Source organism: Pseudohaliea rubra DSM 19751 (assembly GCF_000764025.1).
Lineage (GTDB): Bacteria > Pseudomonadota > Gammaproteobacteria > Pseudomonadales > Halieaceae > Pseudohaliea > Pseudohaliea rubra.
The window spans coordinates 1-112031 of record NZ_KN234748.1; the positions used below are offsets into that span (position 1 = coordinate 1).

Below are 112031 nucleotides of genomic sequence, written 5' to 3' on the forward strand. Positions count from 1 at the left end.
GGCCGCTTCGGCGCGGCGGCCTGGCTGCTGCCGCGGCCTGAGCCCTTCGTCGCGCCGGCGCCCCGATCCCTGGCGCCCGGGGAGGCGTTGGCGGTCCCGGGAGTAGGCACGCTACGCGTCGCCGGTAGCGGCGAAGGCGAGCCCCCGTTGCTGGCCTTCCGCCGTGGCGGGGAGCGTCTGCAGCTGGCCGGAGAAACGCATCGGCGACGGCTGAAGACGCTGTTCCAGGAGGCCGGCGTGCCGCCCTGGTGGCGGGCGCGGCTGCCCTTGCTGCGAAATAGTGAGGGCCGGGTGCTGGCGGCCGGCGAGCGCTGGCGGGCCGAGGGCTGTCCCTGGGGGCTATGCTGGGATCGGTCGGGGGTTGATTACCGGGACGGCTGATTCGGGCTGAGGCGCCTTCTCGCGCCGAGGCTCCCGGGCCTGTTGCCGGCTTTGTCGCCGTGGGGACGCCGCGTCCACAGGGCCTCGCAGGCGCCTTTTCAATTGAGCGGCCGGGGTCTTTCTGGTAGCCTTCAACGCCATCTTTTCGCAGGACTTGCGCGGTGAGCGTGGCGACCGGCACGCCGGCCCGTTGCGGTGTTGTGGGCTCCCTGACAACGGCGTACTAAAGGCTTTTCATGACGCGTTTCGTCTTCGTGACTGGTGGTGTGGTCTCCTCCCTGGGCAAGGGCATTGCCGCGGCATCGCTCGCCGCGGTGCTGGAGGCCCGCGGCCTCAAGGTCACCCTCCTCAAGCTCGACCCCTACATCAACATCGACCCGGGCACCATGAGCCCCTTCCAGCACGGCGAGGTCTTCGTCACCGAGGACGGCGCCGAGACTGATCTGGACCTCGGGCATTACGAGCGCTTCACGCACACGACCATGCGCCGGAGCAACAACTTCACCACCGGCCGGGTCTATAACGCGGTGCTCGCGAAGGAGCGCCGCGGCGACTACCTCGGCGGCACGGTGCAGGTGATCCCGCACATCACCGACGAGATCAAGCGCCGCATCCTCAAGGGTGCCGGTGATGCCGACGTCGCCGTGGTAGAGATCGGCGGCACCGTCGGCGACATCGAGGGCCTGCCCTTCCTTGAGGCGGCGCGGCAGCTCAAGGTGGAGCTCGGCTCCTCCCGGGCCCTGCTCATGCACCTCACGCTGGTGCCGTACATCGCCACTGCCGGCGAGATCAAGACCAAGCCCACGCAGCACTCCGTGAAGGAACTGCGCTCCATCGGCCTGCAGCCGGACATTCTGCTCTGCCGCTGCACCGTGCCCATCGATGATTCCGCCTGCAAGAAGATCTCCCTCTTCACCAACGTGGAGGAGCGGGCGGTCATCCCGGTCATGGATGCGGACTCCATCTACCGCATCCCCGGCGCGCTGCACGCGAAGGGCCTCGACGATTTCATCACCGAGCGCTTTCAGCTCGAGTGTCCGCCGGCCGATCTTTCCGAGTGGGACGAGGTGCTTCGCCGGGAGTTCTGCGACAAGAACAAGCACGTGCGCGTCGCCATGGTTGGCAAGTACATGGAGCTGCCCGATGCCTACAAGTCGCTGAACGAGGCCCTGGCCCACGCCGGCCTGCAGGCCCTCGCCGACGTCCAGGTGGATTACGTCGAGGCGGAAGACATCGAGCGCGACGGCCCGGGGGTGCTCGCCAGTGCTGATGCGATTCTCGTGCCCGGCGGCTTTGGCGACCGCGGTGTGGAGGGCAAGATCGCCGCCGTGCGCTATGCCCGGGAGAACAGCATTCCCTTTCTCGGTATCTGCCTGGGTATGCATGTGGCGCTGGTCGAGTACGCGCGCAATGTCTGTGGCCTCGAGGGTGCTCACTCCACGGAAATGCAGCCGCACGCCGCGCACCCGGTCATCGCCCTGATCACCGAGTGGCAGAACGCCGACGGCAGCACCGAACAGCGCGACGAGAGCTCGGACCTCGGCGGCACCATGCGCCTCGGTGCCCAGCCCTGCCATCTGGCGCCCGGGAGTATGGTCCGCGATATCTATGGCGCCGATACGATCCACGAGCGGCACCGGCACCGCTACGAGGTCAACAATAATTACGTGCAGCGGCTGCAGGATGCGGGCATGCGTGTCGCCGGCTGGTCCGCCGACAACAACCTTGTGGAGATGGTCGAGCTGCCCGGGCACCAGTGGTTCATCGCCTGCCAGTTTCACCCGGAGTTCACCTCCCGCCCCCGGGGCGGGCATCCGCTATTCACCAGCTACATCGAGGCAGCCTGTGAGCACGCCACCGGGCGTGGCTGAGGGCGGCTTGCCGGGGAGGCACGCATGACGGATCGGGTGGTTACGGTAGGAGACCTGCGCATCGGCAACCGGGAGCCTTTTGTGCTTCTCGGTGGCGTCAATGTGCTTGAGAGCCGAGCTTTTGCCCTCGACGTTGCCGGCGTTTACAAGGAGGTCTGCGAGCGGCTGGGTATCCCGCTGGTGTTCAAGGCGTCCTTCGATAAGGCCAACCGCTCCTCGATCCACTCCTTCCGCGGTCCGGGCCTGGAAGAGGGCCTCGAGATCCTCGCCGCAGTAAAGGCCGAGTACGGCCTGCCGGTGGTCACCGATGTGCACGAACCGCTGCAGGCAGCGCCTGCCGCCGAGGTCTGCGACATTATCCAGCTGCCGGCTTTTCTCGCCCGGCAGACCGATCTCGTGGCCGCCATGGCGCAGACCGGCGCGGTCATCAACATCAAGAAGCCGCAGTTTCTCTCCCCCACGCAGATGAAGAACGTGGTCGAGAAGTTCCGCGAGTGCGGCAATGACCGGCTCATGGTTTGCGAGCGCGGCAGCAACTTCGGCTATGACAACCTGGTGGTGGACATGCTCGGTTTCCGGGTGGTGCGTGACGCCTGTGACGGCGTGCCCCTGGTCTTCGATGTGACCCACGCCCTGCAGTGCCGCGACCCGTTGGGTGCCGCCTCCGGCGGGCGCCGGGCGCAGGTCGGCGAGCTCGCCCGGGCGGGCCTTGCCGTCGGCGTTGCGGCGCTGTTTCTCGAAGCGCATCCGGACCCGGCAAAGGCGCTCTGCGACGGCCCGAGTGCGCTGCCGCTGGGGCAGCTCGAACCCTTCCTCGACCAGGCCAGGGCCGTGGATGAGCTGGTCAAGGCGCTGCCGCCGCTGGCCATCGACTAATCTTTCAGCGTTTGTTCAGCGTCAAGGAGTTCCTATGAGCATGATCAACGGCGTCCGCGCCTTCGAGGTTCTCGATTCCCGCGGCAACCCCACGGTGCTCGCCGAGGTGCTTCTGGAGGATGGCAGCCTCGGTGCCGCCTGCGCGCCCTCCGGGGCATCCACGGGTTCCCGGGAAGCGCTGGAGCTGCGTGACGGCGACAGCAGCCGCTACCTTGGCAAGGGCGTCTGGCAGGCGGTCGATAACGTTAACGGACCGATCCGCGAGCTGCTCCTCGGCTGTGACGTCTGCGCTCAGCGGGCGCTGGACGACAGGCTGATTGCTGCCGACGGCACGGACAACAAGGCCCACTTCGGCGCCAACGCCATTCTCGCCGTCTCCCTGGCCGCCGCGAAGGCCGCCGCCCAGTCCCGGGGCCTGCCGCTGTACCGGCATATCAATGAATTGGCCGGCGGGCCGGCGCTGTCCATGCCCGTGCCGATGATGAACATCCTTAACGGTGGCGAGCACGCCGATAACAATGTTGATATCCAGGAGTTCATGATCCAGCCGGTGTCGGCAACGACCTTCACCGAAGCCCTGCGCGTAGGCGCGGAGATCTTCCATCATCTGAAGAAGGTGCTGGCGGGCCGTGGCCTCGCTACCGCCGTGGGTGACGAGGGCGGTTTCGCGCCCAGCCTGCCGTCGAACGCAGCTGCCCTCGAGGTCATTGCGGAGGCCGTTGCCAACGCCGGCTACGCGCTGGACAGCGACATCACTCTCGCCCTCGACTGCGCTGCCTCCGAGTTCTACAAGGGGGGCCGTTATGTGCTCGCCGGCGAAGGCAGGGATTACGACAGTGCCGGTTTTGTCGACTACCTCGCCGGGCTCGTCGATGCACACCCGATCCTTTCCATTGAGGACGGTCTGGACGAAGGGGACTGGGATGGCTGGAAGCTGCTCACGGAGCGCCTTGGTGACCGGGTCCAGCTGGTTGGCGACGACCTCTTTGTCACCAACACGAAGATCCTCCAGCAGGGCATCGAGCGCGGCGTGGGCAACTCCATCCTGATCAAATTCAATCAGATCGGCAGCCTGAGCGAGACCCTCGACGCGATCAACCTGGCGCGTTCGGCCGGCTACACTGCTGTTATCTCGCACCGCTCCGGCGAGACCGAGGACACCACCATTGCCGACCTCGCCGTCGCCACCGGCGCCGGCCAGATCAAGACCGGCTCTCTCTGCCGCTCGGACCGCGTGGCCAAGTACAACCGGCTCCTGCGCATCGAGGCCGAACTGGGCAGCGATGCCCCCTACCGCGGCCGGCTGGAACTGACGCGCTGAGGGCGCGCCCTTGCGCTGGCTGCTGCTCGTCCTCGCCTGCCTGGTTCTTGTCCTCCAGTACCGGCTGTGGTTTGCCGAAGGCAGCCTCGCCGAGCGCCAGCGGCTGCAGCGCCTGGTACAGGACGGCGAGCGCGACAACGCCCGGCTCCGGGCGCGCAACGAGGAGCTGGCCAGGGAAGTGCTCGACCTGCAGTCGGGCAAGGCCGTGGTCGAGCAGCGGGCGCGGGAGGAGTTGAACCTCGTGGGCGATGGTGAGGTGTTCTATCAGTTCCTGGAGGAGGGGGCCACGCCGTCCCCGCCGCGCAAGCCGTGAACTGCTGGGGCGTTATCCCCGCTGCTGGCATCGGCAGTCGCCTCGGCGCCGCCGTCCCCAAGCAGTACCTCGAAATCGCCGGTCGCACCCTGCTAGAACACAGCCTGCGTGCGCTTTTCGCTGACGCGCGGGTGAAAGGCGTTGCCGTGGCCCTGCGTGCCGGCGACGAGCGGGCCGCTGCCCTCGCATGCCTGCAGGACCCGCGGGTGCTGCGGGTAGAGGGCGGGGCCGAGCGCGCTGACTCGGTCGCGGCCGGCCTCGCTGCCCTGGGCGAGCGCGCCGCCGAGGACGACTGGGTCTTGGTTCACGATGCGGCGCGCCCCTGCCTCGACGCCAAGAGCCTCGGCGCCCTTATCGACGCCGTGGCCGCCGGCGGCAGCGGCGCGATCCTTGCCCAGCCGGTCAGTGATACGGTGAAGCGCAGCGATGACGGCAACACCGTGGCGGCCACCGTGGACCGCCGCAGTCTGTGGCTCGCGCAGACGCCGCAGTTGTTCCGCCTCGGCGAGCTGACCCGGGCGCTGGCGGGTGCCGGCGCGGTTACCGACGAGGCCTCGGCTATGGAGGCTGCCGGCCACCCCGTGGGCCTTGTGCCGGGGCCCCGGACTAACTTCAAGGTGACCACCGCAGACGATCTTTTACTGGCACGCTGCCTGCTGGCGGCGGGGGAGAACAGTTGATGCGTATCGGCCATGGCTACGATGTCCACCGCTTCTGCGACGGCGATCACGTCATCCTCGGCGGTGTGCGCATCGATCACGAGCAGGCGCTCGCAGCACACTCTGATGGCGATGTGGTGCTGCACGCGCTCTGCGATGCACTCCTCGGCGCCATTGGCGCTGGCGATATCGGCCGTCACTTTCCCGATGATGATGCGGCCTGGGCCGGGGCCGACAGCCGCGACCTGCTGCGGCGGGTGATGGCGCAAGTGCAGAGCGCCGGTTTCCTGCTCGGCAACGCCGATCTCACGGTAATCGCCCAGGCGCCGCGGCTGGCGATGCATATTCCCAGCATGATCGAGCGCATCGCCGCCGACTGCGCGGCCGATCTGGACGCGGTCAATGTCAAGGCCACCACTACCGAGGGCCTCGGCTTCTGTGGCCGCCGCGAGGGTATCGCGGCCCACGCGGTGGTGCTGCTGGTCCCCGCAAGCCCGTGACCGGCCCCTGGCCCTCGCCCCGGGGCGCGGCGGTGGCGACGGCCCGGCTGCGGGTCCTGCCGGAGGATTTCCAGGTCGATGAACAGCTCGGCTTCGAACCTGAGGGCGAGGGCGAGCACCTGTTCCTGTCTCTGCGCAAGCGCGGCCTCGACACCGAGGCCGTAGCCCAGCGCCTGGCGCGCTGGGCGGCGGTAGCGCCGAGTGCCGTGAGTTATGCCGGGCGCAAGGACCGTCACGCGGTAACCACGCAATGGTTCAGCGTACAGCTGCCCGGCCGGGCTGACCCGGATCCGGCCCTGCTCGCCGAGGACGAGGCGCTGGCGGTGCTGGCGATGGCCCGGCACCCGCGTAAGCTGCGCCGGGGGGTACACCGGGGCAATGCCTTCCGTCTGCGCCTGCGCGAGCTCACCCCGGTGGGCGGGGGCGATCTGCGCGGGCCCCTGGAGGCACGGCTGCTCGATCTTTCCCGCCGTGGCGCGCCGAACTACTTTGGCGAGCAGCGTTTCGGCAGCGGCGGTAGCAATCTCGCTCAGGCGCGGCGCTGGCGCGACGGCGGTCGCCCGCCCGGGGGCCGGGGCCGACGCGGCATGCTGCTCTCCGCGCTGCGCGCCGAGGCTTTCAATACACTGCTTGCCGAGCGCGTCCGCGCCGGTGACTGGGAGACCGTCGCCCCCGGTGACGTGTGTCAGCTCGCTGGCAGCCGCAGCCTCTTTGCCCACGACGGCAGCGATGATCTGGCGGCGCGGGCCGCTGCCGGCGATCTCCACCTGGCGCTGCCGCTGCCGGGCCGCGGTGAGCGCCGGGAAGGGGCGGACGCCCGCGCCCGGCAGGATGCGGCCTGGTCGTCTCTCGTTACCGATCTTGCCCACCTCGAGCGCGTCGGCGTGGAGCTCGCGTACCGCGCGGCAAGGGTCCTGCCGGGTGACTTTGCCTGGGAGTTTTGTGATGATGGTTCCCTTATTCTGACCTTCACGCTGGTCACGGGCAGCTTCGCCACAGCGGTGGTCGCCGAGCTGGTGGATTATTCTCACAAGGAGCAAGCGGGGCCGTGAACAGTCCGGATCTGGCCGGTATCGGCATGACGTCGCAGCGGACCCGTGAGCGGCTCATCGAGCGGCTCCGGGAGCAGGGCATCGATGACTTCGCGGTGCTCGAGGTGATGCGCTCCACGCCCCGGCATCTGTTCCTTGACGAGGCCATGGCCCACCGCGCCTACGAAGATACGGCGCTGCCCATCGGCTACCAGCAGACGCTGTCGCAGCCCTATGTTGTCGCCCGCATGACATCCCTGCTCCTCGCCGGCGGCAGCCTGGAGCGTGTGCTCGAGGTCGGCAGCGGCTCGGGTTACCAGACGGCGATCCTCGCCCAGCTTGTCGGCCAGGTTTATGCGGTGGAGCGCATCAAGCCCCTCCTCGAAGCCTCGCGCAAGCGCCTGCGCCGGCTCAAGCTGCGTAACGTGCGCTTGCGCCACGGCGACGGCATGCTCGGCTGGCCCGAGGAGGGGCCCTTCGATGGCGTGCTCTGCGCTGCGGCGCCGGAACAGGTGCCCGAGGCGCTGCTTGCCCAGCTCGCTCCCGGGGGGCGTCTGGTCCTTCCGGTGGGGGGGGGCCTGCAGCACCTCAAGGTGATCACCCGCGACGGCGACGACTTTCGCAGCGAGACCTTCGACGCCGTGCGTTTCGTTCCCCTGCGCCCCGGGGTGCAGCGGTGACCCATCATTCGCCGACGGCGGATAGCGCCGATGAGCCTGCCGCGGGCCCCGACAACCGGCCTACGCCGGTCCCGGGGCCCGGTTTGGGCGGTGTTTTCGTGCGCGGCCTGCTCATGGGCGCGGCCGACGTCGTTCCCGGTGTGTCCGGTGGCACCATCGCCTTCATCACCGGTATCTACGATCGCCTTCTCGGCGCCCTGAGCGCCTTCGGTCTGCCGGTATTTCGGCTCCTCCTGGCCGGGCGCTTGGCGGGCGCTTTCCGGCGGGTCGATGGGGCCTTCCTGCTGGTGCTCCTTGCCGGCATTGTCACCAGCGTCGGTACGCTCGCCCATCTCATCGGCTGGCTGCTGGACGCGCATCCGGTGCTGCTCTGGGCCTTCTTCTTCGGGCTTATCGCCGGCTCGGCGCTCTGGCTGCTGCGGCAGGTGCCGCACTGGAGCAGCGCGATAGTTCTTGCTGTGCTGATCGGTCTCCTAGCGGCTGCCGCCGTTTCCCTGTCGCCGGCAGTGCGCTTCGACGGCGGCGCCGCGGCGCTGTTCTTCGCGGGCTTTTTCGCCATCTGCGCGATGATCCTGCCGGGGGTGTCCGGCAGCTTCATCCTGGTATTGCTCGGCATGTACGACCCCGTGCTGGCTGCCGTGGAGAGCTTCGATCTTGCCGCCCTCGGTCTGTTCGCGGCCGGTGCTGCCTGCGGTCTGCTTGCCTTCGCGCGGTTTCTGCACTGGCTCCTGGCGCGCTTTCACGGTCCCGCCATGGGCCTGCTCACCGGCTTTCTCGCCGGTTCGCTCCTCGCCGTCTGGCCCTGGAAGCTGGCAACGGGGGCGGGGCAGCTACTGCCGGTCTTCCCGGACACCTGGTCTGCGGCCCAGGGCACTTCGGCGCAGCTGCTGCCGTCGCTTCTCTTCATGACCCTTGGTTTCGCGCTTGTGTGGCAGCTGGAGCGGCGCTGGGGCGACCCGGGGACCTGAGCCATGGGCCCGGGCCGCGGAAGTGCTGCGCTGGCGGCGGTGCTCGGGCTCCTGCTGGGCCTTGCCGCCTGCGGCGGCAATCCCCCGGCGCCGATCGAAGACCGCGGCGCGGCCGGCGGCATCGACCGCGCCGGTCGCTATACGGTCGCGTCCGGCGATACGCTTTACAGTATTGCCTTCCGTTTCGGCCTCGACTTCCGGGGCCTTGCCGCCGCCAACGGTATCGCCGCCCCGTATACGATCTATCCCGGTCAGCGTCTGGCCCTGAAGACCTCGCCGGCCCCCGCAGCGCAGAAGACGGCGCGGCCGCCGGTGCCGCGAGAGGTGGCAACCGCCACCCCCAGGGTGACGCCGAAGGCTGCTTCCCGGGCCACAGCGCCGGCGCCGCCTCCGCGACCCACAGCGGCCAAGGTGTCCGATGCGCCGGTGGCAAGCTGGCGCTGGCCCGCCGCGGGGAAGGTGGCCCGGGGTTTTTCCAGCACCGTACACAAGGGCATTGATATCGCCGGTGCGAAGGGCGACCCGGTGCGGGCCAGCGCCGCCGGGAGCGTGGTCTATGCCGGAGCCGGCATCGCGGGCTACGGTCAGCTGCTGATCGTGCGCCACAATCCACGCTTCCTCAGTGCCTATGGGCACAACGACCGCCTGCTGGTCGGGGAGGGCGAGCCCGTGGCAGCCGGCCAGCGTATCGCCACCCGCGGCAGCAGCGGCACCGACAGCGTCAAGCTGCACTTTGAGATCCGTCGCGACGGTAAGCCCGTTGATCCGTTGTCGCTGCTGCCAAAGCGCTAGGCAGGGCTGCGGGGGTCAGGTCTTGTGACTGCCGCGCTAACCCGTTCAGGTCGTGTCAAGGCTGGTTGTCACAGCTCCCGGCCTTGGGTAATCTCTTTCAGGGTTCTCTGAATGCAACCTGATCCGCCACTGTGCGGAAAGGACGCTGGCACTCATATGGGAAGATCAAAGGTCGCGCACGGTAACGACACTGCGCGCAAAGGGGGGCCACAGCCCGCGGATGTCTCGGAGTTGTTGTCTGCTGACAATCCCTTTGCTGCTCTGGAGGACGGTGACGGCAACCCCCCTGCCGAGGCTTCCGGAGAAAACGAGGTGTTCGAGCCCGGCAGTAACGAACGCAGCCTCGATGCCACGCAGCTTTATCTCAGTGAAATCGGTTTCTCGCCGCTGCTGACGGCGGACGAAGAGAAGCACTTCGCGCGCCTCGCCCTCGGCGGCGACGAAGCAGCGCGGAAGCGCATGATCGAGAGTAACCTCCGGCTCGTGGTGAAGATCGCGCGCCGCTACCTGCACCGCGGCCTGTCGCTGCTCGACCTCATTGAGGAAGGCAACCTCGGCCTCATGCGTGCCGTGGAGAAGTTCGACCCCGAGCGGGGCTTCCGCTTCTCTACCTACGCGACCTGGTGGATCCGCCAGACCATGGAGCGGGCCATCATGAATCAGACCCGCACCATCCGTCTGCCCATCCACGTGGTCAAGGAGCTCAACGTCTATCTGCGCGCGGCGCGGGAGCTGACCCAGAAGCTGGACCACGAGCCGAGCGCAGAAGAAATCGCCGATATGCTCGACAAGCCCGTGGAAGATGTCATCCGGCTTCTCGGTCTCAACGAGCGCATCGCCTCCATGGATGCACCCCTCGGGCCGGAATCAGAGACCTCGGTGGTCGATACCATTGCCGACGAGGCTGCCCTGGATCCTTCGGACCTCCTGCAGGACCGGGATGTCGCCGAGGGCATTGTGCTGTGGCTGGATGAACTGAACGAAAAGCAGCGCGAGGTCGTTGCCCGGCGCTTCGGCCTGCTCGGCCACGAGACGGCGACGCTGGAAGAAGTGGGACAGGAAATCGGCCTGACCCGGGAGCGTGTGCGGCAGATCCAGGTGGAGGCGCTGAAGCGGCTGCGCCGGATCATGGAGCGCCAGGGTCTCTCCGTCGACGCACTGCTCCACTAGGGGCGGGGCTTGCGCGCCGGGGCGGAGAAGCCCCGGAGATACTCAGCGCTGAAGCAACTCCAGCTTGTTCGGTTTGCCTGCCCACTCTTCGGCCTCGGGCAGCGCTTCCTTCATTTCCGTGATGTTCGGCCACACCTCGGAAAGCTCCGCGTTGAGCTCGAGGAAGGCCTGCTGGTCCGCCGGGAGCTCGTCCTCGGAAAAGATGGCGTCGACCGGGCACTCGGGCTCGCAGAGAGCGCAGTCGATGCACTCGTCCGGGTGTATAACCAGGAAATTCGGTCCCTCGTAGAAGCAGTCCACGGGGCACACCTCGACGCAGTCCGTGTGCTTGCAGTTGATGCAGTCCTCACCTACTACGAACGTCATAGCTGTCACCGCCTTAATTGCTGGGCAAATCGGAAAACGGCGCTAGTGTAGCGGCCAGGGGGCCTTACGGGAAGGGCGGCCGGGGGGGGAATAAGCCTACAAAACCTGCAGTTATAGCGTCTTATTGATCTGGCGCAGGTTGTGCTCAGCGTAGCCGGTCGCGCAGGGCGTAGAGCCGTGCCAGTGCCTCCCGGGGGGACAGGGCGTCCACGTCCAGCTCGGCAAGTTCGGCCAGGACCGGGTGCTTCGCCGGGTCCGAGAACAGGTCGTTCTGTGCCGGTGCCGGTGCCGGGGGCGCCGCGGTGCGGCCGGCCTCCAGCTCCCGGAGCTTATCCGCCGCCGCGGCGAGCACGGCCTGGGGGACGCCGGCGAGCTTCGCCACCTGCAGTCCGAAGCTCTTGCTCGCCGGGCCGGCCTGGATCTGGTGGAGGAACACCACGTGGTCCCGGTGCTCGGTGGCGTCGAGGTGCACGTTGACCATGGTCGGGCAGCTCTCGGGCAGGGCCGTCAGCTCGAAGTAGTGCGTGGCGAAGAAGGTAAAGGCGCGCACGCTGCGGGCGAGGTGCACGGCGGCGGCCCAGGCCAGGCTGAGGCCGTCGAAGGTGCTGGTACCGCGGCCGATCTCGTCCATGAGCACCAGGCTGCGCGGCGTGGCGTTGTGCAGGATGTTCGCCGTCTCGGTCATTTCCACCATGAAAGTGGAGCGGCCGCTGGCGAGGTCGTCGGCGGCGCCGATGCGGGTGAAGATCCGGTCCATGACGCCGAGGCGCGCCGATGCCGCCGGCACCCGGCTGCCGCTGTGGGCGAGCAGGGCGATGATCGCATTCTGGCGCATGTAGGTAGACTTGCCGCCCATGTTTGGCCCGGTAATGAGCAGCATGCGCCGCTCGTCATTGAGCAGCGCATCGTTGGCGATGAAGGGCTCATCGATCACCTGTTCCACCACCAGGTGCCGGCCCTGGCTGACCTCGAAAACGGCCTCCTCGACGAGCTCAGGGCGGCTGAGTTCGAGGGCGTCGGCGCGCTCGGCGAGGTTGGCGAGCACATCCAGCTCGGCGATGGCGGCGGCCGAGGTCTTGAGGGGGGCGAGGGCCTCGTTCAACTGGTCCAGCAGGCCATCGTAGAGGGCCTTTTCCCGCGCCAGGGCCCGGCTCTTGCTCGACAGGGCCTTGTCTTCGAAGGTCTTCAGCTCCGGGGTGATGAAGCGCTCGGCGTTTTTCAGCGTCTGCCGCCGGGTGTAGCGCTCCGGGGCGTCCTTCGCCTGGGCGCGGCTGATCTCGATGTAGTAGCCGTGCACCCGGTTGTAGCCCACCTTGAGCGTGGACAGGCCCGTGGCCTCGCGCTCGCGCTGCTCGATGGCCACCAGCGTGTCGCCGGCGTTGCTGGAGATGGCGCGCAGCTCGTCGAGCTCGCTGTCGAAGCCGTCGGCGATGACGCCGCCATCGCGGATCACCGCCGGCGGGTTCTCCACCAGCGCGCGACCGAGGGTGTCGCGCAGCGCCGGGAACTCACCGAGGGCCGTGCGCAGGGCGGCGAGCCGCGTTGCGTCCCGGTCGGCGAGGTCCGCCGCCAGCCCGGGCACCGCGTCGAGGGCGACCTGCAGCCGGGTGAGATCCCGGGGGCGCGCGGAGCGCAGGGCGATGCGGGTGAGAATGCGCTCGACGTCGCCGATAGGCTTCAGACGCTCCCGCAGGCTCTCGTAGCGATGCCCGCTGAGGAGGACGTCTACCGCGTCCTGGCGCGCCGTAAGCTCCTCACGGTCCGTGAGCGGCCGGTGCAGCCAGCGGCGCAGCAGCCGGCTGCCCATGACCGTGGCGCAGCGGTCCATGACCCAGCGCAGCGTGTGCTCCTCGCCGCCGGCGAGGTTGCGGTCGATCTCCAGGTTGCGGCGTGTGGCAGCATCGAGAACGACGCTGTCGCTGCGCCGCTCCACGGCAAGCGCCGTGATGTGCGGCAGGTTCGAGCGCTGCGTATCCTTCACGTACTGCAGCAGGCAGCCGGCGGCGCCTACGGCGAGGGTGAGGCCCTCGCAGCCGAAGCCGGCGAGGTCCCGGGTCTGGAACTGCTCGTTCAGGGCGCGGCGGGCGCTCTCCGGGTCGAACTCCCAGGCCGGCTGCGAGCGGGCCCCGCGGCGGCCGGTGACGGCGGCGTTGCCCAGCTTCTCGTCGTAGAGGACCTCTGCCGGGTCCAGGCGCTCCAGCTCGCCGCACAGGGCCTCTTCGCCGGCGACCTCCAGAACCCGGAAGGTCCCGCTGGACAGGTCCAGGTGTGCGATACCGTAATCCTCGCCGCGGGTCGTGATGGCGAGGATGAGCTGGTCCGTGCGCTCGTCCAGCAGCGCTTCGTCCGAGAGCGTGCCCGGGGTGACGATGCGTACGACCCGCCGCTCCACGGGGCCCTTGCTCTCGGCCGGGTCGCCGATCTGCTCGGCGATCGCCACGGCTACGCCGGCCTTGACCAGCCGGGCAAGATAGCCTTCGGCGGCGTGATAGGGCACGCCGGCCATGGGAATGGCTTCCCCGGCGGACTTGCCGCGGGCCGTGAGGGTGATATCCAGCAGCTTCGCCGCCTGCTTCGCATCGTCGTAGAACAGCTCGTAGAAGTCACCCATGCGGTAGAACAGCAGCTCGTTCGGGTGCTCGCGCTTGATGCGCAGGTACTGCCGCATCATCGGGGTGTGCTGGTCGTTGCCGCTGCTGGCCGCCACGGGGGTCACTCGCTGCAAAACGGTGGATTGTAGGTTAGGGCCCCGGCGCTGTGCCAGCGAGCGCGGTGCCGGTTAAGGACACTAGCGCCCGGGCGTAATCAGCCTCGGGTCAAAATCGAAGGGTAGAGGCTTGTCATAGGTGATGTATTGATAGTCCTCGTGCTCCGGGTTGAGCAGGACATTGAATTCCGAGGGAAGCACAGCGCTCGGGACGAGCAGCGCTACAGACTCGTGACTGCTCAGCCACCCGTCACCGTAGGCTCTTGCAGCCAGTGGCTCCCCGTCCCGCTCGTTCCAGTCCCCGGGCAGATCGTCCGCTGCGGGCGCCGCGACCAGTTCGTCGGGGACCTCCACCCGCATGACCCAGTACAGCTGCAACTTATCGGTCTGCTGCAGGTTGGCAAGCACCTCAAGCACAGCCAGCGGCAGTGACGTTGAGGTGTAGACGATGCGGTGACCTTTGCTATGCCAGCGCTGTGAGCTGTGCAGTCCGCCGATACCGGACATCATCTGTTTGCCGTTCCTCGCATGCTGCGCCTGAGCAATGCGGTGCACGACCATCAGCTGAACATACCGTAACTCAGGCCACTGATGACATCCTCTACCCGCCTTGCGCCGGCCTCCGTCGCAGCCACCTCGAGCGGTGTCTTATGGCCAAGCGCGGGGAGCTTCGAGTTCATCCATCGGCGAGCCGCCTCCTCATCGCCGTCCATCAGCCTGGTGGCGAATACCAGAAGCCGGGCGAACCGGACGACCTTGTCGGACTCCTCCGTGGTCAGCGTCTTGTCAGTGGATTTCTTCCGTCGAGCGAGGGTCGAGGGTGAGTAGCCCAGAAGGACTTCCCAGAGCCGGGCAGGCTTGATGTCCATATGCGCAGACAGAGCTTCGAGCGTCCGCACCTTGAGGCCGCTAGCCACCAGCTCCCACTCGGCCTTCGGGCTTCCTTCAAGGCCAAGGACACCGTAGACGGTGTGCGCCGATCCTTTCGTAGACCGCGCCTTGGCGCTGTATGTTCTGGCTGCTGCCGGCATCTCAACGGTGGACGACCTATGGTCAGCATCCGGCTTCTTTTTTGTTTTTCTAGCCCGCGACTTGCGTTCGCCATGGGGCGAGTTGGAGGGATTGTCAGCTGCGATAGTCGAGGTCATGAGAGGCACCGCCGTTGGTCGGTTCTGTGTCATTTGGTATATTTTTGCAAATCATTTGACAAGTATAGGTCAGTCGCTGGGCGGCGACCACAGCAAGCGTGACTCGGGGCAGCCCCCGGTCTTCCATCCGCCTGGACTGTCTTGGATCGTAAAGGACAATGAAGTGGAATGCCCCGGCTTCGCGCCGGGGTCTCATTGACGCGGGAAGGGCCAAGTGCCTTGTTTCGCGCGCGATAAGCGTTTCCCACGTTTATGCGCGAGAGCGGCCGCGGTGGGCCGGGCGCACGCCACTGCCATTGGCGCAGCGCGCCCAACTCTCTATGATCCGGTGTTCCCGCCTTCCGTTTTACAGCAAAGGAACCGCTTCCATGAAAACACGTGCAGCAGTCGCCTTCGGCGCCGGCAAGCCCCTGGAAATCTGCGAGGTGGACCTCGAGGGCCCCCGCGCCGGTGAGGTCATGGTGGAGCTCAAGGCGACGGGTGTCTGTCATACCGATGCCTTCACCCTGTCCGGGGATGACCCGGAGGGCGCCTTCCCGACGATCCTGGGCCACGAGGGGGCCGGGGTTGTGGTCGAGGTGGGCGAGGGGGTGACCTCGTTGAAGCCCGGCGACCACGTGATCCCGCTGTACACGCCGGAGTGCCGGGAGTGCGACTTCTGCCTGCATCCGCGCACCAACCTCTGCCAGGCGATTCGTGAGACCCAGGGCCAGGGCGTCATGCCGGACGGCTCGAGCCGCTTCACCCTCGACGGCAAGCCGCTCCTTCACTACATGGGCTGCTCCACCTTCGCCAACCACACGGTGCTGCCGGAAATCGCCCTGGCGAAGGTGCGTGAGGACGCGCCCTTCGACAAGATCTGCTACATCGGCTGCGGCGTGACCACGGGTATTGGCGCCGTCGCTTTCACCATGAAGGTCGAGGCCGGGGCCACGGTCGCTGTCTTCGGCCTCGGCGGCATCGGCCTCAATGTTATCCAGGGGGCGCGCATGGTCGGCGCCTCGCGCATCATCGGCGTGGATATGAACCCGGCCAAGGAGGCCCTGGGCCGGCAGTTCGGCATGACCGACTTCGTCAATCCGAAGGAGGTGGACGACGTCACCCAGCACCTCATCGCCATGACCGGCGGCGGCGTGGACTACAGTTTCGAGTGCATCGGCAACGTGAATGTCATGCGCCAGGCGCTCGAGTGCACGCACAAGGGCTGGGGTCAGAGCTGTATCATCGGCGTTGCCGGCGCGGGCCAGGAGATCAGCACCCGGCCCTTCCAGCTGGTCACGGGCCGCACCTGGAAGGGCACCGCCTTCGGCGGCGCCCGCGGGCGCACGGACGTGCCGAAGATCGTCGACTGGTACATGGAAGGGCAGATCAACATCGATGACCTGATCACCCACACCATGCCCCTGGAGGAGATCAATACGGCCTTTGATCTGATGCACGCGGGCGAGAGCATCCGCTCCGTGGTCCTCTACTGACGGTCGCGCAAGGGCCTCGGCGCCGTGGGTATCGAGATCGACCGCACCGCCTTCGGCCCGGAGGACTTCCGTGCCTTCGAGGCGCGGCTGGAGGCCAATCTCGCGGACCTTGAGGCGCTGCTCGCCGACCCGGCTTTCGGCGCCGGGCCGGCCACCCTTGGTGCCGAGCTCGAGCTCTATCTGGTCGATGGTGACGGCAATCCGCTGCACGTGAACCAGGAGCTCCACGCCGCGGCGGCCGACCCGCGGCTCACGCTGGAGCTCAACCGCTACAACCTCGAGTACAACCTGACCCCGGGCCCGGTGGCCGGCGGTGCCTTTTCAGCTACGGAGCGGGAGATTCTCGGCTGCCTCCGGGACCTGCAGGGCCATGCCGCGACCCACGGCGGCAAGGTGGTGGCCATCGGCATCCTGCCCACGCTGCGCGAGGTGGACTTCGGCCCGGGCTCCATCACCGACCGCCGCCGCTACCACGCCCTGGTGGCGCAGCTCATCGAGCGCCGGGGCAGCAACTTTCGCATCGACATCAACGGCCGCAACCCGCTGCAGCTCGACATGGCGGATATCACCCTGGAGGGGGCGAACACCTCCTTCCAGGTGCACTACCGGGTGGCGCCGGCCGTCTATGCGGACAGCTACAACGCGCTGCAGCTCGCCACGCCCCTGGCGCTGGCGCTCGCCGGCAACTCGCCGACGCTCTTCGGCCATGCGCTGTGGCGGGAAACACGCATTCCCCTGTTCAAGCAGTCCATCGACTGCCGGCAGCGCGACCGCTACAGCTGGAGCGAGCCGGCGCGGGTGAACTTCGGCCGTGGCTGGGTGCGCCACGGCGCCCACGAACTGTTCGCCGAGCAGGTGCGCCTCTATCCGCCGCTGCTGCCTCTGTGTGGACAGCGTGAGCCGGGAGCCGCGCCGTCCCTCGACGAACTGCGCCTTCACCTGTCTACGGTGTGGCTGTGGAACCGGCCGGTCTACGACCCGGTGGACGGAGGCCACCTGCGCATCGAGCTGCGCTCGCTGCCGGCCGGGCCCACGGCGGTGGACATGGTTGCCAACGCCGCCTTTCTGGTGGGCCTTGCCGAGGGCCTACGCCCCCGGATCAATCGCCTGTTGCCGGCGCTGCCTTTTCACATTGCCGAATACAATTTCTACCGCGCCGCTCAGCACGGCCTGGAGGCGAAGCTCGTCTGGCCCCGGGAGCAGCAGCACGGGCTGGCGGAAACGCCGGTGACGGAGCTCCTCGAAGCGTGCCTGCCGCTGGCCGCTGAGGGGCTCGCGGCTATTGGTACGCCGGCGGAGGAAATCAGCCACTACCTCGGCGTTATCGGCGCCCGGCTGGCGTCGCGGCAGACGGGGGCTACCTGGCAGCTCGACACCCTGCACGGCCTCGATGGCGGTCTGCCGACCCCCGATGCACTGCACGAGATGCTCAAGCGCTTCATGGCCCTGGCCGACAGCAACCGGCCGGTGGCGGAGTGGCCTCTGTGAGGCGCTTTCGTTTTCTCCGCGACCCGGATCCGGCCGCCGTCGGTGACAGCGTTGAGGCCTTTCTGAGCTGGCTCGACGGCCCGGCATGTCTCTACGTCTCGGGCGCTGACGATAGCCGCTGCCGCGCCTTCGTGACCCTTCTGCACGGTAATGAGCCCTCCGGCGCCATGGCGCTCTGGCGCTGGCTGCGGCATGGTGAACGCCCGGCGGTGAACCTGGTCTGCATCGTCGCCTCGGTGACCGCGGCCCTCACGGAGCCGCTGTTCACCCATCGCATGCTGCCCCGGGCCCGGGACCTGAACCGCTGCTTCCGCCCGCCCTTCGACGATGCCCAGGGCCGGCTGGCGGAGGAGATCCTCGAGCTGCTGCGCCTGCACCGGCCGGAGGCGGTGGTGGACATGCACAATACGTCCGGCTCCGGGCCGTCCTTTGCCGTGTGCACCTTTCCGGACCGGCAGCACGATGCGCTGGCGGCGCTGTTCACCGGGCGCCTGATCATTTCCCACCTGGACCTGGGCGCGCTCATGGAGCGCAGCGACCAGCGCTGCCCCACGGTGACCATCGAGGTGGGCGGCCGCCTCGATGACGCCGCCCACTGCTGCGCCTGGGAGGGCCTCTGCCGCTATGCCGCGGCCGGGGATATCTTCAGTGCCGGTGCCCGCGAGGGCGGGCTCGAGCGCCTGACCGATCCGGTGCGCCTCGAACTGCGCGCGGGCGTCAGCCTCACCTATGCGCAGCGGCCCTGCGCCGGGCACGACATCACGCTGCGGCCGGATATCGAGCAGCATAACTTCGGCAACGTCGGTCCCCAGGTCGTCCTTGGCTGGACCGGCGGTATCCCCGGTCGTCTCTTCCGGGCCGTGGATGCCTCGGGGGCCTGTGCCGTGGATCGTCTCGTGCGCATCGAGGCGGGCGAACTGCGCCCGGCGGGGCCGCTGAAGCTGTTCATGGTCACCACCAACGCCGCCATAGCTCAGGATGACTGTCTGTTCTACGCCGTTGCCGACGATGGCCGCCCGATCTCAGCCTGACCGGCCTGCACGCGTGACCTGTCGCTTTTTCAGGCCGGTTCGGGCGACAGGGCCTGATTTTGCCCGGATTTGAGGTCGCGAACCTCTTGCAATCGCTGGAGAAAGCACTGAGGATATATACAGTAGTCAACAACGGCAGACGGCTTCGGCCATCGGGAGCGACGGAGAGTGGACATGAACGCGAACAAGGAAAAGGCACTGGCAGCCGCCCTCAGCCAGATCGACCGGCAGTTCGGCAAGGGCACGGTCATGCGCATGGGCGATACCGAGCGGGTTGCCATCCCGGCCATTTCCACCGGCTCCCTCGGCCTCGACGTTGCCCTCGGCATCGGCGGCCTGCCCAAGGGCCGCATCTGTGAGATTTACGGCCCGGAGTCGTCCGGCAAGACCACGCTGACGCTGCAGGTCATCGCCGAGGCCCAGAAGGCCGGCGGAACCGCTGCGTTTATCGACGCCGAGCACGCGCTGGATCCGAGCTACGCCGAGAAGCTCGGGGTGCAGGTAGATGACTTGATTGTGTCGCAGCCGGATACCGGCGAGCAGGCGCTGGAAGTTGCAGAGATGCTGGTTCGCTCCGGCGCTGTCGACGTACTCGTCATCGACTCCGTCGCCGCGCTCACGCCGAAGGCAGAGATCGAAGGCGAAATGGGCGACAGTCATGTTGGCCTCCAGGCACGGCTGCTGAGCCAGGCCATGCGCAAACTTACGGGCACCATCAAGCAGACCAACTGCCTGGTGATCTTCATCAACCAGATCCGCATGAAGATCGGCGTCATGTTCGGTTCGCCGGAGACCACCACGGGGGGTAATGCTCTCAAGTTCTACTCCTCCGTCCGCCTCGACATCCGCCGTATCGGCGCGGTGAAGGAGGGCGATGAGGTCGTCGGCAATGAGACCCGGGTCAAGGTGGTGAAGAACAAGGTGTCGCCGCCGTTCAAACAGGCCGAGTTCCAGATTACCTATGGCCGCGGTATCAATCGCATGGCAGAGATCATTGACTGGGGCGTGAAGCTCAACCTGGTTGAGAAGTCGGGCGCCTGGTACGCCTACAAGGGTGACAAGATCGGCCAGGGCAAGGCTAACGCATCGAAGTTCCTCGAGGACAATCCCGCGCTGGCCAGTGAGATCGAGACGCTCGTTCGCGATCAGGTGCTCGATATCAAGAAGCCTGCCGCAGAGGCCCCCGCCGAAGCGCCGGAAGCCGGTGAAGGCGACGACGAGGCGTAAACACCGCCTTCGCGGTGCCTCTCGGGGCGCCGCCTGACTTCAGGGTGCCGGGACCCACATCACCCACTCTCATCCCCGGCACCCTTTTTTCTTTCTCGACTATCCTTTCTTCCATGGTTGCCGCAGATAACGACACCGAGCGTAACCCCGTGGCGGCCCGCAAGGCCGCTATGGACCTGCTTGCGCGCCGGGAGCACAGCCGGCGGGAGCTTTTGCGCAAGCTGGGGCGCCGCTTCGCGCCGCAGGTGCTCGAGGGCGCTCTGGAGCAGTTGGTGCGGGATGGCCTGCAGAGTGATGGGCGCTTTGCGGAAAGCTACGTCCGTCACCGCAGCGAGCGCGGCTACGGGCCTCTGCGCCTGGTGCGGGAACTGCGCGAACGGGGGATCGACAACGACCTCGCCGACCGCGCTGTGGCGGGTGCCGATTGCGACTGGTCCCGCCTGGCACGCCGGGTGGCGGATAAGAAATTCGGCGTCCGGCCACCGGCGGATCGCCGGGAGCTGGCCCGGCGGCTGCGCTTTCTGCACTACCGCGGTTTCGACACCGGGGCCCTTGATGACCCCTGGGGCTCAGGGCTCGAGTAAGGCCCGGCGTAGTTCGCGGGCGTGGTCCTGGAGGCGCCGCAGGTTGTCAGGCCCGGTGCGCAGAAGTTGCTTGTCCAGAGGCTTCAGGCCCTCCAAGTCCTCGTCCACGTAGGCGTAAATGGCTTCCACCTTCATCACCTCGATGTCGCCCTCGGGAACGGGCAGGGCGATGATGCGGTCCAGGGCGGCCACGAGCGCGTTATCCACCTTGTTCGGCGCATAGCCCAGGGCTCCGTAGGCCGTTTCGAGGAGAGAGCGATAGTCCTGGAAGGCTGTCGCCAGAGGCTCGACCGGCGTCGCCACGATGGCGTCGACGACACCGTCGTAGCGCCGGTAGCTCATCGGGTCGATAACCGTGCGGCCGTCTACTTCGTGCACACGGAAGTCGCCACGCGGCTTCGGCAGATTGAATACCTTGGTCGGTACCACGCCGCGGCGCACCGCATCCATGGCGGCCACGCCGCGCTCCAGCAGGTTGCTGTGGCCGAGGAGCTGCGCGGGCAGACCCCTGGCGGCATAGGGAGCGAGAGCGTCGCGGACCACGGGGTCGCTGTTGTCCAGGCTGAGCGGCGGTTCCTCGGGTTCTGCCGGGGGTTCCGGCTCGGGCGCCGGTTCGTCGTCGGCTTCCCCGGTGGCGGGCTCAGGCTCCGCGGGCACCGGCCGCTCGGGGATGTCCGGGGCAACGGGTTCGGCGACGCGGGGAGGTGTGGGGTCCGGCGTTTGCGGGACGACCATCGTCGCCGGTTCTTCCGGCGGTGCGTCATCCGGGCCCAGCAGGAGCCAGGCAATGCCTGCAACGATGAACAGCGCGGCGGCAGTAACGAGGACCGGCGAGCCGCCGCGGCGGCCTGCCGTGTTGGTAAGGCGGTCATTCTGCTTGGCCTGCATCGTGTCCTCCGGGAACCCAGGGTAGACCGTGGACGTTAGCAGATTCCGGGGCTGCCGGTAACGGCCGGGTCAGTCGTCTCCGGGAGCCCCGACAACCCTGGGCGGCTGCTCCGCTTTGGCGTAAGCCATGCGCTTGGGGTCCCGGGGGCGGTAGTAGCGGTCGAGGCCGGCGAGAGCGACGGTATCGGCTGCAGCCAGGTCGACGCTGCCGTCCTCGTGCAGGCAAGCGTCGGGGAGTTCGAGAAAAACCACTTCGCCGATGACCAGATGGGTGCCGTTGATCGCGAGTGGCTGGTGGTCACGCAGGGCCATGCCCAGACGTACCGAAGCTTCTTCGACGAAGGGCGCCGGGAAGTCGTCCCGCCAGTGCTCGCCGAGGCCTACGGCGGCGAACTCGGAGACTTCCCGCGGGTAGCGCGCCGCGGTCTGGTGGGCCTGCTCAATAAAGGCTCCGCCGACGTGGTTCACCGTGTAATGGCCCGTGGCAAGAATGTTGTCCAGCGTGTGCCGGGGAACACTGTCCGGGCGCATCACCAGAGCCAGCAGCGGCGGGTTCGAGCCGAGGTGGACCAGGGAGCTCATGATCGCCAGGTTGCTGCGCCTGGCAGCATCGACGGTACCGATCAGGTTGGCGGGCTTGTAGCCGGTGATCCCGTTGACCAGGGCCGCCCGATAGCGGCGCTCCAGCGCCGCCAGCTCAGTGCTCTTCAGGAACATGGCAGCTCCCGGTGGCGCAGCCATCACCATAGAGGCGCCGGTAGCGCCAGGCTGCCCAGTGCGCGTACACGGGGTCGACGAGGCGCCGCAGCAGCGGCCAGCGGAGCCAGCCCCAGAGCCAGCCGTAGCGGGTATGGCGCCAGGCTGCCACGTTGGCGTCTGCCCCGGTGAGCCAGCGTCCGTCGTCGGTGCGCAGGTGGAGCGTTCGCAGCAACGTGTCGCGGTCCGGCTCACCGGGCTCGGGCTCGGCGTCAAGGGTGTGGATATCGCACAGGGCTAGCCCGTCGTCACGCAGGCGTTCGAGGCGGGCAATTTCCCGGGCGCAGAGGCCGCAGCGCCCGTCGTAGTAGAGAATAGCGGTCATCAGGATCCCCGGGGCGGTGCCCCGCAATGTTCGTCCTTCGGGTCGCAGCTATTGAGCCCCAGCAATGCCCAGAGGTAGCAGCGGGAAAAAATGGCGTTGGCGAAAAGGGCGAGCGCAGCGACCGCGGCCACTGCACTCAGCAGGTCGTGACTGCCTCGCGTAAAGAGCCAGCCCGTGAGGATCACGGCGCCGAGCAGGCGGAGCAGGCGTTCTATGGTTCCAAGGTTGCGGTTGATCATGTTCCCCACCGTTGCGCAGGAGAATTCATCTGTACCTACGCTGCACTGTGCCGGTCAGATGCATGCCGCGCTGCGATCGCGGCACCACCTGCGGCTGCCGCGGGCTCGGTGACCAGGCGCACGGGGATGGCGCGGGCGTAATCCGCCAGGGGACCGCGGTCGTTGAAGCCGTCGAGGAACCCGCTCCCGGGGAGAGTCCCGGCGAGGCGTGGCAGTACGCCCCCGGCCAGGTAGACGCCGCCGGTGGCGCCGAGGGTGACCGCAAGGCTCCCGGCGAAACGCCCGAGCAGCTGCAGGTACCAGCTGAGCGCCTCGTCCGCCAGGGGATCGTCGCCGGCCCCAGCGCAGACGGCGGCAGTTGTGCGCTTGCCGCCACCGAGGGCCAGATAAAGTTGTGCGATGCCATCGCCGCGAAGCACCTGCTCGGCGGTAACCGGCGCAGCGGTGGCGGTGAGGGCCTGCTGCAGCGCCCAGTCCCGCGGCGCCACCGGAGCGAAATCGGCATGGCCGGCCTCCGTGGGCACTACCTGCTGCTGCTCGCCCGGCTGGAGCACCAGCGCAGCGCCCAGGCCCGTTCCGGGGCCGAGCACTGCCAGCGGCCCCCTTGCCCCGGCAGCACCCGCCTGCAGGACGGTGCTGCCAGCCGGGGGCAGGAAGGCCAGGGCATGGGCGAGGGCTGCGAAGTCGTTGAGCAGCGTTACGCGGCGCAAGGCCAGGGCGTTTTCGAGGGCCGTGCTGTCGATGGTCCAGGGTCGGTTGGTGAGCCGGGCACGCCGGCCACGGATGGGCCCGGCGATGGCCAGGCATGCCGCCGTGGGCGCCGCACCGGGCAACGCCTGGAGGTAGCGCCGGAGCTGGTCTTCCAGCCCGTCGGCGCCGTCATTGGGCAGCTCCCGCCAATGCTCCAGCAGGGGCCAGCCGGCACCGCCGGCGGCGATGGCGAAGCGGCTGTTGGTGCCGCCGATGTCCCCGACCAGCAGGGCTCCGTCGCTATGCTCCGCCACCGCTTGCGTTTCGTTGTCTCTTCGCACCTCAAACCCCGCCACGTCAGTGACTTTTGCCGATTGACCGCAGTACCGGGCAATGGCGGACCGTCCGGGCAAGGATAACCCCGGGAAAGGTGCGCATCATGCCCCAGCTCCCCGCCACTCCCAAGCGCCGCGCTTCCCCGGTGCCCTCGCTACGCGTCACCCAGCTACAGATCAGCGCGCAGAGCAAGGTCGTCATCCGCGGCTTCGGTAATGGTGCTAACAAGCTGGTGTTCCGAGTCAGGAGCTCGCGGCCTGTCAAAGGCTGCCACGCTCAGAGGCTGCTGAGGAGCTACGATGAACCCTTTTTTTATAAGGTTTTATTCCCTTGACGATTGCCATACTATGTTTTTGGCTTCTCTTCCGGAGACAGGTCGCTTATGGCAGGTACGGCAGTTTCAATGCTTTCAGTCGCCTCGCGCAGGGGGCTACTGGCGGTCACGGCACTTTTGGCCCTGGTGGCCTGCAGTGGTCTCGATGTGACCGCCGACGGCACTGATGCTTTTGCAGCCACTCAGTACTCCCGTTACGCCTGGCGCAGCGAGCCTCCGTCGCAGCCCCGGTTCAGCAAAGACATGACCACAAGGAAGAGCCCCTCGATCCGCGCGGGTGTGGAAGAAAAAATGTCTGAACTCGGCTACCAGCGCGTCGACAAGGCGAGTGCCCAGTTCCTGCTGGAATATTTTGCCATGCCGGGCTTCAACGACGGGCAGCTGGTGTCAGGGGGTTCGAACGAGGAGCTCTACGGCAGCTCCGTAAACCGGCAAATTGACGGGGCGGCACTTGATAATGCCTATGCGCTCAGCGGCCCGGTGGAAATCGGGAAGATCAAGCTGGTGTTCTTCGATGCAAGAACAGCCGACGTCCTCTGGCGGGTCCAGGTCAGTATGGTTGTGGAGGATTCCAACCGTATCGACCACGACAAAGTTCGCGAGGCTATGCGAGAAGCCATAGCGAAACTACCGCCTGCGTCCTGAGGCCGGGTTGCCTCGCTCTATCCTGTTCTTGTCCCTGCCCCGGGCCCTGGGCTGCTGAGCGGTCGGCGCCCCGGGCCGGCTTCGGCCCGCGCGCAACCGCCACGGTGCCGGGGTTTCAGTAGCCCCGACTGAAATCGACTACATCGCTCAGCCCGATGCCCTTCCGGTAGCGGGCCAGGTTGGCGAGAAACAGCTCGACAATGGCGCCGGGATCCGTGGGCGCCGCGGTGTGCGAGGTGATGTAGAGGTTGTCCACCGCCCAGAGGGGATCGTCATCCTCCAGGGGTTCTTTCGGGAATACGTCCAGCACCGCTGCGCGCAGCTGTCCAGCGTGGAGCGCCGCCACCACTGCATCCGTCTGTACCGTACTGCCACGGCCGCCGTTCAGGAAGACAGCCCCGCGGGGCAGGGCGCCCAGTAAGCCGTCATCGACCAGTCCGGTACTTGCCGGGGTGTCCGGCAGCAGGGCCAGCAGATAGTCGCACCCCGCGGCGAAGCGCCGTAGATCGGCCAGAGCAAAGGTCTCTGCGAACGCCTCGACCGGGTTGCCATCGCGGTTCAGGCCGCGGCAGGCCATGCCGAGGACCGCGGCGCGCCGGGCCACGGCGCAGCCGATGGCGCCGGTGCCGAGGATGCCCAGGCGCTTGCCGGCAACAGTGCCGTCCGGGCAGCCCTCCCAGTGCGCCGCCCGGCTGCGGCGCAGAATCCCGCGCTCGATGGCCAGCAACCACCCCAGTACCCATTCGCTCATGGCCTGGCCGAAGATGCCGCGCACACCTGTGAGCGTATAGTCCCGCCTGGGATGATCCACGAGGGGGCGCACGCCGGCCCAGGTGGACTGAGCCCAGCGCAGGGCCGGCAGATCGTCCAGCACCTCGGCAAGCAGCGCGGGGCTGGCAAGGGCCAGGGTAGCCCCGGTGCCGCGCCGGCGGGCGCTGTCGGCATCGCTGCAGCTGATGAGCGCGAGCTCCGGGGGCAGGCGCTCTGCGAGGCGCCGTGCCAGCGCGTCGGCATCGTCTGCCAGCAGCAGCAGTGCCTCACCGCCGCCGGAACTCATGCGCTAGACCCGTTCGATGATAACCGCCGGAGCCATGCCGCCGGCAGCACACATGGTCACGAGGCCCACCTGCTTATCCTGGCGCTCAAGCTCGTCGAGGAGCGTGCCGATCAGGATGGAGCCGGTAGCGCCGATCGGATGCCCGAGCGCCATGGCGCCGCCATTGACGTTCACCCGCTCACGGTCGAGGCCCAGATCGCGGATGAACTTCTCGGCAACGACGGCGAAGGCCTCGTTGATCTCGAAGAGATCGATGTCGTCGAGGGTCATGCCGGCCTTGGCCAGAACTTTCCTCGCCGCCGGAACCGGGGCGTTGAGCATCAGCACCGGGGAATCGCCGACGTTGGCCATGGCCCGCACCCGTGCCCGGGGCTTCAGACCGTGGGCCCGGGCGTAGTCCGGTGAAGCGAGCAGCAGGGCAGCAGCGCCGTCGACCACGCCGGAGGAGTTCCCCGCGTGGTGCACGTGGTTGATAGCCAGGTCCGGATAGGCCTGCAGCACCAGGCTGCGGAAGGTGGTGCCCGCGTCATTGAGCGGGTAGTCCGCGAGGGCTTCGAAGGCCGGCTTCAGGCCCGCCAGGCTCTCGATGGTCGTATCCGGCCGCGGGAATTCCTCGTGGTCGAGGGCGAGGCTGCCGTCGGGGTTGTGCACCGGCACCAGGCTGCGGCTGAAGCGGCCTTCCGTTATGGCGCGGGCTGCCCGCTGCTGGGAGCTGAGGGCGAGCTGATCAAGGGCGTCCCGGTCAATGCCCTCGAGCGTAGCGATGGTGTCGGCGCAGAGCCCCTGGTGCGGCTGCGGGTGCTTCGCGCGCAGGTGCAGGTTATCGCTATCGATAAAGGGCGACTGGGTCGGGTCGGAGCCGAAGGTCGACATCATCTCGCAGCCACCGGCAACCACCAGGTCCTCCATGCCGCTCATGATTGATGCGGCGGCGAAGTTTACGCTGGTGATGCCGGAGCCGCAGAAGCGGTCCAGGGTGACACCGGAGGAGCGTATATCGTAGCCGGCGTCCAGGGCCGCCATGCGGGCGAGGTCACCCCCTTGCTGGCCGCGTTGGGTACTGGTCCCGAAAATGACGTCGTCCACTTCGGCGGTGTCGATGCCCGTGCGTTCGGCAAGGGCCGCGAGCACCGTCGCCCCGAGGTGCTGTGGATGCAGGTGGGCCAGCGCCCCCTTGCCTTTTTTGCCGATGCCGCGGGGGGTGCGGCAGGCGTCGATAAGCCAGGCTTCATTCATGGTCATACCCTCACTTGCCTTTCCAGACGGGGGCGCGCTTCTCGGCGAAGGCCGTGGCCCCCTCGATGGCGTCCTCGCTGGTGAGCACGTCCTTGAGCACCGCGTTCTGGCGGTCGAACATCTCTTCTGTGCTCCAGTCCTGGGCTGCTGCGATGACCTGCTTGCTGCGGGCCACCGCCAGGGGGCCGTTGGCTGCGATTTTTGCCGCCAGGGTTTTCGCAGCCTCCAGAGCTGTGCCCGGGGCGACAACGCTGTTGATGAGACCGATCTCGGCGGCACGGGCAGCGCTGATGAAGTCGCCGGTAAGGGCAAGCTCCATGGCCAGCCTCGGGGGTACCTGCTTCGGCAGCTTGACCAGGCCGCCGGCGGCGGCTGCCAGGCCACGTTTTACCTCGGGGATGCCGAACTGGCCGTCCTCGGCGGCAACGATCAGGTCGCAGCTGATGGCCACCTCGAAGCCGCCGGCCAGCGCGTAGCCCTCGACCGCAGCAATGAGCGGCTTGCTCAGCGTGCGCTCGACCAGGCCGGCAAAGCCATGGCCTTCCACCATAGGCATCTCGCCGGTAACAAAAGCTTTCAGATCCATGCCGGAGCAGAAGGTGCCGCCGGCGCCGGTAATAATGCCCACGCGCAGGCTGTCGTCGCTTTCAAGCCGGTCCAGCGCCGCGCTTACGGCCTCGGCGGTGGCCTTGTTGACGGCATTCTTCGCCTTCGGGCGGTTCAGGGTGATGACCAGGACGCCGTCCTGGGCGTCCGTCAGGACTTCCGCTTCGCTCACTGTTGTTCTCCTTTAAGCTTGTGGGTGGTCGCGGGGGATTCCGTCGTCGTTCAGTCGGGATCGCTATAGCGCTCGATAACCTGCTTGCCGAGGGCCATCATGTGGACTTCGTCCGGGCCGTCGGCCTGGCGGCACCAGCGGGCATAGCTGAAGGCCTCGGCCATCATGTAGTCCTCCGTGAGTCCGCCGGCGCCATGCACCTGCATGCAGCGGTCGATGACGGTCTGGGCCATGAGCGGCACGGCGATCTTGGCGGCTGCGATCATGTCGCGCGCCGCCTGGGCGCCGACCTCATCCATGCGCTTGCAGGCCTTGAGCACCAGCATGCGCATCATCTCGATCTCGGCAAAGCTCTGCGCGATGCTCTCACGGATGGACTGGTGCTTGGCCAGGGGCCGGCCGAAGGTCTCGCGGCGGGTTACCCGCTGACAGGCGAGCTCCAGGGAGCGCTGGGCGGCACCGACCAGGCGCATGCAGTGGTGCATACGGCCCGGGCCCAGGCGGCCCTGAGCGATTTCAAAACCGCGGCCTTCACCGAGGAGAATGTTCTCCAGGGGGACGCGGACATCGGTGAAACGCAGTTCGGCATGGCCGTGCGGGGCGTCATCGTAGCCGAGGGTGGTCAGCGGCCGCACGATCTCAAGCCCGGGGGTGCCCCGCGGCACCAGTACCTGTGACTGCTGCTGGTGCCGGTTGGCGTTGTCCGGATCCGACTTGCCCATGACGATGAAGATAGCCGTGCGCTCGTACATGGCGCCGGTGATGAACCACTTGCGCCCGTTGAGGACCCACTCATCGCCGTCACGCTCGATAGAAAGTTCCACGTTGGTGGCGTCGGAAGAAGCTACCTGTGGTTCGGTCATGGCGTAGGCCGAGCGGATCTCCCCGTCGAGGAGAGGGCGCAGCCAGCGCTCCTGTTGTGCTTCGGTGCCATATTTCATGAACACCTCCATGTTGCCGGTGTCCGGGGCATTGCAGTTGAAGACCTCCGGCGACCAGAGCACCCGGCCCATGATTTCGGCGAGGGGCGCGTAATCGAAATTACCAATGCCCTCGTGGTCACAGAATGCCGCCAGGGATGGCGGGATGAACAGGTTCCAGAGCCCGGCCTCCCGGGCCTTGAGCTTGAGCTCCTCAACGATGGGTACCGGGGCGAAGCGGTTGCTCGCGCCGGCGAGCTGCTCGGCAAAGGTGTGCTCGTTGGGGTGGATGTAGTCGTCCATGAAGGCCTGCAGCCGTACCTGCAGGTCCCGGGACTGCTCGCTGAACTCGAACATGAAGACGTCCTTGTGTGATTCGTTTTCTTTGGGTGGTCCTTGCGGAGCGCATACCTTAGCGCGGCGCGGCCGCCAAGGCCACGGTGTGATGAGCGGTCCGTCCGGTGCGACACTTGCAGTGCCCCGCCCGGGTCCCTAGGGTAGGGGGCATGTGTAGCGCTCCTCACAGGACCCGCCGGGTCTTGAGTCGGGCCCGGCGAGGCGCGCGATGAGCGCAGCTTCCTGGGATAGCGCCGTGGCTCGGGCGATCGAGCTGCGCCGGGTGCTGCATGCCGAGCCGGAGCTGACCTGGGCCGAACATGACACGGCGGCCCGCGTCCGCGCCATCCTTGACGACCTGGGGCTTGCCTGGCGACCTTGCGCAGAGACCGGTACGGTCGCCACCCTCGCACCCGACGCGCCAGGCCGACACCTGGCCCTGCGCGCCGACCTCGACGCCCTCCCGATTACGGAGCAGACAGCGCTGCCCTGGCATTCGCGGCGCGACGGCTGCATGCATGCCTGCGGTCACGACGGGCACACGGCCACGCTTGTTGCGGCGGCTTTGTGGCTGGCGCGGGTGCAGGGCGAACTTCCGGGTCCGGTGACGCTGCTTTTCCAGCCCGCAGAAGAGGGCGGTCATGGCGCCCGGCGAATGATCGCCGATGGCGCCCTCGACGACGTCGATGCCGTTTTCGGCTGGCATAACTGGCCGGCGATTCCCTTTGGTCAGGCAGCCTGCCCCGATGGGGTGGTGATGGCCGGCAATGGTACCTATCGCCTCACGCTCCGCGGTGCCGGTGGCCATGCCAGCCAGCCGGAACTCTGCCGGGACCCGGTGCTGGCCTCGGCCGCGGTGGTGCAGGCGCTGCAGCAGGTGGTGAGCCGGCGTCTCCCGGCGCAGGCAGCAACGGTGCTCAGTGTCACGTCCATCGACGCCCGCAGCACGCCGACGGTCATTCCCGACAATGCGGTGATCGAGGGCAGCTTCCGCATTGCGGACGATCGCGATCGCGCCCGACTCGGCGAACTCATGACGGAGATAGCCAGCGGTACAGCGGCGGGGTACGGCGTTGGCTGCGAGGTCGAGCTGTTCCCGCGCTATGGCCCGACCGTCAACCATGCCCGGGAGGCAGCCTGCTACCGCGGTGCGCTGGCCGCGGAGTTCGGCCCGGGGGTTTTCAGTGGCGACACGCGTCTGCCGATCATGGCGTCCGAAGACTTCAGCTATTACCTGAGGGAGCGGCCCGGTGCCTTCGCACTGGTCGGCGCCGGCGGAGAAGAAAGCTGCCACCAGGTGCCCTGCCACAGCGCCCGCTACGACTTCAACGATGCGCTTATCGCGCCCATGGCGCGGGTCTACGCGCGCCTCGTCGGCGCACCGCTGCCGGGGGCGATGCCGCCGCAGGATGACAACGCAAAAACAGAGGAAAGGCAATGAATACAGCCATGAATGCTCCGGAGGGAGCCGACGTTTTTCACCAGTGGGAGTCAGAGCTTCGCGGTTACTGCCGCCTCTATCCCACGGTGTTCAAGTCTGCGTCCAACGCTCGACAGGTCGATGAGGCAGGTAAGTCCTATATCGACTTCTTTGCGGGTGCCGGCGTGCTCAATTTCGGGCATAACAACCCGCGCATGAAAAAGGCGATCATCGACTATATCGAGGCCGACGGCGTGGCCCACAGCCTCGACATGCATACGACGGCAAAGCGCGACTTCCTCGAGGCTTTTGTCGCTACGATCCTCAAGCCCCGGGGCATGAACCACCGCATGACCTTCATGGGGCCCACGGGCACTAACGCCGTCGAGACGGCGCTGAAGCTCGCCCGCCGGGTAACCGGTCGCCAGTCGGTGGTCGCCTACACCTCCGGTTTTCACGGCATGACGCTGGGCTCCCTGGCTGCCACCGCCAACAGTTATTTCCGCAATGCCGCCGGTGTGCCTCTGGAGCATGTGCTGCGCCAGCCCTTTGGCTGCGAGAAGGTGTGCCTTGGCTGCCACAAGGGCTGTGGCATGGGCTCCGTGGAAGCGCTGCGTGGCCAGCTGGAAAACACCTCCTCCGGCCTGGAGCCGCCGGCGGCGTTCCTGGTGGAGGCGATCCAGGCCGAGGGCGGTGTGCACGTGGCCAGCGAGGAGTGGCTGCGCGCGGTAGAGAAGCTTGCCCGGGATGTGGGGGCTCTTTTCATCATCGACGATATCCAGGCCGGCTGCGGCCGCACCGGCTCTTATTTCAGTTTCGACGGCATGGGGCTGGACCCGGACATCATTACCCTCGCCAAAGGCATCGGCGGCTTCGGCACACCGCTCGCCATGAATCTGGTCAAGCCCGAGCATGACGATCACTGGCAGCCGGGTGAACACACGGGAACCTTCCGCGGCCAAGGCCTGTCCTTTGTTGCCGGTCGCGAGGCCCTCGCCTACTTCGATGACGATGTACTCATGACGGAGGTCGCAGGGAAGGGTAAGCGCATGGCCGCGCGGCTGCAGGCCTTCGCCGACAGCAGGGATCATCCCATGCAGGTGCGCGGCAAGGGCATGATGCAGGCCCTTGACGTAGGCGATGGTGCCATCACCAAGGAGGTCTGCGCGCGCTGTTTTCAGGATGGTCTGCTGATCGGTGCCAGCGGTACCGGCGGTTCCACCTTCAAACTTATCCCCCCGCTGACCATTTCCGAAGCGGATCTCGACGAGGGCCTCGACACGCTTCTGCGCAACCTGGAGGCCGTCCTGGAGGAACAATGAGACAGCGCGATGACATGACCTTTCCCTTCGAGGAGTACGAGCGCCGGCTGAGCGAGCTTCGCGGTCGCATGGCGGCCCGGCTGCTCGATGCGGTGGTGATCACGGACCCGGAAAACCTCATGTACCTCACGGACTACCAGACCACCGGGTACTCCTTCTTCCAGGCCCTGGTCGTGCCGCTCGAGGACGAGCCTTTCATGATCACCCGGCACCTGGAGGAGTCGAACATCCACGCCCGGACCTGGGTGGAGAAGACCCGGCCCTATCCGGATACGGGCGATGCGATTCAGATGCTGGTAGAGGCACTGCGCGAGTTCGGGCTCAGCAAGAAAACCGTGGGTTATGAGCGCAACAGCTACTTTTTTCCGGCGTACCACCAGGACGCCATCCACACCACTTTCCGCGACGGCCGACTTATCGACTGCTTCGGCATCGTGGAGGAGGGGCGCGTCTGCAAGTCAGCGGCGGAAATCGAGATCATGCGCCGCGCGGCCAGGGCCACGGAGGCCGGCATGCGCGCAGGCTTCGAGGCCTGCGAGGCCGGCGTTACGGAGAATGAAATCGGCGCCGCCATCTCCGCGGCCATGTTTCGCGCGGGGGGGGAGCCGCCGGCGGTGATGCCCTATGTGGTTTCCGGCCCCCGTTCCATGATCGGTCACGCCACCTGGGAGGGGCGTACCGTGCAGCCCGGGGAGCATGTGTTCATGGAGGTGGGCGGCTGTTTCCGTCGCTACCACACGGCGATGATGCGCACGGCGGTCTGCGGTGAGTTGACGGATGCCATGTACCAGGCGCAGGAGCGCATGAAGTTCGCCCTTGATGAGGTGCACGCGCAGGTGCAGCCGGGGCTGACGGTATCCGACGTGGATAACCTCGTACGCAACATCATTACCGACAATATGGTCGGTGCGAGCCTGATCACGCGCTCGGGCTATTCCATCGGTATCGCCTTCCCGCCGTCCTGGGACGAGGGCTACATCGTCAGCCTGAAGCAGGGAGATTCCCGGGTGCTGCGCGAGGGCATGACCTTCCACCTGCTGCCCTGGATGTGGGGCGTGGAGGGCGACAAGACCGTCGGCATCTCTGACACCTTCCGGGTGACCGCGGACGGGTGCGAGAGTTTCTTCACCCTCGACCGGGACTTCGTCGTGAAGCCCTCGAAGGAAAAAGCTGCCGGTAAGGCACCGTTGCGCGCAGAGAAAGCCCATGGCAAGGACGAAGGAGTTGCCCATGCAGAGAGTGATTGACCCGACCACCGGTCGCCTGCTGCGGGAAGTGCCCTACGCGGATGGGCCCACCGTGGAGGCGGCGCTCGCCGCGAGCCACCGCTGTTTCGAGGACTGGCGCCGCGCGGGTTTTGCTGAGCGCGGGGAGGTACTGCGCGCGGTCGCGGCGTTGCTCCGGGAGGATGTGGAACAGCTTGCGCCGCTCATGACCGAAGAGATGGGCAAGCCCATCCGTGAGGCCCGTGGAGAGGTGGAAAAGGCCGCCTGGGCGGCCGAGCACTATGCCGAGCATGCGGAAGCTTATCTGGCGACCCAGGTGCTGCCCTCGGACGCGAGCCACAGCTACGTACAGCACCTCCCCCTCGGTACCGTGCTCGGGGTGCTGCCCTGGAATGCGCCCTTCTGGCTGGCGTTCCGCTTCGCAGCACCGGCCCTCATGGCGGGCAACACCTGTCTGATGAAACACGACGCCCACGTGCCCGCCTGCGCGGCGGCCATCGGTGCGCTCTTCGAGCGGGTCGGTGCCCCGGCGGGGCTATTCCAGGACCTGGCCATGGATCACGCCGCCGTGGCCGAGGTCATCCGCGATGACCGCGTTCGCGCGATTTCCTTCACCGGTTCTGAGCGGGGTGGCAGTGCTCTGGCAGCGCTCGCGGCCGCCGAGATCAAGCCTGCGGTGCTGGAGCTCGGCGGCTCGGATCCATGCATTGTCCTTGCGGACGCGGACCTCGAGGCCGCCGCCGATGTGATCACCCTGTCCCGCATCATCAACGCCGGGCAGAGCTGCATCGCGGCCAAGCGCATCATCGTAGAGGAGGCAGTGCACGACCGGCTGGTCGGTCTTCTCGAGGAGCGCCTGTCGGCGCTCACGGTGGGCGACCCCCGGGAAGAGGCAACGGATGTCGGCCCCATCGCCCGGGAGGACCTTCGGGAAAACCTGCACCGGCAGGTACAGGAGACCGTTGCCGCCGGCGCCCGCTGCCGCCTCGGCGGCGAGCTGCCCGGTGGCGACGGGTTCTTCTACCCGGTAACCCTGCTGACGGAGGTGACCCAGGCCATGACGGCGGCCCGGGAAGAGACCTTCGGCCCCGTCATGGTGGTGCTCCGCGCCGCGGACGCCGGGGAAGCGGTGACCATGGCCAACGACACCCGCTACGGTCTCGCCGCCTCGGTGTGGAGCGCAGCGGGACGGGCGGAGGCCCTTGCGGCGGAGCTCGACACCGGTCAGGTGGCGGTCAACGGCATCGTCAAGACGGACCCGCGCCTACCCAGTGGCGGCGTGAAGCGCTCCGGCTATGGCCGGGAGCTCGGGCCTCACGGCATCCATGCTTTCGTCAATGCGCAGCAGGTCTGGGTGGGGCCGAAGCAGAGCGCCTAGGCGGCTGGCGTAAGCGGTCAAAGTTGGCAAAAAATGCCGGTACGATGCGCAGGCGTAGCTGCTATCCTCGAGTTGGTTGCATAACCAGACTGCAGCAGCAGTCAGATCTAATAATGAAAAGTATGAGGTACCTGCAATGCCAACGACAGCACAAGTCCGTCTTTTTTCTCTTCAACGCCGCCCGCTTGCTGCCGGTCTGACGCTGGCTCTTGCGGCCGGGGCTCAGGGCCAGGAGCAGGGCCTCACCCTTGAGGAGGTGATCGTCACCGCCCAGCTGCGGGCCGAGAGCCTGCAGGACGTGCCGATTTCCGTCAGTGCCGTCAGCGGTGACAAGCTTATCGAGGCCAATATCACTAACCTCGAGGCGCTGACGACCTACGTGCCGAACTTCTCCATGAACCAGAGCGGTATCTCAAACAACATTACCATCCGCGGCGTCAGCTCGGGGATCAATCCCGGCTTTGAACAATCTACGGGCATGTACGTCGATAACATCTACTACGGCCGCGGCCAGCTCGCGCGCTCGCCACTGTTCGACCTGGAGCGCATCGAGGTGCTGCGGGGGCCGCAGCCGATTCTTTTCGGCAAGAACAGCATCGCCGGTGCCGTGAGCATGGTGAGCGCGAAGCCTACACGCGAGTTCGAGGGTTCGTTCACAGCGCTCTACGAAGTCGAGGAGGAGCGCCAGGACTACCGGCTCGTGCTTTCCGGGCCGCTCACGGACACGCTGTCCGGGCGCCTCTCGCTCATGTATCGCGATGTGGAGGGGCCCTACACGAACACCTTTACCGGGGACGATGAAAAGCAGGAAGAGGAAATGGTCTATCGCGGCTCGCTGCTCTGGGAGCCCACGGAGCAGCTCTCAGTGTGGGCCAAATACGAGCGCTCGGACTTCGATGACAACGGGCGCAACGTGGAACTGCACCAGAGCATTGTCCGGGAGGACCTGGTCGGCACGGGCCAGGGCACGGACTACATCACGGCCCTCGACAACTTTGTCGGCCTGGCCAACGGTGTTCTCGGCCTGCAGCCGCCGGTCGACTACTCCGGTGATGATGGTGAACTCAACCGGGTGCGCGGTGGCAACAGTGATTTCCACGATAACCAGTCCGATGTCTTCGTCCTCAAGATCGACTACGACCTCGGCGGGCTGACCCTGACGTCCACTACCGGTTACCTGGAGTATGAGTTTCAGCAGGACTGTGATTGCGACTTCACCAGCGCGACCGTATTCAATGCGCTGCAGGATGAGGCCTTCGAACAGTTCAGCCAGGAAATCCGCGTGACCTCACCGGGCGGTGAAACCATCGACTACATTGCCGGCCTGTACTACCAGACCAACGAGCTGGATTTCGAGGATTCCATTAATGTGATGGACAACAGCCTGCTCCGGATCCTGAACCCGAACTTTTCCGATATCCGCACCCGGCGCTTCGCGGACCAGGAGAGCGACATGTGGGCGGCCTTCGCCCAGGTGACCTGGAACATCTCCGATACCTTCCGCCTGGTGCTCGGTGGTCGCTACAGCGAGGAAGACAAGAAAGCGACCAAGACGCAGGTGCATTTCGGGCCTGATGATCAGCCCACGCCGGCCACGGACCCGACCGGCCAGACGCCGAACGTGCTCTGGGGCCTTAACCCGCTCTTCGGCGCCTTCAGCATCGAGCCTTACGACACGATCTCCGGGAACCGCAAGGAGGAGGAGTTCAACCCGCTGGTGACGCTGCAGTGGGATGCCACCGACGACATGATGCTTTACGCGACCTACGTCGAGGGCTTCAAGGCCGGCGGTTTTGATATACGCTCCAACGGTCACCCGGACCCGAACGTGGTCAACGCCCAGAATCTTGGCCGGGGGCTCGATATCCGCGGTGTTTTCGAGTTTGAGGATGAGTCTGCCGAGAGCTTCGAGGTCGGCGCGAAGATGCGCATCGGCGACACGGCTGAGCTCAATGTCGCGGCTTTTTACACCGAGTACACCAACCTCCAGACGAGCCAGTTCGACGGCGTCCTCGGCTTCAATGTGCAGAATGCCGGCGAGGCGGAGATTTCCGGGGTGGAGCTTGATGGCCGCTGGCTGGTGACCGGGGGGCTGACGCTCAGCGCTGCCGTGGCGTATCTGGACTTCGAGTACACGGACTTCAAGAACAACCAGTGTTACTTCGGTCAGCAGGTGCTGGATCCCGGCTCGGTGCAGCCGGATGGCGTCACCTGCGATGCAACCGGTCAGCGTAAAGAGTACACGCCGGAATGGACCGGTTCGTTGATCGCCGATTACGTGATGCCGCTGGGCGACAGCCTGGAACTGCGTACGACGCTGGACCTCAATTATAGCGACCCCTATACCTACAACCCCACGCTGGACCCGCGCAGCGAGCAGGATGCCTTCACCCGGGTGAATCTGCGCGTGGCGCTCGGCGCGGCGTCGGGCCAGTGGGAACTCGCCTTTGTCGGCCAGAACCTCACCGACGAAGATGTGGTGATCTACGGCGGCGAGGCGCCGCTGGCGGGCACGCTCACCGGCGGCACGGGCATCGCCTACTACAAGTTCCTCGACCGCCCGGCGACCTACGCCCTCCAGGGCACCTACCGGTTCTAGCCGCGACGGTAGCTATTGAGGCCGGGCGCTCCCTGGGCCCCCGGCTTCTTCCTGCTTATCGCAGACTGCCCCTACCCGTGGTGGCACGTCGAGCGAGTTGAAAGCACGCGAGGCGCCAGGGGGCAGGGCGGGCTACTTCTCTCACAAAGCGTGTATCGGGGAGCGACTGAGAGAAGTAGCCCGCCCTGACCCCGGAACAGTGCGATGGTTTCTTTCTGTGACCGGTGCTGAGCTAAGATTCGCGCATGAGCGAGGAAGCGTGCGGCGTGCCGCGCAAGATCATTCACGTCGACATGGACGCCTTCTACGCCAGCGTAGAGCAGCGGGACGATCCGTCGCTGCGTGGCCGGCCCGTGGCGGTGGGCGGATCGGCGCGCCGCGGGGTCGTGGCGGCGGCGAGTTATGAGGCGCGGGTGTTCGGGGTGCGTTCGGCGATGCCGTCCGTCACCGCGAAGCGCCGCTGTCCGGAGCTCGTTTTCATCACGCCGCGCTTCGACCACTACCGGGCTATCTCCCGCCAGCTCCGCGCCATCTTTGCCCGTTACAGTGCGCTCGTGGAGCCGCTGTCTCTGGACGAAGCCTACCTCGATGTCACCGACGACCGCGCCGGCCTCGGCAGCGCCACCGCGACCGCCCGGGCCATCCGTGCGGCCATCCGCGAAGAGACAGGGCTCACGGCCAGTGCCGGGGTGAGCTACAACAAGTTCCTCGCCAAGATCGCCTCGGACCAGCACAAGCCCGATGGCCTCTGCGTCATTACACCGCAGCAGGGGCCCGCCTTTGTTGCCGACCTCCCGGTGCGCCGTTTTCACGGCGTCGGCCCGCGTACCGCCGAGCGCATGGCGCGCCTGGGGATTCACACGGGTGCTGAGCTGCGGGCCTGTGAGCTTGTTTTCCTGGAAAAGCATTTCGGCAAATTTGCCGCCTATCTTCATGGCGCTGCGCGAGGACTCGACGGACGGCCGGTGCGGCCGGAGCGGCAGCGCAAGTCCATCGGCGCGGAGCGTACTTTCGGTGAGGATCTCAAGGACAGCCCGTCGGTGCTTGCGGCCCTGGACCGGATTGCCGGCACACTCTGGGCACGGGTCGAAGGGCAGCCGCTGCGAGGGCGGACCGTGACGGTGAAAGTGAAATACTCGGATTTCCGTCTGCTGACCCGGGCGCGCTCCGTGGCTGCGCCGGTGGAGACGCAGGAGCAGCTGCGCGATTTGGCGGCTATGGCCCTTGCGTCCCTGCTGCCGCCGGCGCAGGGGGTTCGGCTGCTCGGTATCGCGCTCTCGGCGCTGGCAGCACCAGAGCCACCGGCTGTCAGGGTCGGGGAGCCGCCGCCGGCGCAGCAAACCCTCGCTTTCTGAGCCGACGTTCCGTGCGTCCTTGCTCGCGCCCGCGGGAAGGCCTCATGATGACAACACCGACGTAACGAGTCTTTGAGCTATGGATACCCTCTACCCTCCGATCGAGCCCTATGACCACGGCTGGCTGACGGTCGGCGATGGCCATGAGGTCTATTACGAGCAGTGCGGTAACCCGGTGGGCAAGCCCTGCCTCTTTGTCCACGGTGGTCCCGGTGGCGGGGCGGGCAAGGATGCACGGCGCTTCTTTGATCCCGAGCGCTATCGCATCGTGCTCTTCGACCAGCGTGGCTGCGGGCGCTCCCGGCCGCATGCTTCTCTCGAGGCCAACACCACCTGGGACCTGGTCGCAGATATGGAGCGTCTGCGGGAGACACTGCGCATCGAGCGCTGGCTGGTCTTCGGCGGTTCCTGGGGCAGCACGCTTTCTCTTGCCTATGCTCAGGCACATCCGGAGGTGGTCAGCGAACTCGTGTTACGCGGTATTTTTCTTCTGCGCGAGCGGGAAATCCGCTGGTTTTACCAGCATGGCGCCAGCGAGCTGTACCCGGACGCCTGGGAAGCGTACCTGGCGCCGATTCCGGAAGACGAACGCGACGATCTCGTGCAGGCGTTTCATCGCCGGCTGACCGGGCCCGATGAGGACGAGCGTCTGGCGGCGGCGCGGGCCTGGTCGGTCTGGGAGGCGTCAACCAGCTTCCTGCGACCGCGAGCGGCTTTCGTGGCTGAGCTCGGTACACCAGCGGCGGCCCTGGCCATGGCGCGTATCGAATGCCACTACTTCGTCAACGGAGGTTTTCTCGAGCATCCGGACCAGTTGCTGGAAGGCATTGATCGCATTCGTCATATTCCGGCGGTGATTGTGCAGGGACGCTACGATGTGGTCTGTCCACCGGTTACAGCCTGGTCTCTCCACCGCGCCTGGCCGGAGGCCGAGTTCCATCTTGTGGCCGACGCCGGACACTCGGCCTTCGATGGGGGCAATGCCGCCGCGCTCGTGGCGGCGACGGATCGCCTGGCGCGCGAGTGTCCCGAGCTCAACGCCGGGCGCTAGCCGGGCAGGAGCAGCGCGCGCAGCCCGAAAGCCACGGTTCCCACAGCCAGCACGCCGGCAGCCCAGAGTACAAGAAACCAGAGGACGCGCCGCAGCGCCGGCGGCAGGGGCGGAGCTGCCATCAGTGGTAGCCCTCGTCCGGATCCAGTTTGCCGCGGAACACCCAGTAGGCGTAGCCCGTGTAGCCAAGGATCAGGGGCAGCATCACCATGGCGCCGACCAGCATGAACCACTGGCTGGACGGTGGCGCGGCGGCCTCCCAGAGGGTTACCGAGGTGGGGATGATATAGGGCCAGAGGGAGATACAGAGGCCAGCGAAGCAAAGGGCGAAGAGCCCGAGAGTCAGCAGGAAGGGTGCCAGGTCATGGCCATCGCGGGTTAGCGAGCGATAGAGCCAGAGGCTGAGGGCGGCTACTGCCACAGGGACCGGCGCGGCCACCAGGGCCGTGGGCATGGTGAACCAGCGCGTCCAGTAAGCGGCCTCCAGGAATGGCGTGGCAAGGCTGACAGCGCCGATCATGGCTACGGTGATGCCCGCGGCGCCCACAGCGATACGCCGCGCCCGGTCATGGACCTCGCCCTCCGTTTTCAGCACCAGCCAGCAGGCACCGAGCAGCACATAGCCAATGGCCACAGCCACGCCGGTGAGCAGTGTGAAGGGCGTCAGCCAGTCCCACCATCCGCCGCCATAGCTGCGGCCGTCCACGGTAATGCCCTGGAGGACGGCACCGAGCGCGATACCCTGGGCCAGCGCCGCCACGGCCGACCCGAGGATGAAGGCCCGATCCCACCAGCGGCGCCAGCGCTCCGTACGCCAGCGGTATTCGAAGGCCACGCCACGGAATACCAGGGCCAGCAGCATGGCGATGATCGGGGCATAGAGCGCGGTCATATAAATGCCGTAGGCCATAGGAAAGGCGGCGAAGAGACCGCCTCCACCGAGGACCAGCCAGGTCTCATTACCATCCCAGACGGGTGCTACCGAGTTCATGAGCAGGTCACGGTCCCGGCGGGCGGGGAACAGGGCGAAGAGCATGCCGATGCCGAGGTCAAAGCCATCGAGCACAACGTAGATGAACACGGCAAGCACCAGCAGGCCGGCCCAGGCGAGTGTCAGGTCCATTAGCCAGCACTCCCCCTGGCTATGGTCTGGAACTGCGCCAGGGGGACCGTGCCGGCGGTGCGCAGAGGGCCTTCCGGCGCGGACCCTTCAGGATCCTCAGGCCGTTCGGGCCCCTGTGCCATGAGCCGGATCAGGTAAAAGACGCCGGCGCCGAAGACCAGGAAATAGACCACCGCGAACACCAGCAGGGAGGTCGCCACGGCCGGCGCGGCAATCGGTGAAACGGAGGCAGCAGTGGTCAGTTCGCCATAAATCGTCCAGGGTTGGCGGCCGACCTCAGTGGTGACCCAGCCGGCGATGACCGCGACCAGGCCCGAGGGCCCGAGGGCCACCGCAGCGCGCTGCAGCCAGCGGTCCTCGTAGAGATGACCCCGGTAGCGGACCCAGAGGCTCCAGAGTCCCAGTAGTGCCATGGCGAGGCCGAGACCGACCATGATGCGGAAGGACCAGAACACGATGCCGACCGGCGGGTGCTCGGCCGGAGGTATTGTGTCGAGCCCAGCTAGGGGCGCGTTGAGGTCGTGCTTGAGGATCAGCGACGAGAGTTTGGGTATGGCGATAGCGTGGCGCACCTGGCCTGCATCCGAATCCGGTATGCCGAAGAAGAAGAGCGGTGCGCCTTCCGGGTAGCTCTGGTAGTGCCCCTCCATGGCCATCACTTTCACCGGCTGGTGTTCGAGCGTGTTGAGGCCGTGCAGGTCGCCGATGACGACCTGTAGGGGCGCCACCAGGGCGGCCATCCACAGCGCCATGGAGTACATGCGCCGCACCGGTGCACTGTGGCCGCGGCCGCGCAGTAAATGCCAGGCCCCCACACCGCCCACCATGAAGGCGGTGGTGAGATAGGCCGCGGTGAGCGTATGCGCCAGGCGGTAGGGGAAGCTCGGGTTGAAGATGATCGCTACCCAGTCCGTCGGCAGAAACTGGCCGTTGGCTGCAAGCTCGTAGCCGGCCGGCGTCTGCATCCAGCTGTTCACGGATAGTATCCAGGTCGCCGAGAGCGCCGTGCCGAAGGCGACCATGGCGCAGGCAAACATGTGCAGCCGTTCACCGACACGTTCCCGACCGAAGAGCATGATCCCGAGAAAACCGGCCTCGAGAAAGAAGGCCGTGAGTACTTCGTAGGCCATGAGCGGGCCGATGACCGGGCCGGCACGATCGGAGAAGACGGACCAGTTGGTGCCAAACTGGTATGACATGGTGATCCCTGAGACCACGCCCATGGCGAAAATGAGCGCAAAGATGCGTACCCAGAACTGGAAAAGCTCAAAGTAGCTCCGGTCGCGGGTCCGGAGCCACAAGCCGTTGAGTACGGCAAGATAGCTCGCCAACCCGATCGACAGGGACGGGAAAATGAAATGGAACGCGACCGTGAAGGCGAACTGGGCGCGGGCCAGAAGCAGAGCATCGAGGGCGTCAAACATGGTTAACAGCCGTGTGATTTGGCGTTGTTACGCGGTGTGGGTTGCGGCAGACCAGCCGGAACAGCGCCCAATGAGCAAAGCCCGCCTGCGATGCGGCACGGCTTGAACGATCGTATGCAAGCGCCCGGAAAGGACCGTGTAAGGATGGTGCCGGCAAGAGGATTCGAACCTCCGACCCACGCATTACGAATGCGTTGCTCTACCAACTGAGCTATGCCGGCCCGGAAGAGGGCGCGATTTTATGCCATCACCCGGATGCCGGCAAGCGTGCGGTCGCTGTCTCAGCGCAGGGAGGCGACGTAATCAGCGTCCAGACCCGGCGCATCGTCCTGGGGAGCCAGCTGCAGTTCCAGTGCACGGTCCAGCTCGTCGGTGATGCGCTTGAGCGGTGTGCCGAGTGCCTCAGCTGCTGCGGCATCGTGCTCGATCCCGAACACAGCCGTAGTAACAGCCGCAGTAACAGCCATGGTACCCGCCGGGACGTCTCGCGCCGAGGCCGGCGGCTGGGCGGCGACCATAGCGCTGGCAAGGACGGCCAGCCAGGTGAAGTGTTTCACAATTTCCTCCAGGTCTATCCAAGTGTGTATTTAAGTAACATTAAATGTTACGTACTGGATAATAGTGCCAAAGTGAAATTATTCAAGTCCCGATAGGAAATTTTCACAGATTAAAAGCGCTGACGACAGCTGGTGTCGCCGCATTATGGTTTCAAAAGGGAATCAATGTTGGGCCCCGGTATTCAGAGGCGTGCCGGCTTACGGTCTAGAGCGAGGCGATTTTCAGGAGTGTGTCGCGGAAAATGCGGTGCGCGCTGGCCAGGTCCATGGCCTGGTCAAAATAAACAGCGGAGCGGAGGCCGATCATCATCGCGTAGGCAACTTCCGCAGCATCGCGATCATCACCCAGGTAGCAGGCCGGCGCGGCCTCGAAGATGGCGGCAAGGTGATCCTTGCAGCGGAGGTCGAACTCGGCTTTGGTGACGCGCAGTACCTCGTCGTGTACCGCCGCGCCGAAACACTCGAGCATGAAGCCGATCTCGGTTCGCGTGCTGGCTTCGCCTCGAAACCAGAGATCTGCGAGGTGTTCGATGCGGCTCCGGACCGGGGCGTCGCCCTGGCCGCCGATGCGGGCCAGGAATTTCTCCGAGACGTTTTCGAAGTATTGCTCGAGAATATCTTCTTTACCGCGAAAGTAATAAAGCAGGTGGCTTGCGGACATGCCCGCGCCGGCGGCGACATCCGCCAGGGTGGTGCGCGTGTAGCCCTTGTCGATGACGCAGTCGTGGAGGGCCTGAAAAATACGGCGGCGGCGCTCTGCGCTCCGTGCCTGACGGGTGTTGCGGGGGGGCGTTTGCGCTGGGGCGGTACTATCCAAAGGGGCGGCTTCCTTGCATTCGCGGCGTAAAGCTAGCAAAATTTTTCGTTTGAATCTTCTTCAAATAGATCGTAGGCTTCCGCCATAAAACGAATACCTCATACGAGGACTTGCGTATGCCCGTCGCTTCGCTGACCCCGGATACTACCGCGCGCGCTGCCATCGAGGAACTGCTTTCCCGCTCGGCCTATGCGCTGGATGAGCGTGAGGACGCCATGCTCGCCGCATGCTTCGCTGAGGATGCCCTGTTTTCGCTGCGGATTGCCGGCGGAGATCTCGTCGGTCCCTTCGAGGGTCGGGACGCTATCATGGGGCTCATGCGCGGCGCCTGGGCCGAGCAGACCGACAAGCGCCGGCATGTGGTGGCGAATGTGTTCTATCCGCCGGCCGACGCAGCGACCGTCGCCGGTGCTGTCCCCGTTAGGTCCTATCTTGCGCTTATGGCAACGGAAGACGGTGTCGTGCAGCTTCTATGTACCGGGGTCTATCACGACGAGGCCCTGTGGAACGGGGAGCGTTGGGAGCTGGTGCGTCGCCATCTCGATCTCGACAAGTCCTACTGAGGCGCGGCGCATGAATATCGGACTCATCCCGGCAAAGACGGCGCGCATGCAGCCGCAGCAGCCCGCCCTTATCGACATTCCCAATGATCGTCGCATCAGCTACGGGGAGCTGGATGAGCGTGTACGGCGCCTCGCTAATGGGTTGCTTGCAGGGCTCCAGGTCGAGAAGGGCGACCGGGTTGCGGTGCTGTCCAAGAACTGCATCGAGTACATGGAGCTCTATTTTGCCTGTGCCCGCATCGGCCTCGTGCTGCAGCCCCTGAACTGGCGCCTCGGTACTGCGGAGCTCGCGCGTATCATCGAAGACGGTGAGCCCCGCGCCCTGGCTTACGCCGGTGACTTTGACGAGGTCGTCGATGCCCTCGGTACCCAGGTGACGATTCCGCACTGGCTTCGTTTCGGATCCGACGGTACCTACGAGCAGCTTCTTGCCGGTGCGAGCAGTGAAGAGCCTGCCGTTGCCGCCAGCGTCGGTGACCACGACCCGGTGCTGATTCTCTACACCGGGGGCACCACCGGCCGCTCCAAAGGGGCTTTGCACACTCACCGCTCCCTGTTTACGGGTATGGTTAACCAGACCGTTGCTGAACGGGTACAGCGCGACGACGTCTATATGCTCACCGGTCAGATGTTTCATATTCCGGTGGTGCTGGCGATGAACTACATGGCCCACGGCTGCCCGGTGGTTCTTATCAATTTTGAAGCCCGGCTCGCTCTCGAGGTTATCCAGCGTGAGCGTGTTTCCGCCTTCCTGGGTGTTACCACGATGCTGAACTGGATGATGGCGGTGGAGGACTTTGATCGCTTTGATCTGTCCAGCCTGCGCAACATCCAGTACGGCGGCGGGCCCATGCCGCGCAAGGTGGTGGAGGCGGCCCTGCAGGCCTTCCCCTGCACCATAATTCAGGGCTACGGGCAGACCGAGGGTATGACCATGAGCTTCCTGTCGCAGGAGGATCACAGTGCCGCGGTCGATGGCAGGCACTCCGGTCGTTTGTCCTCCTGTGGCCGGGAGGCTTTTATGACCACCCTGCGCGTGGTCGACGGGCAGGGGGGCGATGTGCCCCGGGATGGCATGACTCCCGGAGAGATTATCGTCAGCTCCGAGGCGAACATGGTCGGCTACTGGCGCCAGCCCGAGCAGACCGCCGAGACCCTGCGCGACGGCTGGCTTCGTACCGGCGATGTCGCCACCTGGGATGAGGCGAGCTATGTCTATATCGTCGACCGCGCGAAGGACATGATCATCTCTGGCGGCGAGAATATCTTCAGCACCCAGGTAGAGGCGGCGATTCACCAGCACCCGGCGGTGCTGGAGTCTGCCGTGTTCGGCATCCCCGATGATGAATGGGGTGAGGCCGTGAAGGCGGTGGTGGTGCTGAAGCCCGGCATGAGCGCCACGGAGGCGGAGCTTATCAAGGCCGCCAGCGAACACCTGGCGTCCTACCAGAAACCGCGCTCCGTAGACTTCGTCGACAGCCTGCCCAAGGCGCCGACAGGCAAGATCCTCAAGCGCGACCTGCGCGAACCTTACTGGCGGGAGCACGAGAAGAATGTCTAGTTCCACCAACATGGCCGCCGCGGAATCGCTTCTTACGCCCGAGCTGCTGGCTAACATCGGCCGACAGGATACGCCCCGGCGCGAGCTGGTGACGCGGCGGGATATCCGCAAATACGCTGTGGCCACCGGTAACCGGCAGCAGCGTTACCTGGATGGCGACGTGGCGCCGCCGATGTTTCACGTGCCCCTGTTCTGGGACGTGGTTACTATGGACGAGCTGTCCCCGGATGGCGTTTTCATTGACAAGCTGCTGCCGAAATTCCCGCTGGAGAAGGCCATGGCCGGGGGGCTCGACATCGAGTACCTGGCACCGATCCACCCCGGCGACTGGCTCACGGCGACGCGTACTCTCACCGACATCTACGAAAAGCACGGCCGTTCCGGACCGCTCATCTTCTACGAGCTGGTCATGGAAATACGCAATGACGAGGGTGAGCTCGTCATCCGGGAAAAGACGACGAGGATCCTGCGGTGAATACGGCGACGGCGAACAGGCAGCTCAAGGTCGGTGATGCTCTGCCGGGCTTTACCCGCAGCTGTGACGAGATCCAGCTTTTCCTCTATAACGCGGTGCTCTACAACGCGCACCGCATCCATTTTGACTATCCCTATGCCAGGGACGTAGAAGGTTATCCCGGGCTTGTGGTGGCCGGGCCATTGCTCGGCGACTGGCTTCACCAGTGCGTTGAGGAATGGCTCGACGGTGAAGGAGAGCTGGCCCGCATCAGCTATTCGAACCGCGGTGCGGCCTATGTCGGCGATGCGCTGCATGTCGGCGGCGAGGTCACGGCCGTCAATGAAGACGCCGGGACCGCCGCGCTCGTGCTCTGGGTACGTAATGACGACGGTGCCACGCTGGTACCGGGCGAGGCGACCGTGCAGCTTGGCGGGGGCCTACGCCCATGAGCCTGCGGGCCGCGACAGCCCTCGTGGGCGCCTATGACACAACAGTGGGCGTTGTCCCCGGTGTCACTCCCACGGAACTGTGCGCCGAGGCAATCCGCGGCGCCGTCGCCGATGCGGGTCTTGAGCTGGGGCAGGTCGACGGTCTCATTACCTGCAACGCCATGGCGCAGCCCATCATGTATCACGCGGAGGCCATGGCGGAGTACCTGCAGCTGTTTCCGAAGCTCTGTCTTACGCTGCCCACGGGCGGGGGAACGACCGTGTCAGCCCTGGCTCACGCGGCAGCAGCCATTCTCGCCGGCGAGGTGGAAACGGTGGTGCTGGCGATGGCTGACAGCTTGCGCAGCGGTCTCAGCCGGGACCAGGCCATGCGGATGCAGTCCGCAACGGGTCACCCGGACTTTGAGCAGCCCTACGGTCCGACAGTGCCGGCCTACTATGCGCTCATCGCCCAGGCGCACATGGCCCGCTACGGCACCCTGCCGGAGCATTTCGCCCGCGTTGCCGTGGATACGCGGGCCCATGCGGCGCGCAATGAAACGGCGCAGAAGCGCGAACCTGTCACCATCGACGACGTGCTCTCGTCGCGGCCCATCGCTGATCCACTGCACCTCCTCGACTGCTCCCTGGTCTCCGACGGCGGCGCGGCCGTAGTGCTGACGCGGGCCGATCGCGCCCGCGACTTCGCGCGGCCGCCGGTGTACTGCCTTGGCTTTGGCGAGGGGCACAGCCATGAACACATCAGTCAGGCCCGCGACCTCACAAGCTCCGCGGCGCGTGAGTCCGGCGCGGCGGCCTACGCCATGGCGGGTGTGGGTCCCGGGGATCTCGCCTTCGCCCAGCTCTATGACTGTTTCACGCCGACGGTCCTTGCAGAGCTCGAGGACCTCGGCTTTTGCGCCAAGGGTGAGGGCGGTGCCTATCTGGCAAGCGAAGGCATGGGCCCCGGGGCCCGGCTGCCCGTAAACACCCATGGCGGCATGCTATCGCACTGCCATCCGGGCAACCCTGGGGCGATGTTTGCACTCACCGAGGCGGTACGCCAGCTCCGGGGGGAGTGCGGCGAACGCCAGGTGAAAAACGCCGAGGCAGGGCTTGTTCACGCCCAGGGCGGTATCATGTCGAGCCACGCGACGCTCGTGCTGGGCAGGGAGGTGTAGCTTGGAACGGATTCAGCCCCAGCGTACCGATGGTCTGGCCGCGCCGTATTTCAACGGTTGCCGGGAGGGCGAGCTGCGCCTGCAGCACTGCGCCGCCTGCGGCCACTGGCAATTCTATCCGCGCCCCTTTTGCACCGCCTGCGGCGCCGATGCGCCGGCCTGGGAGGTCGCGAGCGGGCAGGGCACCATTGCCAGTTTCTCGGTCGTGCGACGCGCCCTCTCTGACGCCTACGCGGCGCCGTACACGGTCGCCCTCATCGACCTTGTCGAGGGGCCCCGCATGATGTCAGCCATCGTCGACTGTGACCCCGCCGCCGTGCGCGTCGGCGCGCCGGTCTCGGTGTGCTTTGAACAGTGGTCGCAAGACCTTTCTCTGCCGGTGTTCCGGCTGGATGAAAAAGGAGGTGAAAAATGAATGCCGATGTCATACCCGTCGCCATCATCAACCCCGACGCCTCAGCGGACTCGCTGGAAGCCAAGCAGCCCTACATCGACAACGGTGTCGAGCGGGCGGGCAAGGAGGGTTATTTCAGTCGCGAGTACATGCACAAAGAATGGGATCGTCTGTGGACCCGCAGCTGGCTGATCGCCGGTGTCACCGCAGATCTTGAGAAGGTCGGGGACTATTTCCTGTTCAACATCGGTGACGAGTCCATCATCGTCAAGCAGACCGAGGAAGGTGTCCGCGCGTTCTACAACGTTTGCAGTCATCGCGGGTCACGGCTGCTGTCGGAAGAGCGGGGCCATCGCAAGGTCATCGTCTGTCCCTTCCACAGCTGGAGCTTCAATAACGATGGCAGCCTGCGTCGGATTACGGACGAGGAGACCTTCCGCCCCGAGGTGGTAGCGCACCGGCCGGGCCTCAAGGCCGTGCACTGCGAGGTGCTGGCGGGCATCATTTTCATAAACATGTGCGAGGGTGACGCGCCGCCGCTCGCCGAAGCCATCGGCCTGCCTGAGGGTTACCTCGAGGCGTATCGTATCGACCGGATGCGGGTCGTCCGCCATGTGCGCAGTGAGTGGGGTGCCAACTGGAAGGTCGGTGTGGAGGCGTTCTACGAGAGCTACCACCTGCACGCCGTGCACCCGGAAACCCGCGGCGTCATGGGCGATCTCAACGTGCAGTACGATCTCTACCCCAACGGGGCAAGCCGGATGATCGTTCCCCTGGGTCAGCCGAGCCCCCGCATAGCGGATCAGTCCACCGTCAACGAGGGCCTGAAGGCCATGCTCAAGGATGCGGGCATCGATCCCACGGGTTTCGATGGCACTGCCGCCGATGTACGCCGGACGATCCAGCAGGCCAAGCGCGAGCGCTCCGAACGGCTTGGCCTTGAGTACGAGCGCTTTGCTGACGGCCAGCTGTCGGACAGCTGGGCCACGGGTATTTTCCCGAACGTGCAGATCGGCTGCCACCCCGAGGCGGTCTTCCTCATGCGCTTCATCCCGCACGAGACGGACCCGGAGCGCTTCTACTACGACACCATGACCCTCATGCTGCCGGCGGAAGATCCGGATTACTGTCCGCCGGACTGGATGGGCCTTCCCGAGAGCACGGATGTGACCGGTGCGGTGCGTCCGGCTACCGAACACTACACCCTGGAAGAAGATCCGCAGCTCGGTCTCGTGCTGAGTCAGGATGCCTCGCTGCTGCCGGTGGTACAGCAGGGCATGCGCTCCCGCGGCTTCGAAGGCCAGCTCTGGGGTGAGCAGGAACAGCGGCTGCGCCACTTCCACGTGGAACTGGAGCGCCGGCTGGTCGCGCCCTAGGCGCGCTATTGCGGTAGATGAGCAGGTAGGAGCACAGACAAGTCGTAACGGTATAACGCACGCAAGACACGCAGTTGCATTATAGGCATAGCCCATAAAGGAGCATAACAATGCAAGCCCAAGCCCCGAAGACCCGCTGCCGCAACTGGCAGCGCACGAAACTTGCCCTGGCTGTTGCCATGGCGCCGGCTCTGTCCCTCACGGGCCAGGCAGCCCATGCTCAGGCATCAAGCGACAGCAGGCTGGAAGAGGTCCTGGTAACGGCCACCCGCCGGGCAGAGACGGACATTCAGACCACGCCGGTTGCCGTAACGGCCATTACCGGAGCGGAGGTCGACCGGCTGGTACCGACGGACCTCGGCGACGTGCTGGTGTACGCACCGAACGTCGTCAATGGCAAACAGCCCGGCTTCAACTCGGCCAACTTCGCTATTCGCGGCGTCGGTCAGAACGGGATCATTCTCTACTTCGAGAACCAGGTCGGCGTGATCGTCGATGACATGGTGATTCCGCATATCCAGACGGCGAACGTCGACATGCTCGACATCCAGAGCGTGGAGATTCTCCGCGGTCCGCAGGGCACGCTGTTCGGCAAGAACACCACCGGCGGTGTGGTCAACGTCAAGACCAACCGGCCAGAGATCGGCGCCAATACGTTGAGCGTCCGCGGCCAGGTGGCCGAGTTCGGGCGCGTGGAAGGGCGCGCCGTGGCCAACCTCGCCCTCGGTGAAACGGCGGCCTTCCGCGCGGCCGTCATGCAGACGGAATCAGACGGCTATTACGAAAACGGCGCTTCCTTCGGCCCGGTGGCCGACTTCGGCGTCAACTACCCGCTCGCCGGTGCCACCGGTCAGGGCGATGGCAGCGACCTTGGCGGTTCCGATATCTTCTCCGGCCGCTTCAAGTTCCGCTGGCAGCCCACGGACGGCCTGGACATCAACCTGGCCTACGAGATGGTACGGGACCGGGGCGACACACCGCCTTCGGTCAACGAGACTCCGGATGGCGACTACGTGTTCAATGCCCTCGGTTTCACCCGCGATCCGGGCGGCGACCGGGTAAAGGTGGCTGGCGTGAGCAACCGCGAGGGCGCTCTCATGCGGATGGGCAGCCGGGGTCATGAGATCGATGTGGACGGCCTCTACCTGAACGTCGACTGGGAGATGAACGACGCTTACACCCTGAGTTTCTTCGGTGGCCGGCGTGAAACCGACTCCTGGCTCTCCAATACCTACACCGGCGAGGTCGGCCCGGTTTCGCTCTTTGATGCGACGCGCCAGGACGAGCGCGAGACCACACAGTTCGAGGCGCGTATTGCCTCTGATCTTTCCGGCCCCTTCAACTTTGTCGCCGGCGCATTCTATCAGGAAGACGAGACGGTCTTCTCTGTGGCTCAGGTGCTCGGCTTCGTGGATATGACCCTGGATTCGGCCGCGCTTTTCGGCGATCCGCTGTTCTTCAATAACAACCCGCAGGTGCTGTCAAACGCCCAGGACGGCGAGGCCATGGCCATCTATTTCGACGGCACCTGGCAGCTCAATGACGCCTGGTCCCTCGGTGCGGGCGTGCGCTACACCGAAGAGGAGAAGGAGTGGACCGGCCGTAACCAGGTATTCGTGCAGGCGCTCGGTGGAAGCTTCGATCCGTCCTTCACCTGGGAGCAACTGGGAGAGCCACTCGCTGCGGCAGACTTCGAGCGCTTCCCCACAGGGGTCGTCAGCGACAACGAGAAATGGGAAGAGCCCACCTGGCGGGTCACCCTGGGCTACGAGCCCACCGACGATCTGTACTTCTACGGTACCTACTCGCGCGGCTTCAAGAGCGGCGGTTACAACGACCAGACCGGAACCGGCGGCAACCCCATCGAGCCGATTCAGGCCCGGCCGACAGACCCGGAAACCGCCGATTCCTATGAGATCGGCATGCGCTCGGAGTGGCTTGACGGTGGCCTGCGTCTCAACCTGACAGGCTTTTACGTCATCTACGATGACTCCCAGCAGCAGCTGCTTGCGGAGATCGAGGCGGACCGTGACGGCGACGGCGTCAACGAGAGCACGTTCCAGGAGACGCGCTTCTTCAATGCGGCCGAGATCGAGGTCTACGGCCTCGAGCTGGAGACCGCCTGGCGCGTCAGCAACAATTTCCGCATTCAGGGCAGCCTCGGCTGGCTTGAGTCGGAATTCAACGAGTTCCAGGCGGACACGGATTTTGACGGCAGCATCGACACAGTCCTCGACGGTAATCCGGTAGCCCGGGCGCCGGAGTGGACTTACAACCTGGACTTCCTCTACGACCACCGCTTCATGGGCGGTAATCTGGACTGGAATCTCAACGTTAACTACGTCGATGAGGCGACCTATGCCTACACGGCGGTACCGAATACGCCGGACGGTATCACCGACGAGCGCACGCTGGTGAACGCCGCGGTGACCTTCCGCCCGGACAACGGTGCCTGGTGGGTTCGCGCCTTCGGCAAGAACCTCACCGACGAGGAGTACCGTCTCGGGGAGCTGCCTGTGGCCAACCTATGGGTCATGTCCTACTACGGCCAGCCGGTCACCTTCGGTATCGAGGGTGGCATGGACTTCAGCTGGTAAGGCCGGCGTCCGGTGGCGGCCTTCGGGCCGCCACGCACCCGATTCCCCGCCGGCCGGGGTCGCCCCGCGTGGCGACCGCCGGCGGCTTCAGCCACCTTCGACCCGCGCGGGGAACAGCCCTTGAGCGACACTATTCTCCATCACCACGATCCGTCCCCCTTCGCCGAGAAGGTGCGCCTGGCGCTGGGCCTCAAGGGCCTCGCCTGGCAGTCTGTACAGATCCCCATGGTCATGCCCAAGCCGGCCCTGACTGCGCTGACCGGCGGTTACCGCAAGACGCCGGTGCTGCAGCTAGGCGCCGACGTCTACTGCGATACCCGCCGCATCGCTCAGGAGCTGGAGCGTCGCTTTGCGGGTCCGAGCCTGTTTCCCCACGGGAGTGAGGGTACCGCGCTGGCCCTGGGCTATTGGGCTGATACCGCACTCTTCCAGCCCGGTGCCGCCTTGTCCATGGGCACGAACGATCAGATACCGGCGCCGGTCCTCGCCGACCGCATGGCATTTTTCGACTTTCTCGAGGACGAGGATCTGTGCGCGCCGCCGGACCACTTTTTCGCGCAGTTCACCGCGGGACTTCGGCAGCTCGATCGAATGCTTGCTGACGGCCGCCCCTGGCTACTCGGTGACGCGGCCAGCTGGGCAGACGTCGCTTGCTACAGCCCCGTCTGGATGTGTCGCGGCAATATCGCCGGTGGCGATGAACTGCTGGCACCGCTCGGGCGACTTCTCGCCTGGGAGGCCCGGGTAGCTGCGCTCGGTCACGGTGACCGCAGCGAACTCGACGCCGAGGCGGCGCTGACTGTTGCGAAGGAGGCAGAGCCGGTCACGAACCCTGCGGTTGCCGATGACGCCTGGCCCCGGCTCGCAGCGGGCACGCCGGTGCAGGTAGCGCCGGACGACTACGGGCGCGATCCCACCCCCGGCGAGCTGCTGGTGCTGAACGGCGATCAGATCGCTATCGTCCGCAAGGACGGGCCCCTCGGACGGTTGGTGGTCCACTTCCCGCGGGCGGGGTATCGCGTGGCACCGCTGCCATTGACTGAACAGCCATAAGAGGACAACACGATGTTCCAAGCCCTTTCCCCCTTGCGTTTTCACCGGCGCTGCGCCCTGGCGCTGCTCGCCGCCGGCCTGGCCGCGGGCCCGCTGCCCGCGGCGGCGAAAACGGCCGATGGTGCCGATGTGTACGAGCGCCACTGCGCCGCCTGCCATGGCGGTTCGGTGAAGAAGGCGCCGGAGAAAACCATGCTCCAGCTCATGTCGGCCCGGGTCATCCTGGCTGCCATGGAAGAGGGCATCATGCAGCCGCAGGCTTTGCCCCTTTCCCGCACCGAGCGCGAAGCCGTTGCGGAGTATCTCTCCGGCCAGGACCTCGCGGCGGCGCCGGCGGAGGTCGCTCCGCGCTGTGAGGCGGACACCATCGAGCCCGGCGCGGTGCGCGTCGGTGCCTGGGGCGTGAGCAAGGACAACCAGCGCTACTTTCCGCCGTCGCTTGCCGGTCTCACCGCCGGTGACCTTGCTGACCTCGAACTGAAGTGGGCGGTGCGTTTTCCGGACGCCATCCGCGCGCGCTCGCAGCCCGCCGTGGCGCACGGTAATGTTTACCTCGGCAGCCAGAGCAGCGGTGTTATCGCTCTGGATGCAAAACGCGGCTGCCTGCGCTGGCAGTTTCCCACGGTCGCCGAGGTGCGCACGGGCATCGTTGCCGACCCGGACCCCGCCACGCCCTATCTCTACTTCGGTGACCTCGTGGGCTATGTCTACGCCATCGATGCGCGCACCGGCACGCTGCTCTGGCGCGACCGCCCTGACGACCACCCGAGTCTGACGATCACGGCCGCCCCGGCGTTCCACGACGGCGCGCTCTACGTCTCCCTGTCCTCGCTGGAGGTCACAGCGGCAGCAGACCCCGCCTACGAGTGCTGCTCCTTCCGCGGCGCTGTTGTGCGGTACGATGCCCGCAGCGGCGAGCGGCGCTGGACCGCCTACACCATTCCGGAGGTGCCGGCGCCCGCCGGCACCAACCGCGCGGGAACGACAATCCTTGCGCCCTCCGGCGCACCGGTCTGGAATACCCCGAGTATCGACGCCGCCCGGGGACGACTTTATGTCGGTACCGGGGAAAACTACTCTTCACCGTCGGAGGGTCACTCCGATGCAATTATCGCCATGGACCTGGAAACCGGGGCGGTGGCCTGGGTCACGCAGGTGACCGAGGGCGATGCCTGGAACATCGCCTGCGAGCTGGAGGACGATGCCAACTGCCCGGTGGAAGATGGCCCCGACTACGACTTCGGTGCGGCGACGATCGTTGCCCGCACCGGCAGTGGTCGCGACGTGGTGCTCGCCGGGCAGAAGTCCGGCAAGGTCTATGCGCTGGATCCGGACGAGGAGGGCGCTGTGCTCTGGGCGCGCAAGCTTGGCCGCGGCGGCATTCAGGGCGGCGTCCATTTCGGCATGGCGGTAGCCGGCGACGCCTTCTACGTGCCCATGTCCGACTTCTACGGCGGTCCGCGCTGGCCCGGGGAAGCGCGCCCTGGCATGTTCCGGCTGGATGTGTCGACCGGTGAGACGGCGTGGTTCCACGGTCACGAAAATAACTGCGGTGAGCGCATGCACTGTCAGCCCGGAATTTCCGCCCCGGCCTCTGCCATCGAGGGCGCGGTATTGGCCGGCGCCATGGACGGCGTGTTGCGGGCCTACGACACCGACAGCGGTGAGCTGATCTGGTCCTTCGACACCGTGCGCTCCTTCCAGGCCCTCGGTGGCTACGAGGGCCGCGGCGGCTCCTTCGGCGGTGCTGCGGGCCCGGTCTTCGCCGACGGTATGCTCTACGTCAACTCCGGTTACGGCATCTACGAGCACATGCCCGGCAACGTCCTGCTGGCCTTCGGTCGCAGAGCGACGGTCAGTGACGCCGATCCCGAGGCAGCTGCGCCGTGAGGCCTGAGAGGGCGAGCACGTCGTCCCGGGACCGATGGCCCGCGAATTCGTTGTGGGGCACCGACACACTTCGCCCTGAGTCAGCGCTTAGCGTCTGTCGGTGCTGCGTCTCCCCCGCGGGCCGGCACGACGCTCCGGCTCCCCGTTGAGCTTGTAGAGCTCGCTTTTCAGTCCTTGTGCAAGGCGGCGCTCACTGTCACTCTGGCGACGCTCACGGTGCTTTTTCATGAAGCAGTGGCAGCGGGTAAGACTGCAGTCTTCCAGCGGCAGCGTGACGCCTTCCGTGGCCAGAAAGCGTTTGCCCTGTACTGCTTTGGCAGCTGAGCATGACCCCGGTGCCGCAACGATAGAGACGGCCGCATAGGGCGATGCTCCGCTCGCCGTGTCGTGCTTCGCGCTATGCCGGTTGCTCTCCGCTCTGCGAGCGGCGCCTTTCGAGAGCCTGGTCGCCTCGTGACGACCGCGCCGCGCGCCCGGTCGCCAGTAAAAATAGGCAATCAGAGCGACGCCCAGCACAAGTATCAGGCCTCCGATCATGATCTCGCCCTCCCTCGGCGATCTGCCGTTGTGCTAACGGTTGCGACCCAGACGCTCGTGGGCATTTACCCATTCGTTCTGCCGCGTTTCCTTGTCAACGCGGGTAGCGGCGCCCAGTGACAGTTCCCCGGCCACCACGAGGCCGGCGGCAAGCTCCGCCAGCTTGAGGGCTTTGCCTTTGCCATGGCAGCCCATGATCTCGAGGCACTCCCGTTGGGTGGGCAGGTTGGTGCCGCCGCCGTAGGTGGCCACAATCAGCGCGGGCAGGGTGACTGAGAAAAAATAGTCACCCTCCCGGGTGACCCGGTTATAGGTCGTGCACTGGTTGGACTCGCCGATATTGGCGATATCCTGGCCGGTCGCCAGGTACAGGGCTGCCAGGCCGTTGGCGGGGTGCGCTGCGTTGTTCGACGAGTGCGTGAGGAAGGAGGCGAGGGTGGTGATGCCCTGGCCGTAGTGCATGGCTTCCGGCGTGATCCGCAGGTTGCGCTCGAGGACTTCGCGGGGAATGGTGATCTCCGCGGTCACCCGGCGGCCCCGTCCCTTCAGGGAGTTCACCGCGGAGGTGCGCTTCTCGGTATCGAAATTACCCGAGAGCAGGTAGTTCTTCAGCTTCGGGTACTGTTCGCGGATCCATTCGCAGGCGACGAAGGTAGCCCGGCTGGTCATATTCTGCCCTGCGGCATCGCCGGTCGAGTAGTCGAAGCGCGTGAATACGAAGTTGTGCGCGTTGTAGTGCTCGATTTCAAGCAGCTTGCCCACGGAGGTCGTGCTTTCAGCCACGGCACGGATCTCGGGCTCGTGCTCGACCAGCCAAAGCTCGAAATCGCGGGCATCCCGCGCATCGCGGAAGACGAAGCAGGGTGCCCGCTGCATGGCCTCGCCGATGACCGTGGTGGTGACCCCGCCGGCCTCGCGGATCACCTTCATGCCGCGGTTGTAGCTCGCCAGCATGGTGCCCTCGACGGTCGCCATGGGCACGTAGAACTCGCCCCGGGCGTGTTCGCCGTTGACCAGCAGGGGGCCGGCGAGGCCGATGGGAACCTGCGCCACCCCGAAGAAGTTTTCTATGTTCCCGGCCATCTCCGGCGGGTCGAAAGAATAGCGCCGGGTGTGCTCGAGGTGTGCGGGCGTATTGGCCTCGATAAAGGCCTGGCGCTCGGCGATGATCTCGTCGCTGTAGTCGTTGTCAGCGGAGCGTGGTATGCGTTTGCTCACGGGTTTCTCCTTGCGTGATTCGGAGCGATGCGCTGGGGGCTTTGCTGCCCGGCGCCGCCGGCGCCGGGTGGGCCGGCTTCAGCCGAAAACGAAGAAGGCGAGCTTGTTTCCGTCCGGGTCGCGGACATAGGCGCCGTAGAACATATCGGGGATGCGTTGGCCGGGCTCCCCGTCGCAGCTCGCGCCCAGCTCAATGGCCCTGTGGTAGAGCTCGTCGACCTTTTCCTTGGTGCCGGCCTTGATCGCCGCCATGCCACCGTTCCCCGGGTGCGCGGGCTCGCCATCATAGGGTACGCACACCGCCACCATGGGTTCGTCCATGCTGGTGCCGATCATGGCGATCCGTTCCATATCGAAGAGCACCTTTGCGCCGAGGCCGGCCAGCAGTTCGCCGTAAAAGGCCTTGGCGGCGTCCATGTCCTTTACGCCGAGGGTCACGTATCCAAGCATCCGTTGTTCTCCTGTTATCGACTCGATCCCGGGTTTGCGGGTCCACAGTCTAGCGCAAAAGCGACTGCCGTCATCCCGCGATGGACTTGAACGCTTACTGCGGTGAGACTGCACCCATGGACAGCCTGGACCCGGACTTTCTTCACCTTGCGGTAGCCCTCGGTATCGGTCTTCTTTTCGGTGCCGAGCGGGGCTGGCAGCAGCGTTCTGCGCCCGATGGCGGGCGCGTTGCCGGCATTCGCACCTTCGGTCTCATGGGCCTTCTCGGCGGGGCCGCAGGGATGCTCACGGGGGAGGGTGGCGCCCTGGTGCTGGGCTTCGTCTTCCTCGGCCTCGTGGCCATGCTCACGGTGGCTCATGTGCTGGAGGCGCAGCAAACGCCGGACATCAGCATCACCAGCCTCGCGGCGGGCCTGCTTGTCTTCCTTCTCGGTGCACTGGCTACCCGAGGGGAACCGGGCCTCGCGGCGGCGGCGGCCGTGGTGGCGACGTTGCTGCTGAGCTACAAGCCGACGCTGCATCGCTGGCTCGGTGCGCTGGATGTCAAGGAGCTGCGTGCCGGTCTTCTGATGCTCCTCATTACCGTCGTGGTGCTGCCGGTACTGCCGGATCGCGGTTTCGGACCCTGGCAGGCGCTCAATCCCTATGCGATCTGGTGGATGGTGGTCCTCATCGCCGGGATTTCCTTCGTCGGTTATTTCGCCGTGCGTCTTGCGGGCACGCGCCGCGGCCTTCTGGTTACCGGCCTTGCCGGCGGGCTGGCGTCGTCCACGGCACTCACGCTGCAGTTGTCCCGGGCAGCCCGCGGTAACGGCGAGGCCGTGCCGTCCCTGGCAAGCGGTGTGCTTCTCGCCTGCGGCACCATGCTGCCGCGCATGGTTCTCGTGGCCACGCTCCTGAACGGCGCGCTGCTTGAATTTCTTCTTTTGCCAGCGCTTGCCATGGGCCTGGTCGTCTACCTGCCGATCCTTTTCTATTGGCACCGGGCACGGTCTGCCCGGGTCGACCTGCCCTCGCCGCTCAAAAATCCCTTCGAGTGGCGTGCGGCACTCGGCTTCGGCGCTCTCCTTGCGCTTATCATGCTCCTCGGCGAGGCCCTGCGGCAGGCCTTTGGTGAGCGGGGCATCATCGCTCTTGCGGCGGCGTCCGGAATCACTGACGTGGACGCGATCACCCTGTCTCTTGCGCGCATGAGCGGCAGCGAGCTGGCGACAGAGGTAGCGGCCTTTGCCATGATTCTGGCGGCGGCGGCCAACAATGCAGCGAAGGGCTTGCTGGCCTGGGGCCTTGGCGGCCGGGCCCTCGGGCTGCGCGTCGGCACGGTGCTGCTTGCCAGTTCCCTGGTGGGGCTGGCGGCAGCGCTGCCGCTGCTCGGGGGGCGTGTGCTCCCTTGAGCCCCGGTGCCGCGACCGCGTATCCTTGCTGCTTCTTCCAGGGTCACGGGTCGTATGCTCGAGCAAGTCGCGATCGCCGCCATCTTCCTGTGTCTTTTTTCCGGTCTCGTGCTCACCAGCGTCAGGCCCGTCGCCCTGTTTACCGGGGCCATGGCATTGGCTTATCTCCTGGGGCTCGTTGATACCGCGCAGCTTCTCGACAAGGCCTCGAACACGGGCCTCGTGACCCTCGTACTGCTGCTCCTGGTCTCCGTGGGGCTGGAAAAACTCAGCTGGCTCGAGCGCCTGTCTTCTCGTCTGGTCAGCGGTAGCTACCCGCTCAGCCTGCTGCGTTTGTGCACGGTGACGGCTGTCTTTTCGGCTTTCGTTAACAATACAGCGGTGGTGGCGACCCTCGCACACACAGTGCGCGCCAGCCGCGAACACCTGCCGTCGCGCCTGCTTATGCCGCTGTCCTATGCGGCGATCCTCGGCGGCACCATGACGCTCATCGGTACCTCCACCAACCTGATCGTCAGCAGCTTCCTCGAGGACGTCAGCGGCGAGGGACTGGCGTTCTTCGCCTTCCTCCCGGTCGGCGGCTGCGCGGCGCTGGTCGGCCTGCTGGTGATCCTGCTGACGTCCCGGCTTCTGCCGTCGCACCGCCGCGAGCCGGTGCGGGTAGACGAATACCTGGTAGAAGCGGAGGTTGGCGCGTCGTCAGCCCTGGTCGGGCGGAGTATCGCAGAGAATGGGCTGCGTGAGCTTGAAGAGCTGTTCCTGGTAGAGATTGTTCGTGGCGACCACCTCATCTCCCCGGTGGCACCGCAGGAATACATCGAGGCCGGCGACAAGCTGATCTTTTCAGGAGATATATCCCGGGTCAGTGTGCTCGAGCGCTTTCCCGGCCTTTCGCTTTTTGCCGTGGAGGAGGGGCTGCTGCGGGGGAATCTCACCGAGGTGATCCTGCTGCCCGGCGCCACGGTGGAAGGACGGACGATCAAGGACAGTGGTTTCCGCTCGCTCTTTGATGCGGCGGTGGTTGGCCTGCGGCGCGGCGGCAAGCGGCTTTCGGGCAAGCTCGGCAGCATCACGCTGCAGGCGGGCGACAGTCTCATGCTCGCCGTCGGCGCGGATTTCGCCGCGCGCCGCAACGTTGACAAGAATTTCCTGGTGGTTGATCAGAACGCTCTTCGCCGGCCGACGAGCCCCTGGCAGGATCTGTTCATGTGCAGCTGCCTGCTGCTCGCGGTGGCTCTCGCCGCCCTTGAGCTGGTGCCGCTGATCAAGAGCCTGGCCCTGCTGCTTGTGGCCATGGTGGGCCTGAAGATCGTGCGTGCCAGCGAGCTGCGACGCCGGTTCCCCTTCGGCCTGTGGCTCATCATTGCCTCGGCCCTGACCCTGTCTCAGGCCCTGACGAATACGGGGCTTGTGGCCGTATTGGCCGACGGCCTCCACGACGCGGTGGCGGGCCGTGGTCCGCTTATCGCCCTGGCCGGGATCTACCTTGCTACGCTGGTGATGACCGAGGTGATGACCAACAATGCGGCGGCGGCGCTTGCCTTCCCGATAGCCTACGGCCTGGCGACCAGCTACGGGCTGGACCCTACACCCTTCGCCCTTGCTGTCGCTTTCGGAGCCAGCGCGAGCTTTCTTACGCCCTACGGCTATACCACCAACCTGATGGTGCAGAACCTAGGCAGCTACGCCTTCGGCGATTACCTGCGCTTTGGCCTGCCCATGTCCCTGGCCTATTCGGCTACGGTGTTGCTGCTGCTGCCGGTTTTTTATCCGCTTCAGCCCGCTTGAGGTTCACAGCCGGGCGAGACGGTTGAGGTAGGGCAGATGCTCCCGGCCCACGTCGGCGTTCTCGCCGGTGCCCCCGGGTCGATTGTCTGCGCCGAGAGTGAACAGGCGGTAATCGCGCTGCGTGCGCCCGCCGAGCCCCACCTCGAAGCGGTAGCTGTTACCCCAGGGATCCCGGGGCAGCGCCGGCAGGTAAGCCGCCGCCGGTGGGACAAGTTCCTGCAGACCCTGAAGGGGCACGTCGCCGGTCTCCGTTATGTGCGCCTGCACGGCGGCCTCCAGGGCACGCAAGTCTGCGTGGATCTGACCGAGGGTGCCGCTGCCGCCCTGCCAGGGTGGCATGCCCAGCTCCTTTTCCAGTGCTGTCGCCGGCTTATCGGTGCAGAACAGCGCCAGCTGTTCCGCCGTGGGTCGCCGGTAGCTTTTACCCCCGCTGTAGATGAAATCGTGCGTTTCGACGCGGAAGCCCTGAAGGTCTGTGGCCGTGTAGCGCCCGCAGATGACCTCCCCGGGAAACCGGTGCAGGGCACTGAAGCTGGTGCCGTAGGGCGACGGCAACTCGGCGATGATCGCGTCCCGGGCGTCCCGCTCGAGGGAAGCGCAGCCTGCCAGCAGAGTGGCGGCCAGGGTCAGCGGGGCGATAGGTCGGAGCATGGGGCTTTCCTTACCGGGTAAGTCGGCTGCGGCAGAAGTATGGCGCTGGCAGGCGGAACCGACAAGCCCGGCCGGATCAGGCTGAACGTCGGCCGGAACGGACGTCCCCGCAGGCGACCGCTTCTGCCACGCTGACGGTCCTGTCAGAGAAAGGGAGAGCCCCGGATGGCGCCGCCAAGCCTGCCTTCACTGCCGCCGCTGGCCGTGGTACTCCTCGCCGGCCTGTCGCTGCCGGCACGCGCGCAGCTTCCGCTGAGCATCGAGGCGCTGCTGGTACAGGACCACCGGCTCAGTGCCACGGTGATCGCCGGCCGCAGCAGTCATCGCGAGCCGGTGCTGGCCCGGGGCCCTGCGGGCGCCTCGCTTGCCTGGCGCGAGTTCACCGTCGACCAGAGCGGCTTCGGCCTGCGCTATGGCGTGTCACCGCGGCTTGAGCTGAATGCCCGCTACGAGCACAACAGCCTGCACTGGACCCTGGATGGGGGTAGCGCGGGCCGGGACAGCGGTGCGCGTGTCGTCGCCGGCGCCAACTGGCTCGCGCTCCGGGGCAGCGCCGGTTCGCTGCTCCTCGATGTGCGTCTCGATGCGGCGGCGCGTACCCTCGGCAGCCTGGATGGCTGGCAGGCCGCGGCCGGGGGCAGCCTCGGCGCAACCTGGTACCGGCCGCTCGATCCGGTGGTGCTTGCCGTTGCCGCGCGCTATCGCGAGGTACGCAGCCGGCGGACCCCCCTCGGCACGCTGCAGCCCGCACCGGCGACCACCGTTGATGCGTCGGTAAATTTTGCCCTGAATCAACAGGTAACGCTGCTTGGCGGTGTCGCGCTGGTGCACCAGGATGAGGGCGGCACGCCGCTCCCCCGGGCGTCGGGCGGCAGCCTGCGTGCCAGCCTGATGACGGGGCTGGCCTATCAACCGGTGGCTCCGGCCACGCTGTTCCTTCGTGCCCGCCTGCCGGTGGGCGCCAGTGAGGGCGGGGGCGGTATTACCGCCGAATTGCTTTACGAGTTTTGATGAGGGTGGAAACCGGTGCTGTGGCGCCGTTACACAAGGAGGTGTTGACCATGAAAAAACTGAAGAGCCTGCTCCTGGCAGGTATGTTTGCTACGCTGGCAGCGGGCCCTGGACAGGCAGCTGCCGGCCCGGACCCGGTAGCGGTCGCGTTCGGCGGTGTGAGTCCGCAACTCGAGCGGATGCCGGACAGCGAGCTGGACGGCTATCGCGGGCGTCTGGCGCCGATGCTGGCACTGCCGCTGACCATCGTCGCTGCGGACCTCGCCCTGATCGGCGCGTTCTGGGGCGTTTATGTGCCGATGTATGGCGGCGGCGCCTGCCTGAGCTGCAGCAAAAGCCCCGATCTGCACTGACCGTGGGCCCGCGGCGTTCTGCCGCGGGCCCCATCAAGCTACTGAGCGGGAGCGTATGGAAAAATGAAAAAATCTCTGCGTGACCTCGCCGCGCGCCGCGCCCGCGACAACCGTTACCGGGCTCTTTTGAACCGCTATCTGTGGCCCTGGCTGGGCGGTCTTCTTTTACTCGTCACTGGCCTTGCGGTCGCAGCCCTGCGCATCGCCGGCACGGTGCCGGCGCCGTTGCTGGTGTCACTCTGCGCCGTCTACGTCACGGGCACCGTCCTTGCCTATCAGCGCGCGCAGCACCGGGCCCGGCGGGAAGTTGCCAGCGAGAACGATCTCGATGCCTACGAGCCGCCGGAGGACCTGCTCTGAGCGCGCGAAGGGCAATCCCGCCAGTACTACTGTCCCTGCTGGCGTTCGCGCCGGCATCAGCGCCGGCCTTCGAGCACTGGCAGGCCTTGCGCGACAAGGGGCTGATCAAGCAGCAGCGCGATTACAGCTGCGGCCTGGCTGCGCTGGCGACGGTGTTGACCCACTACTTTCTCACGCCGACTTCAGAGGAGGCTCTTCTCGAAGCACTGGCTTCCAACGGGGAGCGCGAGGCGCGGTGGATCGAAGAGGGGGTGTCGCTGGCGGCCCTGGCGCGTCTGGCGCGGGATCGCGGTTTCGCCGCGGCTGGTGTTGCCGTGGCACCGGGCGCACTTGATCGCCTGGGAGTGCCCGCCATTGCCTATCTCGAGCTGGGCGAGGATGCGCACTTTACCGTGCTGCGCGGCGTTGCCGCCGAAGCAGTGGAATTGGCGGACCCGTCCTGGGGAAATACCCGCATGGTGCGCGCGACCTTCGAAGCCGCTTTCCTGCGCGAGGACGGCCGCGGCCGCCTGCTCGTGCTCGCGGGAACACCGGGCAAACCGGTGGCTGCCGATTATTTCGGGCTCCGGCGGCCGTTGCCACTGTTGCGTCCGCCCCGCTAGCGGTGCCCGGGCACCGGAAGGCGCCCCGGCCGGCGCGAGCGTTGCTGCCTAAAGCTCGCAGAGCGTCAGGCCGAGGGCTTCGCGGAGGCCTGCGGTGGCATCGCGCTGCGCGGTGCCGGTGATCACGGCAGTGCTGGCGCGCTCCGGTACCAGGTATTCACTCGCGACGCGCACGAGGTCGTCATGGCTGATTGCCAGGACCTGCTGTCGGAAGGCCATGCGGCGCTCGTGGTTGCGCCCGAAGCGGCGGTTGTGGAAATCCTGCCGCGCTTCCCCGGCGGGGGAGCCGGGTTTATCGAAGCTGGCGATTACCCCGAGGACAGCCTCCTCAAGCGCCGTCGGGTCCGGGGCTCGTTCGAGGAGCCAGCGTATGGAGGCGTCGAAATCATCCAGGGTTTCCTCGAGTCGCGGGTCCCGGTAAGAAAAGAAGCGGAAGGCTGCAATGCTCGAGTCCTGCGATGCGCCGCCGCCGTAGGCGCCGCCCTGCTCGCGAATCGCCCGGTGCAGGAAGCCGTTGCGAAGGTAGGCTGCCAGCACAGTGAGGGCCGCGGCATCCGGGTGGCCGACGGGTACCGTCGGGTAGGCCCGGGCGCAGAAATTCACCTGCGTATTGGTGAGCCAGCACTCGCCCCGGCGCTCCTGCACCGCTGCAAGGGCAAGGCCGCTGCCGCCGTCGGCCGACAGCTGCGCCGCCAGCGTTCGCGCTGCAGCGAGCAGCTCCGCCCGGGTACCCGGCTCGGTAACCGTGAGCAATTCCTGCTGCGGCGCCGTGAGGCGCCCGTGCAGTGCCTCGAGGCTGCCGGCAAAAGCCTGCAGTTCGCTGTCCGTGCCCAGGGCCCGGTCCAGGATGCGCAGGCGGCGCAGCCCCTCAAGGCCCGTCGAGCTGTGGTGCAGCCGGGCCATCGGGCTCATGCCCGCAGAGGCGGCCGCCATGGCGAGGCTGTGCCCCTGGCCGGTTATGGCCTGGTCGCGCCGGGCGCGCTGCTGGGCCACGAGTTCGCGCAGCCGAGGCAGCTCGTCGAAGCGGAGCGTCTGGCGGGTGTCGCGCATGAGCGCCAGCTGATCGCCGGCCTTGCGCTGCAGGGCTTTGCTCGACAGCACGAGGCTGGCACGGACCTGCTGCGCGTTATCAACGTCGCCGCGCATGCTCGTGTACACGCTGATGCCGCCGACGGCGGCAGACTGCCGGTGCTGGGTGGCGAGGTAATCAGCCTCGCCCAGGCCGAGTTCCGTGGCCATGCCCGTGTAGTGTGGCAACAGGGCCAGCTCGTCTTCGCTGAGCGCCGGCAGCGGCGCCACGAGCTGCTGGTAGACAAGCCCGTTGGTGCCGGTCTCGTAGGTTGTGACCGGCAGTCCGTCGGCCTCGTCTTCATGGTAGGCGAGGCGCGGCAGCTCCGCCGGTACATCGGCCAGGGTCACCCGGGGCAGGATGCTGATATCGTCCACGACCCCCTGTCGCTCTTTCAGCGCTGCCGCGCGCTCAACGATCGCCTGTTCACCGGCGGGATTGAGGGCAGCGCGGAGCGCCGCCAGGCGTTGCTGCTCCGCCTCGGCGCGGCGGGCGGCAAGGGTGGCGTCCGGGGTCATCACCAGAGTGACCCGGTTTGTGTTGTCGAGCAGCAGGCGCCGGGTAAGGGTGGGCAGGTAGTCCGGATCACGGATTTTCTCGCGCAACGCCTCGAGTGCCGGCTCCAGATCCAGGGCGGCAATAGGGTCGCTGTAGTGGGTCGCGCTGCCGATGGCCTGCATCATCAGGCTGAGGCCGTAGGGAAAACCGTCGCCGCCGACCTCGCGCTGATGCAGCTCCAGCTGGTGCAGCACCGCCTCGACCTGCTCCTGGGGCACACCCTCCCGGGCGACGCGCTCCAGCGTTGTGAGCACCAGGGCTTCAAGGTCATCGGCACGGTCCGCCTCGCTCCCCTCGATGCCGCAGCAGAAGACCATCTCGCGCATGCCGTCCTCGAGGCCGCAGAGCGGTGAGGGCGCGCTGCCCAGCGCCGTGGTCTCCAGTGCGTGCTGCAGCGGGGATGCACTGTTTTCGAGCAGTACGCTGGTCAGGAGCTGCGCTTCGAGCATTGCCTCGAGGTCGGCGCTTTCGCCGAGCATCCAGCCGAGCACCACATGCGTTTTCCCCGTGAGGTCGTCGCCCTCGTCGCAGGCGTAGGGTGCGGTGACGCGCGTCGGCGCGGCGAAGCGCTGCTCCGGCGTCACGGCGATGCGCTCGTCCAGCTTTTGGAAGCGGCCGAGGGCGCGATCCTCGAACACCGCCTGGTGCTCGGTGGCCGGGATGTCGCCAAAGGTCATGAAGATGGCATTGGAGGGGTGGTAGTGGCTGCGGTAAAAGGCGGTGAGCTGCTCATAAGTGAGCGAGGGAATTTCCGCCGGGTCGCCGCCGGAGTTGTGGTGGTAGGTGCTGGTGGGGAACAGGTGCTCGCAGAGCGTCTGCCACAGCGTGGCTACCGGCGAACTCATGGCGCCCTTCATCTCGTTGTAGACCACACCGCGGTAGACCAGTCCGGTCGTCGGATCATCGGGTTCGGCGAACTCCACCCGGTGTCCCTCCTGGGCGAAGTCCAGCGGGTCCAGGCGCGAGAAGAAGGCCGCATCGAGGTAGACGTCGAGCAGGTTTGTGAAGTCCTTGCGGTTCTGGCTGGCAAAGGGGTAAGCCGTCCAGTCGGAGCTGGTAAAGGCGTTCATGAAGGTATTAAGAGAGCGCCGGAGCATCATGAAGAACGGGTCGCGCACGGGGTAGCGTTCGCTCCCGCAGAGCGCCGTGTGCTCGAGAATGTGGGCAACGCCTGTGGAATCTTCGGGAACCGTGCGGAAGGCGACCAGAAAGACGTTTTCCGGATTATCCGAGGCGAGGTGATAGTGGAGGGCGCCGGTCTCCCGGTGGACGAAGTGCTGCACGGTCAGGTTGAGAGCCGGGATACGAGCCTCCCGGATGCCCTCGAAAGCCGGATGAGCAACCGGTCGGCGGGTCTCTGCGATATTCATGGCGCTCCGCTAAATGCTGGTAGAAAAAGCGTCATTGTAGCGTCATCGCAGCTTTCTTGCGCGGGTGCCGGGGGGCGCCAGCTCGATACGGTAGAGCCAGGGCCAGTTCTTCCCGGTTACCCAGAGCTGCCCGGCGCTGTCCTGCGCAATACCGTTGAGCACATCGGTGTCGCGGCGCCGTTCCGGGAGCGGCAGGAGCCCGGTCAGGTCTACCTCGGCCTCCACGGCACCGGAGTCCGGGTTGATGATCACGATACGGTCTGTGGTCCATACATTGGCCCAGAGCTGACCATCGATCCATTCGAGCTCGTTCAGGCGCGGCAGTGGCTGCCCGTCCCGCAGGACCGGGAGGTGCCGTAGCGGCCGCAGCGTTTCCGGGTCGAGGAAGTGCACCGTGGCGCTGCCATCGCTGTAAATCAGCGAGTCCTCGTTGTGGGTGAGCCCCCAGCCCTCTCCCGGGAGCCCGAAGCGGGCGAGCGGGGTCAGGCTTGTGGCGTCGTAGATCACCCCGAAACGGGCGCGCCAGGTGAGCTGGAAGATGCGGTCGCCAAAGCGGGTGATGCCCTCGCCGAAGAGCCGGGCCGGCAGGCGTCGCTCTTCCAGGAGATTCATGGCCGGGAAAGTGTAGCGGCGAAGCCGTGACTGGCCGTATTGCCCGGTGCCAAGGAGCAGTGTGGCGCCGTCGAACTCGAGGCCCTGCACGAAGCTGTCCCGGGGCAGGGGACGCTGCTCAAGAACCCGGTAGCCGTACTGCGCCGGGGCTCCGGCCAGCGCTGTGGTCGTGGCAAGGGCACAGAGTGTGATGAGGGCAAGGCGGATCAACGGACAACTCCGGCGCGCTGAAGGTCGCGCAGGAGAAAACGCGCCGGGGCCAGCGCCCGCGCCAGGGCGCGCGGTAGCGGCGGCGGCTCGTCGCAGACCTGGCTGGCGATGAGCTCTGCGGCGAGGGGCGCGCTGCTGAGCCCGCGGGAGCCGTGGCCGGTGCTCAGATAAAGCCCCGGAAGGCAGGGAGCGCGCGCCGGCACCTGTGCCCGGGCATTTTTCGCGAGGGGGCCGTAGCATTCCCGGAAGGCGCCGGGCGCCGGTACCGGTCCGGCGAGGGGGAGGTAGTCCGGCGTTCCACAGCGCAGCTCAGCTCTACCGGCGATCGTTGCCGGATCCAGGGTCCGCAGCGCTGGTGCCCAGGCCGGCACGGCGGCGGCCAGCGCATCGAGGTTGTGCCGGTGATCAGCTTCACGCAGCGACCGATCGGCATCCCCGGGGACGAAGCTCGCACCGAAGTTCAGGGTGCCCTCCCGGGGCGGTGTGACGTAGCCGCTGTGGCAGAACGGTGCCCGCAGCGTTGCCGGAAGAGCCTCCGCGGGCAGGCCGCTCACCTGGCCCCGGATCGGCTTCAGCGGCAACCAGTCGAGGCCCGCCAGGCGGGTGCTGGCGACGCCGGCGGCCACCACGGCCACCTCGGCGCTCCAGCGTCGCCCGTCGCCGGCGGTCGCTACCCAGCCGTCATCGTTCGCTGCCAGCGTGATCTCACCGCAGTGCTCGAGGAGCGTGATGCCGGTGCATGCCAGCAGTGCGCGGCAGGCGGCGGCCGGGTGCAGCCAGCCCGAGTGGGGCAGCCACAGGCCGCCGGCGGCCGGGGTGATACCGAGGCGCTGTGCGGCGCTGGCCGGGTCCAGCACCTCCGCCAGCTCGGGAATGGCTGCAAGGGCCGGTCCCAGCTGGTCCAGGCGCACCTTGGGTCCGGCCATCTGGAAGCAGCCGGCGAGTTCTCCGTCTTCTCCCGGGCGCAGCCTGCCGCTGTCGAATAGAGCGCGATAGCAGCGCGCGGCATCGAGGTAGCCGAGGAGGGCGATGTCCGTGAGCGGTGCGTGCCGGTGCGACAGGCGGGTAAACAGTACCCCCTGGGCGTTGCCCGATCCGCGCCCGGCCACCGGGCCGGCTTCCAGAACGCTGACCGCCACACCCCGGCGGGCGAGGGCGGCGGCGGCGCAGGCACCGGCAATGCCCGCGCCGATAACGAGAGCGCTGGCGGGCGCGTTCGGCACCTTCGCAGGCAGATCCCAGGGAGTATTCCCGGGTGCTGCGGTTGCCGGTGCAACGGAGAGGCTCCCCCGGAGCGATTCGCGTTTGCTGCCGAAACCCGGTCGTTTCGCCATAGTAAAGCCGGCCGCGGCGAGGCCCCGGCGGACCTTGCCGGCGGCGGTAAAGGTGCCGACCGTAGCACCGGGCCTGCTCAGCTGCGCCAGCGTCGGCCAGAGCGTCGACGCCCAGAGCGCCGGATTTGCGGCTGGCGCGAAGCCGTCGAGGTACCAGGCGTCGAACCACCGGCGCCCGTGGCTGGCAAGCTCCGCGAGCGCACCCGCAGCCTCGCCCCAGCAGAGGTCGAGCACGACCCGTCCTTCGTCGAAGAGCAGTCGGTGCACCCCGGGCACCGGCGGCGGGTACTGCGCCGCGAGGGCGGCGGCGGGCGCCGCAAGTTCCGGCGGCAGGGCGCCGGCACAGCGCGCCAGATCAGCCGCGGTCAGCGGCGACACCTCCACAGCCCAGTAGTGCAGCCGCAGCTCTCGCGGCGCTTCGCGGCGCAGGGCCTCCAGGGTTACCAGGAAATTCAGCCCCGTGCCGAAGCCGAGCTCGCCGATGCGAAACTGGGGCGCCGGGTGGTGCTGCCAGCGCTTCGGCAGGTCGTTGCCGTCGAGGAAAACATGGCGGCTTTCCGCCGGGCCGTCTTCCGGGGAAAAATAGATGTCGCCGTAGCGGCGCGAGCGCGGTGTGTCCTCCGGCGCCCAGTCGAGCTCGGCGGTGGCCAGAGGGCGCCAGGGGGCGTGCTGTGGGTCCATGGGTGTCGTGCGAGCCGGGCCGTCAGAGGCGCAAGGATAGCAGAGGCCGGGGGGCCACTGGCCACGGCTCGCTGCAGCGTTTAGACTCGCCCGTCGTCAAGCTACGCGCACGAGAATCAGCATGGCCGGGACCCAGACCTATACGCTACCGACGGACAAGTTCCTGACGCTGTCCATGAATCTCCTGAACAAGGTGTTTCTGGAAGCGACTCGAACGGAGGCGAAGAACCTCTACCGGGAGATCAGCGAGGGTCAGTCCGTGCCGCTCACGCGCGTGCGCATGGAGGATGGGTCCGAAGTGCGCTTTGATCTCTCCATGGACCACAGCAAATACCAGGGCCGTCTCAACTTCGGCGCCTTCCGCGCCGGCCTTACACTCCTGGTGGCAAACATCGTCGAGGCTCTCCGCGAGGAAAAGCCCGTGAGGACCTTCCACGCCGAGCATGACCAGAATGTGATGATCTTCGGTATCGCCGCGGTAACCGTCGAGGACGGCGAGCCGAGCGTGCTCGTGCTCGGTGCCGATGCCGGCAGCGGGCAGCCCTCCGTGCTGCTGCAGCTCATGTACCTGGAGCACGGTCAGTTCGCCGAGCAGGCTGCTGCCGGTGAGGCAGCCGACAACGGCTGATGTCGGGGTGCGCCTGCGGGCGCACGCTCCTTCGTCATGACTGAGCAGGAAGCCACCGCAGCGCCCCGCGCGATCCCGCCAATCCACTATCCCGAGGACCTGCCGGTTGCCGCCCTGCGCGGCGAGATCGCCGAGGCCCTCGCCAGCCATCAGGTGGTGATCGTTGCCGGCGAGACCGGCTCCGGGAAGACCACCCAGCTGCCCAAGATCTGCCTGGAGCTGGGGCGCGGCCGCATGCAGCGTATCGGTCATACGCAGCCGCGGCGCCTTGCCGCGCGCAACGTCGCCCGGCGCATCGCGGAAGAGCTGGGGACCCCCCTCGGCGGGCTGGTCGGCTTCCAGGTCCGTTTTCAGGACAGCGTCGGGCCCCAGACAGCGGTCAAGCTCATGACCGACGGCATCCTCCTCGCGGAGCTGCGCCGGGACCGGGACCTGGCTGCCTACGATACGCTGATCATCGACGAAGCCCACGAGCGCAGTCTCAATATCGATTTCCTCCTCGGCTATCTCCATCAACTGCTGCCCCGGCGGCCCGATCTCAAGGTTGTTATCACTTCCGCAACAATCGACGTAGAACGCTTTTCCCGCCACTTTGACGGTGCGCCGGTCGTCGAGGTGCCAGGGCGCTCCTATCCCGTCGAGACCCACTACCTGCCGCCGGAGCCCGGAAAAGACCGCGACCCGCTGGAGGCGCTTGCCGGGCGCGTACGCGAGGTGCGCGACGGGCTCTGGGGACCGCGGGGCGACATGCTGCTGTTCCTCCCCGGGGAGCGGGACATCCGGGAGCTGGCCCATGCCCTGCGCGGCGAGGCGGGTCTGGATGTGCTGCCGCTTTATGCGCGCCTCGGTCAGGCGGAGCAGGCCCGGGTCTTCGACCCGCGCAGCCGCCGCGGCGTCCGGGTCGTTCTCGCTACCAACGTAGCCGAGACCTCGGTTACCGTGCCCGGTATCCGCTACGTGATTGATCCGGGGGAGGCGCGGATCAACCGCTACAGCCCGCGCTCGCGGATCCAGCGCCTGCCCATCGAGCCGGTGTCCCGGGCCAGCGCGGACCAGCGCAGGGGCCGCTGTGGCCGCGTCGGTCCCGGCGTGTGCCTGCGCCTCTACAGCGAGGAGGACTATCTCTCGCGGCCCGCTTTCACGGACCCGGAGATCCGTCGCAGCAACCTGGCGGCGGTTATCCTGCAGATGCTGGCTCTGCGCCTCGGCGCCGTGGAGCGCTTCCCTTTCCTCGAGCCGCCCGAAAGCAAGGACGTGCGCGAGGGGTACCGGCTCCTCGGGGAGCTCGGCGCCGTCGACCCGCGGCAGCAGCTCACCTCCCTGGGTAAAAAGCTCGCACGGCTGCCTATCGACCCGATCGCGGGGCGTATGATCCTCGCCGCCAGTGACTATGGCTGCGTCGCCGAGGTGCTGGTCATCGCCAGTGCGCTGGCCGTGCAGGATCCCCGGGAGCGGCCGCCAGAGCGCCAGGCGCAGGCGGACCAGGCCCACGCCCGATTCCGGGATCCGCGCTCGGATTTCCTGGCCTTTGTGCAGCTGTGGCGCTACTTCGAGGAACAGCGCCAGGCACTCAGCCAGAACCAGCTGCGCAAGCTCTGCCAGCGCGAGTACCTGTCGTTCCTGCGTATGCGCGAGTGGCGGGACATTCACCGGCAGCTCAGTATCGCCTGCCGTCAGCAGGGCATCGCGGTGCCACCCGTGCTCCCCGAGGAGCCGGACTACACGGCGATTCACCGGGCCCTGCTGCCCGGGCTGCTGTCGAACATCGCCCAGCGCCGGGAGGGGCGGGAGTACCTCGCTGCGCGCAACCGCAAGCTCTGGGTGTTCCCCGGCTCCACGCTGCATCGCAAGCCCCCGACGTGGCTGGTGGCGGCCGAAGTCGTGGAGACGAGCCGGGTCTTTGCCCGCACCGCCGCGGCCATCGAGCCGGACTGGCTGCTGGCGGCGAACCCTGCGCTGTTGAAGCGTCACTACTATGAGCCCCGCTGGCAACGCGGCAGCGGCCGGGTGGTGGCCACAGAGCGGGTCACGCTCTTCGGCCTGACGGTCAGTGACGGCACGACGGTGCATTACGGACCCATTGACCCGCCGGTGGCGCGGGAACTGCTGATCCGGGAGGGCCTGGTGAGCGGTCGCTGGCGCCAGAAGCCCGCTTTCCTGCGCCACAACCTCGCCGAGGCCGCGGCTCTCGCGGATCTCGAGAACCGCACCCGCCGCCGGGACCTGCTCGTGGATGAGGAGACGCTGTTCGCGTTCTACGATGAGCGTGTGCCGGCGACGATCACCACGGCGGCCGGACTCGCGCGCTGGCTGAAGCGGACACCCGGCGCCGACGCCAGCCTCCGGCTGTCGCGCGGGGAGCTCGCTGCACGCCTCCCCGGGGATGATCTCGAGGCCCAGTTCCCGGATGAACTGACCTGGGAGGGGCAGCTTTATCCCCTGTCTTACCGCTTCGAACCCGGGGGTGAGGCAGACGGTGTCTCGGTAACGGTACCTGTGGCGCTCCTCAACCGGGTACCCCGACACCGCTTCGACTGGCTGGTCCCCGGCCTCCTCCGGGAGAAGTGCGAGGCCCTGGTTCGCGGCCTGCCCAAGCGGTTGCGGCGCAACCTCGTGCCGGTGCCGGACACGGTGCTGGCCGCCCTGGGTGAGCTGTCGCCGGCTGACCGTCCCCTGGCTGACGCGCTGGCGCCGGTGCTGTCCCGGCTCGGGGGCTGTCGCGTGACGGCGGCCGATTTTTCCCCGGCGTCCCTGGACGACTTCTATCGCATGAATGTCCGCGTCGTCGATGCAGACGGCAAGCTGCTGGCGCAGGATCGGGACCTCGAGACGCTGGTTGTCCGCTTCCGCGACGAGACCGCTGCCGCGGTGAGCGGGCCCGGCGCGGCGGGGCCGGCACGGGCGGGCATCACGACCTGGGACTTCGGAGAACTCCCCGGGCGCTGGAGCGAGAAGCAGGCGGGGATTGCCATCGTGGCCTTCCCGGCCCTCGAGGACCGCGGCGAGAGCGTGGCCCTGCGGCTCTTCGATTACGCCGAGGATGCGCTGGCGAGCCACCGTCGGGGCCTGGCCAGGCTGGCGGCTCTGCAGCTGGCGCGGCCGCTGCGCGGCCTGCGCAAGCAACTCCTGCGGGCCAATGAGGACCAGCTCTTGTTCGCCGCGGCGGGCCTGGAGCGGGAGCCGCTCCTCGAGGACGCCCTTGCCGCGGCCGTGCTCGAGGCCTGCGGCCTCGGCGTCGGCGACTGCCGTGATGCGGAGACTTTTGAAGCCGCCCTTGGCCGGGGGAACGCCCGCCTCATTGCTGTTGTCAACGAACTGGAGCAGCGCCTGCGCAATCTGCTCCGGCCCCTGGCCGCAGCGCGGCCGCAGCTGGTAAAGCTGGCCGTGCAGTGGCCGGCGGCGGTAGCAGATGTGGAGGGACAGCTCGCAGACCTGCTCCGCCCCGGTTTTCTGGTTGACACGCCCTTTACCATGCTGGCGCAGTATCCCCGCTATGCCAAGGCGCTGGCCCATCGGCTCGAGCGCCTGCCCGCGCAGCCCGGCAAGGATGAGCAGGCCCGCGCGCAGCTCGAAATGCTCAAAGCACCGCTTGAGGCCCTTCTCGTCGAGCGTCCTCACGTCAGGCTCAGTTCCCCTGAGATAATGACCTACACAGAAATGCTCGAAGAGTTTCGAGTGTCTCTCTTTGCCCAGCAGCTGGGCACGGCGCGTCCGGTCTCGGCCAAGCGCCTGGCCCGGCAGTGGGAGGCCTGTGAGGCCTGGCTGGCGGCACATCCGCGCTAGGAGTCGCCTCCGGGCCGGTAGTCAGTCGTCGGCCGGTCCTTTGCCGCGGGGGCAGAGGTAGCGCCGGCGCGGGTCCGACCCTGCCGGCGGCGCTTAGCGAGCGGCCCGCCCGGGCCCCTGCTGTTGTATCGGGACCGCCCCGGGCTTAAAATTGCCGGTTAGATTTCGGGGAACAGCAATGCGCGCTCGTGTGGTTCTGGCCTTCGCCCTTGTCCTGTCCTGTGCCCAGGTAGCGCAGGGCAGTGATATGGATCCCCTCGAACCGATCAACCGTCCGATCTTTGCCTTCAACGACATGCTCGATACCTTCGTGCTGCGCCCCGCGGCCAAGGGCTATGACTATGCGGTCCCGCAGACCGTGCAGCAGGGCATCGGCAATTTCTTTGGCAACATGGCCGATGTGAACCGTTCGGTGAATGCACTGCTTCAGGGCAAGTGGGATGGCGCCGGTGCCTCGGCAGGCCGGGTGCTCGTAAACAGTACCCTGGGCATGTTCGGCTTCTTCGACGTCGCTACGGAACTCGGGATCGAGCGTCACCGCGCCGATTTCGGCGAGACCCTGGCTGCCTGGGGGGTGCCCCAGGGTCCCTACCTGGTAGTGCCGTTGTTCGGTCCGCGTACCGTGCGCAGCGGCACCGGCACGCTGGTTGATACCTTCGCCTCCGTGCCGTTCTACATCGAGGATTCCTCGGTGACCTGGAGCCTCTTCAGTCTGGGGATCGTCCATGGACGGGCGCGGCTCCTCGAGTCGGACCAGCTCCTGTCCGGAGACCGCTACATCTTCATCCGTGACGCCTACCTGCAGCAGCGGGCGGCGCGCCTGTCCGGGGGGACGGTGGAGGATGAATTCTCCGATTTCGAGGACGACTGGTCGGAGGATTTCTGACTCCCCGGTGCCGAAACTGTGAATAGTGCCCCCGGGCGCGTCACGCGCCTTGCCCGGGAGCCACGGTGGGCGTAGTGTCCGAGCAAGTCCGGAGCCCTGATTCATGCAGATGACACACAGTGGCAAAGTGCTGGTCATCGATAATGACCCCGAGCGCGCTGAGGCCCTGGCCGGGCTTGTGACCGGCGCCGGTTTCACCACTGCCACGACCACCGACGTGACCAACTCCACCCAGTCCCTGAGCGATGCCAGTGATCTGGATGTAATCCTCTGTGAACTCGATCTCGACGGTGTTTCCTGGGGTGAGGCCAAGCGCACCCTGCGGGAAATGAACGTCCAGGTGCCGGTTATCATGTTTGCCGATGAGGCCTCTGCGGCCAGCATGATGACGGCGCTGCGCCTCGGTGCGAATGACTTCTTCGCTCGCCCGGTGGAAGACGCCCAGGCCCTCTTCGACTCCATGGACCGCTGCGTGCGGCAGCGGCAGATGAGCCGGGAACTGCGCCAATCCCGCAAGCGCCTGGAAGCAGCCAACCGGGAGCTCAAGAACACAGTGCGTGTCCTTGAGCAGGACCAGCAGGCGGGCCGGCAGGTCCAGCTGCGCATGCTGCCGACGTCACCGATGGTGATCGGTGACTATGTCTTCAGCCACACCGTGATCCCCTCGCTCTATCTGAGTGGCGATTTCACCGATTACTTCACCGTGGGTCAGGATTGCGTGGTGTTCTTCATGGCCGACGTATCGGGCCACGGCAGCTCCTCTGCGTTCGCCACGGTGCTCCTGAAGAACCTTTTCGCGCGCAAGCGCTCTGACTTCCTGCGCAAGAGTGACGCCGCGGTTCTGGACCCGGTGCGCATGCTCGAGCTTGCCAACAAGGAGCTCCTTGATCTCGGTGTCGGCAAGTTTGCGACCATGATCGTCGGCACGCTGGACATGACGGCCAACCGCCTGCGCTACTCGGTGGCGGGACACCTGCCCCTGCCGGTGCTCGTCTCCGATGCCGGCGCCGACTACCTGCCCGGCGAGGGGACGGCAGTGGGGATGATGCCGGAGGCGGCCTTCGCGGTGCAGGAAGTCGCGCTGCCGGAGAGCTTCACGCTGGCGCTCTTTTCCGACGGTATTCTCGAGATTCTGCCGCCGGACAACCTGCTGGAGCAGGAGTCCTTCTTCCTCGACGTTTTCCGCCAGGGCAGCGAGACACCGGCGGCGCTGGTGACCCGCCTGGGTCTTGATTCCGTGGCGACGGCCCCGGATGACATTGCCGCCCTGTTCGTGGGCAAGCGGGCTGCCAGTGAGTGAAGGACGGGTGCTGGCGGCCTGTCAGGACGGCGCCTACGTGCTGCGCCTGACCGGCGATGTGCGTATGACGCTGTGTACGTCCCTCGATGAGTATCTCGAGCAGATGCTCTCGGACCCGGCCTTTGCCAGCGTATGGATTGATCTCTGCGACGTGGAGGGGCTGGACAGCACCACGCTCGGCCAGCTGGCGAGGCTCGCGCTGCAGGTGCGCGAGCGTTTCGGTTTTCGTCCTGCCATCTACTGCTGTGATGCGGGTATCAACCGGCTGCTGTCGAGCATGGGCTTTGAGCGCCTCTTCGAGCTGCATGAGAAGACCTGCTGCAACACCGGCACCGCCGAGGACATCCCTCTGGTGCCGGGGAGTGAGGATGCCGTCCGTGAGCGGGTGATTGAGGCGCACCGGGTGCTGATGGACCTGTCCGATGAGAACGCCGACCGCTTCCGCGACCTCATGGATGTGCTGCAGTCCTCTCCCTGACTCCCTGACTCCCTGACTCCCTGACTCGAGAAGGCTAGCGCCTGGACATGGCCAGTTTTGCCCGGATGTAGTCCTCATGGGGGACGTAGATCAGCTCCGCGACGCGGCGGATCAGGTGTTCCTCGTACTTGTCGAGGTCGCCGTCCGCATAGGCCACTTTCCACATGTCGATGATCAGCTCCTGCTTGCGTGCCGGCGTGAAGTGGTCGTTTATGAGCCGGGTGAACTGGTAGAGCGAGGTCGCCGCATCAGCCTGCGCATTAGCCTCCGCAAGGAGCGCCGAGAGCTCCGCCTCGCTGAGCCCGAGGCTGCGCTTCAACGTTGCGGTCAGTGCCGCTTCCTCGACGCCGTCCTGCCGCGCATCGGCCCTGGCGGTTTCTATAAGAAGAGTGGCAGCGGCCAGGTGCAGCTGGTGCTCCGTGACTTCCGGCTGCCCCTTGCGGGCCGGCTCGAAGAGGGCCTTGAGCGCGCCGATCATCGCTGGCTGACCACTTGTTCGAGGCGGCGCTGGTCGGCGATAAAGTTGCGGATACCCTCGGCGAGCTTCTCCGTGACCATGGCGTCTTCGTTGAGTTCGAGGCGGAAGGCTGCCTCGGCCGGTGGCGAGAGCACATCTTCGGACGACGCCCCGGTCGCGCTGAGAGCCCGGGGCAGTGCGCCGTCGTCGTCCGCCAGGCCTTCCAGCAGCGTCGGGCTGATGGTCAGGCGGTCGCAGCCGGCGAGGGCCTCGATCTCTCCCTGGTTGCGGAAGCTCGCACCCATAACCACCGTCTCATAGCCGTGATGCTTGTAGTAGCGGTAGATCCGCCGCACGGACTGCACGCCGGGATCATCCTCTGCACGATCGATGACGCTGTCCGTGTTCGCCTTGTACCAGTCCAGGATCCGGCCGACGAAGGGCGAGATCAGGTGCACGCCGGCATCGGCGCAGGCACGGGCCTGAGTGAAGCCGAAGAGCAACGTCAGGTTGCACTGGATACCCTCGCGCTCGAGGGTCTCAGCGGCGCGGATCCCCTCCCAGGTGGAGGCGGTCTTGATCAGTACCCGCTCCCGGCCGATGCCCGCCTCCTCGTACAGTCCGATGAGCTTCTTCGCCCGTTCGATGGTGCCCGTTGTATCAAAGGAAAGGCGAGCGTCGACCTCCGTGGATACGCGCCCGGGGATGAGTTCCAGGATCTCCCGGCCCACGGCGACGGCAAAGCGGTCGCAGCTGTCGGCGAGCTGCGTGGCGTCAGAGCCTCCCCGCGCCGCTGCCGCACTGCGGGCGCCGTCGAGGAGTTCGGCGTAGTGGGGCAGCGCGGAGGCCTTGAGCAGCAGCGACGGATTGGTAGTGGCATCGATGGGTGAAAACTGGCGGATGGCCTGGATGTCGCCGGTATCGGCGACCACCTGGGTCATGGCCTTGAGTTGCTCAAGCTTGCTTGGCATGGGGTCTCCTGTTGCAGTCACCGCCTCAGGCGGCGAGCGGTGTAAGCTGGTCGAGGGCGGCGCGCAGGGTGTGGGCGCCGGCCCCGGGCCGGTGGGCCTGTTCGCTCAGGTGGCGGCGGAAGCGACGGGCCCCGGGGCGTCCGCTGAACAGGCCGAGCACGTGCCGGGTCACGTGGTTCAGTGGCGTGCCCGCCGCGAGTTCCCGCTCCAGGTAGGGGAAAAGTGCCAACAGGGCCTGTTCGGGGGTCTCCGCCGGGTCCGGCGCCCCGAAGAAGGTACTGTCCACGCGGGCGAGCTGCCAGGGGTCCTGGTAGGCGGCGCGGCCGAGCATGACGCCGTCTACCGCAGCGAGGTGATGCTCGCCCGCGGCCAGGCTGTCGATACCGCCATTGAGCACGATGGTCAGCGCCGGAAACTCGGTCTTGAGCCGGTGCACCCAGGGGTAGTTGAGCGGCGGCACTTCGCGGTTTTCCTTCGGTGACAGGCCTTTGAGCCAGGCTTTGCGTGCGTGCACGATGAACACGTCACAGCCGCCTTCGGCCACTGTGCCGGCAAAGTCCCGGAACTCGCTGTAGCTCTCCATGTGGTCGATGCCGATGCGGTGCTTGACGGTCACCGGCAGGGTGCAGGCATCGCGCATGGCGCGCACGCAGTCGGCGACCAGGGCGGGGTGCGCCATGAGGCATGCGCCGAAGGCGCCGTTCTGTACGCGGTCCGAAGGGCAGCCGCAGTTGAGGTTGACCTCGTCGTAGCCGGCTTCCTCGGCAAAGCGCGCGCAGCGGGCGAGGTCCGCCGGGACCGAGCCGCCGAGCTGCAGGGCTACCGGGTGCTCCACCACCGGATCGAAGGCGAGGAGCCGCTCCCGGTCGCCGTGGATCAGCGCGCCGGTGGTGACCATTTCGGTGTACAGCCTTGCATGGCGCGTCAGCCCGCGCCAGAACTGGCGACAGTGGCGGTCGGACCAGTCCATCATGGGGGCCGTGCAGAAGCGCCAGCTCGTCGCTGCCGGGCCCGGTTTGTCAGTCAGTTGATTCACGGTGCACAGGATACCGCAAGCGGGCTCAGTGCGCGTCCTCACCCTCGCCCCAGATTTCCTCCAGGCGCTGGTCCCGCCCGCAGTTCCATCGGTAGTACTTGTAGCGCAGCGGGTTCTTTTCCGCATAGTCCTGGTGATATGCCTCGACGGGCCAGAAGCGGCCGGCGGGGAGGAGTTCGGTGGCGATGTCCTGCGCCGGGAAGCGCGCCCGCACCCCGGCGAAAGAGGCCTCCGCGGCCGGACGCTGCTCATCAGTGGCGAAGATCGCCGTACGGTAGCTCGGCCCCTTGTCGCAGAACTGGCCACGGTTGTCGAAGGGATCGATGTTATGCCAGAAATGTTCGAGCAGCGCCTCGTAGCTGACCACGGCGGGGTCGTAACTCACCCTCACGGCCTCGTAGTGGCCCTCGTGGTTGCCGCGGTAGCTGGGGTTTCGCAGCGTGCCGCCGGTGAAGCCGGAGACTACCTCGCTTACGCCCTCGAGCTTTTCGAAGTCTGCTTCCATGCACCAGAAGCAGCCGCCGGCGAACAGGGCCTCCGCGGCCCGGGTGCCGGGCGCGAGCGCGGTAAGGCAGATAACGAGCAGGGCCAGAGGCAGGCGCGTCATGGAGTGACTCCCGATGGGTGAGTGGGCATGAGACCGCAGCGCAGCGCCGGGGTTCCCTGGGGTTACGTGCGGCGGCTCGTTCCGGATGTCGCTGCCCCCTGCCGGGGATGGCAGTGCGCTACACTCGCGCCCTGTCCGCGAAGGAGGTGACGCATGATTTATGACGAGGCGGCTCGCCGTGACCGGGAGGACCCCCTGGCCCCCTTGCGCGAGGCCTTCGCATTGCCGGAGGGTATCGTTTATCTCGATGGCAACTCTCTCGGTGCGCTGCCGAAGGCGGTCCCCGGCCGGATCCGGGCCATGCTCAAAGACGAATGGGGTCAGGACCTCATCGCGAGCTGGAATTGCCACGGCTGGATCGACCTGCCGCAGCGCGTGGGCGAGCGTATCGCACCGCTTGTCGGTGCGGCGCCGGAGCAGGTGCTCTGCTGCGACAGTATTTCCGTGAACCTCTTCAAGCTCCTGGCCACAGCGCTGGCCCTGCGTCCGGGACGGCATACGATCCTGGTCGAGGCCGGCGATTTCCCGACCGACCGCTATCTCACTGAAGGGCTTGCGGCTTTTCTTGGAGAAACGCGCTGCCGCGTCCGTGAGGCGCCGGGTGACCGGCTCGCCGACGCTCTGGACGATGATGTTGCCGTGCTTCTGGCCACGGAGGTGAATTTTCGCAGCGGTCGCCGCCACGCCATGGATGAACTCACGCGTGCGGCCCACGAGGCCGGTGCCCTGGCGCTCTGGGATCTCGCCCACAGCGCCGGGGCCATGCCGGTGGCACTCGATGCCTGCGGTGTCGATCTCGCTGTGGGCTGTGGCTACAAGTTCCTGAACGGCGGCCCCGGCGCGCCCGCTTTCCTCTACGTGGCCCGGCGCCACCAGAATGTGGTCGAACAGCCGCTCACGGGCTGGCTGGGTCACCGCGATCCCTTTGCCTTTGCCGACCGCTACCAGCCCGCCGCCGGCGTGCTGCGCTACCAAGCCGGCACGCCATCGATCCTCGCCCTGCGCTCCCTGGAGGCTGCCCTCGAGGTCTTCGATGGCATCGACCTCCAGGCGCTGCGAGCGAAATCCCTGGCGCTGACGGACTTCTTCCTGGCGGCGGTCGCTGCCGAGCCCGCCTGCGAAGCGCTGACCGTGCTGACCCCCGGGGATCACGGCGAGCGCGGCAGTCAGGTGTCTCTCGCTCACCCGGAGGGCTATGCAATCGCCCAGGCGCTGATCGAGGACGGGGTGATCGTGGACTTTCGCGCGCCGGACATCGTACGGTTCGGTTTTGCGCCGCTGTACAACAGCTTCGCGGATGCTGCGGCTGCGGCCCGGAGCCTTGCCGATGTGCTCGCCGGGGCGCGGCACCGGGCCGAGCGCTTCCGGGTGCGTGCCCGGGTCACCTGACAACGCAGGAGGTTGCCATGCTCTACCTGTTCACCGTGACCGTTGCCGAAGGCTACAGCGCTGAGCAGTACGCGGAAGCCTGGGTGCGCGCCAGCCGCCTGATCCAGCAGGCGCCGGGCGCCCGGGGAACGCGCCTGCACCGCAAGCTCGACGACCCGCGGGTCCTGCTGGCCATCGCGAGCTGGGATTCGAAGGCACAGCGGGACGCCATGGAGGCTGACCCGCCGACGGCGGTGAAGGCGATCATCGCCGCCGAAGCGCCCTTCGTCACCATTGAGCTGATTGGCGAGTTTGATGACCCGGCCTGGGAGGTGCTCCCCGGCATCGCTGCCGAGGCGCCCTAGGTGCCGAAGCCCAGGGCGGCCAGGCCCAGCACGGCGAGGGTTGCCAGCACCGGGATTACCACGGTGATGATACCCACGTCCCGGTAGGCCTCGCGGTGCGTGAGCTGGGTAATACTGAGCATGGCCACCACGGCCCCGCAGTGCGGCAGGCTGTCGAAGCCACCGGCGGTCATGGTGGCGAGGCGATGAAGTACACCGGGATCGATGCCGAGGGCGAGGTAGTCCGGGGCCAGGGTCTGCATGAAGATCTGCAGGCCACCGGACGCTGACCCCGTGATGCCGGCCACCAGGCTCACGCTGCCGAAGAGCGACAGCAGGGGCGGCAGGCCGGACTCCAGGGCGAGGCCCGAGAACTGGCGGAAGCCTTCGGTCTGTGTGACCACGCCGCCGAAGCCGATGACAGCAGCGGTGCTGATGAGGGGCATGATGGCGTCCTGGGTGCCGGCGCCTGCCAGGCGCAGACCGTGCCGGCGTACGGTGCCAAAGAGCAGCACCGCGGCGAGACTGCCGCTGAACAGGGCGATGCTGGGCCACAGCACCGGGTTTGCGCCGGCAAAGGTGAGTGCCTGCGCCAGCGGGCTGCTTCCCCCGGTGAGAGCATCGCCGCCGATAACGGTGAGGAGCCGCGGCAGAATGATCATGCCCAGCACCAGGGCCAGCGGCAGTATCGCCAGAGGCCAGGCCGGGTAGGCCGCTTCCCCGGCTGCGGGCGGGGCCAGCTGGTCCCGAGGGCCGGGCACGAAACCTTCGCCGGCGGCCTGTGCCAGGCGCCGCTGTCGCTCCAGGTAAAGCATCCCCAAACCGAACATGAGTGCGCCGCCGGCGAGACCGAGCCAGCCGCCCGCAAAGAGATCCGTGCCCAGCGCCGTGGCGGCGATGACGTTCTGGATCGACGGGGTCCCGGGGAGGGCGGTCAAGGTGAAGGTGCCGGCGCCGAGGGCCAGGGCGGCGCAAAAAAGCCGCTTGGGGATATCGGCCTCCTGCAGCAGGCGCAATCCCAGCGGATACATGGCAAAGATCACCACAAAGACCACGACGCCGCCGTAGGTGAGCAGCCCGCAGGCGAGGGCGGTGATCCAGAGAGCCCGGTGGGCGCCCAGGCGGCGCACCAGGGCGAGGGCAATGCTCGCCGCCGCGTGGCTCTCGCCCATGAGGCGCCCGAAAACGGCGCCGGCAGCAAACAGGATGAAAAAGCGGCCGGCGAAGGTGAAGGCGCCGAGGGGGCCGAGGGCAAAGTGTTCCATGAGACCCTCTGCGAGGGGCAGGCCGTTGCTGAGGATCACGACAAGGGAGCAGAGCAGGGCGGCGAAGACAATGTCGATGCCGCGCAGTGCCAGCCAGATGAGCAGCGCGACGCTGCCGACAAGCCCGATGAGTGCCATGATCTACCCTGTTATTGTCCTGCGCAGGCAGTCTAGCGGGGGCTCCCGTGGGTGTATAGGCATGGGCCGCGGCCGTATAATCGCGGTTCGTTTTTTCTTCAGGCCCTGTCATGACCGTACGTACCCGTATCGCGCCTTCTCCCACCGGCGACCCGCACGTCGGCACCGCTTATATTGCGCTGTTCAATCTCTGCTTTGCCCGTGCCCATGGCGGCCAGTTTGTGCTGCGTATCGAGGACACAGACCGCGCGCGCAGCACCCCGGAGTCGGAGCAGGCCATCCTCGACGCCTTGCGATGGCTTGGCCTGGACTGGGATGAAGGCCCCGATAGCGGTGGCGACCATGGCCCCTACCGCCAGAGCAAGCGTATGGCGCTCTACGGCCAGTACGCCTGGCAGCTGGTGGAGGCGGGCAAGGCTTTCGTCTGCTACCGCACTCCGGAAGAGCTGGAAACGCTGCGGAGCGAGCGCCGCGAGGCCGGGCAGGCGACGGCTCTCAAGCCTTCTGACCTGCGCCTTCCTGACGACGAGATCGCTCAGCGCAAGGCGGCGGATATGCCCTATGTCATCCGCATGGTCGTGCCCGAGGAGGCCGGCAGCTGCGCCGTGGCTGACCGGCTCCGCGGCACCATTGAGCTGGATTGGAGCATGGTCGACGCGCAGATTCTGCTGAAGAGTGACGGTATGCCCACCTATCATCTCGCCAACGTGGTCGACGATCACCTTATGGGCATCACTCATGTGATCCGCGGGGAGGAGTGGATCAACTCCGCCCCGAAGCATCAGCTGCTCTATGAGTACTTCGGCTGGGACATGCCCGAGCTCTGCCACCTGCCGCTCCTGCGCAATCCCGACAAGTCGAAGCTCTCCAAGCGCAAGAACCCCACCAGTATTCTCTACTACGAGCGCATGGGCTTCCTGCCGGAAGCGCTGCTCAACTACCTCGGGCGCATGGGCTGGTCCATGCCCGACGAGCGGGAGAAGTTCTCCCTGCACGACATGCTCACACACTTCGACATTGATCGGGTGTCCCTGGGCGGGCCCATCTTCGACGTGGAGAAGCTGCGCTGGCTGAACGGCGTATGGCTCCGGGAGGAGCTGGATGAGACACAGCTCGCCGACCGTCTGCAGCACTGGGCCCTGAACCGGGAAAACCTCATGAAGGTACTGCCCCACGCGCAGAAGCGCATGGAGGTGCTGAGCGACTTTGCGCCGCTGACGGCGTTTCTCGTTTCCGGCGAATTGCCCATCGACGACAGCGATTTCGACGGGCTCCGGGGCGAGCGTGAGGCGCTTGTGCGCCAGCTGCAGTTCGCCCTCTGGCGCCTCGAGGCGCTGCGCCACTGGGACCGTGACACGGTCTGGCAGGCGCTCAAGGCCCTTGCGGATGACCTGGGCGTCAAGGTGAAGGATTTCCTGGCCCCGCTGTTCATCGCCATCAGCGGTTCCAGTGCTTCCTTTTCCGTGGTCGACGCCATGGAGCTCCTCGGCCCGGATATGAGCCGCATGCGCATCCGCCATGCTATCGCCGTCCTCGGCGGCGTATCCAAGAAGGCCGCCAAGCGGCTGGAGAAAGACTACGGGGCACTGCCCTCGACGGAGATCTGACCATGGCAGAGCTGCTGCGGCTTATCGGGGGCACGGGTTCTCCCTACACCCGCAAGATGGTGGCGCTGCTGCGCTATCGGCGCATTCCCTACGCCGTGACCTGGGCACACCCGGCCCAGGAGCTCGAGCGCCTCGGCATCGCGCCGCCACGACCGGTGCTGTTGCCGACACTGCTGTTCGAGGAAGACGGCGACGTGCGGGCGCGCTGCGATTCCACACCGTTGATCCGTCGCCTGGAGACGGACTACGCCGGGCGCAGCGCTGTGCCGACAGATCCCGCGCTCGCGTTTATTGATTATCTCCTCGAGGACTTTGCCGATGAGTGGGGCACCAAGTGGATGTTTCACTATCGCTGGTGCCGCGGGGCTGATGCCGCCAAGGCGGCGACGGTTCTACCGCTCACCATAGACGTCTCCCTCCCTCCCCGGGAGCTCGAGGCGGTGGCCCGTGCCTTCGGCGACCGGCAGATCGAGCGGCTCTGGGTGGTCGGATCCAACAGCACCACGGCGGCGGTCATCGAGGCGAGCTACGAACGTTTCCTGGCGGCCTTCGCGGCGCACCTGGAGACCCAGCCCTGCCTCCTCGGGCGCCGCCCGGGCGCAAGTGACTTTGCGCTCTTCGGACAGCTCTCCCAGCTTTGTGCCTTCGATCCGACCCCGCGCGCTATCGCCGATGAGCTGGCGCCGCGTGCCGTTGCCTGGGTGGACCGTCTCGAAGACCTCAGTGGCCTCGAGCCTGCGGACGACGACTGGAACGACAGCGGAGCACCACCGGCGACGCTGCGTCCGCTCCTTGCCGAAGTGGGTCGGGTCTATGCGCCGGCGCTCCTTGCCAATGCCGCGGCCGTGTCCGCCGGCGACGCGGAGTGGGAAACGGACATCGACGGCGCCTCCTGGCGCCAGCGCAGCTTTCCCTACCAGGCCAAGTGCCTGGGCTGGATCCGGGAGCACTATGCAGCGCTTGATGATGCGGCCCGAGGGCGGGTTGCTTCACTGCTGGCGGGCACCGGTTGCGAGGCTCTGGTCGCGGTGTGACCGTGGGCCCTCTACAAGCGCTCCGCGCTCTGCCACCATAGCCCCATGGCTATCAGCGCCTTTGACCTGTTCAAGGTTGGTATCGGACCGTCGAGCTCGCACACCGTGGGTCCCATGCACGCTGCCCGGCGTTTCGCCGAGGCGCTGGCAGAAGCCGGTGTGTTCGATCGTTGCAGCCGCATCGCCGCACACCTCTACGGCTCGCTCGGCGCCACCGGCGCCGGGCACGGCTCCCCGAAGGCGATCATACTCGGTCTCGAGGGTGAGACGCCGGAGACCGTGGACGTCGATGCCATCCCGGCGCGGCTGGGGCACATCCGGGAAGCGGGCGAACTCGTGCTCCTCGGACGTCGCGGCATCGCCTTCAACTATCGTGATGACCTGCAGATGCATCGCAGTGAGAGCCTGCCCTACCATGCCAACGGTATGCGCTTCGAGGCCTTCAGCAGCGATGGTGAGCGCCTGCTCGAGCGGGTCTTCTACTCGGTCGGCGGCGGCTTCGTGGTCGACGAGCAGGCCGCCGAGAGCGGTTTCCTGGTCGCCGATGAAACGCCGGTTGCCTACCCCTTCGACAGTGCCGCGCAGCTGCTGACGCACTGCCGGGAGAGCGGACTCTCCATCGGCGCGCTCATGCTCGAGAACGAGAAGGCCTGGCGCAGCGAGACGGAGATCCGTGAAGGCCTCCTGCAGCTCTGGCGGGTGATGGATGCCTGCATCGAGCGCGGCTGCGCCAGCGAGGGCATCATGCCCGGCGGTCTCAAGGTACGCCGTCGCGCGGCGCAGCTCTACCGGCAGCTGAAGACACAGGAGCAGTCCTTCGGGGATGCGTCCCTGAACACCATGGACTGGGTGACGCTCTACGCGCTTGCCGTCAACGAGGAGAATGCCATCGGCGGGCGCATCGTCACCGCTCCCACAAATGGTGCCGCGGGTATCATTCCTGCGGTGCTCAAGTATTACCTCGCGCACTGCAGCGGTAGTAGCGAAAACGACATCGTTCGCTACCTGCTTACCGCCGGCGCGATCGGCATCCTCTACAAGATTAACGCCTCCATCTCCGGTGCCGAGGTGGGCTGCCAGGGCGAAGTCGGTTCGGCCTGCTCCATGGCTGCCGGGGCACTGGCCGATGCCCTCGGCGGTACGCCGGCGCAGGTGGAGAACGCTGCGGAGATCGCCATGGAACACAATCTCGGTCTGACCTGCGACCCGGTTGGTGGCCTGGTGCAGGTCCCCTGCATTGAGCGCAACGCCATGGGGGCGATCAAGGCTATCTCGGCGGCGCGCATGGCGCTGCGCGGTTCCGGTGAGCACTATGTGTCCCTGGATGAGGTGATCCGCACCATGCGTGACACCGGTCGCGACATGCAGGACAAGTACAAGGAAACCGCCCGGGGTGGCCTCGCGGTCAATGTCCTTGAAGTGCCCGTGAACATCATCGAGTGCTGAGCAGCTCATGACTCTGGCGGCGCTGCTCTACTGGACTGACCTGCTGGCAGTCGCCGTGTTCGCGATCAGCGGCGCGCTGGCGGCGGCGGAGCAGAAGCTCGACGTGCTCGCCTTCATTCTTTTCGGGACCATCACCGGCGTTGGCGGAGGCACCTTGCGGGATCTCCTGCTGCAGGCTGGCCCGGTTTTCTGGATTGCCGATACGCATTACCTGTGGGTCTGTATCGGCGTCTCCCTGGGTACCTGGTATCTGGCACCGCCGCTGCGCGCGCGGGTCCGTATCCTCGTCTGGGCGGATGCTGCCGGCCTCGCCCTGTTCAGCGTCCTCGGTACGGCGAAAGCGCTTGGTGCAGAGGCGCCGATGGTGGTCGCCGTGGTCATGGGGGTGATGTCGGCGAGCTTTGGTTCGCTGATCCGCGATACGCTGCTGAACCGCTCACCGGTCCTGCTCGAGCCGGAGATCTACGTCACCGCTGCGCTCCTCGGTGCCGTCAGTTACGCGCTGCTGGCAGATGTGCCGGGCCTCGATGACGGTGTTGTGCTGCTCGTCGCCATGGTGAGCGCCTTTGCGCTGCGCGCCGCTGCGATCCTCTTCGATCTTCGCTTGCCGAATTATCGTCGCTGACGCCGCCCGAAAGGTGGTCTTGGCCTACAATCTGTCCTGAGGGTAGCCCTTGCATCCGGGGGAGCTTTCGAACGTGTTAGAGCTGGGCGGTACTTTTCCTGGCGGGCTGGGCCTGTTCATCCTCGCCGTGGCCATGATCACCGACGGCTTGAAGCTCTCGGCCGGCGAAGCCCTGCGTTCTATTCTTGCGTCATCCACCCGCACCCGGCTGCGGGGTGTGCTCTCCGGCGCCCTCCTGACGGCCCGGCCGCAGTTCCTCGATCGGAACGTGCTGGGTACCCCGGACCTGGCCCTGCGCGCCCTCTGCCTTGAGCTCGCGCGCCTGTCTGCGCATGGCCGAGCAGCCCGCCAAGGCTGCCGAGCGCCTGCGCACGCTCGGTGTTGAGGGGCCGCCGCTACCGGCAGAGGCAGCGACTGTGGACGCCCCCGCGGAGGTAGCGTCTGGCGGCTAGCTGCCGCCGCGGCGCAGCAGTGCAACCGCCGCCAGCACGGTCAGCAGCGATTCGAAGGCGATGGCGCCATAGCTATAGACCGTTAGCGGGTCCGTTGCCTGCAGCGCGTGGTAGCTGCGCCCGGCGGCAAGCAGGCCAATGCCCAGAAGCAGGGCCCAGAGGCCGGCGACCGTATAGTCGGCGCGGCGTGCGCAGAGCAGGCAGAACAGGCCAAAGCCGGTCTGGAAGCCGCCATACATGGCGCCGATTTCGACCATGCCATCGGCCGTGGTCGTGGCCAGCCCCGCAGCATTGATGGCGATAGCGGGGTAGACCAGGCAGGCGAGCCCGTAGCCTGTAAAGATAAGGCCGGCGATGTAGAGCAGGATCTTGCCCATGGTTTGAGGTCCTCCTGTCAGGCTGGGGCCGGCGGCTCTCCGGAGGGAACGCGCCGGCTCAGGGTGGCACTGAGCCAGTAGAAAAGTGCGCCGCTGGCGACGATGCCGGCGCTGATAAGTGCCTCGGCCGGTCGCTGCAGCACGATGTAGAGCAGGGTCCAGCCGGTAATGGCCAGGAAGATAAGCGGCGGCAGCGGGTAGAGCACCACCCGGAAGGGCCGCGGCAGGGCCGGCTGGCGCCAGCGCAGGACGAAGAGGCCCAGCACCGTGAAGAAAGTATTCAGCGCCATGGTCGCGCCGGAGAAAACGAGAATGCGGTCGAAGGAGGCGGTCCACAGGAAGGCGAGAGCCACCGTGGCCTGAACGACGATGGCCGTCACCGGGATGCCGTCGCCGTTGACCCGTGCCAGGGGTCGGAAAACGGCGAAGTCTTCACCAATGGACTGCAGCACCCGCGGGCCCGCGAGAATCATTGCGCTGACGGTGGAAACGAGCAGCAGGGCGAGCAGGATCCCCATGATCGCAGCCCCGGCGTCGCCAAAGGCATAGCCGGCAGCCACGTAGCCCACCTCCACCCGGCCCACCATTGCCTCCATGGGCGCTACGGCGAGAAACACGAAATTCAGCAGTAGGTAGGCGAGGCAGACCACGCTGGTGCTGGCGATGAGCACCGTCGGCAGGTTGCGCTGAGGCCGTTCCAGTTCGCCGCTGATGTAGGTCGCGGCATTCCACCCGGAATAGGCGTAGTTCACGTAGATCAGCGAGACGGCGAAGGCGCCGGAAAAGAGCAGGGCACCGTCGCCCGCTGCGGGCACGAAGGCTGTTTGCTGGCCGCTGTCGTTGAACAGCAGGGCAAGGACCGAGAAACCCAGGATCAGCAGAATCTTGAGCCAGGTGAGCCAACGCTGAGTACCGCCGCTGCCGCGGTGGCTGGTGGAGTGCGCCACTGTGAGTACGATAATGAGCCCCGTGGCCAGCCAGAGTGGTGACAGCGCCGGGAACACGGCCGAGAGGTAGCTGCCGAAGGTCATGGCGGCAAGCGCCGTCGGCGCCGCAAAGCCTACCGTGGCCGACACCCAGCCGGAGATGAAGCCTGCCGCCGGGTGAAAGATACGCGAAAGGAAATTGTACTCGCCGCCGGAGCGGGGCAGGGCCGCGCCCAGCTCCGCATAGCTCATGGCGCCGCAGAGCGCGGCAAGGCCGCCCACAGCCCACAGGGCCAGGAGCACCGGCGCCGACTGGATCTCCACCAGCTGGAAGCCCAGGCTGGTGAACACGCCGGTGCCGATCATATTGGCTATGACTATGGCGGCGGCAACGGATGGTTTGAAGGAAGACACCGCGTAATGTTGTGCGTCCCGGGCGTTGCATGCAAGTTTTTGCAGGGCGGATGTTTTCTCCTGGCAACGCCTTGACACCCCCGGTAGCGAACCCTAATATGCGCGCTTTCCGCCGGGGCCCGTCAGCGGCATCGGCAAATCCGGGGCCATAGCTCAGCTGGGAGAGCGCAACACTGGCAGTGTTGAGGTCGGCGGTTCGATCCCGCCTGGCTCCACCAACAAGATCAGGCTCGGCGGCTCTAGGCTGGCTCTATCCCATTAACGGGGGATGGGCCGGTTCTCACTGAATCCGATTGATCATGCCAGGCTGCATTCCCTGCGGCCATCCGCTATCGTTCCCGGTATCATGGAAAACGCTCTCACCATTACCCCTGTGCTTCATCTTTCTCTCGAGGAGATCGAGCTGTCAGCGATCCGTGCCCAGGGCGCCGGCGGCCAGCATGTCAACAAGGTGGCTACGGCCATCCACCTTCGCTTCGACAGCCAGGCGTCGTCGCTGCCGGCGCGGTGGAAGGAGGCGCTGCTGCGCTGTGGCGACCAGCGCGTCGGCAGCGACGGCGTTGTCGTGATCAAGGCCCAGCGTCACCGCAGCCAGGCTCGCAATCGGGAAGATGCCCTGGCGCGCCTTGCGGCGCTTATCCGCGACAGCCATCGTCCGCGCAAGGCACGTGTTGCCACCCGGCCGACGCGGGCCAGTCAGCGCCGGCGCGTCGACGGCAAAACGCACCGGGGACGCATCAAGGCCGCCCGCGGGCGCGTGAACCCGCGGGGTGACGGCTAGGAGCAGCTGATGGAACGCGAAGAGTGGGACGCACAGTGCCCGTACTGCGGTGAGCCGCTGACACTGCTGCTTGATCCGATGGAGGCCGGCGCGGATTACAGCGAGGACTGTCAGGTCTGCTGCCAGCCAATGGTGGTGAGTGTGCATGCGGAGGCGGATGGCACGCTCGCGGCGCAGGTCCGCGCGGAGCACGAATAGTGCGCCCGCGGGTGCTGGTGCTCGGCGGTGGCTTCGCCGGCCTGTCCTGTGCCCTGGCGCTGCCGGCGCCGCGTTTTGCCGTTACCCTGGCGGACCGGTCACAGAGCTTTGAGTTTCTCCCCGCGATCCACGAACTCGTATCGGGGCTTAAGGATCCCGCGCAACTGCGCCTGCCCCTGAAAGCGGTGCTGGCCCGGCGGGGTCATCGTTTCCGTCGCGGCGAGGTCGAGCGCATCGATCCCGTCGCGCGCACCGTGCACTTCACCCGGGGTAGCCTGGACTACGACCGACTCGTGATCGCGCTCGGCGCTGATGATGCGGACTTCGGCGTGAGCGGTGCACAGCAGAACGCCATGCCCTTCAAGTCCGTGGCACAGTGCGCCGCCATTGGCAGACAACTGCGTGCACTCCTGCGGAAGGAGCGGCCGGGTCGCGTAACTATCATTGGTGGCGGTCTGGAGGGGGTGGAGTGCCTGGGGGAGGTCCTGCGGGTGCGCGGCTCCCGGACGGTGCCGGTCACCGTCGTGGAGGCGGGCCCGCGGCTTTTGCCCGGGGCACCCGCGGCGGTGGGGCGCTATCTGGCTGACCACTGCGAAACGGCCGGCGTTACGCTGGCGCTCGGTGATCCCGTCGACCGGGTTACCCCCAGGACCGTACGTCTGGCGAGTGGTCGCCGGCTGCGGTCCGCCCTGACGATCTGGACCGGCGGGCCGGCACCACTGCCGCTGCTGGCCGGGAGCGGCCTGGCGGCCCCGGGCCGGTGGGCGGGCGTGAGCGCCTCGCTGCACCTCGAGGGTCACGAGGACATTTTTGTTGCCGGTGATACGGCTGAGCTGCCCGAGCCTCTTGCACGCCAGGCTTACCACGCGATGGACATGGGGCGTCACTGCGCCAGGGAGCTTGAGCGGCAGGAACGCGGTCTTCGACCACTCGCCTTCAAGGCGACGGAGAAGCCGCAGCTGATTGCCTTCGGCGAGCGGGACTGTCTGTTGCTGCAGGGACGCCACGCGCTGGCGTCGCCGTCGCTGGCGCTGGGCAAGGAAGCGATCTTTCAGGCGGTGATGGCTCAGCTCGACCAGCGGCCTCTCAGCGATCGGATCGCAGCGCTCTTGCGCCGCGGAGCAGGTGCACGGGAGAGTGTTTCCTGGCCTGTGCCCCGCCTTGGCGAGCTCCGTCGCCGGGGCCGTCTGCGGATCCTTTGCTGAGCGGCTGTCGGCGGGAAGCCTCAGCTCAGGCCGGCCGGGAACGCCCTGCCGTCGGCGATCGCTGCATTCATCCCGCCGACTCGTTGCTGAGGTCCTTCCGGACATCCCGCTGCTCACTGCCGTCGGAGGCGACAAGGGCACGGTAGCGTTCGAGCGCCGAGGTCCCTGGAGGGTCAGCAGTCTCTGACGGTAAAGTTACTGTTGTTCCTGCGTAGCATCGCGGCGAGTTCCCCGGATGCTACGGGCCGGCCAAAGTAGAAGCCCTGCGCTTCCTCGCAGCGGCATTCCCGCAGCCGCTCGAGCTGCTCCCGGGTTTCTACGCCCTCAGCAAGGACGCGCAGGTTGAAGGTGTCCGCCAGGCGGGTAATGGACTTGACGATGGCCAGGGACCGCCCGTCGGTGTTTACGGTGGTAATGAAGGAGCCATCGATTTTGAGTTCCTGCACCGGCAGGTCCTTCAGGGCTGCCAGGCTCGAGTACCCGGTCCCGAAATCGTCCAGGGAAAAATCGATGCCACTGGCGCCCAGTTCGCGGATGCGCCCGATGGAGGCACGCAGATCGCGCAGGGCCGCGTACTCGGTGATCTCGATCTGTGGTTTCATTTGCCACTGTGCCATGGGTGCAAGCTGATCCTTCAGCCAGTGCACGAAGTCACTGCGTGCGAACTCGTCCGGAGTCAGGTTGATGGAGATTCGCGGCAGACAGCCATCGGTCAGTCCCGCGGCTTCAAGGTCCTCAATGACGCGGCCGATTACCAGCTCTGACAGCTTCCGGGAGAGCTCGAACTGCTCTGCCAGTGGCACGAATTCCGCCGGCGGAATGGGGCTGTCAGCGGTGTCGTTCCAGCGTACCAGCGCTTCACAGCCGGCGAGGCTGTTGTCTGCCAGGCGCACCTGTGGCTGGTAATGCATGTACAGTTCGCGCCGGGCAATGGCGTCGCGCAGTTCTCGGACCCGGTTCTGCCTATGACGGTCCGCGCGGGTAAGCCGGTCGTCGTAGAAGTTGATATGGTCCGGCCCCCGGTTTCGCGCGGCGCGCAGCGCGCTGGTGGCGGCCGCGACGAGCCCGTGCGCATCGCGCCCGTCGCGCGGGTACAGAGCGGCACCGCCGCAGGCCGTTGCACGAACGCCCTCATCGCCGAGTGGCTTAAGGAGTACCCGGCGCGCTCTGAGAGCGCGCTCCAGTGGCTTTTCCCGCTCGATCGCCGCGATGAGCGGCAAGGCGAGTACGAACTCGTCCGTGCCGAGGCGGGAGAGCAGTGTATCTGCCGTGAAACTGGCGCGGAGGTGGGCGCCGAGCTGTTCAAGTACCTGCTCCGCTTTGGCCTTGCTCAGCTGCTGAGAAATTGCAGTGAAGCCATCGATGTTCAGAATAAGCACAAGCATGTCTCGCTCGGAGCTGTCGCGTTCGAGCCGATCGTCCAGATACTCCAGGAACAGTCTGCGATGCAGGAGGCCGGTCTGCGTGTCCAGTTCCTGCAGCCGGTGAATTTGCCGGAGGTGCGAATAGCTGAGGGCGAAGAGCATGGCGGTGGTGATGGTGATGAAGAGCCAGCCCTTGAAGGTCTGCAGTCGGCCCAACTCCCCTGCGTCGCCGCTGACAACCAGGAGCAGGGCGTTGTCCGAGACGTAGATCCAGAGAATACCGACGACGAGGTAGGGGGCGACAATCCTGACGGCGGCAATCACTGCTTTTTGCAACGTGGGGCTCCCGCGACGCGTTTTGCATCGCCCCCAGTGTAGTCGACCCGGCCCCGTGTGTCCCCGGGCGCCGGGAGCTCAGGGTCGGAAACGCGCCGCGTCGATGATGGACCAAAGATGGACGATGACGGCGGGAATCCAGAAGACGAAGAGGACCACCGATGCCCCCAGCGCATAGCAGGCAGAGGTAAGCAGGAAGAATAGCAGGGCCGCGAGCACCCGGCCCTGCACGAGCTGCCCGAGCCCGGGGATGAAGAAACTGCAGATCGCCGCGAGAACGTTTCCGCCGGAGCCCTGTCCTGCCATGCTGTGCCGCCTTCTCTTATCGTCCAAAAGGGGCAAGCTAAGCGATTGGAGCATTCGCTGGCAAGCCGGGGATGTGCCGGCATCTGCCTTCGGGTACCCTTGGCGGGCGGCACCGCGCTTCGGTAGCCGCCTCACTGCACGCAAGCCACGGGGACAGCTGCCATGAGCCTGAAGGACAAGACGCTTTTCATCAGCGGCGCAAGTCGCGGTATCGGCCTAGCCATTGCCTGCCGGGCGGCGGCCGACGGCGCCAACGTAGTGATCGCAGCCAAGACTAGCGAGCCGCACCCGAGGCTGCCCGGTACGATCTACACGGCCGCCGAGGACATTGAAGCGGCCGGTGGTCAGGCCCTGCCGCTTGTCTGCGATATTCGCTTCGAAGAGCAGGTCGAGGCGGCGGTGAGCGAGGCTGTGGCTCGCTTTGGCGGCATCGATATCTGCATCAACAATGCCAGTGCCATCAGCCCTACGCCGACGCTTGAAACAGAAATGAAGCGCTACGATCTGATGCACAGCATCAACACGCGCGGTACTTTTCTGGTCTCGCGGCAGTGCATTCCCCACCTCAAGGCTGCCGCTAACCCGCATATTCTCAATCTGGCGCCGCCGCTGGATATGGATCCCAAGTGGTTTGCTCCGCACCTTGCCTACACCATGGCAAAGATGGGTATGAGCCTGTGCACCCTCGGCATGGCCCGGGAGTTTGCCGGCGACGGGATTGCAGTGAACTCCCTCTGGCCCCTGACGGCCATCGACACGGCAGCGGTGCGTAACGTTCTTGGCGGCGCCGAAACCGTTGCCGGCAGCCGAGCGCCGGCGATCATGGCCGATGCCGCCTACGCGATCCTCAACCGGCCGTCACGGGAATGCACGGGGAATTTCTTTATTGATGAGGTGCTGCTGCGCGAAGAGGGTGTCACGGATTTCGCTCCCTACTCCGTTGACCCTGACACAGACCTGCTCCGCGATTTCTTCGTTCCCGATGCAGTCGCCGAGGAGTTGCCGACGAAGACGGTCGCGATGTTCTGAGCTGGCCCCCGCTGTCAGGGCCTTCAGACCATGGCTTCGATAAGGTGAGGTCCCGGCGTCGCCAGGGCCTGCGTCAGCTGCGTAGCAAATTCGGCGACGGTGGCCGCCCGGCTTGCGTTTACGCCCATGCCACGGGCCAGGGACGTGAAGTCGAGATCGGGGTTTGAGAGATCAAGCATGGACAGGGTGCTTGCGTTGGGTTCGCCGGCGCCCACCCGCTCCAGCTCGATGTTGAGGATCGCGTAGCTGCGGTTGTTGAACAGGATGGTCACCGTGTCGGCTTTTTCCCGCGCAAGGCTCCAGAGCCCCTGAATCGTGTACATGGCACTGCCGTCGGCCTCGAGGTTGATGACCTTCCGGTCGGGGCAGGCGATGGCGGCGCCCAGGGCGGCGGGGATGCCCTGGCCGATGGCACCTCCAGTGAGCGCGAGCCAGTCGTGCCGCGACGCGCGCTCGGTCAGCAGGTAGGCACCGAGCCCGTTGGTGGCGCCGTCGTCGACGACAATCGCATCCTCGGGCATGTGCTGGGCCAGCAGCTGGCCGACCAGCAGTCCGTCGAGGGGGCCGTCCTCCGGCGCCGGCGCTTCCGCAGCAGTCACGAGGGAAGGCTCGCCGCTGGCGCCGACTGCGGCAACCAGCGCCTCGAGAGCGCTGTCGATGTCGTCGCCGGCGGTCGCCAGGGTACTCACTTCGCAATCCGCCGGCGCAAGCCAGCTCGCCTTGTCCGGGTAGGCGAAAAAGCTGACCGGCGCGGGAGCGCCGACAAGAATCAGGTGCTCGGTGCCGGCGAGGGCCTCCGTGGCCTGCTCGGCAAAATAGGGCAGCCGCTCCACGGCGACCCGCCCGGCCCCGCGCTGCAGCCTGGCCGGGAACACCTGGCACACCAGTCGCGCTCCCGTGGCGGCGGCGATTTGACCAAGGCGGTACAGGTTCTCCTCGCGCAGGGCGCGCCCGCCGAGAAAGAGCACCGTCGGGCGGCCGCTTTGCAGGCGGCTGGCGGTCTGCGCGATCAACGTATCCGCCACCGCCGGTGGCACCGGTGGCGGCTGCACGGCTGCCGCGCCTGAGGCTGCGTTCCAGGCGTGGTCCGCGGGCACGACCACGGTGGCGATGCGTCCGTTCTCCGCCTGCGCTTCGGCGACCGCCGCGGCGCCGGCGGCGGCGAGGTCGTCCGGGGACTCGGCCACTTTTGTCCAGGCAGAGGCCCACGCGGCAAGGGCCGGCAGGTCCGAGGTCAGCGGTGCGTCATACTGCAGGTGGTAGCTGGCATGGTCGCCGACGATGTTCACCAGCGGTGAGCCGGCCCGGCGCGCGTTGTGCTGGTTGGCGAGGCTGTTGGCAAAGCCGGAGCCGACGTGCAGCAGCGTGAGGGCCGGTTTATCGGCCATGCGCCCGTAGCCGTCTGCGGCGCCGGAAGCCACGCCCTCGAACAGGCAGAGTACCGGTCGCATGCGCCCCGTATTGCCGATGGCGGAAACGAGCTGCATCTCGGAGGTGCCGGGGTTGGCAAAGCAGACTTCGACGCCGCTGGCGACGAGGGTCTCGAGGAGGGCTTCGGCTCCGTTCATATTCTTATTGCTCCATACGGTAGGCGCGGCGGCCGGGAAAGGTGCGAAAGCACGATAAGTATTTGAGGCATTTCCCGCAAGTGGCCTAGAATGCTGTCTCCCCCCGGCAAGGCAGGAGTGCCAGCGTGGCCAGTAACCGCAGGTCCAGGACCATTACCCAGGGCGTTGAGCGCGCCCCCAACCGCTCCATGTTTTACGGCATGGGTTACGAGGCGAGCGACTTCGACAAGCCGATGATCGGCGTCGCCAACAGCCACTCCACGATCACGCCCTGCAATTCTGGCCTGCAGCCCCTGGCAGATGCAGCGGTGGCCGCCCTCAGCGAGGCGGGTGCAAACCCGCAGGTTTTTGGCACGCCGACGATCAGCGACGGCATGGCCATGGGTACGGAAGGCATGAAGTACAGCCTGGTGTCCCGCGAGGTGATCGCCGATTGTATCGAAACCTGCGTCGGCGGTCAGTGGATGGATGGTGTGCTCACGATCGGCGGCTGTGACAAGAACATGCCCGGCGCCATGATGGGTATGCTGCGTGCCAACGTGCCGTCCATCTTTGTGTACGGCGGAACCATCCTGCCCGGGCGTCTCGATGGCCGCGATCTCAACATTGTCAGCGTTTTCGAGGCGGTTGGTGAGTACAGTGCCGGGCGCATCAGTGAGGATGATCTCATCGCCATCGAGCGTCATGCCATCCCCGGCACCGGCTCCTGCGGCGGTATGTACACCGCAAACACCATGAGCGCCGCCATCGAGGCGATGGGGCTGTCGCTGCCGTACTCAAGCACCATGGCAAACGTCGAGGAGGAGAAAGGGGTGAGCGCCGCCGAGAGCGCCCGTGTACTCGTAGACGCCGTGGCCGCGGACCGCAAACCCCGGGATATCGTCACCCGCGAGGCCATTGAGAATGCCGTAGCGGTGACCATGGCCACCGGCGGCTCCACCAACGCGGTACTGCATTTCCTTGCCATGGCCCATGCTGCAGAGGTGCCCTGGACGATCGACGACATCGAACGCGTCCGGCGTAAGGTGCCGGTGATCTGTGACCTCAAGCCCAGTGGCCGCTATCTCGCCATCGACCTGCATCGCGCCGGGGGTATTCCACAGGTCATGAAGCTGCTCCTCGAGGGCGGGTTGATCCACGGCGACTGCATGACCATTACCGGCAAGACGATTGCCGAGACGCTGGCCGACGTCCCTGTCGAGTGCCCGGCGGGTCAGGATGTGATCCGACCGCTGGACAAGCCGCTTTACAAGGAGGGCCACCTCGCCATCCTCCGTGGCAACCTCGCCGAGGAAGGGGCCGTGGCCAAGATCACCGGGCTCAAGAATCCCGTGATTACCGGGCCTGCGCGAGTTTTTGATGACGAGCAGTCAGCGCTTGACGCAATCCTCGCCGGCAGGATTGAGCCCGGCGACGTGCTGGTGCTGCGTTACCTCGGTCCCCGGGGTGCTCCGGGCATGCCGGAGATGCTGGCGCCGACCAGCGCCCTGGTCGGCCAGGGGCTGGGCGAAAGCGTTGGTCTGATTACCGATGGCCGCTTTTCCGGGGGTACCTGGGGTATGGTGGTGGGCCACGTGGCACCGGAGGCCTTCGTGGGCGGCACCATCGGTCTTGTCGAGGAAGGTGACAGTATCACCATTGATGCGCATGAGCTTCTGCTGCAGCTGAACGTGGACGATGCGACACTGGCTGCGCGCCGCGAGCGCTGGCAGCAGCCTGCACCACGCTACACGCGGGGCGTGCTGGGCAAGTTTGCCCACAATGCGTCGTCGGCCAGCTTCGGCGCCGTGCTTGACCGCTACGAGGACTGATGCCCGAAGCGGGGCGGGCGCCTCAGGCGCCGTCGCCCCGGCGCAGCCGCTCGGCCTTTCCCAGCACCCGGTCCCGCAGTCCGTCGCGATAGCGGTGCAGCCGGCGCCGGAGATCCTCGTCTGCGCTGGCGAGCACCTGGGCGGCAAGAAGACCGCCGTTGGTGGCATTATCGATAGCGACGGTCGCCACCGGTATCCCCGCGGGCATCTGCACAATGGACAGGAGCGCATCCTCACCAGCGAGGCTGGTAGCGCTTATGGGCACGCCGATCACCGGGAGGACGCAGAGCGAAGCGACCATGCCCGGTAAGTGCGCGGCCCCGCCAGCACCGGCGACGATGACCCGAAGACCCCGCTCCTCTGCCTCGCGGGCATAGGCATAGAGGCGATCCGGCGTGCGGTGCGCGCTGACGATGTCTATCTCGTAGGCCACCGCCAGCTCTTCCAGCACCGTAGCCGCTGCGCGCATGACCGGCAGGTCCGAATCGCTGCCCATGATGATGCCGACCCGGGGATTCATGCGGCTTCTCCGTGGCTGCCGGTGAGTCGCTCATAGGCCGCAGCTGCACGCTCCCCGGCTTCTGTGGCGGTGGCGCCGGTGGCGGTGATGTGGCCGAGCTTGCGCATGGCCCGGGCCGGCGCCTTGCCGTACCAGTAGGTCGCCACGGCCCCGTCGACGCTGCGACCTGCTGCCCGGTTGCCAGCGGCTTCCACGATAGCGTCGTTGCAGAGCAGGTTGCGCATGGCCGCGGGCGTGAGCAGTTCCATAGAGGCCAGGGGCAGGCCGGTGACGGCGCGCAGGTGCTGTTCAAACTGGGAGGACTCGGTGCCCTCGAGGGTGTAGTGACCGGCGTTGTGCACCCGCGGAGAGATCTCGTTGATCAGCACCCGACCGTCGGCGCAGTGGAACAGCTCGACGCCGAAGGTGCCGACTCCGTTCAGCGCTTCGATGGCGGCACGGGCAACCCGCTCCGCTTCGTTGAGAACACACTCGCCGGCGCCGCTCGGAGCGTAGACCCATTCGAGTACGCTGTAGTCACTGTCGAAGGTCATATCCACCGGCGGGAAACAGCGAAGGTCGCCGTCCTGGGCGCGCACAACGATCACCGCAAGTTCGCGGAACTCCCCGGCATGGGCCTCATAGAGCGTTTCACCGGGCCAGGCCCTGGCGAGAGCGGCCTCGTCCCGGAGGAGCTGTACCCCGCGCCCGTCGAAGCCACCGCGCAGGGCTTTCTGCACCAGGGGGAAACCGAGCCTGGAGGCGGCAGCGGCGGCCTCACCGTCTTCGCCATGGGCAAGCACAAACGGCAGGGTTGGCAGGCCGGCGTCGGCGAGCCAGCGCTTTTGGCGGGCCTTGTCCTGAATGGTTTCTATGACGTCAAGGCTCGGATGGCAGTGGATGCTGCCGGCGACCTGAGCGCGGCGGAGCACCTCGACGGCCACGGGATGCACATCCTCACGCTCGTAGGTGACGATATCGCAGGCGTCGGCCAGAGCCTCGACGGCTGCAGCATCGTCCATGGTGCCCACCACGGCCGCTCCGGCGCGCTGCGCCGCAGGGCTGGCTGCATCGCCGGTGAGAATGACCGTGTCGATGGCCAGCGCCTGCGCGGCCTCGCACAGGAACATGCCGAGCTGGCCGTCGCCAACGATGCCCACACGAATCTTCATGCTGCCCCCGCCTGTCTGGGAAAGCCGGGCACTATACCTGTCCCGGGTGAAGCATCAAGCCCCGCGTTGCCCCGGGGCAGGCGCTCACGCGACCCCGGCGGCCTCCGCGAAGGCGCGGGCGGCCTTGTAATCCGCCTTGCCGTTCGGTGCGCGGAAGGGTTGCGGTGCGACCAGAACCCGTTTCGGCGCCTTGTAGGGCGCGAGCCGCTCGCGGACCGTGGCGATCAGCGCCTCCTCGGCGGGCGCAGCGCCGGGCACAGGGTGAATAATGGCGGTCACGGCCTGACCCCAGGTGGGGTCCGGCAGGCCGACGACAAGCGCGTCCTCCACGTCCGGGTGTGCCTTGAGCGCCTCTTCAACCTCTTCCGGATAGATTTTCTCGCCACCGGAGTTGATGCACACGGAACCGCGGCCGAGCAGGGTCAGCGTACCGTCCTCGGCGACCAGGCAGTAGTCGCCCGGGACCGCGTAGCGGTGCCCGGCGATGGTGCGAAAGGTCTTTGCCGTTTTTTCCGGGTCCTTGTAATAGCCTTTGGGGATCGGGCCGCCGAAGGCAATGAACCCCGGCTGTTCGCTGCCCCGGGGAAGCTCCCGGTCCTGTTCATCAAAGACCCGGCAGAGGTCGTTGGTGACGAAGCGTGCTGTCTCCGCCGGCGCATCCCTGGTCATTACGGAGGCGCCGAAGCCCACGGCCTCGGAGGCGCCGAAGGAGTCGGCGATCGCCGCCTGCGGCAGGTGCGCAAGGAGCTGCTGCTTGAGTTCCGTGCTGAACATGACGCCCGAGGAGATGATCATCTGCAGCGAATCGAGCTCGTAGCGTGCGCGGTCTGCGTCGAGGGCAGCGAGCAGGGGCCGCGCGAAGCTGTCACCCACAATGGCAATCTGGGAAATCCGGTGTCGCCCGATCGCCTGCCATACCGCATCGGCATCGAGGGATCGGCCGGGGAGGGTAACGACCGTGCCACCGCTGAAAAAAGCACCCATGGCAGTAAACAGGCCGGTGCCGTGCATGAGCGGGCAGATGGGTAGTATCGTCGCCCCGGGGCCGTTGGTTGCGATGGTCTGCCGCAGTTCCTCGAGGGTCTCCGGTACCGGTCCCACGGCGCGCAGCGCCAGGGACTGGGCTTCGCGCAGGTTTTGCTGATCCCACATGACGCCCTTCGGCATACCTGTCGTGCCGCCGGTGTAGAGCAACAGGAGGTCTTCGCCACTGCGCGGCCCGGGCAGGTTGCTGCCGTCACCGTCCTCTGCAAGCGCCTCGAAAGCCAGCGCCCAGGGCGGTACCGCCGCGTCGCCGACCTCCACCCAGGCCTTCACTGCGGGCAGGCGCGAGCGCAGGGCCTCCACCTGGTCGCGGAACTCGGCGTTGTAGACCACGGCTTCTGCATCGGCGTTGTCCAGGATGTAGTGCAGCTCGTCCTCGCGGTAGCGGTAGTTGACGTTGGCGTGCACTAGGCGCGCCCGGAAGCAGGCCGCGAGGGTCTCCATAAAGGCCGGGCCGTTGCGCAGGTAGAATCCCACCTTGGCACCGGGTGCAAGACCCGCTGTGCGAAGAGCGCGGCCGAGGTTGTTGCTGCGTCGCCCCACGTCCTCCCAGCTGAGCACGCGGTCGCCGTGAGCGAGGGCAGGGTGCCCGGGCGGCAGCTCCGGGATGATGGTGTCGAGGATGTCGCCGAAGTTCCAGGCCATGGTGCAGCTCCGTGTTATTGCTTTCGGGTTGGCAAGCGGACGTCCGCCGCGAGGATGCGGGCGACGCCGCGGCCCCGCCGGTCTGCGGCGGCGGCGAGCCCCCGCGGTCCGGCGGTGACAAGCTGAATGTCGCCCAGGGGGCCCCAGTCGTTGGGGGCCACCCGGTAACCGAGGGTTTCCAGGCCGCGGCGTGTCTCTGCCGGAATGGGCCACTGGTCGTGACGGATGAGCCGGGCCTGGGGCAGCTGGTGGTGGTAGCGGGGCGCATCGACGGCAGCCTGCGGCGCCAGGCCTGCGTCGACGAGGTTCAGCAGTACCTGGAAGACGGACGTAAAAATCGTGCTGCCTCCCGGGGTGCCGAGAACGATGGCCGGGGCGTCGCCATGGAGGAGGATCGTTGGCGTCATCGACGACAGCATCCGCTTGCCGGGCGCAATGGCGTTAGCTGCGCCGCCGACCACACCAAATTCATTGGGGATGCCCGGTGCCGCACTGAAATCGTCCATCTCGTTGTTGAGGAGGAAGCCGGCGCCCTCGACAACCACGCCGGAGCCGAAGTCCCAGTTGAGAGTGTAGGTCAGGGAGACTGCGTTGCCGGCGGGGTCGACGAGGGAGAAGTGGGTGGTGTGTGGCGTCTCGAGGCCCGGCGGCACCGCTTCGGCGGGGCTGATGGCGTCCGCAGTTATCGTGCCGGCCCGCCGGGCGAGGTAGACCGGATCGAGGAGGGCGTCCGTGGGCACGGGGGCGAAGTCCGGGTCTGCGAGGTAGCGCGCGCGATCGGCGAACACCCGTTTCTCCAGTTCGGCAAGAAGGTGCACATAGCGCGCACTGTTATGAGGCGTCTCAAGAAACAGGCCTTCGCTGGCTTCCCGCAGCGCCAGCAGCTGCAGCAGCGCCACGCCGCCGGAGCTCGGCGGCGGCGCTGTGAGCACCTGGTAGCCGCGCCAGCTGCCGGTGAGCGGCTTGCGCCAGCGCGCCTCGTAGCCGGCGAGGTCGGCTGCCGTGATCAGCCCGCCGCTGCGGGCCTGCTGGGCGACAAGCAGCCCGGCACTGCGGCCGCGATAGAAATCGTCCGGGTCCTGTGCGATACGCTCAAGAGTGGCTGCGAGCTCCGGCTGTCGGAAAAACCGGCCCGGCTCGAGGTCGCCGAAGTAGCGCGCGAAGTTGGTCTCTCCCGCGAGGTACTCGCGGGTTTCTGCCGCGGCTTCGGCGAGGTCCGCAGGGACCGCAAACCCTTCGCGGGCAAGGCGGATAGCAGGCTCGAGGAGCCCAGCCCAGGGCCGTGTCCCGTAGCGCGCATGGGCGGCGGCAAGGCCCCGTACCGTGCCGGGCACACCGGAGGCCAGACCACCCACCAGCGCGTCCCGGGCGCGGAAGCTGCCATTCTTATCGAGGTACATGGCCGCTTCCGCGGCGGCTGGGGCGACCTCGCGGAAGTCGAGGAAGGCCGCTTCCCCGTCCATTACGCTGAGGAGGAAGCCACCGCCACCGAGGTTGCCGGCCTCCGGGTAGGTTACGGCGAGGGTGAAGGCTGCGGCTACGGCGGCGTCGATGGCATTGCCGCCCCCGGCCATGACGGCGGCAGCCGCGTCTGCAGCGAAGCGGTCCGGCATTGCCAGGGCCCCGGCGGCGCGACCATCGGCGGCCAGGGTGGCGGTGAGCAGGAGGGCGGCGAGGAGCCGGGCGATCACGCGTAAGCCTTTTTTTGCAGGCGACGGCGGAGACGATAGCAGAGGGCGCCCGCCCGGGCTACGCCCCCGTGACGCGGCTCAGGGGGCCTTGCCGGCCTGCACGAACTCGCTGATCTCAAGGTTGAAACCGGACAGGGCGTTGAAATGGATCGGGGAGGACATGAGGCGCATGCGACCGACCCCGAGGCGACGCAGGATCTGTGACCCGGTGCCGATGACCCGGTAGTTCTGGCGGCCCGAAGCTGGATCTGCGCCGGTGAGGGACGGCGTTGCCGGGAAGGCGTCGATGTCGTCGAGCAGTGTCTCCCGGGTGCCCGGCTGGCCAATGAGCACAACCACGCCGCAACCGGCGTCGGCGACAGCGGCCATGGCGCGCCGATAGGACCAGCCCTCGGCGCCGTCGATGCGGGTGCCCAGGACGTCGCGCAGCGTGTTGATGGTCTGCACCCGGACCAGAGTGTCCTGGTCCGGATCGAGCTCGCCCAGAGACAGCGCAAAGTGCAGTGTGTCGTCAATCTGATCGAGGAAGGTGTGCAGCGTGAAGGCGCCGAACTCCGTATCCACGGCCTTGCTGCCGTGCAGCTCCACTGACTGCTCGTGGAGGCTGCGGTATTCGATGAGGTCGGCGATGGTGCCCATCTTCAGCCCGTGGCGCTCGGCGAAGGCCTCGAGCTCCGGGCGCCGGGCCATGGTGCCGTCTTCGTTCATGATCTCGACGATGAGCGCCGCCGGCTCGAAGCCGGCAAGGCGCGCGAGGTCCACGCCGGCTTCTGTATGCCCGGCGCGGCGAAGCACGCCGCCGGGCTTGGCGACCAGCGGGAAGATATGCCCGGGTTGGCGGATGTCGCCGGGGGTGGCGTCCGGGCGCACGGCGACCCGGGCCGTGTGGGCCCGCTGCACCGCGCTGATGCCGGGCCCCTGGCGTTCCGTGGCGTCGATGGAAACGGTGAAGTTCGTCTCATGCTGTGAGCGATTGTCACGCACCATCAGTGGGAGCTGCAGCTGTCGCGCCCGCGCTTCCGTGATGGGCATGCAGATCAGACCACAGGCCTCGGTGGCGAAGAAGTTGATAAGCTCCGGCGTGACCGCTTCGGCGGCCACAATCAGATCGCCCTCGTTCTCGCGGTCCTCATCATCCATGAGGATGACCATCCGCCCGGCACGGATGTCGTCGATGATTTCCGGGACGCTGGCCAGGGCCATGGCGGGCCTCAGCGCAGTTCGATGGCGACGGCAGTGGCTTCGCCACCGCCGATGCACAGGGCGGCGACGCCGCGCTTGCCGCCGGTCTTCTTCAATGCATACATGAGCGAAACAATGATCCGCGAGCCCGTGGAGCCGATCGGGTGTCCCTGGGCGCAGGCGCCGCCGTGGATATTGACCTTCTCGTGGGGCAGGCCGAGGTCCTGCATGGACAGCATGGTGACCATGGCGAAGGCCTCGTTGATCTCGAACAGGTCGATGTCCTCCACGGACCAGCCGGTTTTCGCAAGCAGCTTGCCGATGGCGCCGATGGGGGCGAGGGTGAACTCTTCCGGGGCCTGGCTGTGGCGGGCGTGGGCCACCAGCTCGGCGCTGCCCTTCAGGCCGCGGCGCTCTGCCTCGCTGCCGCTCATGAGCACAAGAGCGCTGGCGCCGTCGGAGATGGAGCTCGAATTTGCGGCGGTAATGGTGCCCTCTTTCGTGAAGGCCGGGCGCAGCCCCGGGATCTTGTCCACCGCCGCCTTGTGCGGCTGCTCGTCGTCCTCGACCACGGTCTCCCCCTTGCGGGTCTTCACCGTTACGGGGACCGTTTCCGCCTTCAGGGAGCCGTCTTCGATCGCCGCCCTCGCCCTGGACAGGGACTCGATGGCGAAGGCGTCCATGGCTTCCCGGGTAAGGCCCCGCTGATCAGCCGTTTCCTGGGCAAAAGTACCCATAGCACGGCCCGTGTAGGCGTCCTCGAGGCCGTCCATGAACATATGGTCGTAGAGCGTGGTGGCGCCGAGGCGCGTCCCCGTGCGGCCCGCCGGCAGCAGGTGCGGTGCCCGGCTCATGCTCTCCAGACCACCGGCAACGACGATGCTGTTGGTCCCGGCCACGATACTGTCATAGCCGAAGATAGCGGCCTGCATTCCGCTGCCGCAGGCTTTGTTTACGGTGACCGCGCCGGTGGATACAGGAATGCCAGCGCCGATGGCGGCCTGGCGGGCGGGGCACTGCTTAAGCCCTGCGGGCAGGACGCAGCCTATGAACACCTCGTCGACAGCTGCGCCCTCCACGGCGCTACGACCCAGGGCCTCGCGCACGGCCGTGCTGCCCAGCTCTGTGGCCGGCACGCTGCTGAGGCTGCCCATAAGCCCGCCCATGGGGGTGCGGGCGCCGTCGACGATGATGACTGTTTCCTTGTCCATGGCTGCTTCCGTTGTTGCGCGTTGCGGTTAGTGCCGCGCCGATGGCCCGGCCGCGGAATGGCGCGCCATTTAGCCATAGGGTTAAAGAGGACTCAAGGCGCCATCAGGGCAGCTGGGCCTGGAAGCGCTTGCCCCGGGTGGCGGCGCGGTACTCCCGTGGCGCGAGGCCGGTGCGCGCCCGGAACTGTTCGCTGAAACGGCTGGCGGATTGCCAGCCACAGCGCCAGGCGACCTCACCGAGGGGGAGGTCGCTGTGCAGGAGCAGCGAGCGCGCTTCGCCGACGCGAAGCTGCAGGAGGTAGGCCATGGGCGTGGTGCCGGTGGCCCGGCGGAAGCGGCGCCCGAAGCTCCGCGGTGCGAGCCCTGCGCGGCGGGCGAGGGCGCTGAGGCTGTGGCGCTCGGCGAGGTTCTCCTGCAGATAGAGCTGCGCGTCGAGCACCCTCTCATCGGCGTGGCTGGTGCGGCTGTCCTCGAGAAAGGCCGCGCTCATGAAGGTCTGGCGGCTCTCCGGGGAGAACTGGCTCTCCACCGCCCGGGCCACGGCCGGGCCATACCACTGCTCGACGATATGCACGAGAAGGTCGGCGATGGAGTTCACGCTCCCGGCACAGTAGAGGTTGCCGCTCTGGGTAATGAGGTGGCGGCGGCGCAGGGTCACTGTGGGGTAGTCGGCGGCGAAGCGGTCGAAGTCGCTCCAATGAGTGGTGGCGGAACGGCCGTCGAGGAGGCCGGCATCGGCCAGCACCCGGCTGGCGGTCCCGACGCTGCACAGGCGGGTACCGGCCGCCGCGAGGCGCCGGAGTTCACCGTGCAGCGGTTCGCAGAGGCGGCGCGTGCGCCGGGGGCTGCGCCAGACCGCCGGGAGGAGCAGCAGGTCCGGTGGCGGCAGGGCGCCAAGCCCGGCCGAGGCACTCAGGGTGAGCCCGGTACCGAGGCGCACCTGGCCGGAGCCGGCTGCGCCGGCCAGGTGGAAGTTGCAGCCGGGGGTGTGGCGTCCGCCGCTGCGGGCCCGCTGCGCGGCGGCGTGGAGGATTTCCATGGGCAGGGTAATGCTGGTTGCGAGCGCGTCGGGATAAAGCAGGGCGACGGCGCGGTAGTTGGATGTTGTCATGGCGTTAAAAGTACAGGAACTGACGCTAATTATATATTTATCTGTCACCACGGGTCGTAGACTGCGCGCCCTTAGGGTTAGCAGCAGGAACCAGCATCGTGGGTCAGCCTTTACCGGTCATCGTCGCCAGTGGTGGTATCAACAGCGCGGGCCGGACCTCCGGGGGCCATGCCTACGCCCGTCTGGTTGCCGAACGACTGCCCGCTGCGGACCGGGCCCGTATGCTCGATGCCCTGCGCCAGCTTCGCGGCCTGCCGGCCTCGACGCCGGAGGCACAGGTGCTGGGCGGGACGCTGATCCGCCGCATAGAGTCCGCCTATTTCGACCCTGCGGCGCTGCCCTGCGGCCGGCGCATGCGCAGTGGTGGAGAGCGCCCCCTGGTGGTAGACATGCCGCGGCGCAGCCTGCCGGTGCCGCTGCCGCCGGGCTGGTCCGTGGAGGAGGAGGACGCCACCCACGCCCGGGTGGTCCTCGCCGGCCCGCAGGAGTTCATCATGCCGGCCACCCGCGAGTTCGAGGTCAAGGTGGCCAGCCAGCTGCCTTCGGGCTTCGATCCGGCTGCGCAGTACCCCTCCAGGAATCATCCGCGAGGGTTGCAGCTTGCTATCTACGCCGCGTCCGATGCGCTGGGAGACCTGGGTATACCCTGGGACCACCTGCGTGAGCGGGTGGCGGCCGAGCAGGTAAGTGTTTATGCGGGCAGCGCCATGGGCCAGCTCGATGATGCCGGGACCGGCGGCATGCTCAAGGCGCGGGTGAGCGGGCAGCGGGCAACCAGCAAGTACTGTCCCCTGGGCCTTGCGGAAATGCCTGCGGACTTCCTGAACGCTTACGTATTGGGCTCCCTCGGCGCTACCGGCGCCAGCCTCGGTGCCTGTGCTTCTTTTCTCTACAATCTGCGCCACGCCGTCTACGACATTCGCAGCGGACGGGCCCGGGTGGCCATCGTCGGAGCGGCGGAGGCCCCGATCACGCCGGAGGTCATGGAGGGATACGCGGCGATGGGCGCGCTGGCGACTGACAAGGCCCTGCGCCAGCTCGATGGTCTGGGCCCGGAGGCCGAGCCCGATTATCGACGCGCCTGCCGGCCCTTTGCAGAGAACTGTGGATTCACCATTGCCGAATCCGCGCAGGTGGTGGTGCTTTTTGACGACGCACTGGCCCTGGAACTCGGAGCGGCGCTGCGCGGCAGTGTCGCAGACGTCTTCGTCAATGCCGATGGCTACAAAAAATCCATCTCCGGCCCGGGTGTCGGCAACTATGTGACCGTGGCGCGTGCCCTGGCGGCTGCCCGCGCTCTGCTCGGGGAAACTGCGCTGCGCCGCGGCGGCCTGGTGCAGGCCCACGGCACGGGCACGCCGCAGAATCGCACCACGGAATCGCAGATCCTCAGCCGCTGCGCCGGCGCCTTCGGCCTTGAGGCGCTACCGGTGGCGGCGCTGAAATGCTACCTGGGCCACTCGCTGGGAGCTGCCTCGGCGGACCAGGTGGCAATGACCCTGGACATCTGGCGCCACGGCATTGTGCCGGGCATTGCCACCATCGATGGCATCGCTGACGATGTGTGTGATGCACACCTCGCTTTCTGCCTCGAACACACGGAGCTCGCGCCGGAGCAGCGCGCCTGGGCCGTCGTCAACGCCAAAGGCTTCGGCGGCAATAACGCAAGCGGGGTCCTGCTGGGCCCGACGCCGACCCGGCAGATGCTCGCAGCGCGGCACGGCGCCCGGGCGCTCACGGCCTGGGAGCGCGCCAGCGAGGCGGTCGCCGAGCGCCGCGCAGTGCACGACGCAGCGGTGCTCGCCGGCGACGCGCCGGCGCGCTACCTCTTCGATCATGGCGTCCTCGCCGACGGTGATGTCGCCTTCGATGCCGGGAGCGTTACCGTCGGCGGTGCGCGCATTGACCTCAGCTATCCTTCGCCCTTCGCGGACATGCACGGCGACGATTGAGCGGCGGTCTCCACCGTGACGGGCGGCGAGGCCGTCGAACTTGGGCTGCCGTCGCCGCCCGGCCCGCTGCGGCTGCTCCTGCACCCGCCGGGGGTCGACCTGGTGTCAGACCGCCTGCGTCGGGAACGCTGCTGGGAGCCCTTCGAGACCCGTCTCTGCCTTGCGCTGGTGGGCCCCGGCGCCATCTGCGTGGACGTCGGCGCGAACATCGGTTATTTCACCGTGCTCGCTGCGGCGCTGGCAGGCCCCGCCGGCAGGGTCTACGCCTTCGAGCCAGACCCGGATAATTTCGCGCTTCTTGAGCGCAACGTTCATCTGAATGGGTTTGCAGCGCGCTGTGCCCTGTCACCCCTGGCCCTGGCGGACCGGGCCGGCGCGGGTAAGCTCTACCGTAGCGGCGATAACCTCGGGGACCATCAGGTCTACCCCGGCGACGGCGAGCGGCCGTGGCTGCCCATCCGCCTGGCCCGGGGAGATGCGGTGCTGGGCGCCGCCGTGGATGCCATCGATTTCCTCAAGGTCGATACCCAGGGCAGCGAGGCGGCCGTGCTGGCCGGGCTGCTGCGGCACCTGGCCGGACAGTCCCGGCCGCCGGTGCTTCTTGTAGAGCTGACACCTTTTTCCCTGGCGCTTGCGGGCAGCTCCGGACGGATGCTGGTAGAGGAACTGGCGACCCTTGACCTGCCGTTCTGGATCGTTGACCACGTCGCCGGGCGCCTGGTGGCGACGGAGGCCGAAGCCCTGGCCACCTGGTGCGACAACGTGGCGGCGACCCCCGGGGACCGGGGTTTCATGAACATTCTCGTTGGCCGCGGCCCTGCTTTATAGAACCCGCGACTGGTGGCGAACAGGATGCGGCGCCGGCCGGTGCTGCTATCATGCCCGGCTTCAAGCAACAACGCGGGACAGCCATGATTGATGCCATGACCCTGCTCACCGAGCGCAACTCAGCCCCAAAGCTGATAGAGCCGGCTCCCGGCGCTGCGGTCCGTGAGGCCATTTTCGCTGCGGCGCTGCGCGCGCCGGACCACGCCTGGCTGCGGCCCTGGCGTTTTCTCACCGTAGAGGGGGAGGCGCGGCAGGCCCTCGGTAGCGTGTTGGAGCGCTCGCTGCTGCGGCGCGAACCGGAGGCCGATGCCACGGCCCGGGAGAGAGCGCGCTGCGCGCCGCTGCGGGCGCCACTGGTGGTTGTGGTGCTGGCGCGGCTCAAGGCGCACCCCAAGGTGCCGCCGCTGGAGCAGCGTCTCTCCGCCGGCTGCGCCGCCCATGGCATCCTGCTTGCGACCGAAGCTCAGGGCTACGCGGGGATCTGGCGCACCGGCGCTGCCGCTTTCGACCGGGAGGTGGTGCGCGAGCTCGGCGGCGGTGAAGACGAGGAAATCGTCGCCTTTCTTTACCTCGGCAGCCGTGAAGGGAAGGCCAAGCGGCTGCCCGCCATGGCGGTGGAGGACTTCGTCGCCCCCTGGAACGGACCCACGCAAGACAAGGAGACGCCATGACCCCCTGCTTTGAAACGCTCTCGCTTACCGTCGACGCACACGTCGCCACGGTTACGCTGAATCGCCCGGACAAGGCGAACTCCATGAACGCGATCATGTGGCAGGAGCTGCAGGCCTGCTTCGAGTGGCTGGACGAGAGCGATGCGGTGCGCGCCGTGGTGCTCGCCGGAGAAGGTCGGCATTTCTGCGCCGGCCTCGATCTCGGCATGTTCGAGGGGCTCCACGGCGCTTCCGGCGATCCTGCGCGCCGGGGCGAGGCCTTCCGCCGGAACGTGCTGCGTATGCAGGACAACCTCACAGCCCTCGAACGTTGCCGCAAACCGGTGCTTGCGGCTATTCATTCCACCTGTATCGGCGGTGGCATCGATCTGGTCTGCTGCGCGGATATGCGCTACGCCGCTGAGGACGCCTGGTTCGCCGTGCGCGAGGTGGATATCGGCATGGTTGCCGATGTGGGGACGTTGCAGCGACTGCCAAAGCTGATTCCGGACGGGATCGCCCGGGAGCTTGCCTATACGGGCCGCAGCATGGACGCGAAGGAAGCGAAGGCCGTGGGTTTCGTGAACCAGGTGTTCGAGAACCGCGATGTAATGCTGCAGGAAGTCACGGACCTCGCCCGGAGCATCGCCGCGAAGTCACCGCTCGTTGTCCGCGGCAGCAAGGAGATGCTTCTCTACACCCGCGACCATAGCGTTGCCGAGGGCCTGAATTACATTGCCACCTGGAACGCCGGCATGATGAGCCTGCGTGACCTCGAAGAAGGGATCAGCGCTCAGGCGGAGAAGCGCTCCGCAAGCTACGAGGACTGAGCGGACCGCTTCAGGGATTACCGGGCCATTGCTCCCAGGGTATGAGCGGGTGTAAAGCAAGGCGTACGCCTTCCTGCAGGAAGGTCTCGTTCTCGAGGATATTGCGGCGGCGGGTGTAACCGCCGCTCGACGAGCGCGTGTCGACGGCGTCGGTGGCGTCGAGGCCGCCGCGGCTGACGAACACCCGCTTGAGCTCCATGTCGAAGACCGTGACCTGCAGCGAGGCGACCGCCGCCGGTCGACCCCAGTCGAAGTCCGCGGTAACCCCGCTGCCCGGGCCGTCGAGCGTTGGCCGGCGGGCTACCCCGTCCCAGCGCGCTATATGCTTCAGGCCGCCACTGAAGGGTACTTCCAGTTCGACGATGTCCGTGAACACGAAGGCGTCGACATCAGTGTCCTCTGCCAGGCGGTCACGCACGCTCTGCATAAGCCTGGTGAAGGTTTTCATGTTGACCCGGCCGGTGGTCGGGTCCACCGGGTCTCCGAAGGCGCGCGCGGCAGTGTTCCAGTGCTGGCGGAACAGGCGCTGCGGCAGTACCTCGTAGCCATTGTCCTTCAGGTAGCGGGTGAGCAGGCTGTCGAGCTGCGGCTCGACGGGCTCGAGGTAGTTGCGCGACGGTGAACCGAGGTTCACGTGGGGGATGATGACCGTCTTCAGCGGTTCCTCGGCGAGGCGCTCCTGCTCGATCTCGTAGGGGAATACGGTGGGGTTGTAGGTCGGTCCGCCGGCGCAGGCAGCAACAGCGGCCAGCAGCAGAGCGCCCGCGGCGCGGGTGGTGATTTTAAACAGTCCAGGCATGCGCTGGCGTACCCCTCTCCGGTATAGTGGCGCGATGGTAGCAGAAACTTTCCGGCGTCACAGGCCATGACCCCCACGACCCTCCATGCGGCCAGCGTCGGTGACGACGGCCCCCCCGTGCTCCTGCTCCACGGCCTCTTCGGCATGGGCAGCAATCTGGGGGCGCTTGCCCGCGCCCTGGCTGACAGCTACCGCGTGTACAGCCTCGACCTGCCGGACCACGGGCGTTCCGCCTGGACCGACGCTAGCGACCTGCCGCGCATGGCAGAGGCTGTCCACGCATGGATGCGTGGCGGCAATATCGAGCGGGCCCACGTCGTTGGCCACTCCCTCGGGGGAAAAGTCGCCATGCAGCTCGCCCTGGCCGATGCGGCTGCGGTGGCCTCCCTGGTCGTAGCGGATATTGCGCCGGTTGCCTACGCAGGCTCCCACGAGGCGGTATTCGCAGCGCTGGCCGCGGTCGATGCAGCTGCGGTGCGTAGCCGTAAGGAAGCCGGAGAAATCCTCCGGCGCTACCTCGAGGAAGAGGGCGTAGTGCAGTTCCTGTTGCTCAGCCTGGCGCATGAGGAGAGCGGCGCC

The 112031-nt window shown here is 66.7% G+C and carries 106 protein-coding genes and 2 tRNA genes (1 of these 108 running past the window's edge); 64 read left to right on the forward strand and 44 right to left on the reverse strand.

Annotation, left to right across the window (positions count from 1 at the left end; all coding sequences use genetic code 11):
* The 12 genes from tilS to rpoS all read left to right on the forward strand — a co-directional run.
* Positions 1–381: tRNA lysidine(34) synthetase TilS (tilS, locus tag HRUBRA_RS02485; protein ID WP_035514250.1), on the forward strand; the 381-nt coding region annotated here is incomplete at its 5' end.
* A 236-nt stretch (positions 382–617) separates the two neighbouring features.
* On the forward strand, positions 618–2252 hold the full coding sequence (locus HRUBRA_RS02490; protein WP_035514251.1) for a CTP synthase: 1635 nt from the start codon (positions 618–620) through the stop codon (positions 2250–2252).
* Between the two features lie 24 nt (positions 2253–2276).
* Positions 2277–3128 carry a 3-deoxy-8-phosphooctulonate synthase gene (gene kdsA / locus HRUBRA_RS02495; protein WP_035514256.1) on the forward strand — a complete coding sequence of 284 codons (852 nt, stop codon included), beginning with the start codon at positions 2277–2279 and terminating at the stop codon, positions 3126–3128.
* 34 nt (positions 3129–3162) lie between these two features.
* The gene (eno, locus tag HRUBRA_RS02500) at positions 3163–4449 is read left to right on the forward strand and encodes a phosphopyruvate hydratase (RefSeq protein WP_035514260.1); all 1287 of its coding nucleotides are present in this window, start codon (positions 3163–3165) and stop codon (positions 4447–4449) included.
* Positions 4450–4459: 10 nt separating this feature from the next.
* Entirely contained in the window at positions 4460–4762 is a 303-nt protein-coding gene (gene ftsB / locus HRUBRA_RS02505) for a cell division protein FtsB (protein WP_035514263.1), read from the forward strand.
* Complete coding sequence (gene ispD / locus HRUBRA_RS02510; protein ID WP_035514265.1) at positions 4759–5442, forward strand: 2-C-methyl-D-erythritol 4-phosphate cytidylyltransferase; 684 nt, start codon at positions 4759–4761, stop codon at positions 5440–5442. The genes ftsB and ispD overlap by 4 nt, the downstream gene beginning before the upstream one ends.
* Entirely contained in the window at positions 5442–5921 is a 480-nt protein-coding gene (gene ispF, locus HRUBRA_RS02515) for a 2-C-methyl-D-erythritol 2,4-cyclodiphosphate synthase (RefSeq protein WP_035514266.1), read from the forward strand. Before ispD ends, ispF begins: the two co-directional genes overlap by 1 nt.
* A complete protein-coding gene (gene truD, locus HRUBRA_RS02520; RefSeq protein ID WP_084592404.1) occupies positions 5918–6973 on the forward strand; it encodes a tRNA pseudouridine(13) synthase TruD in 1056 nt (351 codons plus the stop codon). The genes ispF and truD overlap by 4 nt, the downstream gene beginning before the upstream one ends.
* A 26-nt stretch (positions 6974–6999) precedes the next feature.
* Positions 7000–7632: a protein-L-isoaspartate(D-aspartate) O-methyltransferase gene (locus HRUBRA_RS02525; RefSeq protein WP_035514434.1), complete on the forward strand. Its 633-nt coding sequence runs from the start codon at positions 7000–7002 to the stop codon at positions 7630–7632.
* Between the two features lie 98 nt (positions 7633–7730).
* Positions 7731–8600 (forward strand): DUF368 domain-containing protein, encoded by an 870-nt coding sequence (locus HRUBRA_RS02530; protein ID WP_236629760.1) that lies wholly within the window; start codon positions 7731–7733, stop codon positions 8598–8600.
* Positions 8601–8603: 3 nt separating this feature from the next.
* Positions 8604–9392, forward strand: a complete 789-nt coding sequence (locus HRUBRA_RS02535; protein WP_052094301.1) for a peptidoglycan DD-metalloendopeptidase family protein — start codon at positions 8604–8606, stop codon at positions 9390–9392.
* A 234-nt stretch (positions 9393–9626) separates the two neighbouring features.
* Positions 9627–10562, forward strand: a complete 936-nt coding sequence (gene rpoS / locus HRUBRA_RS02540; RefSeq protein ID WP_268870528.1) for an RNA polymerase sigma factor RpoS — start codon at positions 9627–9629, stop codon at positions 10560–10562.
* Between the two features lie 42 nt (positions 10563–10604).
* On the opposite strand, the gene fdxA is transcribed toward rpoS, so the two are convergent.
* From fdxA to parS, 4 genes are all read right to left on the reverse strand, one after another.
* The gene (gene fdxA / locus HRUBRA_RS02545; protein ID WP_035514272.1) at positions 10605–10928 is read right to left on the reverse strand and encodes a ferredoxin FdxA; all 324 of its coding nucleotides are present in this window, start codon (positions 10926–10928) and stop codon (positions 10605–10607) included.
* Between the two features lie 145 nt (positions 10929–11073).
* Positions 11074–13599 carry a DNA mismatch repair protein MutS gene (mutS, locus tag HRUBRA_RS02550; protein WP_035514440.1) on the reverse strand — a complete coding sequence of 842 codons (2526 nt, stop codon included), beginning with the start codon at positions 13597–13599 and terminating at the stop codon, positions 11074–11076.
* 117 nt (positions 13600–13716) lie between these two features.
* Positions 13717–14190: an RES family NAD+ phosphorylase gene (locus HRUBRA_RS02555; protein WP_161787586.1), complete on the reverse strand. Its 474-nt coding sequence runs from the start codon at positions 14188–14190 to the stop codon at positions 13717–13719.
* A gap of 5 nt (positions 14191–14195) precedes the next feature.
* Positions 14196–14552: a type II RES/Xre toxin-antitoxin system antitoxin gene (gene parS, locus HRUBRA_RS15340; protein ID WP_161787587.1), complete on the reverse strand. Its 357-nt coding sequence runs from the start codon at positions 14550–14552 to the stop codon at positions 14196–14198.
* A 599-nt stretch (positions 14553–15151) separates the two neighbouring features.
* Between parS and HRUBRA_RS02565 the strand changes: the two genes are divergently transcribed.
* From HRUBRA_RS02565 to HRUBRA_RS02585, 5 genes are all read left to right on the forward strand, one after another.
* On the forward strand, positions 15152–16258 hold the full coding sequence (locus tag HRUBRA_RS02565) for an S-(hydroxymethyl)glutathione dehydrogenase/class III alcohol dehydrogenase (RefSeq protein WP_035514273.1): 1107 nt from the start codon (positions 15152–15154) through the stop codon (positions 16256–16258).
* 24 nt (positions 16259–16282) lie between these two features.
* Positions 16283–17746: a glutamate--cysteine ligase family protein gene (locus HRUBRA_RS02570; protein ID WP_035514274.1), complete on the forward strand. Its 1464-nt coding sequence runs from the start codon at positions 16283–16285 to the stop codon at positions 17744–17746.
* Positions 17743–18777 (forward strand): M14 family metallopeptidase, encoded by a 1035-nt coding sequence (locus HRUBRA_RS02575; protein ID WP_035514276.1) that lies wholly within the window; start codon positions 17743–17745, stop codon positions 18775–18777. The genes HRUBRA_RS02570 and HRUBRA_RS02575 overlap by 4 nt, the downstream gene beginning before the upstream one ends.
* Before the next feature lie 174 nt (positions 18778–18951).
* Positions 18952–20004: a recombinase RecA gene (recA, locus tag HRUBRA_RS02580; RefSeq protein WP_035514277.1), complete on the forward strand. Its 1053-nt coding sequence runs from the start codon at positions 18952–18954 to the stop codon at positions 20002–20004.
* Positions 20005–20117: 113 nt separating this feature from the next.
* Positions 20118–20588 carry a regulatory protein RecX gene (locus HRUBRA_RS02585; RefSeq protein WP_201771514.1) on the forward strand — a complete coding sequence of 157 codons (471 nt, stop codon included), beginning with the start codon at positions 20118–20120 and terminating at the stop codon, positions 20586–20588.
* Here HRUBRA_RS02585 and HRUBRA_RS02590 read toward each other — a convergent pair.
* The 5 genes from HRUBRA_RS02590 to HRUBRA_RS02610 form a co-directional block, all read right to left on the reverse strand.
* A complete protein-coding gene (locus HRUBRA_RS02590) occupies positions 20574–21476 on the reverse strand; it encodes a DUF3014 domain-containing protein (RefSeq protein ID WP_052094305.1) in 903 nt (300 codons plus the stop codon). The genes HRUBRA_RS02585 and HRUBRA_RS02590 overlap by 15 nt on opposite strands.
* A gap of 69 nt (positions 21477–21545) precedes the next feature.
* Entirely contained in the window at positions 21546–22193 is a 648-nt protein-coding gene (locus HRUBRA_RS02595; RefSeq protein ID WP_035514280.1) for a flavin reductase family protein, read from the reverse strand.
* Complete coding sequence (locus tag HRUBRA_RS02600) at positions 22174–22557, reverse strand: thiol-disulfide oxidoreductase DCC family protein (RefSeq protein ID WP_035514282.1); 384 nt, start codon at positions 22555–22557, stop codon at positions 22174–22176. The genes HRUBRA_RS02595 and HRUBRA_RS02600 overlap by 20 nt, the downstream gene beginning before the upstream one ends.
* The gene (locus tag HRUBRA_RS02605; RefSeq protein ID WP_035514284.1) at positions 22557–22796 is read right to left on the reverse strand and encodes a YgaP-like transmembrane domain; all 240 of its coding nucleotides are present in this window, start codon (positions 22794–22796) and stop codon (positions 22557–22559) included. Before HRUBRA_RS02605 ends, HRUBRA_RS02600 begins: the two co-directional genes overlap by 1 nt.
* A gap of 35 nt (positions 22797–22831) precedes the next feature.
* Entirely contained in the window at positions 22832–23800 is a 969-nt protein-coding gene (locus tag HRUBRA_RS02610; RefSeq protein ID WP_161787588.1) for a glucokinase, read from the reverse strand.
* Positions 23801–24225: 425 nt separating this feature from the next.
* Between HRUBRA_RS02610 and HRUBRA_RS02620 the strand changes: the two genes are divergently transcribed.
* Entirely contained in the window at positions 24226–24801 is a 576-nt protein-coding gene (locus HRUBRA_RS02620) for a DUF4136 domain-containing protein (RefSeq protein WP_035514286.1), read from the forward strand.
* A 115-nt stretch (positions 24802–24916) separates the two neighbouring features.
* Here the strand turns inward: HRUBRA_RS02620 and HRUBRA_RS02625 are convergent, their stop codons facing one another.
* From HRUBRA_RS02625 to HRUBRA_RS02640, 4 genes are read right to left on the reverse strand one after another with little or no spacing between them, the layout of a single operon-like run.
* On the reverse strand, positions 24917–25858 hold the full coding sequence (locus HRUBRA_RS02625) for a D-2-hydroxyacid dehydrogenase (RefSeq protein ID WP_035514287.1): 942 nt from the start codon (positions 25856–25858) through the stop codon (positions 24917–24919).
* 3 nt (positions 25859–25861) lie between these two features.
* The gene (locus HRUBRA_RS02630) at positions 25862–27094 is read right to left on the reverse strand and encodes an acetyl-CoA C-acetyltransferase (protein ID WP_035514451.1); all 1233 of its coding nucleotides are present in this window, start codon (positions 27092–27094) and stop codon (positions 25862–25864) included.
* 10 nt (positions 27095–27104) lie between these two features.
* Positions 27105–27872, reverse strand: coding sequence for a crotonase/enoyl-CoA hydratase family protein (locus HRUBRA_RS02635; protein WP_035514289.1), 768 nt, complete (start codon positions 27870–27872; stop codon positions 27105–27107).
* 50 nt (positions 27873–27922) lie between these two features.
* Positions 27923–29149: an acyl-CoA dehydrogenase family protein gene (locus tag HRUBRA_RS02640; protein ID WP_035514290.1), complete on the reverse strand. Its 1227-nt coding sequence runs from the start codon at positions 29147–29149 to the stop codon at positions 27923–27925.
* A gap of 235 nt (positions 29150–29384) precedes the next feature.
* On the opposite strand from HRUBRA_RS02640, the gene doeB2 reads away from it, so the two are divergent.
* The 7 genes from doeB2 (at position 29385) to pip (ending at position 39479) form a co-directional block, all read left to right on the forward strand.
* The gene (doeB2, locus tag HRUBRA_RS02645; RefSeq protein ID WP_236629761.1) at positions 29385–30569 is read left to right on the forward strand and encodes a N(2)-acetyl-L-2,4-diaminobutanoate deacetylase DoeB2; all 1185 of its coding nucleotides are present in this window, start codon (positions 29385–29387) and stop codon (positions 30567–30569) included.
* The gene (locus HRUBRA_RS02650) at positions 30566–31870 is read left to right on the forward strand and encodes an aspartate aminotransferase family protein (protein ID WP_236629762.1); all 1305 of its coding nucleotides are present in this window, start codon (positions 30566–30568) and stop codon (positions 31868–31870) included. Before doeB2 ends, HRUBRA_RS02650 begins: the two co-directional genes overlap by 4 nt.
* On the forward strand, positions 31867–33117 hold the full coding sequence (gene doeA, locus HRUBRA_RS02655; protein WP_035514291.1) for an ectoine hydrolase: 1251 nt from the start codon (positions 31867–31869) through the stop codon (positions 33115–33117). The genes HRUBRA_RS02650 and doeA overlap by 4 nt, the downstream gene beginning before the upstream one ends.
* Complete coding sequence (locus HRUBRA_RS02660) at positions 33101–34474, forward strand: NAD-dependent succinate-semialdehyde dehydrogenase (protein ID WP_035514293.1); 1374 nt, start codon at positions 33101–33103, stop codon at positions 34472–34474. Before doeA ends, HRUBRA_RS02660 begins: the two co-directional genes overlap by 17 nt.
* A 136-nt stretch (positions 34475–34610) precedes the next feature.
* On the forward strand, positions 34611–37073 hold the full coding sequence (locus HRUBRA_RS02665; RefSeq protein WP_035514294.1) for a TonB-dependent receptor: 2463 nt from the start codon (positions 34611–34613) through the stop codon (positions 37071–37073).
* 245 nt (positions 37074–37318) lie between these two features.
* Positions 37319–38428: a DNA polymerase IV gene (dinB, locus tag HRUBRA_RS02670; protein ID WP_035514296.1), complete on the forward strand. Its 1110-nt coding sequence runs from the start codon at positions 37319–37321 to the stop codon at positions 38426–38428.
* Positions 38429–38507: 79 nt separating this feature from the next.
* On the forward strand, positions 38508–39479 hold the full coding sequence (pip, locus tag HRUBRA_RS02675; protein ID WP_035514298.1) for a prolyl aminopeptidase: 972 nt from the start codon (positions 38508–38510) through the stop codon (positions 39477–39479).
* On the opposite strand, the gene HRUBRA_RS15090 is transcribed toward pip, so the two are convergent.
* The 6 genes from HRUBRA_RS15090 to HRUBRA_RS02700 form a co-directional block, all read right to left on the reverse strand.
* The gene (locus HRUBRA_RS15090) at positions 39476–39601 is read right to left on the reverse strand and encodes a DUF2474 family protein (RefSeq protein WP_144244357.1); all 126 of its coding nucleotides are present in this window, start codon (positions 39599–39601) and stop codon (positions 39476–39478) included. The genes pip and HRUBRA_RS15090 overlap by 4 nt on opposite strands.
* On the reverse strand, positions 39601–40602 hold the full coding sequence (cydB, locus tag HRUBRA_RS02680; protein ID WP_035514299.1) for a cytochrome d ubiquinol oxidase subunit II: 1002 nt from the start codon (positions 40600–40602) through the stop codon (positions 39601–39603). The genes HRUBRA_RS15090 and cydB overlap by 1 nt, the downstream gene beginning before the upstream one ends.
* Positions 40602–42026 (reverse strand): cytochrome ubiquinol oxidase subunit I, encoded by a 1425-nt coding sequence (locus HRUBRA_RS02685; RefSeq protein ID WP_035514300.1) that lies wholly within the window; start codon positions 42024–42026, stop codon positions 40602–40604. Before HRUBRA_RS02685 ends, cydB begins: the two co-directional genes overlap by 1 nt.
* Before the next feature lie 145 nt (positions 42027–42171).
* A tRNA-Thr gene (locus HRUBRA_RS02690) sits at positions 42172–42247 on the reverse strand.
* Positions 42248–42307: 60 nt separating this feature from the next.
* On the reverse strand, positions 42308–42583 hold the full coding sequence (locus tag HRUBRA_RS02695) for a hypothetical protein (protein ID WP_035514303.1): 276 nt from the start codon (positions 42581–42583) through the stop codon (positions 42308–42310).
* Positions 42584–42788: 205 nt separating this feature from the next.
* A complete protein-coding gene (locus HRUBRA_RS02700) occupies positions 42789–43400 on the reverse strand; it encodes a TetR/AcrR family transcriptional regulator (protein ID WP_035514304.1) in 612 nt (203 codons plus the stop codon).
* Positions 43401–43516: 116 nt separating this feature from the next.
* On the opposite strand from HRUBRA_RS02700, the gene HRUBRA_RS02705 reads away from it, so the two are divergent.
* From HRUBRA_RS02705 to HRUBRA_RS02750, 10 genes are all read left to right on the forward strand, one after another.
* On the forward strand, positions 43517–43963 hold the full coding sequence (locus HRUBRA_RS02705) for a nuclear transport factor 2 family protein (protein WP_035514307.1): 447 nt from the start codon (positions 43517–43519) through the stop codon (positions 43961–43963).
* 10 nt (positions 43964–43973) lie between these two features.
* Complete coding sequence (locus tag HRUBRA_RS02710; RefSeq protein ID WP_035514308.1) at positions 43974–45524, forward strand: AMP-binding protein; 1551 nt, start codon at positions 43974–43976, stop codon at positions 45522–45524.
* Positions 45517–45999 carry an FAS1-like dehydratase domain-containing protein gene (locus HRUBRA_RS02715; protein ID WP_035514310.1) on the forward strand — a complete coding sequence of 161 codons (483 nt, stop codon included), beginning with the start codon at positions 45517–45519 and terminating at the stop codon, positions 45997–45999. Before HRUBRA_RS02710 ends, HRUBRA_RS02715 begins: the two co-directional genes overlap by 8 nt.
* Positions 45996–46430 (forward strand): hotdog family protein, encoded by a 435-nt coding sequence (locus HRUBRA_RS02720; protein WP_035514312.1) that lies wholly within the window; start codon positions 45996–45998, stop codon positions 46428–46430. Before HRUBRA_RS02715 ends, HRUBRA_RS02720 begins: the two co-directional genes overlap by 4 nt.
* Positions 46427–47590, forward strand: a complete 1164-nt coding sequence (locus HRUBRA_RS02725) for a thiolase C-terminal domain-containing protein (protein WP_035514315.1) — start codon at positions 46427–46429, stop codon at positions 47588–47590. The genes HRUBRA_RS02720 and HRUBRA_RS02725 overlap by 4 nt, the downstream gene beginning before the upstream one ends.
* 1 nt (position 47591) lies before the next feature.
* On the forward strand, positions 47592–48005 hold the full coding sequence (locus HRUBRA_RS02730; protein ID WP_035514317.1) for a Zn-ribbon domain-containing OB-fold protein: 414 nt from the start codon (positions 47592–47594) through the stop codon (positions 48003–48005).
* Positions 48002–49360, forward strand: coding sequence for an aromatic ring-hydroxylating oxygenase subunit alpha (locus HRUBRA_RS02735; RefSeq protein WP_035514319.1), 1359 nt, complete (start codon positions 48002–48004; stop codon positions 49358–49360). The genes HRUBRA_RS02730 and HRUBRA_RS02735 overlap by 4 nt, the downstream gene beginning before the upstream one ends.
* Before the next feature lie 110 nt (positions 49361–49470).
* Positions 49471–51957 (forward strand): TonB-dependent receptor, encoded by a 2487-nt coding sequence (locus HRUBRA_RS02740; protein ID WP_052094309.1) that lies wholly within the window; start codon positions 49471–49473, stop codon positions 51955–51957.
* Between the two features lie 120 nt (positions 51958–52077).
* Positions 52078–53010: a glutathione S-transferase family protein gene (locus tag HRUBRA_RS02745; protein ID WP_035514322.1), complete on the forward strand. Its 933-nt coding sequence runs from the start codon at positions 52078–52080 to the stop codon at positions 53008–53010.
* A 12-nt stretch (positions 53011–53022) separates the two neighbouring features.
* Positions 53023–54900: an outer membrane protein assembly factor BamB family protein gene (locus tag HRUBRA_RS02750; protein ID WP_052094310.1), complete on the forward strand. Its 1878-nt coding sequence runs from the start codon at positions 53023–53025 to the stop codon at positions 54898–54900.
* Between the two features lie 87 nt (positions 54901–54987).
* On the opposite strand, the gene HRUBRA_RS14575 is transcribed toward HRUBRA_RS02750, so the two are convergent.
* The 3 genes from HRUBRA_RS14575 to HRUBRA_RS02765 form a co-directional block, all read right to left on the reverse strand.
* Positions 54988–55437 carry a hypothetical protein gene (locus HRUBRA_RS14575; RefSeq protein ID WP_052094311.1) on the reverse strand — a complete coding sequence of 150 codons (450 nt, stop codon included), beginning with the start codon at positions 55435–55437 and terminating at the stop codon, positions 54988–54990.
* A 33-nt stretch (positions 55438–55470) separates the two neighbouring features.
* Positions 55471–56655, reverse strand: coding sequence for a hydroxymethylglutaryl-CoA reductase (locus HRUBRA_RS02760; RefSeq protein ID WP_035514324.1), 1185 nt, complete (start codon positions 56653–56655; stop codon positions 55471–55473).
* A gap of 78 nt (positions 56656–56733) precedes the next feature.
* Positions 56734–57105 carry a VOC family protein gene (locus tag HRUBRA_RS02765; RefSeq protein ID WP_035514326.1) on the reverse strand — a complete coding sequence of 124 codons (372 nt, stop codon included), beginning with the start codon at positions 57103–57105 and terminating at the stop codon, positions 56734–56736.
* Between the two features lie 116 nt (positions 57106–57221).
* On the opposite strand from HRUBRA_RS02765, the gene HRUBRA_RS02770 reads away from it, so the two are divergent.
* Together HRUBRA_RS02770 and HRUBRA_RS02775 are read left to right on the forward strand one after the other, a co-directional pair.
* The gene (locus tag HRUBRA_RS02770) at positions 57222–58499 is read left to right on the forward strand and encodes an MgtC/SapB family protein (RefSeq protein WP_035514329.1); all 1278 of its coding nucleotides are present in this window, start codon (positions 57222–57224) and stop codon (positions 58497–58499) included.
* Positions 58500–58553: 54 nt separating this feature from the next.
* Positions 58554–60287 carry an SLC13 family permease gene (locus HRUBRA_RS02775; protein WP_035514332.1) on the forward strand — a complete coding sequence of 578 codons (1734 nt, stop codon included), beginning with the start codon at positions 58554–58556 and terminating at the stop codon, positions 60285–60287.
* Between the two features lie 3 nt (positions 60288–60290).
* On the opposite strand, the gene HRUBRA_RS14580 is transcribed toward HRUBRA_RS02775, so the two are convergent.
* Positions 60291–60938: a type II secretion system protein GspG gene (locus HRUBRA_RS14580; RefSeq protein ID WP_052094312.1), complete on the reverse strand. Its 648-nt coding sequence runs from the start codon at positions 60936–60938 to the stop codon at positions 60291–60293.
* A 165-nt stretch (positions 60939–61103) separates the two neighbouring features.
* On the opposite strand from HRUBRA_RS14580, the gene HRUBRA_RS02785 reads away from it, so the two are divergent.
* The 4 genes from HRUBRA_RS02785 (at position 61104) to HRUBRA_RS15350 (ending at position 63264) form a co-directional block, all read left to right on the forward strand.
* The gene (locus HRUBRA_RS02785) at positions 61104–61949 is read left to right on the forward strand and encodes a hypothetical protein (protein WP_035514335.1); all 846 of its coding nucleotides are present in this window, start codon (positions 61104–61106) and stop codon (positions 61947–61949) included.
* Positions 61950–61999: 50 nt separating this feature from the next.
* Entirely contained in the window at positions 62000–62302 is a 303-nt protein-coding gene (locus HRUBRA_RS02790; protein WP_035514337.1) for a hypothetical protein, read from the forward strand.
* A 63-nt stretch (positions 62303–62365) separates the two neighbouring features.
* The gene (locus tag HRUBRA_RS15345; protein ID WP_052094313.1) at positions 62366–62662 is read left to right on the forward strand and encodes a hypothetical protein; all 297 of its coding nucleotides are present in this window, start codon (positions 62366–62368) and stop codon (positions 62660–62662) included.
* 86 nt (positions 62663–62748) lie between these two features.
* A complete protein-coding gene (locus tag HRUBRA_RS15350; RefSeq protein ID WP_052094314.1) occupies positions 62749–63264 on the forward strand; it encodes a C39 family peptidase in 516 nt (171 codons plus the stop codon).
* A gap of 48 nt (positions 63265–63312) precedes the next feature.
* On the opposite strand, the gene HRUBRA_RS02800 is transcribed toward HRUBRA_RS15350, so the two are convergent.
* Genes HRUBRA_RS02800 through mnmC form a run of 3 tightly spaced genes read right to left on the reverse strand, consistent with a single transcriptional unit; the run spans position 63313 to position 69098 of the window.
* Entirely contained in the window at positions 63313–66261 is a 2949-nt protein-coding gene (locus tag HRUBRA_RS02800) for an insulinase family protein (protein WP_035514339.1), read from the reverse strand.
* 42 nt (positions 66262–66303) lie between these two features.
* A complete protein-coding gene (locus tag HRUBRA_RS02805; RefSeq protein WP_052094315.1) occupies positions 66304–67083 on the reverse strand; it encodes a glutaminyl-peptide cyclotransferase in 780 nt (259 codons plus the stop codon).
* On the reverse strand, positions 67080–69098 hold the full coding sequence (gene mnmC, locus HRUBRA_RS02810) for a bifunctional tRNA (5-methylaminomethyl-2-thiouridine)(34)-methyltransferase MnmC2/FAD-dependent 5-carboxymethylaminomethyl-2-thiouridine(34) oxidoreductase MnmC1 (RefSeq protein ID WP_052094316.1): 2019 nt from the start codon (positions 69096–69098) through the stop codon (positions 67080–67082). Before mnmC ends, HRUBRA_RS02805 begins: the two co-directional genes overlap by 4 nt.
* Before the next feature lie 121 nt (positions 69099–69219).
* Here mnmC and HRUBRA_RS02815 point away from each other — a divergent pair, with 121 nt between their 5' ends.
* From HRUBRA_RS02815 to HRUBRA_RS02835, 5 genes are all read left to right on the forward strand, one after another.
* The gene (locus HRUBRA_RS02815; RefSeq protein WP_035514340.1) at positions 69220–69726 is read left to right on the forward strand and encodes a hypothetical protein; all 507 of its coding nucleotides are present in this window, start codon (positions 69220–69222) and stop codon (positions 69724–69726) included.
* 36 nt (positions 69727–69762) lie between these two features.
* Positions 69763–73509, forward strand: coding sequence for an ATP-dependent RNA helicase HrpA (gene hrpA, locus HRUBRA_RS02820; protein WP_035514341.1), 3747 nt, complete (start codon positions 69763–69765; stop codon positions 73507–73509).
* Positions 73510–73687: 178 nt separating this feature from the next.
* A complete protein-coding gene (locus tag HRUBRA_RS02825) occupies positions 73688–74395 on the forward strand; it encodes an MlaA family lipoprotein (RefSeq protein WP_035514342.1) in 708 nt (235 codons plus the stop codon).
* A 103-nt stretch (positions 74396–74498) separates the two neighbouring features.
* On the forward strand, positions 74499–75695 hold the full coding sequence (locus HRUBRA_RS02830) for a PP2C family protein-serine/threonine phosphatase (RefSeq protein ID WP_236629763.1): 1197 nt from the start codon (positions 74499–74501) through the stop codon (positions 75693–75695).
* Positions 75688–76173, forward strand: coding sequence for an STAS domain-containing protein (locus HRUBRA_RS02835; RefSeq protein WP_035514343.1), 486 nt, complete (start codon positions 75688–75690; stop codon positions 76171–76173). Before HRUBRA_RS02830 ends, HRUBRA_RS02835 begins: the two co-directional genes overlap by 8 nt.
* A gap of 34 nt (positions 76174–76207) precedes the next feature.
* Here the strand turns inward: HRUBRA_RS02835 and HRUBRA_RS02840 are convergent, their stop codons facing one another.
* The 4 genes from HRUBRA_RS02840 to msrA are packed head-to-tail and all read right to left on the reverse strand — an operon-like array spanning position 76208 to position 79244.
* Positions 76208–76651, reverse strand: a complete 444-nt coding sequence (locus HRUBRA_RS02840; protein WP_035514346.1) for a tellurite resistance TerB family protein — start codon at positions 76649–76651, stop codon at positions 76208–76210.
* Positions 76648–77601 (reverse strand): transaldolase, encoded by a 954-nt coding sequence (gene tal / locus HRUBRA_RS02845; protein WP_035514347.1) that lies wholly within the window; start codon positions 77599–77601, stop codon positions 76648–76650. Before tal ends, HRUBRA_RS02840 begins: the two co-directional genes overlap by 4 nt.
* Positions 77602–77626: 25 nt before the next feature.
* A complete protein-coding gene (dusA, locus tag HRUBRA_RS02850; RefSeq protein WP_268870529.1) occupies positions 77627–78628 on the reverse strand; it encodes a tRNA dihydrouridine(20/20a) synthase DusA in 1002 nt (333 codons plus the stop codon).
* 34 nt (positions 78629–78662) lie between these two features.
* Positions 78663–79244: a peptide-methionine (S)-S-oxide reductase MsrA gene (gene msrA / locus HRUBRA_RS02855; RefSeq protein ID WP_035514351.1), complete on the reverse strand. Its 582-nt coding sequence runs from the start codon at positions 79242–79244 to the stop codon at positions 78663–78665.
* A gap of 153 nt (positions 79245–79397) precedes the next feature.
* Here msrA and kynU point away from each other — a divergent pair, with 153 nt between their 5' ends.
* Both kynU and HRUBRA_RS02865 read left to right on the forward strand, forming a co-directional pair.
* Entirely contained in the window at positions 79398–80633 is a 1236-nt protein-coding gene (gene kynU, locus HRUBRA_RS02860) for a kynureninase (RefSeq protein ID WP_035514353.1), read from the forward strand.
* A gap of 17 nt (positions 80634–80650) precedes the next feature.
* A complete protein-coding gene (locus HRUBRA_RS02865) occupies positions 80651–80977 on the forward strand; it encodes an antibiotic biosynthesis monooxygenase family protein (RefSeq protein ID WP_035514355.1) in 327 nt (108 codons plus the stop codon).
* Here HRUBRA_RS02865 and HRUBRA_RS02870 read toward each other — a convergent pair.
* Entirely contained in the window at positions 80974–82359 is a 1386-nt protein-coding gene (locus tag HRUBRA_RS02870; RefSeq protein WP_084592411.1) for a GntP family permease, read from the reverse strand. The two genes, HRUBRA_RS02865 and HRUBRA_RS02870, sit on opposite strands and share 4 nt — an antisense overlap.
* Before the next feature lie 110 nt (positions 82360–82469).
* Between HRUBRA_RS02870 and gltX the strand changes: the two genes are divergently transcribed.
* The 5 genes from gltX to HRUBRA_RS02895 all read left to right on the forward strand — a co-directional run bounded on the left by gltX (position 82470) and on the right by HRUBRA_RS02895 (position 87456).
* On the forward strand, positions 82470–83966 hold the full coding sequence (gene gltX, locus HRUBRA_RS02875) for a glutamate--tRNA ligase (protein ID WP_035514359.1): 1497 nt from the start codon (positions 82470–82472) through the stop codon (positions 83964–83966).
* Positions 83967–83968: 2 nt separating this feature from the next.
* Positions 83969–85000: a glutathione S-transferase N-terminal domain-containing protein gene (locus tag HRUBRA_RS02880; RefSeq protein ID WP_035514362.1), complete on the forward strand. Its 1032-nt coding sequence runs from the start codon at positions 83969–83971 to the stop codon at positions 84998–85000.
* A 45-nt stretch (positions 85001–85045) separates the two neighbouring features.
* Positions 85046–86446, forward strand: a complete 1401-nt coding sequence (locus HRUBRA_RS02885; RefSeq protein ID WP_035514364.1) for an L-serine ammonia-lyase — start codon at positions 85046–85048, stop codon at positions 86444–86446.
* Positions 86447–86453: 7 nt separating this feature from the next.
* Entirely contained in the window at positions 86454–87071 is a 618-nt protein-coding gene (locus tag HRUBRA_RS02890) for a trimeric intracellular cation channel family protein (protein ID WP_035514367.1), read from the forward strand.
* Positions 87072–87144: 73 nt separating this feature from the next.
* Positions 87145–87456, forward strand: coding sequence for a hypothetical protein (locus HRUBRA_RS02895; RefSeq protein ID WP_201771515.1), 312 nt, complete (start codon positions 87145–87147; stop codon positions 87454–87456).
* A 63-nt stretch (positions 87457–87519) separates the two neighbouring features.
* On the opposite strand, the gene HRUBRA_RS02900 is transcribed toward HRUBRA_RS02895, so the two are convergent.
* Together HRUBRA_RS02900 and HRUBRA_RS02905 are read right to left on the reverse strand one after the other, a co-directional pair.
* On the reverse strand, positions 87520–87900 hold the full coding sequence (locus HRUBRA_RS02900) for a DUF4345 family protein (protein ID WP_035514372.1): 381 nt from the start codon (positions 87898–87900) through the stop codon (positions 87520–87522).
* Between the two features lie 17 nt (positions 87901–87917).
* Positions 87918–89240: an APC family permease gene (locus HRUBRA_RS02905; protein ID WP_035514374.1), complete on the reverse strand. Its 1323-nt coding sequence runs from the start codon at positions 89238–89240 to the stop codon at positions 87918–87920.
* 142 nt (positions 89241–89382) lie between these two features.
* Between HRUBRA_RS02905 and HRUBRA_RS02910 the strand changes: the two genes are divergently transcribed.
* The 4 genes from HRUBRA_RS02910 to HRUBRA_RS02925 all read left to right on the forward strand — a co-directional run bounded on the left by HRUBRA_RS02910 (position 89383) and on the right by HRUBRA_RS02925 (position 91424).
* A tRNA-Ala gene (locus tag HRUBRA_RS02910) sits at positions 89383–89458 on the forward strand.
* A gap of 128 nt (positions 89459–89586) precedes the next feature.
* Positions 89587–90021, forward strand: coding sequence for an alternative ribosome rescue aminoacyl-tRNA hydrolase ArfB (arfB, locus tag HRUBRA_RS02915; RefSeq protein ID WP_035514471.1), 435 nt, complete (start codon positions 89587–89589; stop codon positions 90019–90021).
* Between the two features lie 9 nt (positions 90022–90030).
* Positions 90031–90219, forward strand: coding sequence for a CPXCG motif-containing cysteine-rich protein (locus HRUBRA_RS02920; protein WP_035514377.1), 189 nt, complete (start codon positions 90031–90033; stop codon positions 90217–90219).
* Positions 90219–91424: an NAD(P)/FAD-dependent oxidoreductase gene (locus tag HRUBRA_RS02925; protein WP_236629765.1), complete on the forward strand. Its 1206-nt coding sequence runs from the start codon at positions 90219–90221 to the stop codon at positions 91422–91424. The genes HRUBRA_RS02920 and HRUBRA_RS02925 overlap by 1 nt, the downstream gene beginning before the upstream one ends.
* A 173-nt stretch (positions 91425–91597) precedes the next feature.
* Here HRUBRA_RS02925 and HRUBRA_RS02930 read toward each other — a convergent pair whose 3' ends face one another.
* Entirely contained in the window at positions 91598–93124 is a 1527-nt protein-coding gene (locus tag HRUBRA_RS02930) for a putative bifunctional diguanylate cyclase/phosphodiesterase (RefSeq protein ID WP_144244359.1), read from the reverse strand.
* Positions 93125–93202: 78 nt separating this feature from the next.
* The gene (locus HRUBRA_RS02935; RefSeq protein WP_035514384.1) at positions 93203–93430 is read right to left on the reverse strand and encodes a hypothetical protein; all 228 of its coding nucleotides are present in this window, start codon (positions 93428–93430) and stop codon (positions 93203–93205) included.
* Between the two features lie 162 nt (positions 93431–93592).
* On the opposite strand from HRUBRA_RS02935, the gene HRUBRA_RS02940 reads away from it, so the two are divergent.
* On the forward strand, positions 93593–94459 hold the full coding sequence (locus HRUBRA_RS02940) for an SDR family oxidoreductase (RefSeq protein ID WP_035514386.1): 867 nt from the start codon (positions 93593–93595) through the stop codon (positions 94457–94459).
* A gap of 23 nt (positions 94460–94482) precedes the next feature.
* Here the strand turns inward: HRUBRA_RS02940 and HRUBRA_RS02945 are convergent, their stop codons facing one another.
* Positions 94483–96027: an acetolactate synthase large subunit gene (locus tag HRUBRA_RS02945; RefSeq protein ID WP_035514388.1), complete on the reverse strand. Its 1545-nt coding sequence runs from the start codon at positions 96025–96027 to the stop codon at positions 94483–94485.
* 125 nt (positions 96028–96152) lie between these two features.
* Between HRUBRA_RS02945 and ilvD the strand changes: the two genes are divergently transcribed.
* Complete coding sequence (gene ilvD, locus HRUBRA_RS02950; RefSeq protein WP_035514389.1) at positions 96153–97838, forward strand: dihydroxy-acid dehydratase; 1686 nt, start codon at positions 96153–96155, stop codon at positions 97836–97838.
* Positions 97839–97860: 22 nt separating this feature from the next.
* Here ilvD and purE read toward each other — a convergent pair whose 3' ends face one another.
* The 7 genes from purE to HRUBRA_RS02985 form a co-directional block, all read right to left on the reverse strand.
* Positions 97861–98358, reverse strand: a complete 498-nt coding sequence (gene purE, locus HRUBRA_RS02955) for a 5-(carboxyamino)imidazole ribonucleotide mutase (RefSeq protein ID WP_035514391.1) — start codon at positions 98356–98358, stop codon at positions 97861–97863.
* Positions 98355–99509, reverse strand: a complete 1155-nt coding sequence (locus HRUBRA_RS02960; protein ID WP_035514393.1) for an ATP-grasp domain-containing protein — start codon at positions 99507–99509, stop codon at positions 98355–98357. Before HRUBRA_RS02960 ends, purE begins: the two co-directional genes overlap by 4 nt.
* Before the next feature lie 84 nt (positions 99510–99593).
* Positions 99594–101198 (reverse strand): acyl-CoA synthetase, encoded by a 1605-nt coding sequence (locus HRUBRA_RS02965; protein WP_035514394.1) that lies wholly within the window; start codon positions 101196–101198, stop codon positions 99594–99596.
* 14 nt (positions 101199–101212) lie between these two features.
* The gene (gene ggt / locus HRUBRA_RS02970) at positions 101213–102889 is read right to left on the reverse strand and encodes a gamma-glutamyltransferase (RefSeq protein WP_035514395.1); all 1677 of its coding nucleotides are present in this window, start codon (positions 102887–102889) and stop codon (positions 101213–101215) included.
* A 78-nt stretch (positions 102890–102967) separates the two neighbouring features.
* Positions 102968–104092, reverse strand: coding sequence for a 3,4-dihydroxy-2-butanone-4-phosphate synthase (gene ribB, locus HRUBRA_RS02975; RefSeq protein ID WP_035514397.1), 1125 nt, complete (start codon positions 104090–104092; stop codon positions 102968–102970).
* An 8-nt stretch (positions 104093–104100) separates the two neighbouring features.
* Positions 104101–105282, reverse strand: a complete 1182-nt coding sequence (locus tag HRUBRA_RS02980) for a thiolase family protein (protein ID WP_035514398.1) — start codon at positions 105280–105282, stop codon at positions 104101–104103.
* Positions 105283–105385: 103 nt separating this feature from the next.
* A complete protein-coding gene (locus HRUBRA_RS02985) occupies positions 105386–106393 on the reverse strand; it encodes a GlxA family transcriptional regulator (RefSeq protein WP_035514400.1) in 1008 nt (335 codons plus the stop codon).
* Positions 106394–106491: 98 nt separating this feature from the next.
* Between HRUBRA_RS02985 and HRUBRA_RS02990 the strand changes: the two genes are divergently transcribed.
* The 4 genes from HRUBRA_RS02990 to HRUBRA_RS03005 are packed head-to-tail and all read left to right on the forward strand — an operon-like array spanning position 106492 to position 110653.
* Positions 106492–108345: a beta-ketoacyl synthase gene (locus tag HRUBRA_RS02990; protein ID WP_035514403.1), complete on the forward strand. Its 1854-nt coding sequence runs from the start codon at positions 106492–106494 to the stop codon at positions 108343–108345.
* Between the two features lie 15 nt (positions 108346–108360).
* Complete coding sequence (locus HRUBRA_RS02995) at positions 108361–109173, forward strand: FkbM family methyltransferase (protein ID WP_052094317.1); 813 nt, start codon at positions 108361–108363, stop codon at positions 109171–109173.
* 50 nt (positions 109174–109223) lie between these two features.
* Positions 109224–109844 (forward strand): nitroreductase family protein, encoded by a 621-nt coding sequence (locus HRUBRA_RS03000; RefSeq protein WP_236629766.1) that lies wholly within the window; start codon positions 109224–109226, stop codon positions 109842–109844.
* Positions 109841–110653, forward strand: a complete 813-nt coding sequence (locus HRUBRA_RS03005; RefSeq protein ID WP_035514405.1) for a crotonase/enoyl-CoA hydratase family protein — start codon at positions 109841–109843, stop codon at positions 110651–110653. The genes HRUBRA_RS03000 and HRUBRA_RS03005 overlap by 4 nt, the downstream gene beginning before the upstream one ends.
* A 10-nt stretch (positions 110654–110663) precedes the next feature.
* Here the strand turns inward: HRUBRA_RS03005 and HRUBRA_RS03010 are convergent, their stop codons facing one another.
* A complete protein-coding gene (locus tag HRUBRA_RS03010; protein ID WP_035514407.1) occupies positions 110664–111452 on the reverse strand; it encodes a hypothetical protein in 789 nt (262 codons plus the stop codon).
* A gap of 66 nt (positions 111453–111518) precedes the next feature.
* Between HRUBRA_RS03010 and HRUBRA_RS03015 the strand changes: the two genes are divergently transcribed.
* A protein-coding gene (locus HRUBRA_RS03015) for an alpha/beta fold hydrolase (protein ID WP_035514409.1) crosses the window boundary here: on the forward strand, positions 111519–112031 show its 5' portion. 282 nt of this gene lie beyond the right edge of the window; the window shows 513 of its 795 coding nt (coding positions 1–513); the start codon lies at positions 111519–111521; its stop codon lies beyond the right edge, outside the window.

Excerpts from the sequence above, each read along its gene's own strand:
- HRUBRA_RS02940 (WP_035514386.1), top strand. The coding sequence starts at position 93,593 with ATGAGCCTGAAGGACAAGACGCTTTTCATCAGCGGCGCAAGTCGCGGT.
- HRUBRA_RS02625 (WP_035514287.1), bottom strand. The coding sequence starts at position 25,858 with ATGAGTTCCGGCGGCGGTGAGGCACTGCTGCTGCTGGCAGACGATGCC.
- HRUBRA_RS02525 (WP_035514434.1), top strand. The coding sequence starts at position 7,000 with ATGACGTCGCAGCGGACCCGTGAGCGGCTCATCGAGCGGCTCCGGGAG.
- purE (WP_035514391.1), bottom strand. The coding sequence starts at position 98,358 with ATGAATCCCCGGGTCGGCATCATCATGGGCAGCGATTCGGACCTGCCG.
- cydB (WP_035514299.1), bottom strand. The coding sequence starts at position 40,602 with ATGGACCTGACACTCGCCTGGGCCGGCCTGCTGGTGCTTGCCGTGTTC.
- HRUBRA_RS02890 (WP_035514367.1), top strand. The coding sequence starts at position 86,454 with ATGACTCTGGCGGCGCTGCTCTACTGGACTGACCTGCTGGCAGTCGCC.
- HRUBRA_RS02960 (WP_035514393.1), bottom strand. The coding sequence starts at position 99,509 with ATGAAGATTCGTGTGGGCATCGTTGGCGACGGCCAGCTCGGCATGTTC.
- HRUBRA_RS14575 (WP_052094311.1), bottom strand. The coding sequence starts at position 55,437 with ATGATCGGAGGCCTGATACTTGTGCTGGGCGTCGCTCTGATTGCCTAT.
- HRUBRA_RS03000 (WP_236629766.1), top strand. The coding sequence starts at position 109,224 with ATGCCCGGCTTCAAGCAACAACGCGGGACAGCCATGATTGATGCCATG.
- HRUBRA_RS03010 (WP_035514407.1), bottom strand. The coding sequence starts at position 111,452 with ATGCCTGGACTGTTTAAAATCACCACCCGCGCCGCGGGCGCTCTGCTG.
- HRUBRA_RS02885 (WP_035514364.1), top strand. The coding sequence starts at position 85,046 with ATGGCTATCAGCGCCTTTGACCTGTTCAAGGTTGGTATCGGACCGTCG.
- HRUBRA_RS02750 (WP_052094310.1), top strand. The coding sequence starts at position 53,023 with ATGTTCCAAGCCCTTTCCCCCTTGCGTTTTCACCGGCGCTGCGCCCTG.
- HRUBRA_RS02775 (WP_035514332.1), top strand. The coding sequence starts at position 58,554 with ATGCTCGAGCAAGTCGCGATCGCCGCCATCTTCCTGTGTCTTTTTTCC.
- HRUBRA_RS02740 (WP_052094309.1), top strand. The coding sequence starts at position 49,471 with ATGCAAGCCCAAGCCCCGAAGACCCGCTGCCGCAACTGGCAGCGCACG.
- HRUBRA_RS02705 (WP_035514307.1), top strand. The coding sequence starts at position 43,517 with ATGCCCGTCGCTTCGCTGACCCCGGATACTACCGCGCGCGCTGCCATC.
- HRUBRA_RS02685 (WP_035514300.1), bottom strand. The coding sequence starts at position 42,026 with ATGTTTGACGCCCTCGATGCTCTGCTTCTGGCCCGCGCCCAGTTCGCC.
- HRUBRA_RS02765 (WP_035514326.1), bottom strand. The coding sequence starts at position 57,105 with ATGCTTGGATACGTGACCCTCGGCGTAAAGGACATGGACGCCGCCAAG.
- HRUBRA_RS02600 (WP_035514282.1), bottom strand. The coding sequence starts at position 22,557 with ATGACCGCTATTCTCTACTACGACGGGCGCTGCGGCCTCTGCGCCCGG.
- HRUBRA_RS02985 (WP_035514400.1), bottom strand. The coding sequence starts at position 106,393 with ATGACAACATCCAACTACCGCGCCGTCGCCCTGCTTTATCCCGACGCG.
- HRUBRA_RS02815 (WP_035514340.1), top strand. The coding sequence starts at position 69,220 with ATGGCCGGGACCCAGACCTATACGCTACCGACGGACAAGTTCCTGACG.
- HRUBRA_RS02770 (WP_035514329.1), top strand. The coding sequence starts at position 57,222 with ATGGACAGCCTGGACCCGGACTTTCTTCACCTTGCGGTAGCCCTCGGT.
- HRUBRA_RS02785 (WP_035514335.1), top strand. The coding sequence starts at position 61,104 with ATGGCGCCGCCAAGCCTGCCTTCACTGCCGCCGCTGGCCGTGGTACTC.
- HRUBRA_RS15345 (WP_052094313.1), top strand. The coding sequence starts at position 62,366 with ATGAAAAAATCTCTGCGTGACCTCGCCGCGCGCCGCGCCCGCGACAAC.
- HRUBRA_RS02605 (WP_035514284.1), bottom strand. The coding sequence starts at position 22,796 with ATGATCAACCGCAACCTTGGAACCATAGAACGCCTGCTCCGCCTGCTC.
- tal (WP_035514347.1), bottom strand. The coding sequence starts at position 77,601 with ATGCCAAGCAAGCTTGAGCAACTCAAGGCCATGACCCAGGTGGTCGCC.
- HRUBRA_RS02650 (WP_236629762.1), top strand. The coding sequence starts at position 30,566 with ATGAATACAGCCATGAATGCTCCGGAGGGAGCCGACGTTTTTCACCAG.
- HRUBRA_RS02965 (WP_035514394.1), bottom strand. The coding sequence starts at position 101,198 with ATGGCCTGGAACTTCGGCGACATCCTCGACACCATCATCCCGGAGCTG.
- HRUBRA_RS02790 (WP_035514337.1), top strand. The coding sequence starts at position 62,000 with ATGAAAAAACTGAAGAGCCTGCTCCTGGCAGGTATGTTTGCTACGCTG.
- HRUBRA_RS02660 (WP_035514293.1), top strand. The coding sequence starts at position 33,101 with ATGCAGAGAGTGATTGACCCGACCACCGGTCGCCTGCTGCGGGAAGTG.
- HRUBRA_RS02900 (WP_035514372.1), bottom strand. The coding sequence starts at position 87,900 with ATGGGCAAGATCCTGCTCTACATCGCCGGCCTTATCTTTACAGGCTAC.
- doeA (WP_035514291.1), top strand. The coding sequence starts at position 31,867 with ATGAGACAGCGCGATGACATGACCTTTCCCTTCGAGGAGTACGAGCGC.
- ribB (WP_035514397.1), bottom strand. The coding sequence starts at position 104,092 with ATGGCCCTGGCCAGCGTCCCGGAAATCATCGACGACATCCGTGCCGGG.
- HRUBRA_RS02715 (WP_035514310.1), top strand. The coding sequence starts at position 45,517 with ATGTCTAGTTCCACCAACATGGCCGCCGCGGAATCGCTTCTTACGCCC.
- HRUBRA_RS02800 (WP_035514339.1), bottom strand. The coding sequence starts at position 66,261 with ATGAATATCGCAGAGACCCGCCGACCGGTTGCTCATCCGGCTTTCGAG.
- HRUBRA_RS02640 (WP_035514290.1), bottom strand. The coding sequence starts at position 29,149 with ATGTTCGAGTTCAGCGAGCAGTCCCGGGACCTGCAGGTACGGCTGCAG.
- HRUBRA_RS02980 (WP_035514398.1), bottom strand. The coding sequence starts at position 105,282 with ATGGACAAGGAAACAGTCATCATCGTCGACGGCGCCCGCACCCCCATG.
- HRUBRA_RS02840 (WP_035514346.1), bottom strand. The coding sequence starts at position 76,651 with ATGATCGGCGCGCTCAAGGCCCTCTTCGAGCCGGCCCGCAAGGGGCAG.
- HRUBRA_RS14580 (WP_052094312.1), bottom strand. The coding sequence starts at position 60,938 with ATGCTCCGACCTATCGCCCCGCTGACCCTGGCCGCCACTCTGCTGGCA.
- HRUBRA_RS02825 (WP_035514342.1), top strand. The coding sequence starts at position 73,688 with ATGCGCGCTCGTGTGGTTCTGGCCTTCGCCCTTGTCCTGTCCTGTGCC.
- HRUBRA_RS02935 (WP_035514384.1), bottom strand. The coding sequence starts at position 93,430 with ATGGCAGGACAGGGCTCCGGCGGAAACGTTCTCGCGGCGATCTGCAGT.
- HRUBRA_RS02585 (WP_201771514.1), top strand. The coding sequence starts at position 20,118 with ATGGTTGCCGCAGATAACGACACCGAGCGTAACCCCGTGGCGGCCCGC.
- HRUBRA_RS02920 (WP_035514377.1), top strand. The coding sequence starts at position 90,031 with ATGGAACGCGAAGAGTGGGACGCACAGTGCCCGTACTGCGGTGAGCCG.
- HRUBRA_RS02535 (WP_052094301.1), top strand. The coding sequence starts at position 8,604 with ATGGGCCCGGGCCGCGGAAGTGCTGCGCTGGCGGCGGTGCTCGGGCTC.
- HRUBRA_RS02945 (WP_035514388.1), bottom strand. The coding sequence starts at position 96,027 with ATGAACGGAGCCGAAGCCCTCCTCGAGACCCTCGTCGCCAGCGGCGTC.
- HRUBRA_RS15090 (WP_144244357.1), bottom strand. The coding sequence starts at position 39,601 with ATGGCAGCTCCGCCCCTGCCGCCGGCGCTGCGGCGCGTCCTCTGGTTT.
- gltX (WP_035514359.1), top strand. The coding sequence starts at position 82,470 with ATGACCGTACGTACCCGTATCGCGCCTTCTCCCACCGGCGACCCGCAC.
- HRUBRA_RS02725 (WP_035514315.1), top strand. The coding sequence starts at position 46,427 with ATGAGCCTGCGGGCCGCGACAGCCCTCGTGGGCGCCTATGACACAACA.
- fdxA (WP_035514272.1), bottom strand. The coding sequence starts at position 10,928 with ATGACGTTCGTAGTAGGTGAGGACTGCATCAACTGCAAGCACACGGAC.
- hrpA (WP_035514341.1), top strand. The coding sequence starts at position 69,763 with ATGACTGAGCAGGAAGCCACCGCAGCGCCCCGCGCGATCCCGCCAATC.
- HRUBRA_RS02565 (WP_035514273.1), top strand. The coding sequence starts at position 15,152 with ATGAAAACACGTGCAGCAGTCGCCTTCGGCGCCGGCAAGCCCCTGGAA.
- msrA (WP_035514351.1), bottom strand. The coding sequence starts at position 79,244 with ATGACGCGCCTGCCTCTGGCCCTGCTCGTTATCTGCCTTACCGCGCTC.
- HRUBRA_RS02735 (WP_035514319.1), top strand. The coding sequence starts at position 48,002 with ATGAATGCCGATGTCATACCCGTCGCCATCATCAACCCCGACGCCTCA.
- HRUBRA_RS02830 (WP_236629763.1), top strand. The coding sequence starts at position 74,499 with ATGCAGATGACACACAGTGGCAAAGTGCTGGTCATCGATAATGACCCC.
- ispF (WP_035514266.1), top strand. The coding sequence starts at position 5,442 with ATGCGTATCGGCCATGGCTACGATGTCCACCGCTTCTGCGACGGCGAT.
- HRUBRA_RS02870 (WP_084592411.1), bottom strand. The coding sequence starts at position 82,359 with ATGGCACTCATCGGGCTTGTCGGCAGCGTCGCGCTGCTCATCTGGCTG.
- mnmC (WP_052094316.1), bottom strand. The coding sequence starts at position 69,098 with ATGGACCCACAGCACGCCCCCTGGCGCCCTCTGGCCACCGCCGAGCTC.
- HRUBRA_RS02595 (WP_035514280.1), bottom strand. The coding sequence starts at position 22,193 with ATGTTCCTGAAGAGCACTGAGCTGGCGGCGCTGGAGCGCCGCTATCGG.
- HRUBRA_RS02710 (WP_035514308.1), top strand. The coding sequence starts at position 43,974 with ATGAATATCGGACTCATCCCGGCAAAGACGGCGCGCATGCAGCCGCAG.
- HRUBRA_RS02630 (WP_035514451.1), bottom strand. The coding sequence starts at position 27,094 with ATGAATGAAGCCTGGCTTATCGACGCCTGCCGCACCCCCCGCGGCATC.
- HRUBRA_RS02665 (WP_035514294.1), top strand. The coding sequence starts at position 34,611 with ATGCCAACGACAGCACAAGTCCGTCTTTTTTCTCTTCAACGCCGCCCG.
- eno (WP_035514260.1), top strand. The coding sequence starts at position 3,163 with ATGAGCATGATCAACGGCGTCCGCGCCTTCGAGGTTCTCGATTCCCGC.
- HRUBRA_RS02620 (WP_035514286.1), top strand. The coding sequence starts at position 24,226 with ATGCTTTCAGTCGCCTCGCGCAGGGGGCTACTGGCGGTCACGGCACTT.
- HRUBRA_RS03005 (WP_035514405.1), top strand. The coding sequence starts at position 109,841 with ATGACCCCCTGCTTTGAAACGCTCTCGCTTACCGTCGACGCACACGTC.
- pip (WP_035514298.1), top strand. The coding sequence starts at position 38,508 with ATGGATACCCTCTACCCTCCGATCGAGCCCTATGACCACGGCTGGCTG.
- HRUBRA_RS02590 (WP_052094305.1), bottom strand. The coding sequence starts at position 21,476 with ATGCAGGCCAAGCAGAATGACCGCCTTACCAACACGGCAGGCCGCCGC.
- HRUBRA_RS02490 (WP_035514251.1), top strand. The coding sequence starts at position 618 with ATGACGCGTTTCGTCTTCGTGACTGGTGGTGTGGTCTCCTCCCTGGGC.
- arfB (WP_035514471.1), top strand. The coding sequence starts at position 89,587 with ATGGAAAACGCTCTCACCATTACCCCTGTGCTTCATCTTTCTCTCGAG.
- HRUBRA_RS02865 (WP_035514355.1), top strand. The coding sequence starts at position 80,651 with ATGCTCTACCTGTTCACCGTGACCGTTGCCGAAGGCTACAGCGCTGAG.
- recA (WP_035514277.1), top strand. The coding sequence starts at position 18,952 with ATGAACGCGAACAAGGAAAAGGCACTGGCAGCCGCCCTCAGCCAGATC.
- HRUBRA_RS02880 (WP_035514362.1), top strand. The coding sequence starts at position 83,969 with ATGGCAGAGCTGCTGCGGCTTATCGGGGGCACGGGTTCTCCCTACACC.
- dinB (WP_035514296.1), top strand. The coding sequence starts at position 37,319 with ATGAGCGAGGAAGCGTGCGGCGTGCCGCGCAAGATCATTCACGTCGAC.
- kdsA (WP_035514256.1), top strand. The coding sequence starts at position 2,277 with ATGACGGATCGGGTGGTTACGGTAGGAGACCTGCGCATCGGCAACCGG.
- kynU (WP_035514353.1), top strand. The coding sequence starts at position 79,398 with ATGATTTATGACGAGGCGGCTCGCCGTGACCGGGAGGACCCCCTGGCC.
- mutS (WP_035514440.1), bottom strand. The coding sequence starts at position 13,599 with ATGATGCGGCAGTACCTGCGCATCAAGCGCGAGCACCCGAACGAGCTG.